The 115343-nt window shown below is 66.1% G+C and carries 96 protein-coding genes, 1 tRNA gene and 1 pseudogene (1 of these 98 running past the window's edge); 46 read left to right on the forward strand and 52 right to left on the reverse strand.

Going from position 1 to position 115343, the window contains the following annotated elements; translation table 11 throughout:
• Positions 1–56: 56 nt before the first annotated feature.
• Complete coding sequence (gene hrpB, locus ABR323_RS09975; protein WP_439449178.1) at positions 57–2561, reverse strand: ATP-dependent helicase HrpB; 2505 nt, start codon at positions 2559–2561, stop codon at positions 57–59.
• Positions 2562–2628: 67 nt separating this feature from the next.
• On the opposite strand from hrpB, the gene ABR323_RS09980 reads away from it, so the two are divergent.
• Positions 2629–3426 (forward strand): TatD family hydrolase, encoded by a 798-nt coding sequence (locus ABR323_RS09980; RefSeq protein WP_439449179.1) that lies wholly within the window; start codon positions 2629–2631, stop codon positions 3424–3426.
• Between the two features lie 57 nt (positions 3427–3483).
• Here ABR323_RS09980 and ABR323_RS09985 read toward each other — a convergent pair whose 3' ends face one another.
• From ABR323_RS09985 to ABR323_RS10005, 5 genes are all read right to left on the reverse strand, one after another.
• Complete coding sequence (locus tag ABR323_RS09985; protein ID WP_439449180.1) at positions 3484–4368, reverse strand: NAD-dependent epimerase/dehydratase family protein; 885 nt, start codon at positions 4366–4368, stop codon at positions 3484–3486.
• Positions 4365–5303 (reverse strand): 2-dehydropantoate 2-reductase, encoded by a 939-nt coding sequence (gene panE / locus ABR323_RS09990; RefSeq protein WP_439449181.1) that lies wholly within the window; start codon positions 5301–5303, stop codon positions 4365–4367. The genes ABR323_RS09985 and panE overlap by 4 nt, the downstream gene beginning before the upstream one ends.
• Positions 5304–5491: 188 nt before the next feature.
• Positions 5492–6259, reverse strand: a complete 768-nt coding sequence (locus ABR323_RS09995) for a hypothetical protein (RefSeq protein ID WP_439449182.1) — start codon at positions 6257–6259, stop codon at positions 5492–5494.
• Between the two features lie 220 nt (positions 6260–6479).
• Entirely contained in the window at positions 6480–7271 is a 792-nt protein-coding gene (locus ABR323_RS10000) for an ABC transporter permease (RefSeq protein ID WP_006401065.1), read from the reverse strand.
• Entirely contained in the window at positions 7268–8236 is a 969-nt protein-coding gene (locus ABR323_RS10005; protein WP_167796848.1) for an ABC transporter ATP-binding protein, read from the reverse strand. The genes ABR323_RS10000 and ABR323_RS10005 overlap by 4 nt, the downstream gene beginning before the upstream one ends.
• Before the next feature lie 94 nt (positions 8237–8330).
• Between ABR323_RS10005 and ABR323_RS10010 the strand changes: the two genes are divergently transcribed.
• Complete coding sequence (locus ABR323_RS10010; protein ID WP_439449183.1) at positions 8331–9080, forward strand: ferredoxin--NADP reductase; 750 nt, start codon at positions 8331–8333, stop codon at positions 9078–9080.
• 94 nt (positions 9081–9174) lie between these two features.
• On the opposite strand, the gene ABR323_RS10015 is transcribed toward ABR323_RS10010, so the two are convergent.
• The 3 genes from ABR323_RS10015 to ABR323_RS10025 form a co-directional block, all read right to left on the reverse strand.
• A complete protein-coding gene (locus tag ABR323_RS10015) occupies positions 9175–10341 on the reverse strand; it encodes a lytic polysaccharide monooxygenase (RefSeq protein WP_439449184.1) in 1167 nt (388 codons plus the stop codon).
• A gap of 172 nt (positions 10342–10513) precedes the next feature.
• The gene (locus ABR323_RS10020; RefSeq protein WP_439449185.1) at positions 10514–11683 is read right to left on the reverse strand and encodes a lytic polysaccharide monooxygenase; all 1170 of its coding nucleotides are present in this window, start codon (positions 11681–11683) and stop codon (positions 10514–10516) included.
• Between the two features lie 233 nt (positions 11684–11916).
• Positions 11917–12402 (reverse strand): DUF1203 domain-containing protein, encoded by a 486-nt coding sequence (locus ABR323_RS10025; RefSeq protein ID WP_439449186.1) that lies wholly within the window; start codon positions 12400–12402, stop codon positions 11917–11919.
• A gap of 154 nt (positions 12403–12556) precedes the next feature.
• On the opposite strand from ABR323_RS10025, the gene ABR323_RS10030 reads away from it, so the two are divergent.
• The 4 genes from ABR323_RS10030 (at position 12557) to ABR323_RS10045 (ending at position 17278) form a co-directional block, all read left to right on the forward strand.
• Positions 12557–13759, forward strand: coding sequence for a GGDEF domain-containing protein (locus ABR323_RS10030; RefSeq protein ID WP_439449187.1), 1203 nt, complete (start codon positions 12557–12559; stop codon positions 13757–13759).
• A gap of 68 nt (positions 13760–13827) precedes the next feature.
• A complete protein-coding gene (locus ABR323_RS10035; protein WP_439449188.1) occupies positions 13828–15354 on the forward strand; it encodes an alpha/beta hydrolase in 1527 nt (508 codons plus the stop codon).
• The gene (locus ABR323_RS10040) at positions 15351–16097 is read left to right on the forward strand and encodes an ABC transporter ATP-binding protein (protein ID WP_439449189.1); all 747 of its coding nucleotides are present in this window, start codon (positions 15351–15353) and stop codon (positions 16095–16097) included. The genes ABR323_RS10035 and ABR323_RS10040 overlap by 4 nt, the downstream gene beginning before the upstream one ends.
• Entirely contained in the window at positions 16094–17278 is a 1185-nt protein-coding gene (locus ABR323_RS10045) for an ABC transporter permease (protein ID WP_439449190.1), read from the forward strand. The genes ABR323_RS10040 and ABR323_RS10045 overlap by 4 nt, the downstream gene beginning before the upstream one ends.
• 23 nt (positions 17279–17301) lie before the next feature.
• On the opposite strand, the gene ABR323_RS10050 is transcribed toward ABR323_RS10045, so the two are convergent.
• Positions 17302–18012, reverse strand: coding sequence for a transposase (locus ABR323_RS10050; protein WP_439449191.1), 711 nt, complete (start codon positions 18010–18012; stop codon positions 17302–17304).
• A 100-nt stretch (positions 18013–18112) separates the two neighbouring features.
• On the reverse strand, positions 18113–18910 hold the full coding sequence (locus ABR323_RS10055) for an AraC family transcriptional regulator (protein WP_439449192.1): 798 nt from the start codon (positions 18908–18910) through the stop codon (positions 18113–18115).
• Between the two features lie 78 nt (positions 18911–18988).
• Here ABR323_RS10055 and ABR323_RS10060 point away from each other — a divergent pair, with 78 nt between their 5' ends.
• A complete protein-coding gene (locus ABR323_RS10060; protein WP_439449193.1) occupies positions 18989–19243 on the forward strand; it encodes a hypothetical protein in 255 nt (84 codons plus the stop codon).
• An 82-nt stretch (positions 19244–19325) separates the two neighbouring features.
• Here ABR323_RS10060 and ABR323_RS10065 read toward each other — a convergent pair whose 3' ends face one another.
• Positions 19326–20330 (reverse strand): energy transducer TonB, encoded by a 1005-nt coding sequence (locus ABR323_RS10065; protein ID WP_135275494.1) that lies wholly within the window; start codon positions 20328–20330, stop codon positions 19326–19328.
• Positions 20331–20532: 202 nt separating this feature from the next.
• Positions 20533–21153, reverse strand: coding sequence for a TIGR00645 family protein (locus ABR323_RS10070; RefSeq protein ID WP_439449194.1), 621 nt, complete (start codon positions 21151–21153; stop codon positions 20533–20535).
• 112 nt (positions 21154–21265) lie between these two features.
• Here ABR323_RS10070 and ABR323_RS10075 point away from each other — a divergent pair, with 112 nt between their 5' ends.
• The 4 genes from ABR323_RS10075 (at position 21266) to ABR323_RS10090 (ending at position 26859) form a co-directional block, all read left to right on the forward strand.
• Complete coding sequence (locus ABR323_RS10075; protein WP_439449195.1) at positions 21266–21955, forward strand: glutathione binding-like protein; 690 nt, start codon at positions 21266–21268, stop codon at positions 21953–21955.
• A 177-nt stretch (positions 21956–22132) separates the two neighbouring features.
• The gene (locus tag ABR323_RS10080) at positions 22133–24358 is read left to right on the forward strand and encodes a S9 family peptidase (protein WP_439449196.1); all 2226 of its coding nucleotides are present in this window, start codon (positions 22133–22135) and stop codon (positions 24356–24358) included.
• A gap of 25 nt (positions 24359–24383) precedes the next feature.
• The gene (locus ABR323_RS10085) at positions 24384–24899 is read left to right on the forward strand and encodes a cytochrome c oxidase assembly factor Coa1 family protein (protein ID WP_439449197.1); all 516 of its coding nucleotides are present in this window, start codon (positions 24384–24386) and stop codon (positions 24897–24899) included.
• A 160-nt stretch (positions 24900–25059) separates the two neighbouring features.
• Positions 25060–26859 carry a DUF885 domain-containing protein gene (locus ABR323_RS10090; protein ID WP_439449198.1) on the forward strand — a complete coding sequence of 600 codons (1800 nt, stop codon included), beginning with the start codon at positions 25060–25062 and terminating at the stop codon, positions 26857–26859.
• 105 nt (positions 26860–26964) lie between these two features.
• On the opposite strand, the gene ABR323_RS10095 is transcribed toward ABR323_RS10090, so the two are convergent.
• Positions 26965–27429, reverse strand: coding sequence for a hypothetical protein (locus tag ABR323_RS10095; RefSeq protein WP_439449199.1), 465 nt, complete (start codon positions 27427–27429; stop codon positions 26965–26967).
• A 185-nt stretch (positions 27430–27614) separates the two neighbouring features.
• On the opposite strand from ABR323_RS10095, the gene ABR323_RS10100 reads away from it, so the two are divergent.
• The 4 genes from ABR323_RS10100 to ABR323_RS10115 all read left to right on the forward strand — a co-directional run bounded on the left by ABR323_RS10100 (position 27615) and on the right by ABR323_RS10115 (position 30214).
• On the forward strand, positions 27615–27863 hold the full coding sequence (locus tag ABR323_RS10100; RefSeq protein ID WP_012512426.1) for a hypothetical protein: 249 nt from the start codon (positions 27615–27617) through the stop codon (positions 27861–27863).
• A gap of 122 nt (positions 27864–27985) precedes the next feature.
• Entirely contained in the window at positions 27986–28903 is a 918-nt protein-coding gene (locus tag ABR323_RS10105) for a bestrophin family protein (RefSeq protein ID WP_439449200.1), read from the forward strand.
• Positions 28904–28922: 19 nt separating this feature from the next.
• A complete protein-coding gene (hemB, locus tag ABR323_RS10110; RefSeq protein ID WP_032129123.1) occupies positions 28923–29912 on the forward strand; it encodes a porphobilinogen synthase in 990 nt (329 codons plus the stop codon).
• Between the two features lie 32 nt (positions 29913–29944).
• The gene (locus ABR323_RS10115; protein WP_032129122.1) at positions 29945–30214 is read left to right on the forward strand and encodes a hypothetical protein; all 270 of its coding nucleotides are present in this window, start codon (positions 29945–29947) and stop codon (positions 30212–30214) included.
• 96 nt (positions 30215–30310) lie between these two features.
• Here the strand turns inward: ABR323_RS10115 and ABR323_RS10120 are convergent, their stop codons facing one another.
• Positions 30311–31174, reverse strand: a complete 864-nt coding sequence (locus ABR323_RS10120) for a hypothetical protein (protein WP_439449201.1) — start codon at positions 31172–31174, stop codon at positions 30311–30313.
• Positions 31175–31222: 48 nt separating this feature from the next.
• Between ABR323_RS10120 and aroE the strand changes: the two genes are divergently transcribed.
• The 3 genes from aroE (at position 31223) to dinG (ending at position 34695) form a co-directional block, all read left to right on the forward strand.
• Entirely contained in the window at positions 31223–32068 is an 846-nt protein-coding gene (gene aroE, locus ABR323_RS10125) for a shikimate dehydrogenase (RefSeq protein ID WP_439449202.1), read from the forward strand.
• Positions 32069–32071: 3 nt separating this feature from the next.
• Positions 32072–32425 carry a hypothetical protein gene (locus ABR323_RS10130; RefSeq protein WP_135275482.1) on the forward strand — a complete coding sequence of 118 codons (354 nt, stop codon included), beginning with the start codon at positions 32072–32074 and terminating at the stop codon, positions 32423–32425.
• A gap of 167 nt (positions 32426–32592) precedes the next feature.
• Positions 32593–34695 carry an ATP-dependent DNA helicase DinG gene (gene dinG, locus ABR323_RS10135; RefSeq protein WP_135275481.1) on the forward strand — a complete coding sequence of 701 codons (2103 nt, stop codon included), beginning with the start codon at positions 32593–32595 and terminating at the stop codon, positions 34693–34695.
• Between the two features lie 57 nt (positions 34696–34752).
• Here the strand turns inward: dinG and ABR323_RS10140 are convergent, their stop codons facing one another.
• Entirely contained in the window at positions 34753–35364 is a 612-nt protein-coding gene (locus ABR323_RS10140) for a hypothetical protein (protein WP_439449422.1), read from the reverse strand.
• Between the two features lie 144 nt (positions 35365–35508).
• Complete coding sequence (gene ilvD / locus ABR323_RS10145; protein ID WP_439449203.1) at positions 35509–37347, reverse strand: dihydroxy-acid dehydratase; 1839 nt, start codon at positions 37345–37347, stop codon at positions 35509–35511.
• A 488-nt stretch (positions 37348–37835) separates the two neighbouring features.
• On the opposite strand from ilvD, the gene ABR323_RS10150 reads away from it, so the two are divergent.
• From ABR323_RS10150 to ABR323_RS10160, 3 genes are all read left to right on the forward strand, one after another.
• Entirely contained in the window at positions 37836–38408 is a 573-nt protein-coding gene (locus tag ABR323_RS10150) for a DUF1190 domain-containing protein (RefSeq protein ID WP_135275478.1), read from the forward strand.
• 7 nt (positions 38409–38415) lie between these two features.
• Positions 38416–39594, forward strand: coding sequence for a glutathionylspermidine synthase family protein (locus tag ABR323_RS10155; RefSeq protein WP_135275477.1), 1179 nt, complete (start codon positions 38416–38418; stop codon positions 39592–39594).
• Positions 39595–39929: 335 nt separating this feature from the next.
• Positions 39930–40253 carry a hypothetical protein gene (locus ABR323_RS10160; protein WP_439449204.1) on the forward strand — a complete coding sequence of 108 codons (324 nt, stop codon included), beginning with the start codon at positions 39930–39932 and terminating at the stop codon, positions 40251–40253.
• 59 nt (positions 40254–40312) lie between these two features.
• On the opposite strand, the gene ABR323_RS10165 is transcribed toward ABR323_RS10160, so the two are convergent.
• The 9 genes from ABR323_RS10165 to baeS form a co-directional block, all read right to left on the reverse strand.
• Positions 40313–41611, reverse strand: coding sequence for a DUF58 domain-containing protein (locus ABR323_RS10165; RefSeq protein WP_439449205.1), 1299 nt, complete (start codon positions 41609–41611; stop codon positions 40313–40315).
• Positions 41608–42594 (reverse strand): AAA family ATPase, encoded by a 987-nt coding sequence (locus tag ABR323_RS10170; RefSeq protein ID WP_135275469.1) that lies wholly within the window; start codon positions 42592–42594, stop codon positions 41608–41610. The genes ABR323_RS10165 and ABR323_RS10170 overlap by 4 nt, the downstream gene beginning before the upstream one ends.
• Entirely contained in the window at positions 42591–43775 is a 1185-nt protein-coding gene (locus ABR323_RS10175; protein WP_439449206.1) for a DUF4350 domain-containing protein, read from the reverse strand. Before ABR323_RS10175 ends, ABR323_RS10170 begins: the two co-directional genes overlap by 4 nt.
• The gene (locus tag ABR323_RS10180; RefSeq protein WP_439449207.1) at positions 43772–45388 is read right to left on the reverse strand and encodes a DUF4129 domain-containing protein; all 1617 of its coding nucleotides are present in this window, start codon (positions 45386–45388) and stop codon (positions 43772–43774) included. The genes ABR323_RS10175 and ABR323_RS10180 overlap by 4 nt, the downstream gene beginning before the upstream one ends.
• Positions 45378–46370 carry a stage II sporulation protein M gene (locus ABR323_RS10185; RefSeq protein WP_439449208.1) on the reverse strand — a complete coding sequence of 331 codons (993 nt, stop codon included), beginning with the start codon at positions 46368–46370 and terminating at the stop codon, positions 45378–45380. Before ABR323_RS10185 ends, ABR323_RS10180 begins: the two co-directional genes overlap by 11 nt.
• Positions 46367–47056 (reverse strand): RDD family protein, encoded by a 690-nt coding sequence (locus ABR323_RS10190; RefSeq protein WP_439449423.1) that lies wholly within the window; start codon positions 47054–47056, stop codon positions 46367–46369. The genes ABR323_RS10185 and ABR323_RS10190 overlap by 4 nt, the downstream gene beginning before the upstream one ends.
• Positions 47057–47179: 123 nt before the next feature.
• Positions 47180–47710: a gamma carbonic anhydrase family protein gene (locus tag ABR323_RS10195; protein WP_135275465.1), complete on the reverse strand. Its 531-nt coding sequence runs from the start codon at positions 47708–47710 to the stop codon at positions 47180–47182.
• A gap of 95 nt (positions 47711–47805) precedes the next feature.
• A complete protein-coding gene (locus ABR323_RS10200; protein WP_439449424.1) occupies positions 47806–48489 on the reverse strand; it encodes a response regulator in 684 nt (227 codons plus the stop codon).
• A 2-nt stretch (positions 48490–48491) separates the two neighbouring features.
• Positions 48492–49895, reverse strand: a complete 1404-nt coding sequence (gene baeS, locus ABR323_RS10205; RefSeq protein WP_439449209.1) for a sensor histidine kinase efflux regulator BaeS — start codon at positions 49893–49895, stop codon at positions 48492–48494.
• A 117-nt stretch (positions 49896–50012) separates the two neighbouring features.
• Here baeS and smeA point away from each other — a divergent pair, with 117 nt between their 5' ends.
• Genes smeA through smeC form a run of 3 tightly spaced genes read left to right on the forward strand, consistent with a single transcriptional unit; the run spans position 50013 to position 55783 of the window.
• Positions 50013–51209 (forward strand): multidrug efflux RND transporter periplasmic adaptor subunit SmeA, encoded by a 1197-nt coding sequence (smeA, locus tag ABR323_RS10210; protein ID WP_439449210.1) that lies wholly within the window; start codon positions 50013–50015, stop codon positions 51207–51209.
• A 12-nt stretch (positions 51210–51221) separates the two neighbouring features.
• Complete coding sequence (gene smeB, locus ABR323_RS10215) at positions 51222–54371, forward strand: multidrug efflux RND transporter permease subunit SmeB (RefSeq protein ID WP_439449211.1); 3150 nt, start codon at positions 51222–51224, stop codon at positions 54369–54371.
• On the forward strand, positions 54368–55783 hold the full coding sequence (smeC, locus tag ABR323_RS10220; protein WP_439449212.1) for a multidrug efflux transporter outer membrane subunit SmeC: 1416 nt from the start codon (positions 54368–54370) through the stop codon (positions 55781–55783). Before smeB ends, smeC begins: the two co-directional genes overlap by 4 nt.
• Before the next feature lie 385 nt (positions 55784–56168).
• Here smeC and mnmG read toward each other — a convergent pair whose 3' ends face one another.
• Positions 56169–58058 carry a tRNA uridine-5-carboxymethylaminomethyl(34) synthesis enzyme MnmG gene (gene mnmG / locus ABR323_RS10225; RefSeq protein WP_439449213.1) on the reverse strand — a complete coding sequence of 630 codons (1890 nt, stop codon included), beginning with the start codon at positions 58056–58058 and terminating at the stop codon, positions 56169–56171.
• 620 nt (positions 58059–58678) lie between these two features.
• Positions 58679–59161 (reverse strand): hypothetical protein, encoded by a 483-nt coding sequence (locus tag ABR323_RS10230; protein ID WP_439449214.1) that lies wholly within the window; start codon positions 59159–59161, stop codon positions 58679–58681.
• 159 nt (positions 59162–59320) lie between these two features.
• Here ABR323_RS10230 and ABR323_RS10235 point away from each other — a divergent pair, with 159 nt between their 5' ends.
• Complete coding sequence (locus ABR323_RS10235; RefSeq protein ID WP_439449215.1) at positions 59321–60283, forward strand: pyridoxal-phosphate dependent enzyme; 963 nt, start codon at positions 59321–59323, stop codon at positions 60281–60283.
• Positions 60268–60912 carry a YdcF family protein gene (locus tag ABR323_RS10240; protein WP_167796847.1) on the forward strand — a complete coding sequence of 215 codons (645 nt, stop codon included), beginning with the start codon at positions 60268–60270 and terminating at the stop codon, positions 60910–60912. The genes ABR323_RS10235 and ABR323_RS10240 overlap by 16 nt, the downstream gene beginning before the upstream one ends.
• 202 nt (positions 60913–61114) lie before the next feature.
• Here the strand turns inward: ABR323_RS10240 and bioC are convergent, their stop codons facing one another.
• The 6 genes from bioC to ABR323_RS10270 form a co-directional block, all read right to left on the reverse strand.
• Positions 61115–61999 carry a malonyl-ACP O-methyltransferase BioC gene (gene bioC / locus ABR323_RS10245; protein ID WP_439449216.1) on the reverse strand — a complete coding sequence of 295 codons (885 nt, stop codon included), beginning with the start codon at positions 61997–61999 and terminating at the stop codon, positions 61115–61117.
• A gap of 12 nt (positions 62000–62011) precedes the next feature.
• Positions 62012–62791 carry an SDR family oxidoreductase gene (locus ABR323_RS10250; RefSeq protein WP_439449217.1) on the reverse strand — a complete coding sequence of 260 codons (780 nt, stop codon included), beginning with the start codon at positions 62789–62791 and terminating at the stop codon, positions 62012–62014.
• Between the two features lie 29 nt (positions 62792–62820).
• On the reverse strand, positions 62821–63600 hold the full coding sequence (bioH, locus tag ABR323_RS10255) for a pimeloyl-ACP methyl ester esterase BioH (protein WP_439449218.1): 780 nt from the start codon (positions 63598–63600) through the stop codon (positions 62821–62823).
• A gap of 17 nt (positions 63601–63617) precedes the next feature.
• A complete protein-coding gene (gene bioF, locus ABR323_RS10260; protein WP_439449219.1) occupies positions 63618–64841 on the reverse strand; it encodes an 8-amino-7-oxononanoate synthase in 1224 nt (407 codons plus the stop codon).
• 67 nt (positions 64842–64908) lie between these two features.
• Entirely contained in the window at positions 64909–65952 is a 1044-nt protein-coding gene (bioB, locus tag ABR323_RS10265; RefSeq protein ID WP_439449220.1) for a biotin synthase BioB, read from the reverse strand.
• A gap of 158 nt (positions 65953–66110) precedes the next feature.
• Positions 66111–67517, reverse strand: coding sequence for a hypothetical protein (locus ABR323_RS10270; protein ID WP_439449221.1), 1407 nt, complete (start codon positions 67515–67517; stop codon positions 66111–66113).
• Between the two features lie 341 nt (positions 67518–67858).
• Between ABR323_RS10270 and ABR323_RS10275 the strand changes: the two genes are divergently transcribed.
• The 6 genes and pseudogenes from ABR323_RS10275 to ABR323_RS10300 all read left to right on the forward strand — a co-directional run bounded on the left by ABR323_RS10275 (position 67859) and on the right by ABR323_RS10300 (position 74328).
• A complete protein-coding gene (locus tag ABR323_RS10275) occupies positions 67859–69202 on the forward strand; it encodes a chloride channel protein (protein ID WP_439449222.1) in 1344 nt (447 codons plus the stop codon).
• A gap of 157 nt (positions 69203–69359) precedes the next feature.
• The gene (locus ABR323_RS10280) at positions 69360–71024 is read left to right on the forward strand and encodes a S41 family peptidase (protein ID WP_439449223.1); all 1665 of its coding nucleotides are present in this window, start codon (positions 69360–69362) and stop codon (positions 71022–71024) included.
• A gap of 415 nt (positions 71025–71439) precedes the next feature.
• A pseudogene (locus tag ABR323_RS10285) lies at positions 71440–72464 on the forward strand (L-dopachrome tautomerase-related protein).
• A 97-nt stretch (positions 72465–72561) separates the two neighbouring features.
• Positions 72562–73251 carry a ComF family protein gene (locus tag ABR323_RS10290; protein WP_439449224.1) on the forward strand — a complete coding sequence of 230 codons (690 nt, stop codon included), beginning with the start codon at positions 72562–72564 and terminating at the stop codon, positions 73249–73251.
• Positions 73252–73309: 58 nt separating this feature from the next.
• Positions 73310–73861 carry an HdeD family acid-resistance protein gene (locus tag ABR323_RS10295; protein ID WP_439449225.1) on the forward strand — a complete coding sequence of 184 codons (552 nt, stop codon included), beginning with the start codon at positions 73310–73312 and terminating at the stop codon, positions 73859–73861.
• A 50-nt stretch (positions 73862–73911) separates the two neighbouring features.
• Complete coding sequence (locus ABR323_RS10300; RefSeq protein ID WP_439449425.1) at positions 73912–74328, forward strand: SecDF P1 head subdomain-containing protein; 417 nt, start codon at positions 73912–73914, stop codon at positions 74326–74328.
• Positions 74329–74380: 52 nt separating this feature from the next.
• Here the strand turns inward: ABR323_RS10300 and ABR323_RS10305 are convergent, their stop codons facing one another.
• From ABR323_RS10305 to ABR323_RS10330, 6 genes are all read right to left on the reverse strand, one after another.
• Complete coding sequence (locus tag ABR323_RS10305; protein ID WP_439449226.1) at positions 74381–76156, reverse strand: MFS transporter; 1776 nt, start codon at positions 76154–76156, stop codon at positions 74381–74383.
• 151 nt (positions 76157–76307) lie between these two features.
• The gene (gene nagA, locus ABR323_RS10310) at positions 76308–77420 is read right to left on the reverse strand and encodes an N-acetylglucosamine-6-phosphate deacetylase (RefSeq protein ID WP_439449227.1); all 1113 of its coding nucleotides are present in this window, start codon (positions 77418–77420) and stop codon (positions 76308–76310) included.
• A complete protein-coding gene (locus ABR323_RS10315; protein WP_135275442.1) occupies positions 77417–78193 on the reverse strand; it encodes a DeoR family transcriptional regulator in 777 nt (258 codons plus the stop codon). Before ABR323_RS10315 ends, nagA begins: the two co-directional genes overlap by 4 nt.
• Before the next feature lie 33 nt (positions 78194–78226).
• Positions 78227–79561, reverse strand: a complete 1335-nt coding sequence (locus ABR323_RS10320) for a D-tagatose-bisphosphate aldolase, class II, non-catalytic subunit (RefSeq protein ID WP_439449228.1) — start codon at positions 79559–79561, stop codon at positions 78227–78229.
• Positions 79562–79578: 17 nt separating this feature from the next.
• A complete protein-coding gene (locus ABR323_RS10325) occupies positions 79579–80517 on the reverse strand; it encodes an ROK family protein (RefSeq protein WP_135275440.1) in 939 nt (312 codons plus the stop codon).
• Positions 80510–81664 carry an SIS domain-containing protein gene (locus tag ABR323_RS10330; protein ID WP_439449229.1) on the reverse strand — a complete coding sequence of 385 codons (1155 nt, stop codon included), beginning with the start codon at positions 81662–81664 and terminating at the stop codon, positions 80510–80512. Before ABR323_RS10330 ends, ABR323_RS10325 begins: the two co-directional genes overlap by 8 nt.
• Positions 81665–81986: 322 nt before the next feature.
• Here ABR323_RS10330 and ABR323_RS10335 point away from each other — a divergent pair, with 322 nt between their 5' ends.
• The 5 genes from ABR323_RS10335 (at position 81987) to ABR323_RS10355 (ending at position 90920) form a co-directional block, all read left to right on the forward strand.
• The gene (locus ABR323_RS10335) at positions 81987–85346 is read left to right on the forward strand and encodes a TIM-barrel domain-containing protein (RefSeq protein ID WP_439449426.1); all 3360 of its coding nucleotides are present in this window, start codon (positions 81987–81989) and stop codon (positions 85344–85346) included.
• Between the two features lie 144 nt (positions 85347–85490).
• A complete protein-coding gene (locus ABR323_RS10340; protein ID WP_439449230.1) occupies positions 85491–88466 on the forward strand; it encodes a TonB-dependent receptor domain-containing protein in 2976 nt (991 codons plus the stop codon).
• A 65-nt stretch (positions 88467–88531) separates the two neighbouring features.
• Positions 88532–89887, forward strand: a complete 1356-nt coding sequence (locus ABR323_RS10345; protein WP_439449231.1) for a Gfo/Idh/MocA family protein — start codon at positions 88532–88534, stop codon at positions 89885–89887.
• Between the two features lie 155 nt (positions 89888–90042).
• Positions 90043–90462 carry a hypothetical protein gene (locus ABR323_RS10350; protein ID WP_439449232.1) on the forward strand — a complete coding sequence of 140 codons (420 nt, stop codon included), beginning with the start codon at positions 90043–90045 and terminating at the stop codon, positions 90460–90462.
• Positions 90459–90920 carry an adhesin gene (locus ABR323_RS10355; RefSeq protein WP_439449233.1) on the forward strand — a complete coding sequence of 154 codons (462 nt, stop codon included), beginning with the start codon at positions 90459–90461 and terminating at the stop codon, positions 90918–90920. Before ABR323_RS10350 ends, ABR323_RS10355 begins: the two co-directional genes overlap by 4 nt.
• A 51-nt stretch (positions 90921–90971) precedes the next feature.
• Here the strand turns inward: ABR323_RS10355 and ABR323_RS10360 are convergent.
• Positions 90972–91048, reverse strand: a tRNA-Arg gene (locus ABR323_RS10360).
• A gap of 195 nt (positions 91049–91243) precedes the next feature.
• On the opposite strand from ABR323_RS10360, the gene fcl reads away from it, so the two are divergent.
• Positions 91244–92188 carry a GDP-L-fucose synthase gene (gene fcl / locus ABR323_RS10365; protein ID WP_439449234.1) on the forward strand — a complete coding sequence of 315 codons (945 nt, stop codon included), beginning with the start codon at positions 91244–91246 and terminating at the stop codon, positions 92186–92188.
• 37 nt (positions 92189–92225) lie between these two features.
• Here the strand turns inward: fcl and ABR323_RS10370 are convergent, their stop codons facing one another.
• From ABR323_RS10370 to ABR323_RS10405, 8 genes are all read right to left on the reverse strand, one after another.
• Complete coding sequence (locus ABR323_RS10370) at positions 92226–92708, reverse strand: GDP-mannose mannosyl hydrolase (RefSeq protein ID WP_439449235.1); 483 nt, start codon at positions 92706–92708, stop codon at positions 92226–92228.
• Complete coding sequence (locus ABR323_RS10375; protein WP_439449236.1) at positions 92705–93289, reverse strand: WecB/TagA/CpsF family glycosyltransferase; 585 nt, start codon at positions 93287–93289, stop codon at positions 92705–92707. The genes ABR323_RS10370 and ABR323_RS10375 overlap by 4 nt, the downstream gene beginning before the upstream one ends.
• A gap of 184 nt (positions 93290–93473) precedes the next feature.
• On the reverse strand, positions 93474–94646 hold the full coding sequence (locus ABR323_RS10380; protein WP_439449237.1) for a glycosyltransferase family 4 protein: 1173 nt from the start codon (positions 94644–94646) through the stop codon (positions 93474–93476).
• Entirely contained in the window at positions 94643–95731 is a 1089-nt protein-coding gene (locus ABR323_RS10385; protein ID WP_439449238.1) for a glycosyltransferase family 4 protein, read from the reverse strand. Before ABR323_RS10385 ends, ABR323_RS10380 begins: the two co-directional genes overlap by 4 nt.
• Positions 95732–95921: 190 nt before the next feature.
• Positions 95922–97211 (reverse strand): lipopolysaccharide biosynthesis protein, encoded by a 1290-nt coding sequence (locus ABR323_RS10390; protein WP_439449239.1) that lies wholly within the window; start codon positions 97209–97211, stop codon positions 95922–95924.
• Positions 97212–97301: 90 nt separating this feature from the next.
• Entirely contained in the window at positions 97302–98465 is a 1164-nt protein-coding gene (locus tag ABR323_RS10395; RefSeq protein WP_439449240.1) for an O-antigen ligase family protein, read from the reverse strand.
• Positions 98466–98606: 141 nt separating this feature from the next.
• Positions 98607–99725, reverse strand: coding sequence for a GDP-mannose 4,6-dehydratase (gmd, locus tag ABR323_RS10400; RefSeq protein WP_439449241.1), 1119 nt, complete (start codon positions 99723–99725; stop codon positions 98607–98609).
• Positions 99726–99758: 33 nt separating this feature from the next.
• Positions 99759–100925 carry a nucleotide sugar dehydrogenase gene (locus tag ABR323_RS10405; RefSeq protein ID WP_439449242.1) on the reverse strand — a complete coding sequence of 389 codons (1167 nt, stop codon included), beginning with the start codon at positions 100923–100925 and terminating at the stop codon, positions 99759–99761.
• 490 nt (positions 100926–101415) lie between these two features.
• Here ABR323_RS10405 and ABR323_RS10410 point away from each other — a divergent pair, with 490 nt between their 5' ends.
• From ABR323_RS10410 to ABR323_RS10425, 4 genes are all read left to right on the forward strand, one after another.
• Positions 101416–103641, forward strand: coding sequence for a polysaccharide biosynthesis tyrosine autokinase (locus ABR323_RS10410; RefSeq protein ID WP_439449243.1), 2226 nt, complete (start codon positions 101416–101418; stop codon positions 103639–103641).
• 98 nt (positions 103642–103739) lie between these two features.
• The gene (gene ubiA / locus ABR323_RS10415) at positions 103740–104633 is read left to right on the forward strand and encodes a 4-hydroxybenzoate octaprenyltransferase (RefSeq protein WP_439449244.1); all 894 of its coding nucleotides are present in this window, start codon (positions 103740–103742) and stop codon (positions 104631–104633) included.
• Positions 104634–104902: 269 nt separating this feature from the next.
• Positions 104903–106327 carry a short-chain fatty acid transporter gene (locus ABR323_RS10420; RefSeq protein ID WP_439449245.1) on the forward strand — a complete coding sequence of 475 codons (1425 nt, stop codon included), beginning with the start codon at positions 104903–104905 and terminating at the stop codon, positions 106325–106327.
• A gap of 273 nt (positions 106328–106600) precedes the next feature.
• Complete coding sequence (locus tag ABR323_RS10425; protein WP_439449246.1) at positions 106601–106774, forward strand: hypothetical protein; 174 nt, start codon at positions 106601–106603, stop codon at positions 106772–106774.
• Positions 106775–106828: 54 nt separating this feature from the next.
• On the opposite strand, the gene ABR323_RS10430 is transcribed toward ABR323_RS10425, so the two are convergent.
• Entirely contained in the window at positions 106829–107455 is a 627-nt protein-coding gene (locus ABR323_RS10430) for a YiiX/YebB-like N1pC/P60 family cysteine hydrolase (protein ID WP_439449247.1), read from the reverse strand.
• Between the two features lie 82 nt (positions 107456–107537).
• On the opposite strand from ABR323_RS10430, the gene ABR323_RS10435 reads away from it, so the two are divergent.
• Both ABR323_RS10435 and ABR323_RS10440 read left to right on the forward strand, forming a co-directional pair.
• Entirely contained in the window at positions 107538–108065 is a 528-nt protein-coding gene (locus ABR323_RS10435) for a hypothetical protein (RefSeq protein ID WP_439449248.1), read from the forward strand.
• A 73-nt stretch (positions 108066–108138) separates the two neighbouring features.
• Positions 108139–109986 (forward strand): M3 family metallopeptidase, encoded by a 1848-nt coding sequence (locus ABR323_RS10440; RefSeq protein ID WP_439449249.1) that lies wholly within the window; start codon positions 108139–108141, stop codon positions 109984–109986.
• 25 nt (positions 109987–110011) lie between these two features.
• Here the strand turns inward: ABR323_RS10440 and ABR323_RS10445 are convergent, their stop codons facing one another.
• Positions 110012–110683 (reverse strand): VOC family protein, encoded by a 672-nt coding sequence (locus ABR323_RS10445; RefSeq protein ID WP_439449250.1) that lies wholly within the window; start codon positions 110681–110683, stop codon positions 110012–110014.
• A gap of 239 nt (positions 110684–110922) precedes the next feature.
• Between ABR323_RS10445 and ABR323_RS10450 the strand changes: the two genes are divergently transcribed.
• Positions 110923–113325 (forward strand): TonB-dependent receptor plug domain-containing protein, encoded by a 2403-nt coding sequence (locus ABR323_RS10450; protein ID WP_439449251.1) that lies wholly within the window; start codon positions 110923–110925, stop codon positions 113323–113325.
• Complete coding sequence (locus ABR323_RS10455) at positions 113325–114626, forward strand: aminotransferase class V-fold PLP-dependent enzyme (RefSeq protein ID WP_439449252.1); 1302 nt, start codon at positions 113325–113327, stop codon at positions 114624–114626. Before ABR323_RS10450 ends, ABR323_RS10455 begins: the two co-directional genes overlap by 1 nt.
• A 194-nt stretch (positions 114627–114820) precedes the next feature.
• Here the strand turns inward: ABR323_RS10455 and ABR323_RS10460 are convergent, their stop codons facing one another.
• Positions 114821–115343, reverse strand: partial view of a PLP-dependent aminotransferase family protein gene (locus tag ABR323_RS10460; protein ID WP_439449253.1) — the final stretch only. The gene runs 992 nt beyond the window's last position; 523 of the gene's 1515 nt are visible here — the last part of the coding sequence; its start codon lies beyond the right edge, outside the window — the gene reads right to left on this strand; it ends in the stop codon at positions 114821–114823.

Raw genomic sequence — 115343 nt, forward strand, 5'->3', positions numbered from 1 at the left:
CCGGCCGCACCCGGGGTCAGAGCCCTTTGCGTTGCAAAGAGATCCGACCCCCGCCTTCAGGTCCCGCGCGGCTTGGCCCGATGCGTGGCCGTCGCTGTCCACGGATCATCCGGCCACGGGTGGCGTGGGTAGCGGCCCTTCATCTCCTTCTTCACCTCGGCGTAGGTGTTTTCCCAGAAATTGCGCAGATCCTGGGTGACCTGCAGCGGCCGCCCGCCGGGTGACAGCAGGTGCAGCGTCAGTGGCACGCGACCATCGGCGATACGCGGCGTGTCGGCCAGTCCGAACAGCTCCTGCAGCTTCACCGCCAGCACCGGCGGCAGCGGATCGCCGCTCTCACTGTCCAGCGCATAGCTGATCGGCCGCTCCAGTCCTGAGGGCACGGTGATGCGGGTCGGTGCATGGCGTTCGACCAGCTGCCGTTGTGACCACTCCAAGGGCGACTTCAGCGCCTCGCCGAAGCTGGCTTCGTCCAGCGCATCCAGACGGCTCTTGCCGGCGAACGCGGGCTGCAGCCACTGCGCGCGGTTGGCCAGCAGGGCCGCATCGCTGCAGTCGGGCAGATCCAGTTCCGGTATCCAGCGCCGCAGCGATTCCACCCGTGCCTGCCATTGGCGCAGGCCTTCGGTCCACGGCAGTGCCTGCAGGCCGAGTTCGGCCACCGCGTCGGTCAGTGCCTGCGCGGCGTGCTGCGGATCGACCCGCCCGGCCGAGCGGCTGTCCAGCACGATGCGGTCGAAACGGGTTTCGCGCAGTGCCACCAGGGCGCGGCGCTCGCTGTCCCAGCGCACCACATCTTCGGTGATGAAGCGCTCCGGCCAGCCCTTGCGCAACGCGCCTTCGTCCACCGGCGCGGCGCGCAGCAGCAGCGCATCACGTGCTTCATAGCGCAGCTCGCTGACCACCAGCCACGGCTCGCCGCGCAGGTCGCTCAGTTCGTGCAGGCGCGCGCTGCGGCCGTTGGCCAGCAGGTAGCGCAGCGGATCGCTGGGGTGCTGGAAACCGATGCGATCGGGGAAGGCATGGGCCAGCAGGTCGCCCAGCTCATGCGCTTCGATGCTGCTGGGCGGCGCGGCCTCGCAGCGCAGGCGGCGACGCCACTGCTTGGCAGCAGCATCAATGGTGGCCAGCCCGCTGCGGTTGGCATCGCCCGGCGCGCGGCCGTTGCGGAACGCGGCCAGTGCGCGCCAGCGGGCCGCCAGCGCGTCACCGCCCTGGCGCAGCGGGTCGCGTGCCTCGAGCAGCGCGGCCAGATCGGCGGCCAGTGCCTGTGCACGCGCATCGGGCGCGGCCAGCAGCATCGCCGCCATGCGCGGGTGCGTGCCCAGCGCCAGCACACGGCGGCCCAGTGCGGTGATCGCACCACTGCTGGACAGCGCGCCCAGCCGCTGCAGCAGTTCGCGCGCCGCACCCATCGGGCCCGCTGGCGGTGGATCGAGAAAGCGCAGGTCGCTGCTGCCCCAGGCGGCCAGTTCCAGCGCCAGTCCGGCCAGTTCCACCTGATCGATCTCGGCGCGGCGCTGTGGCTCCAGCCGCTGCGACTGTGGCCACAACCGCCAGGCCACGCCTTCGGCCACGCGACCTGCGCGACCTGCGCGCTGGTCGGCTGACGCCTGCGCGATGGCCACCACGTCCAGCCGGGTGAAGCCGCTGTTGGGGTCGTAGCGCGGCTCGCGCGCCTGACCGCTGTCGATCACCACGCGCACGCCGGGCAGGGTCACCGAAGACTCGGCGACGTTGGTGGCCAGCACCACGCGACGGCGGCCATCGCTGGCCGCCTGCAGCACGCGTGCCTGCTGTTCCACCGGCAGTTCGCCGTGCAGGGCCAGCACTTCGACGCCACCATCCAGTGTTTCCTGCAGGCCGGCCTGCACCCGCGCGATCTCGCGCTGACCGGGCAGGAACACCAGCAGGTCACCGGGGTGTTCGGCCAGGGCCTGCTGCACCGCGCGGCGCACCTGCAGCTCAAGCGCTTCGTCGCGGCGCGCCGGGAAGTGACTGACCGCCACCGGGTAGCTGCGGCCCTCGCTGCTCAGCCGCGGGGCATCGAGAAAGCGCGCCAGCCGTTCGCCGTCCAGCGTTGCCGACATCACCACCAGGCGCAGGTCATCGCGCAGCTGCGCCTGCACGTCCAGCGCCAGGGCCAGCCCGAGGTCACCACTGAGGTGGCGTTCGTGGAACTCATCGAACAGGATCGCGCCGACCGCCTCCAGCATCGGGTCGTCCTGCAGCATTCGGGTCAGAATGCCTTCGGTGACCACCTCGACCCGCGTGCGTGCCGAGACCTTGTTCTCGAAGCGGATACGGTAGCCGACGGTGCCGCCCACCTCTTCGCCCAGCTGACGCGCCATGAACAGCGCTGCGCTGCGTGCGGCCACGCGGCGCGGCTCCAGCAGGATGATCTTCCGCCCCTGCAGCCACGGCGCATCCAACAGGGCCAGCGGCACCTGGGTGGTCTTGCCGGCGCCGGGTGGCGCTTCCAGCACCAGCCGAGGGTGTACGGCCAGGTGCTGCTGGATCTGCGGCAGCAGCGGGGAGATCGGGAAGAGCGGGGCGTTCATGTGCAAAGGATAAGGGGCCACGGCGGCCACAGGTACAATGCGCGGGCACTTTTCCCCCGCGATGACCATGCACCTGATCGATATCGGCGCCAACCTGACTCACGACTCCTTCGACCGCGACCGCGACGCCGTACTGGACCGCGCGCGGCAGGCCGGCGTGGTGCAGATGGTCATTACCGGTGCCAGCCGCGAGCACTCGCCGCTGGCCCTGCAGCTGGCGCAGCAGCACCCCGGTTTCCTGTACGCCACCGCCGGCGTGCATCCGCACCACGCGGTGGAATACACCGAGGAATGCGACGCCGAGATGCGCGCGCTGCATGCCCATCCGGAAGTGGTGGCAGTAGGCGAGTGCGGACTGGACTACTTCCGTGACTTCTCGCCGCGCCCGGCGCAGCACCGGGCGTTCGAGCGCCAGCTGCAGCTGGCCGCAGACAATGGCAAGCCGCTGTTCCTGCACCAGCGCGATGCGCATGCCGATTTCATGGCGCAGATGAAGAACTTCGAGGGACGCATCGGCCCGGCGGTGGTGCATTGCTTCACCGGCGAACGCGACGAGCTGTTCGATTACCTGGACCAGGACTGGTACATCGGCATCACCGGTTGGCTGTGCGACGAGCGCCGCGGGGCGCACCTGCGCGAACTGGTGAAGAACATCCCGGCCAATCGCCTGATGATCGAGACCGACGCACCGTACCTGCTGCCGCGCACGCTGAAGCCACTGCCGAAGGACCGCCGCAACGAACCGATGTTCCTCTCGCACATCGTGGAAGAACTGGCGCGTGACCGTGGCGAGGACGTGGCAGTAACGGCGGCCAACGCGGCTGCCGCGACGCGTGCGTTCTTCCGCCTGCCTGACGCCGGTTGATCGGGTAGTGCCGGCCGCTGGCCGGCAACACGATTGATTGCCGGCCAGCGGCCGGCACTACCGGAGCAGGTCGCGCAGGCCCTCACGGTAGCTGGGGAAGCGCGGCTGCCACGCCAGCGCTTCACGCGTGCCACGACTGTCGATGCGCTTGTTGCTCTCGTAGAAGCGCCGCAGCGTCGGGCTCAGTGCCGGATCGTCCCAGGCCACGGCAGGCGGCATCGCAAACCCGCCCAGCTGCGCGGCGAAGGCCAGCACATCCTGCGGCGGTGCCGGCTCGTCGTCGCTGGGCAGGTACAGCGCGTGCGGGGCGGGTCGTTGCATCGCGGCGATGATCACTGCCGCCAGATCCTCTACATGCAGGCGATTGAACACCAGGCCCGGCCGAACCACATGGCGGGCTCGGCCCTTTGACAACTGCAGCAGCGCATTGCGTCCGGGGCCGTACAGGCCGGGCAGGCGGAACACCGCCGAGGCAATGCCGCGCTGCTCCGCCAGCGCACGCCACTGGGCCTCGGCCCTTCTGCGCTGCACGCCGGCGTCGTCGGTGGCATCGGCTTCACTGCTCTCGTCGATCCAGCCACCGGCACGGTCGGCATACACCGACGTGGACGACAGGTAGCCCATCCAACGCAGTGCCGGACTGTCCTGCAGTGCCGGCAGCAGCAGGCGCAGTGCCGGGTCACCCTCGGCATCGGGTGGCACGCTGCACAGTACGGCCTCGGTCTGCGCGATCTCATCAAGCCGGGTCCTGGATGGCGTGGCGCCGGTGCGTAGTGAATGCCGCAGCAGGCCGTCGTCTGGCGCCGATGCCGGATCGCGTACCGTGCCGACGACCCTCACACCCAGCGCCTGCAGATGCGCTGCCAGCACGCATCCGCTCCAGCCCATGCCGAGGATCAGGACCCGCGACGGCAGCGCACTGGCCTGCAACGGGAGGCTCACGCGCTGCGCAGTGCCTGATAGGCCTGCAGGCTGCTGTAGGCGACCTGCAGCAGCAGGCCTTCCTGGTCGGCCTTGCGTGCACGCACGAGCATGTCGCCGACAATCTGTTCGGCCTCCACCTGCTGGCCCGCTTCCAGATCGCGCAGCATCGACGCCTTCAACGCCGAGCCGGCCTGGGTGAGGGTGCCGCGTGCAGTGTCCTGCGCGGCATCGGGAATCGGCTCACCTGCAGCTTCGGCCACGGCCAGGCATTCGTCGTACAGGCCACGTACGATCGCCTCGCCATCATCGGTGGCGACGATGGTGCCGATGTCCGCACGCAGCAGGCAGGTAGCAGCGGCCAGCGCGGTGAGGAAGGTGTACTTGATCCACTGTTCCTGGCCGATCTGTTCGCTGGCCAGGTGATCAAGATTGGCCTGCGCGCAGGCGGTGGCGAAGGCACGTACGCGCGCGGAGACCGCACCGCCATCGCGCTCGCCGAAGGTGAGTTTGGCCGGCTTGCCCAGGTGCAGCACCGCGCCATCGGCCGCCTTGGTGGCGCTGATGAAGCACAGGCCACCGAGCACGGCGTCGTGACCGAAGCGCAGGTCCAGTGCGTTGTAGTGATGCAGGCCGTTGAGAATCGGCAGCACGGTGGTGTTCGCGCCCACAGCCGGTGCGATGGCGTCGATCGAGCTGTCGAGGTCGTAGGCCTTGCAGCTGAGGATGACCAGATCGAACGGCTTCTGCGCGGCCAATGCGGGTAGCGCATCGGCGGTGACGTGCTGCACCGGGAAGCTGGCATCGCCGAGCGGGCTGCGGATGACCAGGCCATCGCGATCCAGCTGTGCGGCGCGCGCGGGGCGGGCGAGGAAGGTCACGTCGACGCCGGCCTGGGCCAGGCGACCACCGAAGTAACCGCCGGTACCGCCGGCGCCGAGAATCAGGATGCGCATTGCACGTTCACCGTGTTCTGGGGGAATCAGAACTGCGATTGTGCCGGAGATTGCAGCCAACCGCTGAGCTCCTTGTGGTGGTTCGCGGAAAGCACTGTTCATTGGGGTTGGCCGGGCGCGGCAACTACGGGAAGCAGATCAAGAGCGGAAGCGGTTCGCTCGCTGTGCTCGCTCGTGCAGGGCGGTGCTCAGGGCAGCTGTTCACTGAAGTCTTCGGTGTAACCCAGCAACAACGTGGTGCGGGTGGCCAGCGTTGCGGCCAGTTGTGACCAGGTGACGTCTGTTCCGGCAGCGTAGACACGCTGCAGGTCAGCGACCAACGCGTTCGCCTGTACAGGCGACGGTGCGCTGTCGCGCTGGAAGCCGAGCCACGATGCGCCAAGCCCGAACAGGTGGTAGTCGTAGCGCTCCTGCAGATGCCGTATCAGGGCGTGGTTCTGGAAGAGGTCCCAGTCCGCGCTGAAGTAACCGTTGGGCAGGGCGGCGATCAGGAGGTCATCGCGGTCCACCGGCACCTGCTGCACGCAGACCACGGCATCGACGATCAGATCCGGCGCAGCATTGGCCGCGACCAGCGCCTCGATGTCTGCGTCATTGCATAGCAAGGTGCCCGCCAGCGCGGTCCATTCCAGCCGATGGGAGGAATTCTCCAGCTGCGCGATGACATGTGCCAGCGACCGCTCGCGTGCCGCCAACGCATCTTCGGGGGTTGCCGGCTCTTCGTCCTCGTACAGCGCGATGCGTGCGTCATCGGACGCATGCATGCTGGTGTAACGGCACTGGCCCGCATCATCGAGCGTGCATAGGTAGCGATACCGGGGATCGGCAGTGCGTAGTGATGCCAGGTATTCCAGCACCTCAGCCAGCGAGGGCGAATCGCCCAGCAACGCGCGGCTGAAGGCATCGATGGGGCCGTCCACAACGGCCTTGTCCAATGGAATGGAAGAGATCTTCATGACCACAGCCTAGCGGCAATCCCAAACGAAAAGAGCCGAGCATCGGCCTTACCGTGAACGCTCCATCCACGCATGGCGTGGATCTACCGTGTCGACCAAGGTAGACACCTACCAACAGCAGCGCAGAACGACTCCCCGCCATCCCCCGGATAGTCAGCTTTTGCCGTTGAAGTTGACGTTGATTCGGCGGGTGCAGGGCCGCAGGCCCTGCAGGCCACCCTCAGCTGCGCATGCCCACGCCACGGCGCAGCAGCCACAGTGCCAGCGCTGTCAGCACCACCACGAAGCCGATCATCAGCGCGTAGGCCACCACCACCGGCACATCGCTGCTGCCCAGCAGGCCATAGCGGAATGCATTGACCATGTAGAAGATCGGGTTCGCATGGGTGGCCGCTTCGGCCCAGCCCGGCAGCAGCTTCACCGAATAGAACACGCCACCCAGGTAGGTCAGCGGGGTCAGGATGAAGGTCGGCACGATCGCCACGTCATCGAACTTCTTTGCATACACCGCGTTGATGAAGCCCGCCAGCGAGAAGATCGTCGCGCCCAGGATCACCGTGGTCAGCGTCACCAGCGGGTGCGGAATGCGCACCGGAGTGAAGAACATGGCGATGATCAGCACGATCACGCCCACCATCAGGCCGCGCAGTACGGCACCTGCCACATAACCCCACAGGATCACCCAGTTCGGCATCGGGCTGACCAGCAGCTCCTCCACGTGGCGGCCGAACTTGGCGCCGAAGAACGAGGAGCTGATGTTGCCGTAGCTGTTCTGGATCACGCTCATCATCACCAGGCCCGGCACGATGAACTGCATGTAGCTGTAGCCGCCCATGTCCCCCACGCGAGAGCCGATCAGGCCGCCGAAGATCAGGAAGTACAGGGTCATGGTGATCGCAGGCGGCACCAGGGTCTGGCCCCAGATGCGCATGATGCGGGCGACTTCACGGCGCACGATGGTCATCAGCGCGACGCGGTTGCGCTGGCCGTCGGTCAGCTCGGTGGTGCTCATGCAGGCTTCTCCAGGTTGCCGGTGAGGCGCACGAACAGCTCCTCCAGGCGGTTGCTCTTGGTACGCATCGAACGCACGCGGATGCCGGCTTCGTTGAGCGTGGCGAACACGCGGTTGAGATCCATCGCGCGCGGCATGTCGATGTCCAGCGTGTGCGGGTCCGGCGCGGTCAGGGTCGCGCCTTCGATCACCGGCAGCTGTGCCGGCAGGTCACCGTCGATATCCAGCAGGAAGCCTTCCACGTCCAGTTTGGCCAGCAGGGTACGCATCGGCCCCTGCTCGACGATCTGGCCATGGTTGATGATCGCCAGGTGGCGGCACAGGTACTCTGCCTCTTCCAGGTAGTGGGTGGTGAGGATGATCGTGGTGCCGGCGGCATTGATCTCCTTCAGCACGCGCCACATGTCGCGGCGGATCTCGATGTCCACGCCGGCGGTCGGCTCGTCCAGGATCAGCAGGCGCGGGCGGGTCATCATCGCGCGGGCGATCATCAGCCGGCGCTTCATGCCGCCGGACAGGGTGCGGCTCATCACCTGCGCCTTTTCCCACAGGTGGGCGCGCTTGAGTTCTTCTTCGGCCATCTTCTCCGCTTCGGCACGCGGCACGCCGTAGAAGCCGGCGTAGTTCACCAGGATGTCGAAGGGTTTTTCGAACAGGTTGAAGTTGATTTCCTGCGGCACCAGGCCGATCAGGCGCATGGTGGCGCTGCGGCTGCGCACCAGGTCGCTGCCGAACACTTCCACCTGGCCCTCGCTGAGGTTGACCAGGGAGCTGATGATGCCGATCAGGGTCGACTTGCCGGCGCCATTGGGGCCGAGCAGGGCGAAGAAGTCGCCCGGGGCCACTTCCAGGGAAACGCCCTTCAGGGCCTGGGTGCCGTTGTCGTAGGTCTTGCGCAGGTCGCGCACGCGCAGGGCGGGCGCCGTATCGTTCAGGGAAGCCAAGCTCGAAGCCTTCGCGCCCATGGGCTGGCGCTGGAGAGGGGCGGGGAGGGGAGGGGAGGGGCTATTATAGAAGACCCCGAGGGCTTGCCCCGGCTACACACTGTCCCGAAAAGTCGTGCCTGTTCAATTCCCCCTCAAGCTGGTCGGCTGCCGCATGCTGGCCCCGACCGTCGGCCACTACCAGTTCGTGCGTGATGATGGGCAGCCGCTGGATTTCCAGCCCGGCCAGTTCATCCAGGTCCATTTCAGCTACGCCGACGGCACCGAGACCAAGCGCAGCTATTCGCTGGCGACCATCCATGACCATGCGCTGGGCCCGGGCGAGGCGGTGGATATCGCGGTCAGTTTCGTGCCCGGTGGCGCCGCCACGGCGTTGTTCGAAGCACTGCAGCACGGCAGCCAGATCAGTGCATCCGGCCCCTATGGCCGCTTCTGCCTGAATCCCGGCGACCACAATGCCCGTTACCTGCTGATTGCCACCGGCACCGGCGTCACCCCGTACCGCTCGATGCTGCCGCTGCTGGAGAAGGCCATGGCCGACCGCGGGGTGCAGATCGTGCTGCTGCAGGGCGCGCGCAGCCCGGGTGAGTTGCTGTACAGCGAAGATTTCTACAGCTTCGCCGAAAAGCACCCGAACTTCCGCTATGTGCCGTGCCTGTCGCGCGAATTGCCGGTTGATCCGCACCCGGACGTGCAGCACGGTTACGTGCAGCAGGCACTGGCCGGCTTCACGCCGGACCCGGCCACCGACATCGTCTACCTGTGCGGCAATCCGGACATGGTCGATGCCTGCGCCGATCTGCTCAAGGCCGCCGGCCTGGGCAACCCGCAGATCCGCCGCGAGAAGTACGTCAGCAGCAAATAGGCTGGCCGGCAGCCCCACAATCCCCGTAGTGCCGGCCGCTGGCCGGCAACCGCACGAACCGGAGGCGGCATCGCGCCGCCCCCGGTCCCCCGCCTCAGTACGCGATCCAGGCATCGCGCCAGGCGAAACCGGTGCCCGGGCGATAGGCATCGGCGTTGATGTTGCACCACGCACCTTCCGGGAACGGGCGGCAGGCGTAGAGCTTGCCGTCGGTGCCCTTGACCACGGTTTCGCCCGGCTTGTAGCTGCCGATACCGGCCGGATACACGAAGTCGTAGTCGCCCGGCGGCGGATCGACCGGATCGACCGGGCCCGGTAGGTGGGTATCGATCTGGAAGCGGTTGCCCGGCTTCAGATAGACGCGGTTCTCGGTGGCCGAGGCGACAGGCGTGATCACGCCATTCGTCATCACGCCCACGCGTGCTTGCTGGGCGCTGCCATTGACCTTGCGGGCCAGTGCCAGCGGCCACTGGTTCGCAGCGGTCTGACCCGCAGCCAGGGTGATCTCCGGGCGTTCCAGGTCGTTGCCCTGGGCGTTGAACACGCGCAGGGTCACGGTGGTGCCCACGTCCAGCGCACCGCGGGCGGTGACCGGGCCTGCATCCTGCCACTGCGGCGGTGGGGTCACGCCACCGCCCCCCTCGAAGCGCACGTCCGCGCAGGTATAGAACGCTTCACCGGAATCCGAGCGCTGCCAGGTGTTGTAGATGACGTGTTGGCCGCTGCGCTTGGGCAGCGGGCAATCCAGCTTGTAGACGTCGCCGGAGACCGGCACATTGCCCAGCGTGCAGAATTCCTGCAGGTCGGCCCAGCGCAACGGGCTGCCCGGCTGCCAACCGTCGCGGGTGACGTAGAACTTCCACTCGCGGGTGGCATGCGCGGCCGGCGCCTTGAACTCGAAGGTGTAACGCCCACGCGAATCGGCGCGGATCGGCGAGGTCGGCCAGTCACTGCGGTTCAGATCTAGGCCGCGGTACTTGCTGTTGCCGCCGCTGCACAACTCGCCATCTGGAACCACCGCTTGATGGTTGCCGTTGGCGTTGGCCTGGTTGACGCCGGCCCAGTCATAGAACGGCTGTGCGCCACCGATGGCCTTGGCGGCGGCACACGCCGGATTTGTCGGGTTTTCCGGATTGCCCTCATGGCACTGCTTCACTCGGCTGAGCGGCTTGGACAGGGTGCCGTGGGCGAAGGCGCTGCCGGACAGTGTCAGGCCGGCAACGACGGACAGTGCGAGGACGGCCCGATGGGACAGATGCATGCAGGAACTCCTTTGCGAAGTGTGGAAACCTCGCGGAGTCTTCCTGCGCGATCCGTTGATCACCATCGGATTTCTACGAAATGCATGGCCACGCGTGCGCTTCTGCGATCAAGCGCTCACTTTCTGACCGTGCGGAGAGGCGATGCGGTCGCATCGCCTCTCATCCATGCTGTCAGTACGGCACCCACGCATCGCGCCAGGCCGCACCCACACCGGGTCGGTACGCTTCGGCGTTGACGTTGCACCACGCACCTTCCGGGAACGGGCGGCAGGCATACAGCTTGCCGTCGCTGCTCTTCACCACGGTCTGGCCCGGCACATAACTGCCGATACCTGCCGGGTAGACGTGGTCGAAATCACCGCCCGGCGATGGCGTACCCGGGTCCGGCACCTTGGTGTCGAGCTGGAAGCGGTTGCCGTCCTTCAGGTATACGCGGTTCTCGGTGGCGGACGCCGACGGCGTGATCACGCCATTGGCAAGCACGCCCACGCGCGCATGCTGTGCACTGCCATTGACCTTGCGCGCCAGTACCAAGGGCCATTGCGCGGCCGCGGTCTGGCCGCTGGTCAGCGTCGCTTCCACACGTTCGACATCGTTGCCGTTGGCGTTGAACACGCGCAGTGCCAGCGTCGTGCCAACCGGCAATTCACCGCGTGCGGTGACCGGGCCGGCATCCTGCCATTGCGGTACCGGTGTCGTACCGCCGCCGCCTTCAAAGCGCACGTCCATGCAGGTATAGAACGCTTCGGTCGAATCCGAGCGCTGCCAGGTGTTGTAGATCACATGCTGGCCGGTGCGCTGCGGCAAGGTGCACTGCAGCTTGTACGTGCCATCGGCCGAGAGCGGTGTATTACCCAGTGTGCAGAACTCCTGCAGATCGGCCCAACCCAGCGGGCTGCCCGGCTGCCAGCCGTCGCGGGTGACGAAGAAGCGCCAGTCACGCGTGGCATGTGGCGCGGTCGCCTTGAACACGAAGGTGAACTTGCCATTGGCATCGGCGTGGATGGGCGTGGTCTGCCAGTCGCTGCGGTTCACGTCCAGGCCGCGGAAGGTCGGGTTGTTGCCGCTGCACAGCTTGCCGTCCGGCACCACGGCCTGGTGGTTGCCGTTGGCGTTGGCCTGGTTGATGCCGTTCCAGTCGTAGAACGCCTGTGATCCACCGACAGCCTTGGCGGCGGCACACGCCGGATTGGTCGGGTTCTCGGGATTGCCCTGGAAGCAGGCATAGACGCGGCTGATCGGCGTGGTCATGGTGCCGTGGGCAAATGCATCGCCGGCCAGCAACAGGCCAGCGGCGGCCAATGAAGTGGCCAGCAACAGCGGTGTGGATCGGAATGACATGGCGCTTCCTTGTGGTCGTCGAAAGAGAGCGGTGACCGCAGGAGCTGCGCTGCACGGCGGACTTTCGGCGGCACCACGGCGAGTATCGAGTCGCAGCGCAGGGTGCGGAACCATGGAAATGCCGATCCGTGACTGTGGGTGTGAAGCCCTTCCCGCAGGCTTCACGCGGGACTGAACGGATGCGCTGGCGATCACGTGTTGGGCGTGGCATCGATCACGTCGTGGAGATCCGGCTACGTCGGCGCAACACCCACGCGATCCGCCTGGCATGAGAAGCAGCCGTGGGCCGCGTTGTGCAGTTGCACGAAGGCCACGTCAGGGTCAGCAAACAGCGTGTCCAGCCGAGCGGAGACATCCGTGCCCGCGCTGATCTCTGCGGCCAGCATCAATGCAGCCTGGTCATAGGCGCGCAACGAGATCATCCGGCGCTGTACATACGGCGGTACTTCACCCGGCGGTAGCACGCAGCGGGTCACGCCACGCTGCACGAAGATCGGGCCCGAGGCGTGATAGGGCGAGTGCAGGGGCAGGTGCACGTGGGACAACAGCAGCAGCTCGCTGCCACCGGGCGGATCGCTCAGGCTGATCCGGCAGGGGTGTCCTCCTGTTTCGCTGGCCCAGCGACGCTGGATGCCCAGCGCAGCCAGCGCGGTGTCGCTCTTCTCGAACAGGTGCAGGAACGGGCGGTGGTCGATGCCACCGAGGTACCACGCATGCATGGGCGTCTCCTTGGTTTTCCGCGGATTCTGGGCATGCGCCGGCCGCCGTGCTCGCCGTTTTCAGACCCCGCATCTCCCTCGGGCCGGAGAGCGCCATGGGGATCGCCCGGCAAGGCGCTAAGATGCGCGCGCCGCCCCGGCCGACGAGTGCCGCATGTCCTTGGATTTCCCCACCATCACCGTGCTTGGCTTCCTGCTCTGCATCGGCATTGCCGTGGGGTTCTCATTGCTGCTGATGGTGCTGCGCGGGCAACCGGTGCTACGCCTGTGGACCGCGAGCCTGTGGCTGCTGACCCTGGGCGTGACCCTGCTGGCGCTGCGACCCTACCTGCCACTGGTGCCGGCCATACTGGCCGGAAATGCGGCGATGGCCGGCTGCGCGGTGCTGATGCTGCGCGGCGTGGCACTGCACCTTGAGCAGCCGCTGCCGCTGTGGCGGCCGTTGTTGATGGCGACCACGTTCATGGCCTGCATCTTCGCCTTCCTGGTGCTGTGGCCGAACCTGGGCGTGCGCCTGCAGGTGTTCAGTGTGTTCACGCTGCTGGTCGATGGCTGGATCGCGTGGCTGCTGCTGCGGCATGCCCCTGTGCAGCAGAGGACCAGCTGTCGCCTGGCCGCAGCGGTGTTCCTGGCCGAGGCGGCCCTGTACGCGGTGCGCCTGTTCCTGCCGGTGGCACCCGATGCCGGTGAGGACATCATGCGCACCGGCACGCCGATGTTCGTCACCTACCTTGCCGGCGTGATGCTGGAACTGGCGCGGTGCTTTGCGATGGTGCTGCTGCTGGTCGAGCGCATGCTGGTCGATCTGCGGCGTGCGGCGCGTACTGATGGCCTGACCGGCCTGCTCAACCGCAGCGCGGTGCTGGCCGATGGCCAGGCGCAGCTGCAGCGGCTGCGTCGGCAGGGCCGGCCACTGGCCCTGCTGCTGGTCGACGTCGATCACTTCAAGCAGATCAATGACCGCTGGGGCCACCTGGCCGGAGACCAGGTCCTGCGCCACTTTGCTGTGTTGCTTCAACGCTGCATACCGGGCGGCGATCCTCTGCTGGGCCGCTACGGTGGCGAGGAGTTCGTGCTGGTGCTGGCCGGCAGCACGCAGGATGAAGCGAGGGCGCGGGCAGCGGAGATCCGTATCGCTCTGCAGCAGCACCCTGCACGTCTGGCCACCGGGCCGGTGACGGTCACCGCCAGCATCGGCCTGGCCATGGACGACGGCCGCGGCGACCTGTCCACGCTGCTGGCAGCTGCAGACGCGGCGCTGTATCGGGCCAAGGCCGGGGGCCGCGATCGCCTGGCCTGCGCCACGCCGGCGGAGATTTCGCGTCTGCCCATCGCCGACAACGCCGTGCCCGTGTAAGTTGAGTCACATCTTCCGCGGCAGCCCGTCGTGGTCGGCAGGAACGTCCTCCAGGGGAAACGAGCACGATGCAAAGACACCACCTTGCGCTGGCCGGGATGCTGGCCAGCCTGATGCTTGCCGGTTGCAGCCAGCCGCCTTCGGCCGGCGCGGACGGCGCCACCGATGCGCCAAGCCGCCGTTTCGGCAGCATCGATTTCCAGCCCTGCACGCTGTCCACTGAAGGCGCCAGTGCGAATGTGGAAGCGCAGTGCGCCACCCTGCAGGTGCCGGAGGACCGGGCCCAGCCCGAGGGTCGCCGCATTGACCTGCGCATCGCCTGGCTGGAATCGGGTAGCAGTGGCTCCAGCCAGCCTGACCCGGTGTTCTTCCTGGCCGGCGGCCCGGGCCAGGCGGCCAGCGAAGTGGCGGTCATCGTCGACACCGCCTTGCGTCAGGTGCGCAAGCAGCGCGACATCTTCCTGGTCGACCAGCGGGGTACCGGCAGTTCCAATCCGCTCAACTGCCTGGGCGCCGATGGCAAGGAACTGGCCATGGACGAGGACGCCGCACCCACTGAAGCGTCGCTGCGCGACTACGCCGAGCGCTGCGCTGCCTCGCTGCAGGGGCGTGCCGATGCGCGCTTCTACACCACCACCGAGGCGATTGCTGATCTGGATGCGGTGCGTCAGGCGCTGGGTGTCGAGCGCATCAACCTGATCGGCGGCTCCTACGGTACCCGCGTGGCCCAACGCTATGCCGGTGCCTATCCACAGCACACGCGCAGCATCGTCATCGATGGCGTGGTGCCCAATGAGCTGGTGGTGGGCGGCGATTTCGCCACAACGTTCGAGGATGCGATCGCCCTGCAATCGGCGCAGTGCCGCAAGGATGCCGCCTGCAGCAAGCGCTTCCCGACCGACACCCGCGCGCAGCTGCGCAGTGTGGTCGAGACCCTGCGCCGTGCGCCGGTCTCGGTGGAGTATCGCGACCCCGGCACCAACCAGGCCCGGCAGGATGTGCTGAGTCCGGACAGTGTGATCGGCCTGGCGTTCGCCTTCTCCTACGTGCCGCAGTATTCCTCGCTGCTGCCGCTGGTTCTCGATGAAGCCGCGCACGGCCGCTATGCACCGCTGGCGTCGTTGGCACGCGGTGCGAACCGCAGCATGGATTTCCAGATCAATCGTGGCATGCAGTGGTCGGTGATCTGCAGCGAAGACGCGCCGCGCTACCGCGCACCGGCCGAGGATCCCGAGCGCCTGTTCGGCAACGACGTGGCCAGTGCCTTCTTCGCCGCCTGCCCGGTATGGCCGCACCGGCCGGCACCGGCAGCCAATGCCGTGCCGCTGCGCAGTGACGTACCGGCGCTGCTGCTGTCCGGTGAGCTGGACCCGGTGACGCCGCCGCGCTATGCCGAACAGGTGCTCACGGGCCTGCCCAATGGCCGCGCGCTGGTCGCCCGCGGCCAGGGCCACGGCACGCTGAGTGCCGGTTGCATGCCGCGCCTGCTCGGCCAGTTCATCGACAAGACCGATGCCAAGGCGCTGGATGCCGGCTGCCTGGACACGCTGAGCTACGTGCCGGCGTTCACCTCGTTCAACGGATGGGAACCATGATCGTCGCCGACAACCTGCACAAGGCTTTCGACACCCGCACGGGCCGCATCCAGGCGGTCGCCAACGTCGGCTTCCGTGCCGAGGATGGCCGCATCACCGGCCTGCTGGGGCCCAATGGTGCCGGCAAGACCACCACCATGCGCATGCTGTACACGTTGATGACCCCCGACCAGGGCAGCATCAGCGTCGATGGTGTCGACGCTGCGCGCAATCCGGTGGAGGTGCGTCGCCACCTGGGCGTGCTGCCGGATGCGCGTGGCGTCTACAAGCGCCTGACCGCGCGCGAGAACATCGCCTACTTCGGCGAACTGCATGGCCTGTCGGCCGAGCGTATCCGTGAGCGCATCGAGGTGCTGTCGCACGCGCTGGACATGGGTGACATCCTTGACCGCCAGACCGACGGCTTCTCGCAGGGCCAGCGCACCAAGACCGCCATCGCCCGCGCGCTGGTGCATGACCCGCGCAATGTCATCCTCGACGAACCCACCAACGGCCTGGACGTGATGACCACGCGCGCGCTGCGCCGCTTCCTGCTGGGCCTGCGCGAAGAAGGGCGCTGCGTGATCCTGTCCAGCCACATCATGCAGGAGGTGGCTGCGCTGTGCGATCACATCGTGATCATCGCCAAGGGCACGGTGATGGCCGCCGGCAGCGCCGATGAACTGCGTATGCAGGCCGGCGAATCCAACCTGGAAGATGCGTTCGTGAAACTGATCGGCAGCGAAGAGGGCCTGCACGCATGAGCATGATGTCGACCCTGATGACGGTGATGCGCAAGGAACTGCGCGACCTTTCCCGTGATCGCCGCACGCTGCTGCTGACCTTGCTGTTCGGGCCGCTGCTGTACCCGGTGCTGCTGTTGGGCATGGGCAAGCTGGCCGAGAGCCGGGTGCGCACCCAGATTGAACAACCGCTGCAGATTCCGACCATCGGTGCGGAGAACGCCCCCAACCTGGTGCGCTTCCTTGCCGCGCAGGGGCTCAATACTGCCCCTGCACCGAAGGATCTGGCCGAAGCCATCCGCAGCCAGGAGATCGACGTGGCGCTGCGCATCAGCGATGACTTCGGCAAGGACTGGGCCGACGGCAGGCCGGCGCTGGTGGAAGTGATCAAGGACAGCACCCGCCGCGCCGCAGAAGTGCCCAGTGCGCGACTGGAAGCGGCACTGGCGACCTACAACGGCCAGGTCGGCGCGCTGCGCCTGATGGCACGTGGCATCGACGCACAGGTGGCGCGGCCGCTGGACGTGGCACGCCAGGACCTGGCCAGTGCCGAGGCCAAGCGCGGCATGATCCTGTCGATGCTGCTGCCGGTGCTGCTGACGCTGACCTCGTTCATCGGCGGCGCCTACCTGGTGATGGACGCCACCGCCGGCGAGCGTGAGCGGCAGTCACTGGAACCATTGCTTGCCACGCCGGGCTCGCGCAGCGCCATTGTCAGCGGCAAGATCGCGGCCGCCTGCGTGGTCGGTTTCGTGTCGCTGCTGCTGACCCTGATGGCGTTCAAAGTGAGCGCACAGATCGCGCCCGGCAACATCGGCCGCCAGTTCAACATGAACGTCGGTTCGATGCTGCAGATGTTGCTGGTGATGTTGCCGATGCTGATGATCGGCACCTCGCTGCTGACCTTCCTGTCGGCCGCCGCCAAGAGCATGAAGGAGGCGCAGAGCCACATGACCTGGCTGATGCTGCTGCCGATGATGCCCGGCTACGCGCTGGTGGCCTATCCGCTGAAGAGCGAGATGTGGCAGTACGCCGTGCCGTTCCTGTCGCAGAACCAGATGCTGCTGAAGGTGATCCGCCACGAGACGATCACGCCGGCGGTCTGGGCCATCTACCTCGGCGCCAGCCTCGGCCTGGCCGCCGTGCTGTGGTTCGCCGCCGTGCGCCGCTACCACAACGAGCGCCTGGCCATCTCCGGCTGACCGCAAAAAGGGGACGGAGGGGATTAAGTCGTTTCTATCCCCTCCGCCCCCTTCTTCCGGGGACGCCCCCGCTTGCGCAACACCACGGGGCGCCCCAGCGTCTGTTCCACCATTCGTAGATACGCTGCATTTCCCAACGGATGCTGCCCGGCGCTGTGGGTGCGGATTGCTGGCAGGTCAGCGGATGCGTTCATGTCCAGCAGGAACTCCGCATAGAGCGTTGCGCGCTGTTGTCGGGTCGGGGCGAGCGCCTGAAATACGGGATGTTCTGTCAACAACGGATCGTGGCGTCGCCGCAGGTTTCCATGCACGCTCGACCATGGGTGATCTTCCGGAGCGGCTGTCATGCCTGCACGAACCGGGTTGAGTTCGATGTAGCGATAAACGCTGAGCAGATAGGCGTCGCTGTCCACCATCGAAGAATGGAAGCGGCCCTGCCACAGCGGTCCGCTTCGCTCATGCCGCTGATTGAACGCCTGGACATAGTTGTTGCCCTGCATCCGCATCGCATTGGCCAAACCCACACCCGTGGAGGGCGTGGCCAATAGATGAACGTGATTGCCCATTAATACGTACGCGTGCAGCGCGACCTGATGCTTGTGGAACGCGCCGTGCATCAGGTGCAGGAATAACTGGCGGTCGATATCGTCAACGAAGATAGCCCCCTTGTTCACACCGCGCTGGGTCACGTGGTACGGCTGTTCGGCCAACATCAGGCGTGCTTGTCGAGGCATGGGAGTTGAGGGATTCAAGGAATCACCAGCCTGCCGCCACCGTGGCCGCGAAGGGCATCAGGCGATGCCGCGAGATGGTGTGGGGGAGGGCAGAAGCGACTTAATCCCCTCCGTCCCCTTTTCCATACCGCGCGGGCGTCACCCCCATCTCGCGCTTGAACACGGCGATGAAGGCACTGGGCGTGTCGTAGCCCATCGACAGCGCGACGCTGATCACCGGCTCGCCTGACAGCAGGCGTGGCAGCGCAAGCAGCACGCGCAGGCGTTGCCGCCACTGGCTCATTGTCATTCCCGTTTCGGCCTGCCAACGGCGCGCGAGACTGCGGCTGGATAGGCCGCTGGCGGCCGCCCACGATTCGACGCTGCGAACGTCGTCCGGCGAACGTGCCAGCGCCGCTGCGATCTGCCGCAACCGGCGATCCTGCGGTTGTGGCAGGGCAAGCGGCAGGGGCGTGCTGGCGGCAATCTCATCGGCGATCACACCGGCCAGTCGTGTCTGCGCGGCGTCCAGTGGCTGATGCGGCCATCGCAGCGCACGTGTCGTCGCAGCCTGCAGCAGTGCATTGGGCTGGAAAATGCGCGGTGTGGCGGGCAGGCCCAGGCAGGCCTCGGCGCTGAAGTACAGGCTCCAGCCATCGAACCGCTCCGCCCCCACCAGTGCATGGGGCAGCGAAGGCGGTATCCAGGCAACGTGCCCTGCCGGCAGTAGCCAGTGCTGATCGCCGGCCTCGATCCGCAGCAGGCCCTGGTGGGCGCCCAGCAACTGGCCGCGCAGGTGCTGGTGGCGCGCGGTGCGGCGCCGTCCGGGTACACGCAGCTGGGACGCCATGACGATGGGGCCGCCTTCAGCGTTCGCCAAAGCGGGGTCAATCAATGCGGTTGATGTCTGATCTGCCATATCCAATGGCAGTTATACGGCAGAAGTGCCGGTGGCCGGGCGGGACACTGGGCACCCGATCCCACAGGAGCATCATCCATGCAGCCGCAGGACATCCTTCCCGACCATCAGAACGACGTACAGGTGAACGGCCTCACCGTGCGCAAGGGCAGCGTCGGTGCCTTCCTCGCCAGCGTTCGTGACTGGCAGGATCCGTCCAGCGATCCCGCCACACGCGCCACTGCCGAGGCCGATCTGCGTGCACTGCTGCCGGGCCTGCATGCGCTGGGCCTGTTCCAGGTGCTGGCGGCGCGTGATCCTGCGCTGCAAGCCCTGATCGACAGCCTCTCCTGAAACGAACAAGGCCCGGACATGCCGGGCCTTGTCGTCATTGCGGGACGGAAACGACTTAATCCCCTCCGTCCCCTTTTGGCGGTCAGCCGCCGCCGGGTGCGAACACCAGCGTGCGACGGGTGGTGACCGGTGCGCTGACGGGCTCGAAACGCCAGCGCTTCACCGCGTTCATCGCTTCCCGGTCGAACACGCGCGACGGCGTTGCGCGCAGTACGCGGGCATTGATCACCGATCCGTCGGTGCCGACAGTGATCTCCACCAGCACTTCACCGGAGGTGCCGGCGCGCAGCGCCTCGGCCGGATAGCGCGGTGCCGGTGTACTGACCGGGCGCAGGCTTGGTGCCGCCGCTGCCGTGGCCTGGCGTGCCGCACTGGCCTGCTGGGCGGCAGCCTGCTGCTGCTTCTGCTCGGCTTCGCGGCGGGCGGCGGCCTGACGCTCGGCATCCTGGCGCTCGTTGTCGCGGCGGGCGGCATCCTGCTGGGCGGCGATCTGCTTGGCCGCATCAGCCTCCTTGGCGCGCTGCTCGGTCAAACGCTGCTGTTCGGCCTGCTGCTTGGTCCGGTCTTCGGCGTCCTTCTTTGCCTTCTCGGCTTCGGTCTCGGTGCGCTTGGCCGCGTTCTCCACGCCCTTGGCCAGGCCTTCCTTCAGGCGCGGCAGGGCGGGGGCGGCGGCGTCCACCTTCTCGATCAGTGCCACCAGGCGCTGCGCCTCGGTGTAGTCCTCGCGGCCCAGGTGCTGTTCGGCCGCGATCAGGGTGTAAGGCAGCAGGTCAGTCAGCGCGCTCTTCACCGAGGCGTCGTCCGGCGTCTTGTCGCGCAGGGCGAGGTAGTACTCGATGGCGTTGTCGCCGGCCGGCGCATACATGCGGTTCTCACGCAGGGCCTGGCTGGCCGACTCACGCAGCTGTTCGGTGCCCATCGACTGCACCTTGGCCGCGACTACCGGTGCGGCCGGAGCAGCGGCCGTGGGTGCGGCGGCGGGAGCCGGTGCTGCGGATTCTTCCTTGCCCGAGCAGGCGGCCAGCGCCAGTGCCAATGCAACCGGCATCCACCGGCGCGCGGCGGTGATCGTTGAGACGTGCGACATCCTGCTCCCCTCTAGAAGACGACGTGACGTAAATCATTGATATGCATGGCCGGGACCTGCGGTCCGGGCGCGGCACGGTGACGTTTCCCGACGCCACCGCCGGCAACGGCGAGGGTGCAATCTAGCATCCCGGCCACCGCCTCGTACAAGGGGCGGTGGCCGGAATAGGGCAACGGCGGTCAGGCCACTGCCAGCGGCGACCTCAGTGGTCGTGCGCCTTGTCGTGCGACTTGCTGTGGCTGTTGGACATCAGCTTGTCGGTCCAGGCGATGCCGATCGCCGACAGGATGAACACGCAGTGGATGATGGTCTGCCAGAGCACGCCATCCGGGGTCAGCATCGAGCAGCGGGCGACACCGATGTTGGCGGCGGCCACAGTCATCTGCTCCGGCGTGCACAGCGGGATGCCGTTCAATGCGCCGCTGGCGATGAAGGTCTTCAACAGGTGGATCGAGGAGATGCCGATGATCGCCATCGCCAGCTTCACCTTCAGCACGCTGGCATTGACGTGGCTCAGCCACTCCGGCTGGTCCGGATGGCCTTCCAGGCGCAGGCGCGAGACGAAGGTTTCGTAGCCGCCGACGATCACCATCACCAGCAGATTGGAGATCATCACCACGTCGATCAGGCCCAGCACGATCAGCATGATCTGCTGCTCGCCCATCGAGGCCGAATGCGAGATGAGGTGCCACAGTTCCTTGCCGAACAGGAACACGTAGACGCACTGCGCCACGATCAGGCCCAGGTACAGCGGCAGCTGCAGCCAGCGCGAGGCGAAGATCAGCGTGGACAGCGGGGAGAGCGGCGGGCGGTTTGCACTCATGCGGAGGATGCTGCGTTGCGGGGGAGAGGCGAGGTTACCGGCCCGCCGTGACGGTGCCAACCCAACTCACGCACTAGACTTCAGGTTCCTTTCCGCACCCCGAGCCGCCGCCATGATCGACCTGTATTACTGGCCCACCCCGAACGGCCACAAAGTGACCCTGCTGCTGGAAGAAGCTGGCCTGGAGTACCGCATCCACCCGGTCAACATCGGCTCGGGCGACCAGTTCAAGCCGGAATTCCTCGCCATCTCCCCCAACAACAAGATGCCGGCCATCGTCGACCATGCCCCGGCCGATGGCGGCGCCCCGCAGAGCGTGTTCGAGTCCGGCGCGATCCTGCTGTACCTGGCCGAAAAGACCGGCCAGTTCCTGCCCAGCGACCCGCGCGGCCGTGTGACCACCCTGGAATGGTTGTTCTGGCAGATGGCCGGCCTGGGCCCGATGAGTGGCCAGATGGGGCATTTCAATGTGTATGCGCCGGAAAAGATCCCGTATGCCATCGAGCGCTACGACAATGAAGTGCGTCGGCTGCACGGGGTGATGGACAAGCGCCTGGCCCAGCACGCCTTCCTGGCCGGCGACGCGTACACCATCGCCGACATGGCCAGCTACCCGTGGATCGGCGCCTACGACAAGATCCCGGTCGACTTCGCCGCGTTCCCGAACCTCAAGCGCTGGCACGAGGCCATCGCCGCGCGCCCGGCCACCCAGCGCGCGTATGCCCTGCGCCAGCAGGTGAACCCGAATGCCGGCAAGCCGCTCAGCGACGAAGAGCGCAAGCACCTGTTCGGCCAGCGTTGACCCAAGACGGCGTCATCCACGCATGGCGTGGATCTACTGGTGGTGGGTGCCGACCGTTGGTCGGCACTCCATATGGGCAAAAGGTCATGCTGCCTTCCCGCACAGGCTTGGTTAGGATGGGGGCACGACCGCTGCGCGCTTGGCGCGTGACGGACCTGCCGTTTGCCAGGATCTTCCATGCGCCACCTGTTCGCTTCGCTCGCCCTCATGCTCGCCACCAGTACCGCCGCCCACGCTGAAAAGCTGACCCTGGAAGCCATCACTGGCCCGTTGCCGTTGTCCGGCCCGACCCTGATGAAGCCCAAGGTGGCCCCGGACGGATCGCAGGTCAGTTTCCTGCGCGGCAAGGACAGCGACCGCAACCAGCTGGACCTGTGGACCTACGACATCGGCAGCGGCCAGACCCGCCTGCTGGTCGACTCCAAGGTGGTGCTGCCCGGCACCGAGACCCTCAGCGATGAGGAAAAGGCCCGCCGCGAACGCCAGCGCATCGCGGCGATGACCGGCATCGTCGATTACCAGTGGTCGCCGGACGCGCAGCGCCTGCTGTTCCCGCTCGGCGGCGAGCTGTACCTGTATGACCTCAAGCAGCAGGGTGCGGCGGCCGTGCGCCAGCTGACCCACGGTGAAGGCTTCGCCACCGACGCCAAGCTGTCGCCCAAGGGCGGTTTCGTCAGCTTCATCCGCGGCCGCAACCTGTGGGTGATCGACCTGGCCAGTGGCAAGCAGCTGCAGCTGACCCGCGACGGCAGCATCACCATTGGCAACGGCGTGGCCGAGTTCGTCGCCGATGAAGAAATGGACCGCCACACGGGTTACTGGTGGGCACCGGACGATTCGGCCATCGCCTTCGCCCGCATCGATGAATCCCCGGTGCCAGTGCAGAAGCGCTATGAGGTCTACGCCGACCGCACCGATGTGATCGAACAGCGTTACCCGGCCGCCGGCGACGCCAATGTACGCGTGCAGCTGGGCGTGATCGCACCGGCTGCCGATGCGCAGCCGCGCTGGGTCGACCTGGGCAAGGAACAGGACATCTACCTGGCCCGCGTCGATTGGCGCGATGCACAGCACCTGAGCTTCCAGCGCCAGTCGCGTGACCAGAGGCAGCTGGACCTGGTGGAAGTGGCGCTCGATTCCAACCGCCAGCGCGTGCTTGCCCACGAAACCAGCCCGACCTGGGTGCCGCTGCACAACAGCCTGCGTTTCCTGGATGACGGCAGCGTGCTGTGGTCGTCCGAGCGCAGCGGCTTCCAGCACCTGTACCGCATCGACAGCAAGGGCAAGGCCACTGCACTGACCCACGGCAACTGGCCGGTGGACGAACTGCTGGCGGTCGATGAGAAGGCCGGCAAGGCCTACTTCCGCGCCGGCATCGAGACCTCGCGCGAAAGCCAGATCTACGCGGTGTCGCTGCAGGGCGGCGAGCCGCAGCGCCTGTCCAAGGCACCGGGCATGCACAGCGCCAGCTTCGCCCGCAACGCCAGCGTCTACGTCGACAGCTGGTCCAACAGCACCACGCCGCCGCAGATCGAACTGTTCCGCGCCAATGGCGAGAAGATCGCCACCCTGCTCGAGAACGACCTGGCCGATCCCAAGCATCCGTATGCGCGCTACCGCGATGCGCAGCGCCCGGTCGAGTTCGGCACCCTGATGGCTGCCGATGGCAAGACCCCGCTGAACTACAGCCTGATCAAGCCGGCCGGCTTCGATCCGGCCAAGCGCTACCCGGTGGCGGTGTACGTCTATGGCGGCCCGGCCAGCCAGACCGTCACCAACAGTTGGCCCGGCCGTGGCGACCACCTGTTCAACCAGTACCTGGCCCAGCAGGGCTACGTAGTGTTCTCGCTGGACAACCGCGGCACCCCGCGCCGTGGCCGTGACTTCGGTGGAGCGCTGTATGGCAAGCAGGGCACGGTGGAAGTGACCGACCAGCTGCGTGGCGTGACCTGGCTGAAGCAGCAGCCGTGGGTGGACCCGGCGCGCATTGGCGTGCAGGGCTGGTCCAACGGCGGCTACATGACCCTGATGCTGCTGGCCAAGGCCTCGAACCAGTACGCCTGCGGCGTGGCCGGCGCACCGGTGACCGACTGGGGCCTGTACGACAGCCATTACACCGAACGCTACATGGACCTGCCGGCGCGCAATGAAGCGGGTTACCGTGAAGCGCGCGTGCTGACCCACATCGAGGGCCTGCGTTCGCCGCTGCTGCTGATCCACGGCATGGCCGACGACAACGTGTTGTTCACCAATTCGACCAGCCTGATGAGCGCACTGCAGAAGCGAGCACAGCCGTTCGAACTGATGACCTATCCCGGCGCCAAGCATGGCCTGTCCGGCGCCGACGCCCTGCATCGCTACCGTGTGGCCGAAGCCTTCCTGGGACGTTGCCTGAAACCCTGATCCGCAACCGGGAAGGAGCCCGCCGATGACCCTGCCACCGCCGATTCCCGCCCATGACCCGACGTCCGCCGGTTGGTGGTGCCGTCACTGGCGCTGGGCAATGCCGTTGATGGTGGTGCTGGTGCTGGGCGGTGTAGGCGGGGTGGTGACCTGGAGCGTGCTGCGCTGGGGCGAGGCGGCACGCGAGAGTCCACCGATGCGTGAAGCGCTGCGTCGCGCGGGCTGCAGCATCGAACTGGTGGAAGCGTTTGGTGAGCCGCTGCAAATGGAATCGATGCCGCTGGGCAGCATGCAGACGGCGATCAACGGCCAGCGCGATGTCGGCCTGACCGTAGCGCTGGAAGGGCCGCATGCGCATGGGCGACTGTTCGTGAAGGGCACCCGCAGTGACGACGTGTGGGACTACCCGGTGATGTATGTGCTGGCCGAAGACAAGCAGACCTTCGATCTGACCGCGCTGGATGACGACGAGGCCGCGCAGGAGTGCGAGCTGCAGGCCTGCCGCGAGCGCGGTGACTGCCCGCTCACGCTGGCGTTGTGACCTCCGGTCGTGCGGCTGTGCAGCGTCGGCTGGCAGTCGACGCTACCCCGGCAGGTTTTCCCTGCGCCCGGCCGCCTATCCCAGCCGCCATGACTTCCCACAGATTGTCGCCATCGCCGTGAGCGCGTAAGTTGCGGGCAACCCTTTGCTGGAGTGTCCCATGAAGCCGATTGCGCTCGCCGTTGCCCTGGCCCTGACTGCCGCCCCGTTGCTGTCCGCACCGCCGGCCCTGGCCGCGCCGGCTGCCAAGGCCGCCACCCCGGCCAGCCCCGCCTGGGTCGCCCGCAGCAATGCACTGGCGCAGATCCTGCTGGACGCGCAGGGGCCGTTCCAACCGGAGGAGACCGGCTTCTTCGGCGTTCCCGGTTATGACGACAAGGTGGCCGACCTCGGCCCGGACAACGATGCGCGCTACCGCGCCGCGATGGCCAAGGCCCGTGACGAACTGAAGGCGAAGCTGGCTGCCGAAAAGGATCCCAATGTCCGCCAGGACCTGGAGATCATGATCCACGCCGCCAACCAGAACATCGAAGGCAGCGAGCTCAACGAGAAGTACCTGCTGCCGTGGAGCGATGCGCCGCAGACGGTGTTCAGCGGACTCAACCTGTTGCTGTCCGACCAGGTGCCGGCCGAACGCCGGGCCAAGGCGATCGATCGTCTCAAGGCCTACGCCGGCCTGCAGCCGGGTGGAACCGCCTTCACCACGCTGGCCCGCCAGCGCTACGAGGAACGGTTGAAGGACAGCAGCCTGCTGCAGCCGACGAAGATCGAAGTGCAGCAGTCGCTGGACAACGTCGAGACCTACATCACCGGCATCGAGTCGCTGCTGAAGAAGTATCAGATCGCCGGCGCCGATGAGGCGATGAAGACCCTGGCCGGGCAGATGAAGGACTACGCCACCTGGACGCGCACGACCGTGCTGCCGAAGGCACGCACCGATGCACGCCTGCCGGCACCGTTGTATGCGTACCAGCTCAAGCAGGTCGGCATCGACATCGACCCGAAGCTGCTGATGCAGCGTGCGCAGCTGGAATTCATGGAAACCCGCTCGGCGATGCAGCAGCTGGCGCCGCTGGTGGTGAAGGACAAGGGCCTGAAGGTGGCCGACCCGAGCGACCCAGTGGCGGTGATCCGCGCGCTGAAGGCCGACAAGATTGCCGACGACCATCTGGAAGGCCACTACCGCAAGGTGATCGACGCGATCGATCCGCTGATCCGTGAGCATGCCATCGTCGATGTGCCCAAGCGCGCGATGCAGATGCGCCTGGGTTCGGCCGCCGAGAGCGCTGCCAGCCCCGCACCGCATTTCCTGCCGGCACCGCTGGTCAACAACACCGGGCAGCAGGGCACCTTCGTGCTGCCGCTGGGTAACCCGGCCGCCGGCCCGGGCGCGCAGTACGACGATTTCAACTTCGGTGCGGCGGCATGGACGCTGAGCGCGCATGAAGGTCGCCCCGGCCACGAGCTGCAGTTCACCGCGATGGTCGAACGTGGCGTGTCGCTGGCACGCACGATGTTCGCGTTCAATTCGGTGAACGTGGAAGGCTGGGCGCTGTATGCCGAGGCCGAGATGGTGCCGTACGAGCCGCTGGACGGGCAGATGATCGCCCTGCAGTTCCGCCTGCTGCGTGCCGCGCGCGCGATGCTCGACCCGATGCTCAACCTCGGCCTGACCGACCGCGCCAACGGCGAGCGTGTGCTGATGGAGCAGGTCGGCCTGTCCAAGGCCATGGCCACCCAGGAACTGGACCGGTACATGGTGCGCATGCCGGGCCAGGCCGGCAGCTACTTCTACGGCTACACCCGCATCCTGGAACTGCGCATGCAGACCGAGCTGGCGCTGGGCGCGAAGTTCGACCGCCTGGCGTTCAACAACTTCCTGCTCGACCAGGGCCTGCTGCCGCCGGACCAGCTGGCCGACGCGGTGAACAAGGTGTTCGTGCCGAAGTACAAGCGCTGAATGCTATTCGGTAGTGCCGGCCGCTGGCCGGCATTCTCTGGGCGTTGGACAGGTTCATGAGGTTGCCGGCCAGCGGCCGGCACTACCTGCGGTGGCCCGTCCGGGTCACCGCTGCGGCTGCGGGGTAATCACCTGTGTCGGCAACCGCGCCGGCGGTGCCGGATTCGGCACCCAGATGGCGACGCCGGCGGCACGTTTCTGCGTGGTCGGAATGCCGATACCGACGCCACCGCCGACATGCGAGCCGAAGCTGCCGGCGCCGACTGACATGCCCACCGGCGAACCGCTGCTGCCCACGCCCACCAGCACCACGCCATTGGCGCCCAGTGCTGCGGCCTCACGCTTCAGGCGTGCCACGGCGGCATCGGTCTGGCCCTGGGTGCCGAAGCCCACGGCAGACGCTGATTCCAGCTGAGCGATTTCCTGCGAACCGGCGGGTGGCGTCGAATAGATCTGCACCAGCGCCGGGTCGATCGGTGCGCGGGCGCGGCCGAGCATCACCTTCGAGGTGCTGGCACAACCAGCGGCGACCAGCAGGATGGCCGTCAATGCGGCCCAACGGATGTTCATGGCACGACCCCTGTAGGACTGGTTGCGATCATCGGCGGGCCACTCTGAATCGGCGCCAACACCCGGGCCAGGGCACGCACGACAGCACGCTAGCACGGTGCGGGTGACAGCTCCGCCAATGGCAGTAGGCGGCGGCAGCGGGAACGTCTATGGTTGGGGCCAGGAACCAACTGCGGGAGAGCGGCATGGGTGTGATCAGTCTGTTGTGGGGCGTACTGGCGCTGTTGTGGATGATCCTGGCGCTGATTCCGCTGCTGGGCTGGGGCAACTGGTTCCTGATCCCGTTCGCCGCCGTCGGCGCGGTCATCGCTGCGCTGGGCATCCTGTTCACCCACCCGACCAAGCGGGGCCGGGCCTGGGCTGGTCTGGTGCTGAATGGCATCGTGGTGGTGGTCGGCATCCTCCGTCTCGGCCTGGGTGGCGGCGTGGTCTGATCCCGGGCCAGGGTGCGACAGGGCGTCGCAGGCGCTCGGCCCGTGGCCGGGCAGGGGCGTACAATGAACGGCTGCGCGAGCCCCCCGCGTGCCTGTGAATCCGCGCCCGGCGCGGCTGCCCCATGATCATTCGACCCCGTCCCCACGGCTGGCAACTGCTGTACATCCTGCGCGGCTCGATCGTCAAAGCGATCGCGCCGAAGGTGCTGGCCATCCTGATCCTGTCCATCGCGGTGGCCGCAGTGGTGGAACTGGCACCGCCGACCGGCATCGAGCGCGTGTCGGTCACGCCGTTCACCCTGCTTGGCCTGGTGCTGTCGATCTTCCTCAGCTTCCGCAACAGCGCCTGCTACGAGCGCTGGTGGGAAGGCAGAAAGCTGTGGGGCCAGCTGGTCTACGAATCGCGCTCGCTGGCCCGCCAGGTGAACCTGCTGCTGGCCGATGATGCCGGCCGACGCCGCCGCATCGCCTATCTCACCACTGCCTTCGCCCATGCCCTGGCCGGTCGCCTGCGTGGGCGCATCGTGGCGCTGATGGCCCTGCCGTGGCTGGACAAGCGCCAGCGCGAACAGTTGGGCCAGCGCGAGAACGTGCCCGACGCGCTGCTCTCGATGATCGCCGCCGAGCTGGCCCAGGCGCTGCGCGCCGGTGAGCTCGACCCGATCCTCTACACCCAGCTGGAAGAGCGCCTGCACGCGATGTCGTCGATCCAGGCCGGCTGCGAGCGCATCCTCACCACCCCGCTGCCGTTCGCCTACACCCTGCTGCTGCACCGCTGCGCGTGGATGTTCTGCGTGCTGCTGCCGTTCGGCCTGGCCAGTTCGCTGGGCTGGGGCACGCCGGTGCTGTCGGCGGTGCTGGCCTATGCCTTCTTCGGCCTGGACCAGCTGGGCGAAGAAATGGAAGACCCGTTCGGCCTGGAGCCGAACGACCTGCCGCTGGACGCGCTGGTGCGCACGATCGAGATCGACCAGCTCGACGCGCTCGGCGAACGCCCATTGCCCGAACCCCTGCTGCCGCAGGGCTACCTGTTGCAATAGCCACTCCTCGGAGCCTGCCATGTCTCACCCGCTTTACCGCCCGCGCCGCATGCGCCACGACGAGTTCTCACGCCGCCTGATGCGCGAGAACACGCTGACCACCGACGACCTGATCTACCCGGTGTTCGTGCACGAACTGGCCGGCCGCACCGCAGTACCGTCGATGCCGGGCGTGGAGCGGTTGTCGATCGAAGAGCTGCTGAAGGTGGCCGAAGAAGCGCTGGAGCTGGGCATTCCGGTGATCGACCTGTTCCCGGTGATCGACCCGTCGCTGAAGTCGCTGGATGCATCGGCGGCGTGGGCCGAGGACGGCCTGGCGCAGCGTGCGATCCGCGCACTGAAGTCGCGCTTCCCGGAACTGGGGGTGATGACCGACGTGGCACTGGACCCGTACACCACCCACGGCCAGGACGGCATCATCGACGACAAGGGCTATGTGCTGAACGACATCACCGTCGAGGCACTGGTCAAGCAGTCGGTGTCGCACGCCGAAGCCGGCGTCGACATCGTTTCGCCGTCGGACATGATGGACGGCCGCATCGGCGCGATCCGTCGTGCGCTGGATGCTGACAACCACATCAACGTGCGCATCATGGCGTACTCGGCCAAGTACGCCTCGGCGTTCTACGGTCCGTTCCGTGATGCGGTGGGCAGCGCGGCCAGCCTCGGCAAGGCCGACAAGAAGACCTACCAGATGGACCCGGCCAACGGCGACGAGGCCCTGCGCGAGATCGCGCTGGATCTGGAAGAAGGCGCCGACATGGTGATGGTCAAGCCGGGCATGCCGTACCTGGACCTGGTGCGCCGGGTGAAGGAGAAGTTCGGCGTGCCGACCTTCGCCTACCAGGTGAGTGGCGAGTACGCGATGATGAAGGCCGCCTTCGCCAACGGCTGGCTGGACGAGCGCGCCTGCGTGCTGGAGTCGCTGCTGGGCTTCAAGCGGGCCGGTGCCGATGGCGTGCTGACCTATTTCGCGCCGCAGGTGGCGCGATGGCTGCGCGAGCGCTGACAATAGCGCCACGATAGACAGAGGACTACGCGATGGGACCCGAACTGGGATGGATGCAATGGCTGATCTGGGGCATCGGTACGCTGGTGTTCGGCGCCATCATCGTCGGTGTCTTCATCGCCGCTTGGCGGGCCGGCAAGCGCCCGCCGGAGCAGCTCTCCGCCGCCCGCCACGTGGCCCGTGAGCAGGCCCTGCCGGACAGCGTGCAGGCCGAGCTGGCCGCATTGAACCAGCGCAAGGACAACGGCCAGCTGAGCGAGATGGAGTACGAACAGCAGCGCGCCAAGGTATTGTCGCGCTGACTCTGCCGCCTCCACGCATGGCGTGGATCTACTACAACGCGGGTTCCAGTAGATCCACGCCATGCGTGGATGAACGCCCGCGCGATCCATTGCCCATTACCCGCTGCACCCGGCCACCGCCGCCACCTTCGGTACCGCCAACCGGTACACATCCACGCCACCGGCACGCGGCGCCTTCGCCGCACTGCTGGCAACCATCATCTCGCCCGGCTTGGCGTTGTCGATCACCGGCGCGCCGGTCCAGCCGCCGGCCTGGTTGAACGATAACCCCAGCGGCTGCAGCGCTGCGCCGCTCCATGCACAGCCGCTGCTCCACACCTGCGCGGTCGTGCCGCTGCCGCGGCTGAACACCACGGCACCGTCATTGCCCAGCCAGTCGCCGTCGGTTTCGTCGTCGGCGCTGTTCAATGCGGTCAGTGCGGTGGCTGGTCCGCGCTGGCCCTGAGCATCCAGCGTCGCCACGAACAGGTCCCAGCCGGCGCCACGGCCCTGCTGGCGGGCAAACAACAGTCGTCGCCCATCCGCGCTCAGGGACGGTCCGCGCTCTTCCCGGCCGCCACTGTCGCCCGCCAGCGGCTGCGCGCTGCCCAGCTGGCCGTCGGCGGCCAGCGCGGCGCGGTACAGCGCCAGCGCGCTCTCGCGGCCGGCCGCGAACAGCAGCCAGCGACCGTCGCGGCTGAAGTAGGGGTCACGGGCCTCACCGGCCACGCCTACTGGCAGGGCCTGCGCCTGCTGCCAGCGGCCGTCGACCACGCGTGCCTCCCACAGGCCCCAGCCGGCCTCGCCGCGGCGGGCGAAAACGATGCGCTGGCCATCGGCGCTGATCGTGGCGCGGCCCTCGTCGGCACGGGTCGAGACCACGCCCATGCCTTCGATGCCGTACTCGTTCAACGCCATCGCCACGGGGGCAGAGAGTAGACTGGCGGCAAGCACCAGCAGGGGCGGGGTGATGCGCATCATCCGGGTCCGTGCACGAAAGAGCATCAGTCTAGCCAGCTTGAGGATTCCATGACCGACCGTTACGCCGTCTTCGGACACCCCGTTGCCCACTCGAAGTCGCCGCAGATCCATGCGACGTTCGGTCGCCAGGAAGGCATCAGCATCGACTACCGTGCGATCGACCTGGCCCCGGATGCCTTCCTGACCGGCCTGGAAGCCTTCGCCGCCGAAGGCGGTGTCGGCGCCAACATCACCTCGCCGCACAAGGAAGCCGCGTTCTCGGTGTGCACCACCTTGACTGCACGGGCGCGCCGCGCGGGCTCGGTCAACACGCTGCTGCGCAAGGGCGACCGCTGGCATGGCGACACCACCGATGGCATCGGCCTGGTACGTGACCTGACCGACCGTCATGGCCTGGACCTGCGTGGCCGCCGCATGCTGCTGATCGGTGCAGGTGGTTCGGCGCGCAGCGTCGCCCCAGCGTTCCTGGATGCCGGCATCACCGAGCTGGTGGTGGTCAACCGAACGCCGGAACGCGCCGATGAACTGATCGACGCGATGGGCGAGCCGGGCCGCGCCATCAGCCGTTACTGGGAAGACCTGCGCGACCTGGGCGACTTCGAGCTGATCGTCAACGCCACCTCGGCCGGCCGCGACCGTGATGTCGAGTTCAAGCTGCCGCTGTCGCTGGTCAATTCGATGACCACCGCCGTCGACCTGAACTACGGCGAGGCGGCCATCGCCTTCCTGGCCTGGGCGCGCGCGGCGAACTGCCGCAATACCGTGGATGGCCTGGGCATGCTGGTCGAACAGGCGGCCGAGAGCTTCCTGCAGTGGCATGGCGTGCGCCCGCAGACCGATGAGGTCTACCAGACCCTGCGGCAAGGCGCCGCCGTGCTGGCCGGCGAGGACTGATCGATGGACAACACGACCCTGATGGTGTCGGTGCTGAGCATGATCGGCGTGCGCCTGCCGGTGCTGATCGCGCTGTGCGTGGGCCTGGTCTGGGTGGTCGGCGCGCCGCGTGATGCGACGCGCACCGGCGCCCTGGTTGGCCTGGTGCTGCTGCTGCTGTCCAGCCTGGGCGGCATGGCCGCCGGCATCCTGCCGATGTGGTTGATCAGCAGCGGCAACTTCAACGCCATCTCGGGCATGAGCGCCATCCTCGGCGTGCTGCATTTCGCGCTGGCGATGGTCGAGGCCATCGGTGTGGTGCTGCTGGTGTGGGCACTGGTGCGCCTGCTGCGTAGCCGTACGATTCCGGCCGCCTGAGCGGTAGCGCCGGGCCATGCCCGGCGTATCTGCCCCTTGGAGACTCCGGCTATCGGACCGCGACCGCCAGCGGGCGTCGTCGCTGGCCCATTCAGGGTGCCAGCGGCGGTGAACGTGGCCGGCCATGCGACAATGACCGGCCTGATCCAGCCACGGTAATCCCCGGCGTGACCGAAACCGTCGCCGCTCCGCGCACGCTCGATGACCCCTTGAAGGACGCGATCCGCAAGGCGTACACGACGCTGCAGGCCAATACTCCCGGCTTCTCCACCCGCCGCTCGCAGAGCCAGATGATCGGCGTGGTGTCGCGTGCGTTGTCGAAAAGTGGCGGCGTCGGCGTGGTCGAGGCGCCTACCGGCGTCGGCAAGAGCCTGGGCTACCTCACCGCGGGTGTACCGATCGCGCTGGCTAGCAAGAAGAAGCTGGTGATCAGTACCGGCACCGTGGCCCTGCAGTCGCAGCTGGTCGAGCGCGACATTCCGAATTTCCTGAAAGCCACCGGCCTGGAAGCGACCGTGGCCCTTGCCAAGGGCCGCACCCGCTACCTGTGCACACGCAACGCCGCCGAGGCGCAGGGCGAGGGCTCACAGGGCGGCATGTTCGAGGACGACGCGCCCTTGTTCGACCGGCCGCTGGCACCGATCGAGATGGACATCGCCAAGCGCCTGACCGATGCCTTCACTGGCGGCAGTTGGGATGGCGACATCGACAACGCACCGGAGACCATCAGCCCTGGCCTGCGCAGCCGCATCACCACGCCGGCTTCAGGCTGCGCCGGGCGCCGCTGTGCCTATTCGGCACAGTGCGCGGTGCTGCGTTCGCGCACCACGGTGCGCGATGCGCAGATCGTGGTCACCAACCATGCGCTGCTGTTGTCAGCGCTGTCGATTGGCGACAGCGACAACGGCCAGCCGCTGATCGCAGCACCGTCGGACATGCTGCTGGTGCTGGATGAAGGCCATCACATCGGCAACGTGGCAATCGATCAGGGCGCGGCCAGCCTGGCGCTGGATGAAATGGCCAAGCGCACCGGCCGCCTGCAGATCCTGATTGCCGGCGCCTACCGCGCAGTCGACAAGGACCGCCTCGGCAACCTGCTGCCGAACGAAGCGATCGACATCGCCAGCAACGTGGCCAAGCAGCTGCGTGCGTTCCGCGACCATGTCGAACGGGTGTGGATGCCGGCGCCGGCCGACGAAGAGCCGATGTGGCGCGCCGCCAACGGCCGCCTGCCGGAGGCCTGGCGCGAGCCGATCGAAGCACTGGCCGACGACACCCGCAGCCTCTACAACTGGGCGCATGCCGCCACCGCGCAGGTGGCCAAGGGCAAGCCGGACGATGCCGCGCGCGAGCGCCTGCAGCGCAACCTGGGCATGGCGCTGGAGATGATCGAACAGCAGTACAACCTGTGGCAGGCCTGGCGCCGCGAGGACAAGGACGGCGCGCCGCCGATGGCACGCTGGGTCACTGCTACCCGCGATGGCGATCTTGTGCTGCACGGTTCGCCGGTATCGGCCGCGCATGTGCTGCGCAAGCTGCTGTGGGACGAAGTGGATTCGGTGGTGATGACCTCGGCGACGCTGACCGGCGGCGGTGACTTCCAGTCACTGGCGATCGACAACGGCATTCCCGAAGAGGCCGAGATGGTCTCGCTGTCCTCGCCGTTCGACCTGCCCAACCAGGCCGAGCTGATCGTGCCGAAATTCCCGGTCACGCCTGATGACCGCGAAGGCCATCCGCGCGAAGTGGCGCGCTATCTCGACACCGAACTGGACTGGGCCAAGGGCTCGATGGTGCTGTTCACCTCGCGCTGGAAGATGGAGAAGGTGGCCGGGCTGATGTCGGCCGCGCGCCGCAAGCAGGTGCTGGTGCAGGGCGAGATGTCCAAGACCCGCCTGATCGACGAGCATCTGCGCCGCGTGGCCGCGGGTGAAGGCTCGGTGCTGTTCGGCCTGAACTCGTTCGGCGAGGGCCTCGACCTGCCCGGCGAAGCCTGCACCACCGTGGTCATCACCCAGGTACCGTTTGCGGTGCCGACCGACCCGCAGACCGCCACCCTCAGTGAGTGGTTCGAAGGGCGCGGGCTCAATGCCTTCAACCTGATCGCCATTCCGCATGCGCTGCGTACGCTCACCCAGTTCGCCGGCCGCCTGATCCGCACCTCCACCGACACCGGCCGCGTGGTCATCCTTGATTCGCGGCTGCTGACCCGCCGCTACGGCAAGCGCATCATCGACGCGCTGCCACCGTTCAAGCGCGTGATCGGCTGACCCGGGGTCGGATCCCTTCCGCAGGAAGGGCTCTGACCCCACCACGTACTCTGTCGCTCAACCGCCCTGCGGATTCCGGCAGGCCTGGTTGCCCATCGCATTGTGGTAATCGCGATCAAAGCAGCGCAGGAAGCCATCGAGCACGTCCAGATTGGGCGGCCACGGCACATCCACCTTCTGCCCGCCGGCAGTCGTGAAGTGATAACGCCCATCCTTCAGCGCCCTGGCAATCTGCTCCGGCGCAGGAATCGCAATCAACCTTGCACGCGCTTTCTCCAGCGCCGCACGATCGCGCTGCAGGAAGGCGATCGTGCCGTCCACGTAGGCGTTCCAGTAACCGGGGTCGGTGTCGGTGGGCTTGTAGGTGCGCTGCATCAGCGTCACCGCCTGCGGGTACTGGCCCGCCTCCGCACGCATCTGGCCTTCATGCCACAGAATCAGGGTGTTGCCTGCAGCCTTGGGCAACGCAGCATAGGCGGCGAGCAGATCAGCGGCTTCGCGGTGGCAGCCGCGGTCGGCCAGCGTGCGCCAGCCGCCTTCCAGGTCCTGATCGAACGCATCCGGTTCCATCGCCAGCATCGCTGCACGGTCGTAGCTGCAGCCGGGGGCTTTGGGCGGTTCGGCTGACGTGCCCATGGCAGCGGCCAGGGCAAGCGAAAGCGAAAGCAACATCATCGCAACCTCCGTGTTGGTGACCTCCTGGACCACCATAACGGATCAGGATGGGTAGTGCCGGCCGCTGGCCGGCAACCTCATCGATGTGGGCCGTCGCGGTACAGATGCCGGCCAGCGGCCGGCACTACCGTATGGCGGTCAATCGCCCAGCAGCGCGGTGTTGCGGACGGCGCCCTTGTCGGCGCTGGTGGCCAGCAGGGCGTAGGCCTTCAGTGCGCTGGTGACCTTGCGCGGGCGCGGTGCGTGCGGTTTCCAGCCGCGTGCATCGGCGTCGGCGCGGCGCTGGGCCAGGGTGGCCTCGTCCAGCAGCAGGTCGAGGCGGCGGGCCGGAATGTCGATGCGGATGCGGTCGCCATCTTCCACCAGACCGATCGTGCCGCCGCTGGCGGCTTCCGGCGAGACGTGGCCGATCGACAGGCCCGAGGTGCCGCCGGAGAAGCGGCCGTCGGTCAGCAGCGCGCACTGCTTGCCCAATCCCTTCGACTTCAGATAGCTGGTCGGGTAGAGCATTTCCTGCATGCCCGGACCGCCCTTCGGGCCTTCGTAGCGGATGACCACCACGTCGCCGGCTTTCACTTCGTCGGCGAGAATGCCGGCGACGGCCGCGTCCTGGCTCTCGAACACGCGCGCGCTGCCTTCGAACACGTGGATGGATTCGTCCACGCCGGCGGTCTTCACCACGCAGCCGTCCACCGCCAGGTTGCCGCGCAGCACGGCCAGGCCGCCTTCGGCCGAGTAGGCGTGCTGCACGCTGCGGATGCAGCCTTCGGCGCGGTCCACGTCCAGGGTCGGCCAGCGCGTGGCCTGGCTGAAGGCCACCTGGGTAGGGATGCCGGCCGGACCGGCACGGAAGAAGTCCTGCACGCTCGATTCGCTGCTGACCGCCACATCCCAGCGCTCGATGGCATCGGCCAGGGTGCGGCTGTGCACGGTCGGCACGCTGGTATCCAGCAGGCCGCCACGCGCCAGTTCGCCGAGGATGCCGTACACGCCGCCCGCGCGGTGCACGTCTTCCATGTGGTACTTGGGCGTGTTCGGTGCCACCTTGCACAGTTGCGGCACGCGCCGCGACAGCGCATCGATGTGGGTCAGGTCGAAGTCCACTTCGGCTTCCTGCGCGGCGGCCAGCAGGTGCAGGATGGTATTGGTCGAGCCGCCCATGGCGATGTCCAGGGTCATCGCGTTGGCGAACGCGGCCTGGGTGGCGATGCCACGCGGCAGCGCAGCCGGGTCTTCGCCGCCGTACCAGCGGTGGCAGAGTTCGACGATCAGGCGGCCGGCGCGCAGGAACAGCTGCTCGCGGTCGGCGTGGGTGGCCAGGGTCGAGCCGTTGCCGGGCAGCGACAGGCCCAGCGCTTCGGTCAGGCAGTTCATCGAGTTGGCGGTGAACATGCCCGAGCAGGACCCGCAGGTCGGGCAGGCGCTGCGCTCGAACTCGGCGACCTTTTCGTCGCTGGCGCTTTCATCGGCGGCGATGACCATCGCATCGACCAGGTCCAGCTTGTGCTCGGACAGCCTCGTCTTGCCGGCTTCCATCGGGCCGCCGGAGACGAATACCACCGGAATGTTGAGGCGCAGCGCGGCCATCAGCATGCCGGGGGTGATCTTGTCGCAGTTGCTGATGCAGACCATCGCATCGGCGCAGTGCGCGTTGGCCATGTATTCGACCGAGTCGGCGATGATCTCGCGGCTGGGCAGCGAATACAGCATGCCGTCGTGGCCCATGGCGATGCCGTCGTCCACGGCGATGGTGTTGAATTCCTTGGCGACGCCGCCGACCTTTTCGATCTCGCGCGCGACCAGCTGCCCAAGGTCCTTCAGGTGCACGTGGCCGGGCACGAACTGGGTGAAGGAGTTGGCGATGGCGATGATCGGCTTGTGGAAGTCGCCGTCCTTCATGCCGGTGGCACGCCACAGGGCGCGGGCGCCAGCCATGTTGCGGCCGGCGGTGGAGGTGCGGGAGCGGTATTCAGGCATGGCTGGCGGAACGGGCGGGCCGTACAACGTGGGGGTCCGCCGATCATGGACAATTTTTTCGGTTGCTGCTGCAACCACCGGAGGTGGCCCGGCCGGGCTTGCAGCCCTGCACCCGCGGTAGTGCCGGCCGCTGGCCGGCAACCTCAACAACAACAGCTGGGCTATCCGTGGGATGGCGGGGGGGGGGGCCGGCTGCGGGGGACGGCGCAAGTACGTCCATGTAGCCTCGGTCGCGCCATTCATGGCTCTCACGCCCCCGCAACCGGACCCACCCCGCCTTCGACAGTGTCCTGCGATCTGTCGGGGCCGGCGCTCTGCGTTGCTCTTGGTAGGTGTCGACCTTGGTCGACACGGTAATCCACGCCATGCGTGGATGATGGGGAACGACGAAAATGAAAGTCCGTTCATCTTTCGGACTTTGCCGATTCCGGTTGCTGGTCAGGATTTGGCATCATTGGGGCATTGATCCGTCGACAGGGCATGAGGCCATGAAACGTTCCCGCACCACCGCGCTGCTGCTGATGAGCGCTGCACCGCTGCTGTTCACCGCCTGCCAGAAGGAGCCGGAGGTGAAGGTGCAGGAAGGCCTGTACACCTCGGTGGAGTCGTGCACCGAGGCCACCGGCGATCCGTCGTCGTGCCGCAATGCCTTCGCCGAAGCGCAGAAGCAGGCCGCCGATGCGGCGCCGAAGTACGCCAGCAAGGAAGCCTGCGAGAAGGACTACAAGCCCGAACAGTGCGTGCAGCAGCACACCTCGGCCGGTACCTCGTTCATCGGGCCGATGATGATGGGCTTCTTCATGTCGCAGATGCTGAGCAACCGCGGCGGCCTGGCCCCGCAGGCGCCGGCGGCGTCGCCGGCCTACCAGGACAAGAGCGCCGGCTGGGCGCGCCCGGCACCGGGAGGCAGCGGCGGCCTCAACACCGCCAGCGGCATCGGCGCCGGCAAGGCTGGTCTGGCCCCGGTCACCAGTGAACCGAACCGTGCGGTCACTGCCAGCCGTGGTGGCTTCGGCAACACCAGCGCACGCCGCAGCACCAGCGGCAGCTACGGCGGCTGATCGACCCATGCAACGTATCCGTATTGCCGAGCGTGCCCAGTGGCGGGCACGCGCGGAGGAGGCCGGTTTCCGCTTCCACACCATCGACGGCCAGCCGTACTGGGATGAAAGCGCGTACTACGCGTTCACCCTGCGCCAGATCGAACAGGACATTGAAGACCCCAGCGCCGAGCTGCACCAGATGGCGCTGGACCTGGTCGGCGATGTCATCGCCAGTGAGCGGCTGATGGACCAGCTGGCGATTCCGTCGCATTACCGCGACTGGATCGCCGACAGCTGGCGCCAACGCCAGCCACATCTGTACGGACGCCTGGACCTGGCCTATGACGGCACCGGTCCGGCCAAGCTGTACGAACTGAACTACGACACGCCGACCTCACTGTTTGAAGCCAGCTTCTTCCAGTGGCAGTGGCTGGAAGACCAGCGCAACGCCGGTCGCCTGCCGCAGCACGCCGACCAGTTCAACGCCATCCACGAAGCGCTGGTTGAACGCTTCGGCGAACTGGCCACGCAGTTGCCGCCGCCGCTGTATTTCAGTGCCGTGGGCAGCTCCGAAGAAGACCGCGGCACTGTCGATTACCTTCGCGACTGCGCCTCGCAGGCCGGCCTGCATGGGCAGGCTATCGCCGTCGAGGACATCGGTCTGTCTGCGGATGGCCGTTTCACCGCGCTGGACGATTCGGTGATCGGCACGCTGTTCAAGCTGTACCCGCTGGAAGACCTGATGGCCGAAGAGTTCGGCCGCGCGCTGCCCGGTTCGGGCGTACAGCTGCTGGAACCGGCCTGGAAGGCGGTACTCAGCAACAAGGGCATCCTGCCGCTGCTGTGGCAGCGCAACGTGGGCCATCCGAACCTGCTGGAAGCGCACTTCGACGACGGCAGCGCGCTGGCCTCGGGCTGGGTGCGCAAGCCGCTGTTCTCGCGCGAAGGTGCCAACATCGAGATGCACCTGGCCGATGGCAGCACCCAGCGCAGCGACGGTCCCTACGACGGCCCGGCGATCATCCAGCGCGCCCATCCGCTCACCCGCTTCGAAGGCGGCTATCCGCTGATCGGCAGCTGGGTGGTGGGTGACCACGCCTGCGGCATCGGCATCCGCGAGGACGACAGCGCAATCACCCGCGACAGCGCGCGCTTCGTGCCGCACGCGATCGTCGATGAGGCGCCGACGCGGATCTACGTCTGATGGCGGTGCGGCGCAATCGCGATCTGCGGCCTGCGCCACTGCCGGGTCGGCATCTGGATGACGGCCACGCTCTGTGGCGCTATTCGGATCGGATCGCGGTGCGCTGCCATCGCTGCGATACGCCCGGCTGGGTGGCGGGGACGTCGGAATCGCGACGTTTCCGCTGCCTGGGCTGTAGCGCATCCCTCGACAGTGGATGCGGCTGTGGTTGCTGTGTTGCGGGCGACTGGGTCGGACCGGTGCGTTACAGGGGCTATCGTCCCTGCGGATACTGCGGGCACAAATGGGTAAGCGCTGAACTGCACCGCGCACGTGCAACGTCTCCATTGCGCACCTTGGCTGCAGACTGCAGTGAATGTGGACGCAGCAGCGAGGTGGAGGTCACGCTGTCGCGGTGGCGTGGCAATGAGGCGATCGACCCGCACTTCGGGCTGCCGCTGCGGTTGGTCGAAAAGACCGCGGCCGGCGTGCTGTGGGCCTACAACGAGGCCCATCTGCAGGCACTGCACGATTACGCTGCCGCGCCTCTGCGCGAGCGCGCGGGCGTCACCCATGGCTCGATGTTCTCGCGCCTGCCGCAGTGGATGAAGCTGGCCCGCAACCGGGTGTTGCTGCAGCGTGCGGTAGAGCGGTTGCAGCGTCGATTGTTGCAGGGGTAGTGCCGGCCGCTGGCCGGCAACCGCCGTTGGTAGAGGCCGACCTTGGTCGGCGCTACCGATCAGAGCAGCCCTTCGCGCTTCACTGCCAGGTAGCGCTCCACCAGCGCGCCGGGCAGGGCATCGGCGGTCACGTCCAGCACCATCACCTTCTCGCTGCGCAGCGCGTCGTGCGCCTTCGCACGCTGCTGCAGGTACAGCGCCGCGGCACCGGCCTGGGTGGCGTCTTCCAGTGTCTGCACTTCGCCCTCAAGTGCGCCGTCCAGCTCACGCTCGCGCAGGCTGGCCACGCATACCAGATGGCGTCGCTGCAGCAGGCGTACCGCTGCCAGCAGATCTTCGATGTCTTCATCGCGCACGTTGCTGACCAGCATCACCAGCGCGCGCCGGCGCTGGCGCAGAGACACTTCGGTGGCGGCGGCCAGATAGTCGGTGGCCACCGCGCGCGGCTGCAGGTCGTAGCTGGCCCGCAGCAGGTGCTCGACCGTGCCCATGCCGCGTTGCGGCGCCACCCAGCGGCGTTCACCACCAGCAGCGAACAGGCCGGCGGCGTCGCCCTGGCGCAGCGCCAGGTAAGCCACCACCAGCGAGGCGTTCAATGCGTGGTCGAAGTGCGAGAGTCCGCCTTCGCTGGCCAGCATGCGCCGGCCACTGTCGAGCATCAGCAGCAACTGCTGGTTCTTCTCGTCCTGGTACTCGCGCGAGATCAGCTTGCGCGCACGCGCGGTGGCCTTCCAGTCGAGCTGGCGCAGGCTGTCGCCGATGCGGTACTCGCGCATCTGGTGGAAGTCGGTGCCTTCACCACGGCGGCGCTTCACGTGCGCACCGACCAGCCGCGAAGCCTGGTCGGCACTGAACAATGCGAAGCGGGTGAGCGGCACGAAGTTCGGATAGACCCGCACGTCCAGCGCGGGGGGCAGGGTGCGTTGCTGCCACCACAGGCGCCACGGCGAGCGCATGCGCAGGTGCACGCCCTCGAAGCGGAAATGCCCGCGCTGCAGCGGCTGCAGATGGTAGTGCAGGGTGGCAGCGGTGCCCGCCTGCAGGCGCACGCGCTGCGGCAGCGATTCCAGCGGCCAGCCGCCGGGTACCAGATCGAACACCTGCACCGTCATCGATGCGTCCGCCTGCAGGCGCAGTGCGGCCTCGCGGCGCACGCCCAATGCCAGCGCTTCGGGCAGTTCGCGTTGCACCTGCGGCGACGGACGTCGCGACTGCCGCCAGAGATCCATCAGCGCCGCCACGGCGATCGCCAGCGCCGCCAGCGCCCAGCTCCCGCGCGGCAGCAACCCGCCCAGCACCAGGCCGCCCAGGGCAGTCCAGGCCAGCAGCAGCACCAGCAGCAGCGGGGCCGGCCTCATCGGCGCGGCGCTTCCACCTTGGCCAGCAGCGCGCCCAGCACGTCATCGGCGTCCTGGCCTTCGATCTGCAGTTCCGGAGCCAGCGCGATGCGGTGGCGCAGCGCCGGGCGTGCGATGTCGCGCACATCATCCGGAGTGACGAAATCACGACCGGCCAGCACCGCCTGTGCACGCGAGGCACGCACCAGCGCGATGCTGCCACGCGGGCCGGCACCGACCGCGATGCCCGGCCACTGGCGGGTCGCCGCGACGATGCGTACCGCGTAGTCGATCACTTCGTCATCGACGGTGATCGCCGCGGTGGCGCGCTGCAGTTCCAGCAGCTCACCGGCGCCGAGCACGCGCGGCACCTGGCTCAGGTCGAAATCGCTGGCAGCGCGACCGCTGGTGATCGCGGTCACCATGCGCTTCTCGTCCTCCAGCTGCGGGTAGTCGATCAGCACCTTCAGCAGGAAGCGGTCCAGCTGTGCTTCCGGCAGCGGATAGGTACCTTCCTGCTCCAGCGGATTCTGCGTGGCCAACGCCATGAACGGCGGCGCCAGCGTGAAGGCCTTGCCTTCGATGGTCACCTGGCCTTCCTGCATCACTTCCAGCAGCGCCGACTGGGTCTTGGCCGGGGCGCGGTTGATCTCGTCGGCCAGCAGCAGGTTGGTGAACACCGGGCCACGGCGGATCTTGAAGCTCTCGCTCTTCGGGTCGTACACCGCATGGCCACTGACGTCGCTGGGCATCAGGTCGGGGGTGAACTGCACGCGGCCGTAGTCCAGTTCCAGGGCCTGTGCGAGTGCGCGCACCAGCAGGGTCTTGCCCAGCCCGGGCACGCCTTCGATCAGCACGTGGCCACCAGCCAGCAGGGCCACCAGGATCTGGTCAAGCACATCGGCCTGGCCGATGAAGGCGTGGCCGATGGCATCGCGGATGGCGTCGACGCGTTCGATCAGGCGGGCGTTGGTGGCCGCCGGCAGCTCGGGGACTTCGGTCATAGCAGGGATCTCATCTGGAGCAGCAAGCGGATGCGCTCGCGCAGGGCGGAGGAATCATGCGGCGGAGGTGGCGTGAGCGCGCTGGCGACGCGGCCTTGCGGCCACTTCAGCAGCTCGGCGATGGCCTGATCGCGTGGCGCGCCATCAAGTGCGGCGGCGACCGGCGCACGCAGCCGCAGGCGATGCAGGAACAGGGCGAGTACGGCCTCGTACAGGCGCGCACCGTGGCCGAAGCGCAGCAGCAGCTCACCGCTGGCGCGCACGTGTTCCAGCAGCGAGCGGCGTTCCAGCACCGGCGACGGCAAGCGGCTGCCGAAGCGCTGCGAGCGCCCCCACAACCAGCCCAGCAGGGCCAGCAGCAGCGGTGCCCACAACGGCCAGCCCTGATAGAACATGCGCGACCACAGCGACGGCGGGCGGCTGGCGTAGACCAGCCAGATCGCACCCTTGCCGTAGTTCGGATCGAGCAGGTAGCGGGTCAGATCGCGGTGGGCAGGATCGTGCAGGCCATCGCTGGCCTTGCCGACGGCGGCAGCGAGTTGTGCTGCTGGCGAGTCGACTTCACTGCGCATGAATTCCATGTCGGCCAGCACGCTCACCTTGCCCTGGCCATGGCGCAGGCGCGCAAACACCAGGTCGCGATCACTGCCCCAGCGGCGTTCAACCCGCGTACGGGCGGTGAAACCAAGCGTGAAGCGGCGGCCACCGCAGAATTCGCTGTGACGGGTGTCGTCGTCGATATGAAGCGGCTGGCAGTCGCTGCGCTGGAACAGGCTGTCCACGCCCAGCTGGTCCAGCAGCGGCCCCTGCGTGCTGCTGGCATCGTCCTCGGCCGGCGGCGGGGTGCGCACCAGCAGGTGGCCGCCCTGGTCGACCCAGTCCAGCAGCCGCTTCACAGCGGGTGCCGGCAGTTCGCTGCTGTCCTGCAGCAGCACCACCGTGTCATGGCGCCCCAGCATCATCTGCTGCAGTTCCAGACGCGGCCGTGAGTGCACCTCGATGCCATCGGCGCGCAGCGCCTGCCCGAGCACGTACAGCGGGTTGTAGGCGGCCTCGCCCTGCGGCGGCAGGCGCACGGTTTCGGTCACCCGTTCATGTGTACGCAGGTAGAGGATGGTCAGCGGCACGCCGAACAGCACCAATGCGCCGAGCAGCAGCGACCAGAACAGGCGCGGACTCATGCCTGCCATCCATACTGCTGGCGCAGGGTACCGGCCAATGCATCGAAATCGGCACGGCTGGGCAGGCGGCCACCGTAGGCGGCGTACTGCCACATGCGCACGATGCGCGCGAACAGGTCACGGTCGCTGGCCTCGGGCATGCGCCGCGAGGCGCGCAGGCATTGCGCTTCGGTAGCGCCGGGTGGCAGTGCGATGCCACTGCGCTCGCCGACGGTACGCACGCTGGCACGGTACAGCAGCGCCAGCGCCTGGCGCGGCCGGCCCTGGTCCCACAACAGGCCGGCCTGGGTGGCCACGTCCGGCGGCAGCACCGCCGGCAGTTCCACCTGTTCCTCCAGCACCTGTGGTGCGGCCTCGGCCTTGCGCCGGCCACTGCCACGCAGCCACGGCAGCCACAGTCGTGCGGTCAGCAGCAGCACCAGCAGCAGGATGCCGAGCAGGCCCCACAGGCCCCATTCGGCCAACCGGGCCAGCCAGGCGATGCCGTCCTTGCGCGGCTTGCGCTCGCCCTTGTTGTTGCTGTCGCTCTGCAGCGCCTTGTTTTCCTTCTTCTTTTCCTCGGCCTGTTCGATCGGCTTCCAGCGGGTGACCTGGCGGGTCGGGCGCTGCAGCGGATCCTCATAGGCACGGTTCACCGCCTGGCGGAAGCCGTCGGTGTCCACCGGCGAGGTGCCGAAAATCATTGCCGGCGTGTTGGCGGGGTCGTTTACCGCAGTGGCCGTTTCCCCCGCGCTGTCCTCATCCTCGTCGGCATCGTGGGCTTCGTCGGTGATCGTCTGCGGGTCCTGCGCATGCACCTGGGGCGAAACCAGTGGCAGTGCCAGGCACAGCAGCAGCGCCAGCGTCGATGCCGCTGGCAGCAGGCGATCGCGCAGGCGGCGCAGGGCGATTTCCACGTCCCATGCTTCCATCTGCGTACGCCGGTTCAGGTACAGGCCGAAGCCGGCACCGACGAAGAACGGGCCGATCAGCACCGACGCCAGCCAGCACGCCAGGTTGAAGCCCAGGCGTGCCCATGCCGGGGTGTCCTGGCCGATCATGTCCCACGCTGCGCGCCACGATTCGGACATCAGCTCCAGCGGCATGAACATGAACACCGCGCCGATCGCACCCGATACCAGCGCCGCTTCGAATGCCATGCAGGCCAGGGTCAACACCATTGCCGCGCCTGCGGCACCGGCCGCCACCGCGCGGCGGCGTGGACCGCGCTGGTCAGGCGAATTGCCTTCCAGCAGGTTCACCGGCAGGCACAGGCTGCGCAGCACGCTGAAGCGGCGCCAGCCGAGGTAACCCCAGAAACCGGTGTTGCCCCAGTGACGTTGCGCGCGCAGCGCCGCCAGCGTGCCGACCGGTTCGCCGAAGATGCCGCGCGACAGCACATACAGCGGCGCACGTTCGAACAGCGGTTTGCACCACCACATCGCCAGCCAGGCCCAGCCGAAGGCATCGAGCCACCAGCCCAGTGCGTTGAAGATCACGAACAGCGGCGCGCTGGCCAGCAGCCAGCTGCCCCACGCCGCACGTGCGTGGCGGCGGGCGAGGGCGTTGCCCAGCTCCATGGCTTCCCAGCCGCTGCGCGCGCGCAGCACCACGTCCAGGTGGTCAATGCGCATCGCCGCCTCCGCGTCCGCCGCGCCACAGCCATAGCAGCACGCCGGCCCACAGCACGCCGGCCACGCTGAACTTGCCCCACGCGGGTATTTCGGCGATCGACGACCAGAAGGCTTCGATGAAAGCGGCCACCAGCAGCATGAACGCTGCACCCAGGCACAGCCGGGCACCGATGCGGCCGCCCTCGACCAGCGCATCCAGGCGGCTGCGCCGGCCCGGTGCCAGCAGCTTCATGCCCAGCTGCAGGCCGGCACCACCGGCGATCACGATTGCGGTCAGCTCGAACGCACCGTGGCCGGCCACGAAGCGCCAGAACGGTCCGCCGTGGCCGATGTGCTGCAGGTGCCCTGCCACCGAACCGATGGTCACACCGTTGAACAGCAGCACCAGCAGCGTGCCCAGCCCGGCCAGCAGGCCGCTGGCGAAGGTGCGCAGGGCGATGCTGATGTTGTTCATGATGTAGTGGCCGAACATCATCCAGTCGGTGCCGCTGTCACGGCCCAGGCGTTCTGCGGCCGGGTCGTACATGCGTTCCATTGCGGCGATCTGGCGGTTGTCCATCAGCATGTGGATCAGGTCCGGGTAGACCTGCGCCAGCACGAAGCAGGCCACCGCCGGCAGCGCGAACATCGCCAGCGCCGCCCACATGCTGCGTGCCTGGCTGCGCACCAGCAGCGGGAAGTCGGCCACCAGGAACTCCAGGGCCCCGCGCCAGCGCGTCGGCGGCGTGCGGTACAGCACGCTGTGGCCCCGCTGCATCAACTGCTGCAGGCGCTGCACCAGCTGTGGGCTGTAGCCGCGCTCACGGGCCAGCGCCAGCTGCTGGCACAGGCGTCGGTAGCGCTGCGGAAAGGCGGTGTCGTCCAGCGGGAGGCCGCTGGCCTTCCGGCGCGTACGGCGCGACACGCCAGCGCGCAGCAGCAACCACTGTTCCAGGTCCTGCCATTCCTGCTGGTAGCGGGCGACGAACTGTTCCTGCTTCATCGCCGCCCCAGCAGCCAGTTGGCCATCGCGTACAGGCGCAGCACACCGATCTGCCCGTGGGTACCGGTCAGCGGTTCGACGATGCCGGCCAGCTCCTGCTGGCGCGCCGGCGACAGCCGCGGTGCGCGCTCGGCGAAAGCCATCAGCGCAGCCTGCTCTTCCGGCCGCAACGGTTGCGGCGGGGCCAGCACGCTGTCGATGGTGGGTGGAGGCGGCAGGTACAGCGCGGGCGCATGCACCACTACGGTGCCGGCCACCAGGTCGCCCAGGCGGCGGCCATGCGGATCGAACAGGCTGCTGACCAGGCCCAGCGCATAGCCGAACGGCAGCATGTCCACGGTGCGCAGCAGGTTGCGGGTGATCGCCGCCATCCAGCCCACCGGTGCACCATCACGCGACAGCACGCGCAGCCCCAGTGCACGCTTGCCCAAGGTGCGACCCCACAGCGCTTCGCAGATGATCGGGTAGAGCCAGTAGACCAGGAACATCAGGACCAGATAGAGACCGGAACCGAATTTGTCCAGCAGCGCCAGCGGAATCGACATCAGCACCAGCACCGCAATGCGCACGCCGAGATCAACCAGCCAGGCCATCGCCCGCGGCAGCGGGCCGGCCGCCGGCAACTGCAGCAGCACACCTTCCGGCGTCACCACCTCGCGGTAGGTATCGAGCATCGGTGCGGCCATCAGCGCGATGGCCTTCGTTGTGGGCACCGGAGTCCTCTCCGGCAGGCAGCCACAGGCATGGGGGTCTCGACAGGTCCTGGTCGGGCCCAGACTTTAGCAGAGCCGCGGGGCGGCGTTGGCTGCTCAGCCGCGGTATTCGTCCTTCAGCCGCACGTAGTGGTCGGCCGAGTAGTGCAGCGACTCGATTTCCTTGTCGCTCAGTGTCCGCGCCGGCCGCGCCGGGTTGCCCACCCACAGCTCGCCTTCGCCGACCACCTTGCCCGGGCCGATCACTGCACCGGCACCGACAAAGCCGTGGCGCTCCACGCGGGCACCGTCGAGGATGCAGGCGCCCATGCCGATCAGGCTGTAATCGCCGATCGTGCAGGCATGGATGATGCAGCCATGGCCGACCGTCACGCCCTCGCCGATCAGGGTCGGGTAGCCGGCCTTGTTGTACGGGCTGTGGTGGCTGACGTGGATGATGGTGCCGTCCTGCACGTTGGTGCGCGCGCCGATGCGCACATGATTGACATCACCACGGATGACCGTGCCCGGCCACACCGACACGTCGTCCCCCAGTTCCACGTCACCGATGAGGGTACAGGCCGGATCGATGTACACGCGCTCGCCGAGGACGGGCATCTTGTCGCGGAAGGGGCGCAGCGGGTTCATGGGTGTCTCCGGAAATCAGGGCGTTCGCGACGATGATACCTGCGTGGCGAGTGGCCATCGCGACGGTAGCGCCGGGCCATGCCCGGCGAACGCGATCACGGCTCGTAGCTGTAACCCATGCCGTACACCGAACGGATCGGCTCGCCTTCCATGCCGGCGTCGGCCAGCTTGCGGCGCAGGTTGCGCACGTGGCTGTCGACGGTGCGGTCGACCACCACGCGATGATCCAGATAGAGGCGGTCGAGCAGCTCATCGCGCGCCCAGATCCGTCCCGGCGTGGCCAGCAGGGTGCGCAGCAAGCGGTACTCCACCGGCGTCAGGTCCAGGCCCTTGCCGTTCCAGGTAGCGCGTGCTGCCGGTTCGTCGATGTGCAGCCCGCTATTGGCGCGTGCAGCGGGGTCCGGGCGGTAGCGGCGCAGCACCGCCACCACCCGCGCGACCACCTCGCGCGGACTGAACGGCTTGCAGATGTAGTCGTCGGCACCGATCTCCAGCCCCAGCAGGCGGTCGATCTCTTCCACCCGCGCGGTGACCATGATCACCGGCACGTCGCTGCTGGCGCGCAGTTCGCGGCACAGGTCCACGCCGTCGCGCTGCGGCAGCATCAGGTCCAGCAGCACCAGGTCGGGTTGATAGCGCGCGAACGCGTCGATCACCTGGCCGCCATCGTCCACCCATTCACTGACCATGCCGGCGGCCGCCAGGTAGTCACGCAGGACCGAGGCCAGGCGTGGTTCATCCTCGACGATCAGGATTTTCGCGGGCGTGGCGGGCGACATGCTCATGCAGGCTCCGGCAGGATGATGACCACGCGCAGGCCGCCCAGTGATGAGGGCTCGGCCTGGATGTGGCCGTGGTGGGCGAGGATGATGTTGTGGCTGATGGCCAGGCCCAGGCCGCTGCCGCCGCTGGCCCGGTTGCGCGAGCTTTCCACGCGGTAGAAGCGCTCGAACAGCAGCGCGCACTTGTCGGCCGGCACGCCGGGTGCGGTGTCTTCCACGATCAGCTGTACGCCTGCAGGTAGGCGTGAGGCCTGCACGTGCACGCGGCCGCCGGTACGGGTGTAGCGCAGCGCATTTTCCAGCAGGTTGGCCAGGACCTGCTGCAGGCGTCGTTCGTCACCGGACACCTGCAGCGGTGTGGCGGGCAGGTCTTCTTCCAATGCCAGCCCCGCCGTGGTGAAGCGCCCGCGCATGCCATTGAGCTCGCTGCGCAGCAGCGCCACCAGGTCCAGCGGCGCGAAGCGGTACGCCAGGCCGCCGGACTGGGTCATCGACAGGTCGTGCAGGTCGTCGACCAGCTTGCCCAACTGGCGGATCTCGCTCTGCAGGCCACCGAGGTTGGCGCGGTCCAACGGACGGATGCCGTCCTCGATCGCCTCCAGCTCGGCGCGCACCACCGCCAGCGGCGTACGTAGTTCGTGCGAGATGTCGGCGATGAAGGCGCGGCGGTTGCGCTCGGTGTCGTCCAGCGCCTGCGCCATCCGGTTGAAGTCATTGACCAGTGCGTCCAGCTCATCGTCGCTGGTGCGTTCGATGCGGGTGGCATAGTCACCGGCGGCCAGCCGGTGCGTGGCTGCGGCCAGCTTGGCCAGGCGCTGGCGCAGCGCGCGCGACACCAGCCACGCCAGCAGCACCGTCACCAGCAGCAGCGCGATGCCGATCACCCACCAGGCGCGCACCTGGGTGTTGTAGAAGTTCAGATCGTTGGTGGCGATGACGGTCTGGAACGGCACCATGCCCAGCCAGCCGACGGTGTTGCCGTCCACCTGCACCGCATGTGGCTCATCGTCGCTGGTGGCATCGGGGTTGCCGGCCACGAACCGGTGCTGCGCATCGAACAGGCCCAGCCGCGAGGGCACGCCGGTCTGGTCGGACAGCGGCGGCACCGGTCCTTCGTGCCCATGGGCCAGATCCGGGCGCAGCAGCCGTGCCCAGCGGTCACCGTCACCGCGCAGATGCTCCCAGCCACCATGCGCGCTGTACTCGCGCTTCAGGTGCGGCATCAGGCGCTGCATGCGCAGGTCGCCCTGGTCGTTGAGGTAGTCCAGGAAGCCGGTCTGGAACGCCACGCGGCTGGCAATGCCGTTCACTGCCAGCACCAGCAGGCAGGCGGTGAAGATCGCGAGGAAGGTCTTCGCGGTCAGGCCGAATTTGAGTCGAATCTTCGCCATCGCGGGGGCCATTAGCGGCGCATGTGGCGCTGAAAGCAAGCGCCAGCTGAGCCAGTCGCACATTCTCCATATTCTCTGCACAGTTCCACGGCAGCGTGCAGGGGTCAACGCAAGGCCCCCACGCCCCCCATGTCACTCCCGCGCCTGCTGTCCCACTCCCCCCGTCCGCTGTTGTTGCCCTTGCTGCTGGCCTTGTCTGCCTGTTCGGCGGGCAGGACCGAAATGCCGGCCACCCCCGAAGTGGGCGTCATCACTGCCAGCGCGCAGCCGCTGGCGCTGCAGCAGACCCTGCCGGGTCGAGCGGTGGCGTTCGAGGTGTCCGAGGTGAGGCCGCAGATCGGTGGCCTGATCCGCCAGCGGTTGTTCACCGAAGGCCAGCAGGTCAAGGCCGGCCAGTTGCTGTACCAGGTCGATCCGGCGCCGTACCAGGCCGCCTTCGATACCGCTCGAGGCCAGCTGGCGCAGGCCGAGGCCACCGTGCTGTCGGCGCAGCCGAAGGCCGAGCGCACCCGCACGCTGCTGGGCATGGATGCGGCCAGCAAGCAGGACGCCGACGATGCCACTTCGGCACTGAAGCAGGCGCAGGCCAATGTCATCGCCGCGCGCGCTGCGCTGCAGTCCGCCCGCATCAACCTCGACTACACCCGGGTGGCCGCACCGATCGACGGCCGCATTGGCACCTCCAGCGTTACTGCCGGCGCGCTGGTCGCTGCCGGCCAGGATGCGGCACTGGCGACCATCCAGCGGCTGGACCCGGTCTATCTGGACGTGACCCAGTCCAGTACGCAGATGCTGGCGCTGCGCAAGCAGCTCGATGCCGGCCTGGTGAAGGCCATCGACGGCAAGGCACAGGTGAAGGTGCTGCTGGAGGACGGCAGCACCTATGCCCATGAAGGCACGCTGGAGTTCGTCGGCAGCGCGGTCGATCCGGGCACCGGCAACGTGGTGCTGCGCGCGGTCATTCCGAATCCGGACGGTCTGCTGCTACCGGGCATGTACCTGAAGGCTGTGCTGCCGATGGCCACCGACGCGCGTGCCCTGCTGGTGCCGCAGAAGGCGGTGCTGCGCAATGAACGCGGCGAGTCGCTGCTGCGCCTGCTCGATGCAAAGGACCACGTGGTCGAACGCCGGGTCAGCACCGGGCAGGTGGTGGGCAACCAGTGGCAGATCACGCAGGGCCTGAAGGCCGGCGAGCGGGTGATCGTCAGCAACGGCAGTGCGGTAGCGCTTGGCCAGCAGGTGAAGGCGGTCGCGGCCACCACCGCGCAGCTGGCCGCCATGCCGGCGATCGACCCGAACGGCAACACCGACGAAACGTCGCACTGAGGCCCGCCGCGCATGGTTCGTTTCTTCATCGACCGGCCGATCTTCGCCTGGGTGATCGCCATCGCGGTCAGCCTGCTCGGCCTGCTCGCGATCCTGATCCTGCCGGTGGACCGCTACCCGCAGATCGCCCCGCCCACCATCACCATCCGCGCCACTTACACCGGTGCCTCGTCGCAGACCGTGGAAAACGCGGTCACCCAGGTCATCGAGCAGTCCCAGCAGAGCCTGGACCACCTGATGTACATGACCTCCACCAGCGCTTCCGATGGCTCGGCGCAGGTCAACCTGGTGTTCGCCACCGGCACCAACCCGGATACCGCACAGGTACAGGTGCAGAACCAGCTGCAGGCCGCCATGGCCACGCTGCCGCAGGCGGTGCAGCAGAACGGCCTGACCATCACCAAGTCCAGTGGTTCGATCTTCGAAGTGCTGTCGTTCACCAGCGAAGACGGCAGCATGGACAACTTCGATGTCGCCAACTTCATGGAAGCGCGCATCGACGACCAGATCAGCCGTGTCAGCGGCGTCGGCAACATCCAACCGATCGGCCAGGAATACGCCATGCGTATCTGGCTGGACCCGGAAAAGATGCGCCAGTACGCACTGATGCCGTCGGACATCGAGACCGCACTGCAGGCGCAGAACACCGATGTGTCGGCCGGTGAGCTGGGGGGCCAGCCGGCGCTGAAGGGCCAGCAGCTGGACGCGACGGTGACCGCGCGCAGCCGCCTGCACACGCCCGAGCAGTTCGCGCAGGTGGTGCTCAAGGCCGATGCCAACGGCAGCGTGGTGCACCTGGGTGATGTGGCGACGATCGGCCTGGGGCCGGAGAGCTACGACAGCATCAGCACCTTCAACGGCAAGCCGTCGGCCTCGCTGGGCATTGAGCTTAATGCCGGTGCGAACGCGATCGCCGTCTCCAAGGCCATCGATGCACGGCTGCAGCAGCTGCAGAAGTACTGGCCGCATGGCTACAGCGCCCACGTGGCCTTCACCACCACGCCATTCGTGACCATCTCGCTGAAGGAAGTGGTGATCACCCTGATCGAGGCGATCGCGCTGGTCGTGCTGGTGATGTACCTGTTCCTGCAGAACTGGCGCGCCACGCTGATCCCGACCATCGCGGTGCCGGTGGTGCTGCTGGGCACGTTCGGCGTGCTGGCCGCGTTCGGGTATTCGATCAACACCCTGACCATGTTCGCGCTGGTGCTGGCCATCGGCCTGCTGGTGGACGATGCCATCGTGGTGGTGGAGAACGTGGAGCGGGTGATGACCTTCGAAGGGCTGGCACCGAAGCCGGCCACGCTGAAGGCGATGGGCCAGATCACCGGCGCGCTGGTCGGCATCGTGCTGGTGCTGACCGCGGTGTTCCTGCCGATGGCGTTCTTCAGCGGTGTCACCGGCGTGATCTATCGCCAGTTCTCGGTGACGATTGCCGCGGCGATGATCCTGTCGGTGCTGGTGGCGATGACCATTACTCCGGCGCTGTGCGGCAGCATCCTGCATCAGATTCCCAAGGGCGGCCATCCGCATGGCGACCACGGTGGCGAGCCGAGCCTGCTGGGCAAGTTCTTCATCTGGTTCAACCACCGTTTCGAGCGCATCTCCAACGGCCTGCGTCACCGCGTGGATGGCTTCCTCGGCCAGCGCACGCTGGGGGTGCTGTTCTACCTGGTGCTGAGCGTGGCCACCGGGCTGCTGCTGTGGCACCTGCCGGGTGCATTCCTGCCCGATGAGGACCAGGGCATGCTCAACGCGCTGGTGAAGCTGCCAGCCGGCTCCACCCTGGAGCAGACCCGTGCAGTGATGGATCGCCTCAGTGCCGCCGCAGTGAAGGACGACAGCGTGCTGTCGATCCAAGCCACGGCCGGTTTCAGTGTCACCGGCAGCGGCCAGAACGTCGGCCAGGCCTTCATCCGGCTCAAGGACTGGGATGACCGCAAGGACGATGCCGATACCATCGCCGCGCGGCTGACCGCGGCCATGGCCCGCGTGCCCGATGCGCAGGTCTTCATCACCTCGCCGCCGGCCATCCTCGGCCTGGGTGATGCGGGGGGTTTCACCCTGGAACTGCAGGACGAAGGCGGTGCCGGCCATGCCGCCGCCGTGGCCGCGCGCAATACCCTGCTGAGGGAGGCCGCCAAGGATCCGAAGCTGGTCAACGTGCGTTACGCCAGCCTGGAAGACGCGCCGGTGTACGCAGTGAAGGTGGACGACGCCAAGGCACAGGCCATGGGCGTGAATCCGCAGGACATCAATGACACCTTGAATGCCGCACTGGGCGGCGACTTCGTCAACAACTTCATCTACAAGGGCCGCATCAAGAAGGTGTTCATCCAGGGCACGGCCGAAGCACGCATGCAGCCGCAGGACATCGAGCGCTGGAGCGTGCGCAACCAGGCTGGGCAGATGGTGCCGCTGTCGTCGTTGGTCAGCACGCACTGGACCAGCGCGCCGGCCGCATTGCAGCGCTACAACGGCGTATCGGCGATGGAGATCACCGGCCAGCCTGCGCCGGGGGTCAGCTCCGGTGAAGCGATGGCCGAGATCGCACGCCTGGCCGACACGCTGCCGGAAGGCTTCAGCCATGCCTGGTCGGACATGGCCTACCAGGAACAGCTGTCGGGCAACCAGGCACCGATGCTGTATGCCATCTCGTTGCTGTTCGTGTTCCTGTGCCTGGCCGCGCTGTACGAAAGCTGGGCGGTGCCGTTCGCGGTGATGCTGGCGGTGCCGGTGGGCGTGTTCGGTGCCGTGCTGATGATGAACCTGCGTGGCCTCAACAACGACGTGTACTTCCAGGTCGGCCTGCTGACCACGATTGGTCTGGCGGCGAAGAATGGCATCCTGATCGTCGAGTTCGCGCGCATCCTCGAACAGCAGGGCAAGAGCACCCGCGAAGCGATCCTGCAGGCGGTCTATCTGCGGCTGCGGCCGATCGTGATGACTTCGCTGGCGTTCCTGATGGGCGTGTTGCCGCTGGTGTTCGCCACCGGCGCCGGTTCGGCCGCGCGCCGTTCGCTGGGTACCGGCGTGGCCGGCGGTACGGTCGCCTCGATGGTGCTGGGCATGTTCTTCGTGCCGTTGTTCTACCTGCTGGTGCGCCGCATGTTCCCGGGCCGCGCGCCGGTCGAAGCCACTGCCCCGGAGGCAAGCCCATGAAGCCGATGCTGCTGCGCGCCCTGGCGGCCGCCACGATGACCGCCGCGCTGGGCGGCTGCGTGAGCATGGCGCCGCACTACCAGCGCCCCGAGGCGCCGGTGCCGGCACAGTTCAGCAATGCCGCCACCGGCGAGGCCGAGCCGGCATTGGCGATGCCGGCCTGGCGCGAAGTGTTCCTGGAGCCGCGCCTGCAGCAGGTCATCGCGCTGGCACTGCAGAACAACCGCGACCTGCGCGTGGCGGTGCTGCAGGTGGAGAAGGAACGCGCGCAGTACCGTATCCAGCGCGCCGCGCTGCTGCCGTCGGTGGATGCCAGCGGCAGCGTGAACCGCTCGCGCTCCAGTGATGCCACCAGCGAGACCGGCGTATCGCAGGTGACAGAGTCCGATAGCGTGCAGGTCGGCATCAGCAGCTGGGAACTGGACCTGTTCGGGCGCATCCGCAGCCTGAAGAACGAGGCCCTGCAGAACTGGCTGGCCAGCGCCGAGAACCAGCGTGCGGCACGCACCAGCCTGGTCGCCGAAGTGGCCACGGCCTGGCTGGCGCTGGCGGCCGACGAGCAGTCGCTGGCGTTCACCCGGCAGACCCTGGACAGCCAGCAGCAGACCCTGCAGCGTACCGAGGCCCGCCATGCACAGGGCCTGGCCTCGGGCCTGGACCTGTCGCAGGTGCAGACCAGCGTGGAGGCTGCGCGCGCTGCGCTGGCCAAGCTGCAGACCCAGCAGGCGCAGGATCGCGATGCGCTGCAGTTGCTGGTGGGCGCGCCGCTGGAGGCGGCACTGTTGCCCAGCGCGCAGGCACTGGATGGCACCGTGGCCCTGGCGCCGCTGCCTTCGAACCTGCCCTCGAGCGTGCTGCTGCAGCGCCCGGACGTGCTGTCCGCCGAACACGCGCTGCAGGCGGCCAACGCCGATATCGGCGCCGCGCGCGCCGCGTTCTTCCCGACGCTGACGCTGACCGCAAACTACGGCCACAGCTCCACGGCGTTGTCGACGCTGTTCTCGGCCGGCACCCGCGGCTGGTCGTTCGCACCCAGCATCACCGCACCGATCTTCCACGCCGGTGCGTTGAAGGCCTCGCTGGACGCCTCGAAGATCGGCAAGGACATCGGCATCGCGCAGTACGAAAAGGCGATCCAGCAGGCCTTCAGCGAAGTGGCCGATGCGCTGGCCGCACGCGATCACCTGGCCGCGCAGATGGACGCGCAGCGTGCGCTGGTCGCTGCCAGCCAGCGCAGCTACACGCTGGCCGATGCGCGTTACCGCACCGGGCTGGACGGCTATCTGCAGGCGCTGGATGCGCAGCGCAGCCTGTACGCCGCGCAGCAGGACCTGATTGCCCTGCAGCAGCAGGAGGCGGGCAACCGGGTGACGTTGTTCAAGGTGCTGGGCGGTGGCGCCGACGCACGGTAACGCGCTCGCTCCGGTAGCTGCCGACCTTGGTCGGCGCTGGGTTGTTCATCCACGCATGGCGTGGATCTACTGCAATGCTGCACGCGATCCGCGCTGGCAGGTGCCGACCGAATGCATGCCGTACGACCAGTAGATCCACGCCATGCGTGGATGAATGCCCCCGTCGATGCACGGTAGCGCCGGGCCATGCCCGGCGAGCGTCGCGTTACGCCACACAAATGCATGCCGTACGACCAGTAGATCCACGCCATGCGCGGATGAATGCCCCCGTCGATGCACGGTGTCGCCGGGCCATGCCCGGCGAGCATCGCGTTACGCCACACGAATGCATGCCGTACGACCAGTAGATCCACGCCATGCGTGGATGGCATTTGCCGATCCCGCGTTACGCCACGCGGCCGCGGCGTGCACGCTCCAGATGCACCAGCAGCAGCGAGATCGCGGCCGGGGTCATGCCGGGAATGCGCTGCGCCTGGCCGATGGTCTGCGGACGCACGCGTTCCAGCTTCTGCAGTACCTCGGCCGACAAGCCGCGCACGATCGCATAATCGAAGTCGCCGGCAATCGGCGTGGCTTCATGCCGCTGCTGGCGCTCGATCTCCTCGCGCTGGCGGTCCAGGTAGCCGGCGTACTTCACGCCGATCTCCACCTGCTCGGCCACCTTGGCGTCGGCCACGGCCGGGCCCAGCGACGGCACCTGCATCAACGTGGCGTAGTCCAGTTCCGGTCGCTTGATCAGGTCCAATACGTTGGTTTCGCGGCTGACGGCCACGCCCAGCGTTTCCTGCACTTCGCGGCCCAGCGCATTGCCGGGCGTCGCCCACAACGCACCCAGCCGCGCACGCTCGGCATCCACTGCTGCCTGCTTGGTTTCGAACGCACGCCAGCGACGGTCATCAACCAGACCCATGTCGCGGCCGGCCGGGGTCAGGCGCTGGTCGGCATTGTCCTCGCGCAGCTGCAGGCGGTACTCGGCGCGGCTGGTGAACATGCGGTACGGCTCGTTGGTGCCGTGGGTGATCAGGTCATCCACCAGCACGCCCAGGTACGCCTCGTCGCGGCGCGGGCACCAGCCGTCCAGCCCGCGCACCTGGCGCGCGGCGTTGAGGCCGGCCAGCAGGCCCTGCGCGGCGGCTTCTTCATAGCCGGTGGTGCCGTTGATCTGGCCGGCGAAGAACAGGCCGTTGACCAGCTTGGTTTCCAGCGAGGCCTTCAACCCGCGCGGGTCGAAGAAGTCGTATTCGATGGCGTAGCCGGGGCGGGTGATGTGCGCGTTTTCGAAGCCGCGGATGCTGCGCACCATCTCCAGCTGCACGTCGAATGGCAGCGAGGTGGAGATGCCGTTGGGGTAGATCTCGACGATGCCCAGGCCTTCGGGTTCGACGAAGATCTGGTGGCTGGCCTTCTCGGCGAAACGCACCACCTTGTCCTCGATGGACGGGCAGTAGCGCGGGCCGATGCCTTCGATCTGGCCGCTGTACAGCGGTGAGCGGTGCAGCGCGTCGCGGATGATCTGGTGGGTCTGTTCGGTGGTGTGGGTGATCCAGCAGCTGACCTGCTGCGGATGCTCGTCCACCGAGCCGAGGAAGGACATCACCGGGCGTGGGGTGTCGCCGGGCTGCTCATCCATCACGCTGTAGTCCAGCGAGCGGCCGTCGATGCGCGGCGGCGTGCCGGTCTTCAGGCGATCCACCTGGAACGGGCGTTCGCGCAGGCGCGCAGCCAGTGTGGTGGCCGGCGGGTCGCCCATGCGGCCGGCGGCGTACTGGGTCGGGCCGACATGGATCTTGCCAGCCAGGAAGGTGCCGGCGGTCAGCACCACCGCCTCCGCATCGAAGCGCAGACCGGTCTGGGTGATGACGCCGCGTACGGCGTCGCCTTCGATGACCAGATCGTCCACTGCCGCCTGGAACACGGTCAGGTTGGCCTGGCCTTCGACGATGGCGCGGATCGCCATGCGGTACAGGTTGCGGTCGGCCTGGCAGCGGGTGGCGCGCACGGCCGGGCCCTTGGAGGCGTTGAGCGTGCGCCACTGGATGCCGGCGCGGTCGGCGGCATGCGCCATCGCACCGCCCAGGGCGTCGATTTCCTTGACCAGATGGCCCTTGCCGATGCCGCCGATGGCCGGGTTGCAGCTCATCGCGCCCACCGTTTCGATGTTGTGGGTCAGCAGCAGGGTGCGCACGCCGGTGCGGGCCGCGGCCAGCGCGGCTTCGGTGCCAGCGTGGCCACCGCCGATGACGATGACGTCGTAACGATGGAAGGAATGGGTCATGGGGGCAGGTCAACAAGGGACGGGCGCGGCCGGGGGCGGCGCCGGGGTGGCGATTTTAGCGCCATTCGGAGGGGGGCGACGGGCCCGGATCGGGTGCGGGATGAAATCCGCCCTAAAGTTGGCAGGATTTTTGCAGATAACCCAATAGCACCCACCGTGGCTGGCGCCGCAGGCGCCCGTGACCGGAATTGGAACAGGGGCCGGTACAGGCGCACGGTGGGGGAGCAGAGGGCCGGCAGTCGGGGGACTGTCCGGCCCTGTTTTTTCTGGGGGCTATCGGGAGAGCTCCATCCACGCATGGCGTGGATCTACTGATGACGGGCCCTGGGTAGATCCACGCCATGCGTGGATGCCCACCATCCGCAATGCCGGGTGGATCCACGCCATGCGTGGATGCTGTTGCGGTGTGCCCCAAAAAACAAACGGCCCCGCATTGCGGGGCCGTCTGCCTTCAGAGGTGCCGACATCCGACAGGGCCGGAACAGGGGGGATCCAGATGTTCCTGTCGGATATCGACGTAGAGCTTTTTGCGGCGGCCCGTGTCGTTTTTGTCACTTTGTGACGCGGGCCGTCACTGTCCGCGTAGATTGCGGCTTAGACCGTGTGAAATGCAAGACGGTTCAACGCTCAACTGTGCGCTGCGTCCCACGATCCATGTTGCGCCAAGGGGAACCGTTCATCCTCGGCGCACTTGGCGCCGGCGCCGGACGGGCCTGCGGCGGGGGCGCTGATGGCTGCACGTTGGACTGCGGCGGGCGCCGCATCGAATCCATGTTCCGCCACGGCGAACCACCGTTGTAGGACGGGCGCGAGGGCGGCGGCGGACGGTTCTCGCCACCATTGCCCGGACGCGGCGGCGGGCGGTGGTTGTGCGGCGGGCGGTAGACCGGACGCCCGTAGTATGGGTTGCCGTAGCCGCCGTAGTAGCCGCCATAGCCGCCGTAATAGCCGGAGTTGTAGGGATAACCGGCCGGATAGCGGTATTCCACCGACGGCGCACCGTGGTAGTAGCCGCCACCGCGGCCACCCCCGACGTAGTCGTAGGTGGTGCAGCCGGTCAGGGCCAGCATCAGGCCACCGGCAAGCATCAAGCGCATTTTCATGGTGGGTCCCCCCAGAGGACGGGTGTGCAGTCAGCTTCGTGCGCGGGCATTGAATCGGCCCTTAATTCCGCTGCCCAGGATGAATGGAGGCGAAGGGCTGCATGCTGGCATGACCTGTGTCCCGGTCGCCAGCGCGGGGCCATACGTTAATCTTGCGTCATGAGCGATTCACTGTTGCCCCGCGCCGACGACGTCCTGCTTGCTGCCGCGAGGATCGCCCCGCACGCCAGCGTGACCCCGGTGCTGCACTCGCGCACGCTCGATGCGCTGGCCGGGGCGCGGCTGGCCTTCAAGGCCGAGCACCTGCAGCGCGGTGGCGCGTTCAAGTTCCGCGGTGCCTGCAACGCGGTGTGGTCGCTGGATGCCGACCGCGCCAGTGCCGGCGTGGTGACGCATTCCTCCGGCAACCATGGCGCCGCGCTGGCGCTGGCCGCGCGCACCCGTGGCATCCCCTGCCATGTGGTGGTGCCGGAAGGGGCGGTGGCAGCCAAGCTGGCCAACATCGCCCGGCATGGCGCCACGCTCTGGCACTGCCCGCCGACCATCGCCGACCGTGAGGCCACCTGCGGCAAGGTGCAGGCTGATACCGGCGCGACGCTGATTCATCCCTATGCCGATCCGGCAGTGATGGCCGGGCAGGGCACCGCCGCCCTGGAACTGCTGCACAGCGACGGCCCGTTCGACGTGCTGGTGGTGCCGGTGGGCGGCGGCGGCCTGGCCAGCGGTACCGCGCTGGCCCTGCAGCACGCCAGCCCGCAGACCCGGCTGGTGCTGGCCGAACCGGCCGGTGCCGATGACACCGCGCGTTCGCTGGCCGCAGGCGAGCGCCTGGGCGCGTTCACCCCGGACACGATCTGCGACGGCCTGCGTACCCTGATCGGCGCCCCCAATTTCGAACTGCTGCGCGCGGCCGGTGCCGAGGTGATCGTGGTCGATGACACCGCCACGATGTCCGCGATGCGTCTGCTGTGGGAGGTGCTCAAGCAGGTGGTCGAGCCATCCTCGGCCACCGTACTGGCCGCGGTGCTGGCACAGCCGCAGCGTTTCGCCGGCCTGCGCGTGGGCCTGGTGCTGTCCGGCGGCAATGTCGACCTGCCAGCGCTGCGCTGGGGGGCACCGTGAGCCGCGACCGGCATCGGCCTCGCACCGGTCTGCTGGGCTGGCTGTGGCGGTTGTTTGTCCTGCTGGTGATCTGGCTGCTGGGCGTGACTGCCTGGATCGTCTGGGTAGGCGAGCGTGACCAGGCGGCCAAGGCCGACGCCATCATCGTGCTCGGTGCAGCAGCCTATGACGCCAAGCCGTCGCCGGTGTTCGAAGAGCGCATCCGCCATGGACTGGATCTGTACGAAGCCCGCTACGCGCCGCTGCTGATCTTCACCGGCGGCTATGGCGGCACCGGCGCGCGCTTCTCTGAATCGCAGGTGGCGCGGCGTTACGCGCTCAAGCACGGCGTACCGGACGACGCGATCCTGATCGAGACCGCTTCGCGCAATACGGTGCAGAACCTGGTCGAAGCCAAGCGGCTGATGGAGCAGCGTGACCTGCACCGGGTGATCATCGTCAGCGACCCGCTGCACATGGCGCGCGCGTTGCGGCTGAGCAAGGCACTGGGGATCGACGCACTGGCCTCGTCCACGCCCAGCACGCGTTTTCGCAGCTTCCATACCAGCTGGCGTTTCCTGGTGCAGGAAATCTACTTCTTCCACCGCGATCTGGTGCGCCCGCCGCTGAGTTCGCCGGCCAACACCTGAGCGGCGGCCTGCATTTGGTGGGTGCCAACCTTGGTTGGCACAACCTGTCAGATTGCGATGCCGCCGGCACCGTGCCGACCAAGGTCGGCACCTACCAGAGCGATTCGAGTACGGCGTGGCATCCGGTAGTGCCGGCCGCTGGCCGGCAAATTTTCCCATGGATTCATGAAGTTGCCGGCCAGCGGCCGGCACTACCGGACGATCAGGTCTGCTTGCGGCGGATCGGAATCGCCGACACCGGCACCGATGCCACGTCATGCCCGCCTTCGCGGATCGGCGCACCCGGATCCGGTGCCCAGGCGTGGGCATAAATCACTTCCCAGCTGCTGGGCAGCTTGCCGTCGGCACGGCGCATTGGTTCGTATGCCGCTGCCGCTGCCGTGAACCGACCGCGCCCGGTCAGCGTATGGCGGCGGTCCACCCGCGCATTGGTCGCGCCCATCGCGCGCAGTTCGCGCATCAATGACGGCAGGTCATCATAGGTCAGGGTAAACAGGTCGCGGTCCAGCACCGGGTCGCGGAAGCCGGCCATCATCAGCGCGTCGCCGAACTGCGCGATCTGCGCGAAGCGGCTCACGTGCGGGCGGTCATCGGCGGCAGCGAAGGCCTCGTTGAGTTCGATCAGGGTTTCCGGGCCAAAGGTAGAACACACCAGCAGGCCACCGGGCTTGAGCACGCGACGGAAGCCTGCGAACACCGCCGGCAGGTCGTCCACCCACTGCAGGCACAGGTTGCTGAAGATCACATCGACGCTGTTGTCGGCCAACGGCAATGCGGCGGCGTCGCCGCACAGGCGCTGGAACGGCTTCCACCAGCCCGCCTGGCGCTTGGCCTGGTCCAGCATCGGCAGCGCCACGTCCAGCGCGATCACCTGTGCCTTCGGCCAGCGCTTTTTCATCAACGCGCTGGCATGGCCGGTACCCGCGCCGATGTCCAGCACCACTTCGGGCTTGCGCGCCTCCAGGTAGTCCAGCGATTCGATCAGCCGCGACTGCACTTCGCGCTGCAGGGCGGCGGCGGCGTCGTAGCTGTTGGCGGCGCGGGCAAACGCGCGGCGGACGTGGCGGGCATCGAAGTGGGACGGCATTGCAGAAGTCTCTTAGAACGTACCGGGGTAGGCGCCGCCGTCGATCAGCAGGTTCTGCCCGGTGAGGTAACCGGCCTGTGCACTGCACAGGAAGGCGCAGGCGGCGCCGAATTCGTCCGGCGTGCCGAAGCGGCCGGCGGGAATCTGCTGGCGGCGGCGCTCAGCCACTTCGCCGGCGTCGCCGTCCTTGCCCGCACTGTGGGCGAAGTTGGCGCGCAGGCGGTCGGTGTCGAACTGGCCGGGCAGCAGGTTGTTGATCGTGACGTTGTGGGCCACGGTGCGGCGCGACAGGCCGGCAACGAAACCGGTCAGGCCGCTGCGCGCGCCATTGGACAGCGCCAGGATGTCGATCGGGGCTTTCACCGCCGACGAGGTGATGTTGACGATGCGGCCGAAGCCGCGTTCGATCATCGCGTCGACGGTGGCGCGGATCAGCGCGATCGGCGCCAGCATGTTGGCATCCAGCGCGGCGATCCAGTCGTCGCGCTCGAAATTGCGGAAATCACCGGGCGGCGGACCACCAGCGTTGTTGACCAGGATGTCCACCTGCGGGCACGCGGCCAGCGCCGCGGTACGGCCGGCCTCGGTGGTGACGTCGGCGACGACCGCGCGCACCTCAGTAGCGCCGGACAGGGCGCGCAGTTCTTCAACGGCGGCCTGCAGAGCGGTTTCGCCACGGGCCACGATCACCACGTTGACGCCCTCGCGCACCAGCGCACGCGCGCAGCCCAGGCCCAGCCCCTTGCTTGCGCCGCAGACCAGTGCCCAGCGGCCATTGATACCCAGATCCATGTGTCAGTCCTGCGGAGATCGGAAGGCGATCATTGTCCGCCATCGGCCGGTAACAGGCCGGCAACGAAGTGTTGCAGGGCGGCAGCCACCTCGTCGGCATGGCCGAGGAAGGGCGCATGGCCGCCGTGGGCGATGGTCAGCGATTGTCCGCCCGGGGCCAGTGCGGCGGCGGCCTGCATCGCCGCTGGCGAAACCAGCCGATCGCGCTGGCCGGCGATCCACAGGCTGGGCTTGCCCAGGGTCGGCAGTGCACCGCGCAGGTCGGTGCTTTCCAGCAGGCGCAATCCTTCCAGAAGGGCACGTTCGGTGGGCGCACCGCGCTCGACCAGGCGCTGGCGCAGCGTGCGCAGTTCCTCGCGGGCGTGCGCCGAGCCCATCACGTCCAGCGCAAGGAAGCGCTCCAGGGTGCCGGCGAAGTCGGTGGCCAGCTCACGACCGAACTGCTCGAACACGGCCGGCTCTACCGCGTGCGGCCAGTCCTCGCCACGTACGAAGCGCGGCGTAGCGGCGATCATCGCCAGCCCGCGCACCTTCGGCAGCGTCGCCGCCGCGTGCAGCGCGAACAGGCCACCCAGCGACCAGCCACACCACACCGCCGGCGGCGTGGCCGCGGCGATGGCGTTGACCACGAACGGCAGGCGCAGCGGCGTGGTGTCCTCGCGGCTGTGACCATGGCCGGGGAGGTCGACCAGATGCAGGGTGAACTGGTCGGCCAAGCGCTGCACCAGTGGTGCGAACACACCGCCCTGCAGGGCCCAGCCGTGGATCAGAACCAGGTCCGGCCCGCGGCCGGCGACTTCAATATGCATGGGCGACTACACGGAACTCAGGCAAAGGCGGGCAGCGGCGGTGGCGCGGCTTCGCGCACGGCCAGGGTGACGCGGTCGCGCGCGCTGGCGATGGCTTCCACCAGGCCCCGCACCTGTTCCGGCGCATGCAGCGCGGACAGTGTCACGCGCAGGCGTGCCTTGCCTTCCGGCACCGTCGGCGGACGGATCGCACCGACCAGCCAGCCGGCCTGCTCCAGCGCCGTGGACATCGCCACGGCGGTGTGATCATCGCCGCACAGCAGCGGCTGGATCGGTGTGTCGGAGGCCATCAGGTCCAGGCCATGGCGACGCGCTTCACTGCGGAACAGCGCGATCAGGTCGGTCAGCTTGGTGCGGCGCCAGTGGTCGCGGCGCGCCAGGCGCACCGCTTCAAGCGCAGCAGCGGCCATCGCCGGTGGCACGGCGGTGGTGTAGATGTACGGGCGCGCGGTTTCGGCCAGATGCTCGATCAGGTCGTCGCGGCCCAGCACCAGTGCACCGGAACCGCCCAGTGCCTTGCCCAGCGTGACCAGCTGCAGCGGCACGTCGTCCACGCCCAGCCCGGCGGCAGCCACCGCGCCACGACCGTCGCCGACCACGCCAACGCCGTGCGCATCGTCCACATAGAACAGCGCTTGCTGCAGGCGTGCCACAAGCGACAACGCGCGCAACGGGGCGATGTCGCCATCCATGCTGAAGACCCCGTCGGTGGCCAGCATCGCCGCGCCATCAGGCGCGTGCTTGAGCTGACGCATTGCACCTTCGGTGTCCAGGTGCGGGTAGCGGCGCAGACGCGCACCAGCCAACCGGGTCGCATCGAGCAGGCTGGCATGGTTGAGTTTGTCCTGCACGCAGACATCGTTCTCTTCGCTCAGCAGTGCTTGCTGTACCGCCAGATTGGCGGCGAAGCCACTGCCGAACAGCAGCGCACGCGGGTAGCCCAGCCACTCGGCTACCTCGCGTTCCAGCGTCTCATGCAAGGCGTGGTGGCCGCAGACCAGGTGCGAGGCACCGGCGCCAGCGCCTTCGCGCGCGGCGGCGTCCTGCAGTGCGTTGACCACGCTGAACTGCTGGGCCAGGCCCAGGTAGTCGTTGCTGCAGAAGCCGGTCAGCCACTGGCCGTCCACTTCCAGGCGCACGCCATCACGACGGGTGACCGTGCGTCGCGGGCGGCGACGGCCTTGGGCATCGCGCAGAGCGCGCTGGGCGTGGAGGCGGGCGGTCAGGTCGGGGCGGGCCATGGTGGCTGAATGCGACGACGGGGCGGCTAGGGTAGCGCGTTGCCGCGATGCCTGCTTGCACCCCGTCTCAGGCGGCGTGAGCGCAGCCACAGCCGCGCGTATCGGCACTGATATCGGCGTGCACGGTGCCGCCGTGGTCGTGGCCTTCGGCATCCACCTGCACCGCCATCGGCTGCAGGCCCAGGCGTGCGAACAGGGCCAGGTCGCGTTCGCTTTCCGGGTTGCCGGTGGTCAGCAGCTTGTCGCCATAGAAGATTGAATTGGCACCGGCCAGGAAACACAGCGCCTGCAGCTCGTCGCTCATCGCCTCGCGCCCGGCTGACAACCGCACCATCGAGCGCGGCATGGCGATGCGCGCCACCGCGATCATGCGCACGAACTCGAACGGGTCCAACTCGGCACTGCCATGCAGCGGCGTGCCCGCCACCTGCACCAGTTTGTTGATCGGCACCGAATCGGGATGCGCCGGCAGCGTGGCCAGTGCCAGCAGCAGGCCGACGCGCTGCGCGCGCGTCTCGCCCATGCCGACGATGCCACCGCAGCAGGTCTTCAGACCGGCATCGCGCACGTGCTCCAACGTGTCCAGGCGGTCCTGGTACTGGCGTGTGTGGATGATCGAATCGTAGTAGTCCGGCGCGGTGTCGAGGTTGTGGTTGTAGTAGTCCAGGCCGGCGTCCTTCAGCGCACGCGCCTGCTCACCACTGAGCATGCCCAGCGTGGCGCAGGTCTCCAGGCCCAGAGCCTTCACCCCGGCGATCATCGCCGCCACCTTCGGGATGTCGCGGTCCTTCGGTGAACGCCATGCCGCACCCATGCAGAAGCGCGACGCACCGGCGGCCTTGGCCTGGCGGGCCTTGGCCAGCACCGCGTCGGTCTCCATCAGCTTCTGCGCGTCCACCCCGGTGTTGTAGCGCTGCGCCTGCGGGCAGTACGCGCAGTCTTCCGGACAGCCGCCGGTCTTCACCGACAGCAGCGTTGAGACCTGCACCTGCGACGGGTCGAAGTGCTCGCGGTGGGCCGCTGCGGCGCGGAACAGCAGCTCGGGGAACGGCAGATCGAACAGCGCCTGCAGTTCGTCGTGTTGCCAGTCGTGGCGGATGGCAGCAGCCATGGCGGGACCTTGGGTACGAATGGAGCGAGGGCGGCAGTGTGGGTGGGCGCGCGCAGGCTGTCAACAATATTAATGTTCGTATGGTTTACAGTGTTTGCGCTCCGGGCGATCCCGCCCGGAGCGTTGCTTCTGTCGTCGAGCGCGAAAAGCGATCGGCATCAAGGCGTGTGCGGTGTTTCGCTGATCAGCGCGGTCACCTTGCCGAGGATGAAGGGACCGTCATCGAAGTAGCCGTGGCCCCAACCTTCGCGCTGGTCGGCATTGAGGTCATCAAGGGTCCACCAGCTCACCGCGCTTTCTCCCTTCCGGGCGAAGAACGCCTGGCAGGCCGAGATGTCTGCCCACGCCGCAGAGTTGCGATAGACGTTCTCCCGGGTGAAGAAGCGTTCCATGCCGAGCAGAGGTTCATCGGCAGCATCTTCGAAGATGTTGGACACGATGTAGAGCAGCGAACCGGGAAAGAACAGTGAGCGCTCGTTGGCTTCGTCGGCATCCCTCATCGCCAACTGCCGGAACCTCCCGATTCGGTCCTCGTGCTTCGAGATGGCACGCGCGAACCGACGGCACGTCACCGCAGGCGCTTCGAGAATAAGGTCGAACTTCAGATCCGGAAGGATCTGCGCCGCCTGGTCCAACAGCTCGCACAGGAAGATGCTGCCGGCGCTGTGGCCGACGAGCGTGATGCGGGGAACAGAGGCTTCGGACTGCAACTGACTGTGCAACTCGCGCAGGAATCTGACGCCACCCGATGCGGGGCCGTCGAATGAATCCTGTGCGTCCTTCTTCATGGGATTCCACCAGCCGATGCGCCCCACGTCATCGAGATAGAACTCACGCAGCACTTCTTCCACGATCACGGCAGAGACGGCGCCTGGGCGCCCTCGACCACTCTGCTGGCGCTGCCATACGCGTATCACCAGTCTGGCCACCTTGATGGCCAGCGCGATCCAATTCAATGCCATGGCCTTGTTGGGTGACGGAGTGCCAAACAGTTCCCTGGCCGTGCGCTCGTTGACGATGGCCGCGCGTTCGGCTGGCGGTTCGTGTGCCAGCATCTTGTTGGCGGGCGCCAGCGTCGCCTCCCTGTAATCCTCACGGGCCTCGGCAATGGCCTGGTTCACCTCGGGATCATCAGCGAATTCCTGCGCGAGATCTGCCGAAAGGCTCTCCTCTTCGGGTGGCGCGGCGTTGAGGATCTTCATACCGGGCGTGAGAACCTGCCCGCTGCCTAGCTTTTCCAGGATCTTGTCGTGGACTTTCCTGAAGAGAAATTTGGCGAGTACTGCACCCAGGATCTCGCCCAGGTTGTTCAACGGAGCTTCGATGTCACCCGTTTCCCAGACGAAGAACAAGGGGTAGGCCTGTGCCCGCACATAGGGGTCATGCAGGGCTTCTGCGATGCGCCGTCCACGCTTCTGCGAAACGCGGCCGCCATGTACATGGATGACGATTCCGGAAGGTGACCTGGCCTGCAGCGCGCGACCGACAATCCGGCGAAGGTCTGATTCCTGCAGCGTGCCATCACGAAGATGGATGATGTGATCTAGCGGGTCGTAGGCATTCATCTCACACTCCATTGTCATTGAGGATGTCGAGAACGAAGCAATTCACGCAGATGTCGGCACGCAGGTGCTGGCAAGCGCTACCGCGATGACGAGCGGTGGCGGCCTGTCGTTGCCGGCGGAGCTGCACCCCTCCCCAGAGGGCAGCGGCTGCAATGCTACCTCCACGAGGCGCGGTGGACGAACCCGGCAGGAGTCGGCCGGCCTTCACGCATGTGGGACGGCGTGCCATCGCTGCCAAAGCATGCGGTTCCCGGCGCGTGGGCGCATTCACCACATCCTGCAAGGCCTTCGGCCACAGTGGCCGCTGCCCAACCAAAGCGCTGGCGCGCAGACTCTGCCCCATGACCGATCTCCATCGCCTCCGCGGCCGTATCAGCGCGCTGGTCCTCAGTGAGGCCTGGCGCCGCCGTGCCGCGCTCTGGGGTGGTGCCGTGGCCGTGGCGCTGGTGGCCATCCTGTTTGCCAAGGCCAGTGACGCCGCCTTTCATGTATTCCAGCGGATCACATCGCACTCGCCGTGGTGGGCCCTGCTGCTCACGCCCGGCATCTTCGCGCTGCTGGCCTGGTTGACCGCCGGTGTGCTGAAACCCACGCGGGGCAGCGGTATTCCGCAGGTCATCGCCGCGTTGGACAAGGCCGATGAGCCGTTCCGGAAGACCAATCTTTCACCTGCGGTCTCGGCCGGCAAGCTGCTGCTGACCTCGTTGTCGCTGCTCGGCGGCGCATCGGTGGGGCGCGAGGGTCCCACGGTGCATGTAGGCGCCAGCCTGATGTACCTGTTCGGCCGCTGGTTCGGTTTCAAGGATCCCCGCGAGCTCTCGCACTTCCTGCTGGCCGGTGGTGCGGCGGGTATCGCGGCGGCGTTCAACACGCCGCTGGCCGGCATCGTCTTTGCCATCGAAGAGCTCAGTGGCCGCTTCGAGCATCGCTTTTCCGGCACCCTGCTGACCGCGGTGATCGTCGGTGGCGTGGTGTCGCTGGGCCTGCTGGGCAACTACACCTACTTCGGTCATGTCAGCGCGCGCCTGCCACTGGGCCAGGGCTGGCTGGCGATCCTGCTGTGTGGCGTGGTGGCGGGGCTGTTGGGCGGATTGTTCGCACGTGCGGTGCTGGCGAGTGCGGCAGGCCGCCCACGTTGGCTCGGGCAACTGCGGCAGCGGCATCCGGTTCTATTGGCTGCAGGCTGCGGTCTGGTGGTGGTACTGCTCGCCCTGGTCTTCGGTAACGGCGCGTTCGGCACCGGCTACGAGCAGGCGCGCAGCCTGGTGCAGGGGCAGGCGGTCGTTGGCCACGAATTCGGACTGATGAAGCTGCTGGCCAACCTCGCATCGTACGTGGCCGGTATTCCCGGCGGTCTGTTCTCGCCGGCGCTGGCGGTCGGCGCGGGACTGGGCCACAACCTGGCGGTGCTGATGCCGGGCGTGGACCCGCGCGCGTTCGTGCTGCTGGGCATGTGCGCCTACCTGACCGGTGTGACCCAGGCGCCACTGACCTCGGCGGTGATCTCGCTGGAGCTGACCGACAGCGGCGATCTGCTGCTGCCGATCCTGGCCACGGTGTTGATTGCTCGTGGCGTGTCCGGGCTGGTGTGCAGGGTGCCGATCTATCGTGGGTTGGCGGAGTTGTTGATGGTGCCGAAGGTCGTCGACGATGCCGCTGGCTCGGAGCCTGCTGCCCGACAGTGATGCGGGCGGTGCTCACTCGGCTTTCGCTACCCGGTTCTGCAATTGAAAGGAAGTGTCTGAAGCTCATCAGCTCAGGTGCCATTTCAAACCAGGGTGATGGCGGTGAACATCACGGTGACGGTGTTCGTCCACGCTTCCACTACCTGGAAACCTGCAGATGAGAAAGATGCTGCTGTTGTCCCTCTTTGTGTTTGCAGCCACAGGCCAGGCAGTGGCCGGCGAGTCTGCAAAGGAACAGGTTGCACGCGCACAGCTTGCCCATCAGGCAGGCGATTATCGTGCAAGCGCGGACCTCTATCACCGGGTTGCAGGTGCTCTGGACGACAACGCCGGCATCTTTGAACAAGAAGTGCTCTACGGTGGTGCCAGCGCTGCGGCGATGGCGGGAGACCGGGAGCAGGCCCTGGATTTCCTGGGGCGCGCGGTCAAGGCGGGTGTCATGCAGGCCGATCGCATCCGCCACGATCCCAGCCTGGCGTCGCTGCAGGGTGACCCGCGTCTGGACGCACTGCTGGCCGACATCGCCGCACAGCAGAAGCGCAGCGACAGGATCTGGAACAGTCCGGGCTTCGCCGTAGCCTACAGCGATTCCCTCAGTGAAGACCAACGCGTTGCCGGACTGTCGCGGCTGTGGTCCGAAGCAAAGTTCAGCTTCGCCAGTTTCGATCGGGTGCCAGACCTGGATTGGGATGCGTTGTATCTGGAGACGTTGCCGCGGGTACGCGCTGCACCGGACACCTATGCCTACTATCGGGAACTGCAGGCATTCCTCGCGCGGCTGCAGGACGGGCACAGCACGCTGGTGCTCAGGTCGGCCTCCATCCGGGATCGTTTCCAGGCACGTCCCGGGCTGAGCACCGCCTCTGTGGAAGGGCGGGTGTTCGTCCGCGATGTCTTCGATCCGGCGCTGCGTGCCGCAGGTATCAGCCGCGGATGGGAGCTGCTGACGATCGATGGCGAACCCGTGTCCGTCTACGCGGAGCGTGAACTCCGGCCGTACACGTCTGCATCCACCCCGCAGGATCTGCATTCCCAGATGTATGAGCGCTCCCTGTTGCAGGGACCTCTCGACCGGCCCTTGAGCATTGGCTTCAGTGACCCCCGTGGGAAAGAGCATGTCGTGAAGGTCGGGCGCATGCCGTCCAAGGAGTACAAAGCGGCCAGGCAGGAACCGCCGGCCTTCGAGTGGAAGCTGTTGCCCGGCAACGTGGCCCTGGTGACGTTGCGCTCGTTCTCCGACAACACCGCCGCCGACCAGTTCGAAGCGGCCTTCGCCCAGATTTCGCGCGCGGACGCGATTGTCTTCGACCTGCGCGACAACGGCGGCGGCAACAGCAACGTAGGCTATCGCATCCTGTCGCTGCTTACCGATCGACCGTTCCAGACGTCCGCGTGGCGAACGCCTGACTACCGGCCGGCGCTGCGTGCCTGGAGCATCAGCAATCCTGATTTCAACGCCGGTGCGGGCGAATGGCCACACGATGGCAAGCGTCATTACGCCAAGCCTGTGCTGGTACTGACAAGCGCACGCACCTATTCGGCTGCAGAAGACTTTGTCGTCGCCTTCGATGCGATGCGTAGGGGACGTATCGTAGGAGAGCTGACGGGCGGCAGCACGGGGTCCCCGATGATGTTCGATCTGCCGGGCGGCATGGTTGCTCTCATCTGCACCAAGCGCGACACCTATCCTGATGGAAAGGAGTTCGTCGGGGTGGGAATCGCGCCGCAGGCGGAGGTGCACCCGACCGTCGCTGACTATCGCAATGGCCGCGATACCGTGCTCGATGCCGCGGTGCGCCTGGCCAGAGCGGGCGCGCAATGACCGTTCTGCGCCGGCAGGCGCTGGCCTGACCACACTCTGCCCCTCCGATCCGGGGCAGGGCAATGCGCGGACGCCGACCTGCCTGACAACCACGCGTGCTGGAGACGTCGATAGACGGCAAGCATTACCGCGATCAATGAGATCAATCCGCGCTCCATCTTCACTCTCAAAGTGAAGCTGATTTCCGCCTGCGCCGTCTACCCGACGCTGGGCGCGCCGCTGAAGATGCGTCGACGCCGGGACTGCACCCGGACCCGCATCGAGAGCAACAATGATCAACCGCCGTATCCGCAGCCTGGCGGCTGCCGTCCTGGCCCTGGCCAGTTCCCCCGCGCTGGCGCTGGCAGGCACGCCTGTGCTGCCCAGCGAACGCAGCATCGGCATCATCGAGCCGGTGGCGCGTTTCGAGGGCGCCATGCCCACCAGTGTGGCGGTCTCCGAAACCGGTCGAATTTTCGTCAACTTCCCGCGTTGGGGCGATGAAGTGGCCTACAGCGTGGCCGAATGGCGCGATGGCCATGCCGTGCCCTATCCGGATGCGCGCATCAACCGCAAGGACGATCCCGACCCGGCAGCACATTTCATCAGCGTGCAGAGCGTGGTGGCTGATGGCCAGGACCGGTTGTGGGTGCTGGATACCGCCGCACCCGGGTTCTCTGCGCCACAGGCCGGTGGCGCCAAGTTGGTGGCGATCGATCTGGCCACCAATACTGTGGCCAGAACGCTGGTGCTCCCGGCCAACGTCATCGATGCGCGCACCTACGTCAACGATGTGCGCTTCGATTTTCGTGTCGGCCGCGAGGGCGTGGCCTACGTGACCGACTCGTCGCTGAGCGGTACTGGCGGCATCATCGTGATCGATCTTGCTACCGGTACCGCGTCCAAGCGCCTGATCGGCCACGTGTCGACGTCGGCCGATCCCGCGTTCGTGCCGATCGTGGAAGGACAGCAGATGCGGCTGCGCAACGCCGATGGAACGTCGCAGCCGTTTACCGTGGCTGCCGATGGCATTGCGTTGTCGCCCGATGGCAGCACGCTGTTCTATACTCGTTGTCCAGCCGCCATCTGTACAGCGTGCCGACCGCCTTGCTGCGCGATCCCAAAGTAAGTGAAGCGGCGCTGGCTGCGGCCGTGGTCGACCTGGGCGACAAGGGGGCATCCGATGGCATGGAAATGGACGCCAACGGCCGGCTGTATGCGAGCGACTACGAACACAACGCCATCCATGCCCGTGATGCGCAGGGGCGCTGGACGACCGTGGTGCACGACCCACGGATCCTGTGGCCCGATACCTTGTCGATGGGGCCCGATGGCTACCTGTACTTCATCGCCAACCAGCTGCATCGGCAGGCTGGATTCAATGGTGGCGTGGATCGCCGGCAGAAGCCGTACATGGTGTATCGCACCCGGGTGGATGCGGCACCGGCGCCAACGCGGTGAGGTGATCGGGGGGCGGTGGGTGGGCGACAAAACCCCTACGGCTGGTTGAGGACACCCCCGATGGTAATGCGCTGACGGCTGCGTCACGCTGAAGCGCATGTCTGCCTTCTTCGACGCGGGCCGCCACATGCAGGCAGCACTTCGCGTGCTGCTACCGCTTCGTTGCCTGGTCTGTGGTGATCCTGGCCACGATGAACTCGACCTCTGCGACGCCTGCCTTGCCGGATTGCCCTGGGCGGCCCGTTCCTGCCTGCGCTGCGCGTTGCCGTTGCCCGACACCGCACTGATTGTCTGCGGTACCTGCCGCGATGAATCGCCGCCACAGACGGCTACCCACGCCAGCCTGCTGTACCTGCCGCCGGTCGACCAGCTGCTGGTGCGCTACAAGTTCCACCAGGATCTCGCAGCCGGACGCCTGCTCGCGCAGCTGATGCAACGCGCACCGCCGCCCTGGTGGTCTCCACCGCTGGTGCCGGTGCCGCTGCACAATCGCAGGTTGCGCCAGCGCGGCTACAACCAGGCCGCAGAGCTGTGCCGCCTGCTGCCGATGCCGGTCTGGCAAGGGCTGTACCGGCGCCGCCACACCGCACCGCAGTCCGAACGCACGGCCGAACAACGCAGGGAAAACCTGTTCGATGCGTTTGACGTGCGTGGTTCCGTGCCAAGGCGACTGACTGTGGTCGATGATGTGATGACCACCGGCAGTACGGTGATGGAGGTCGCCGAGACGCTGCGTCTGGCGGGCGCTGCAGAGGTGCGTGTGTGGGTCTGCGCGCGGGCGCCGTGATCGCCCTCTTCATCCACAGGGGCTAGGATGAGGCCGGTTCCGGATCGAAGGAGTGGCCATGAATTCCCCCCTGTCTCCCTTGTTGTCGGCAGTTGGGCGCAGCTGGTGGATCCTGCTGCTGTACGGGCTCGTCGCACTGGGTTTCGGCATCGTTGCCATCGGCTGGCCGCTGTCCGCAGCGATGGCACTGGCGTGGACACTGGGCGTGATGGCCATCGTTGAAGGCGTCATCAGCCTGTTCGCACTGATCAGGGGCGGCAGTGGTGCCTCGCGCGGATGGCTGGCGCTGTATGCCATTGCCTCATTGGGATTCGGCATCCTCGCGGTGATCAATCCGCTGGCCACCGCCAGCGTGCTGGTGCTGTTCCTGGCGGCGTGGCTGCTGGTGGCCGGCATCTATCGCATCGTGTTCGCGATCCGCGTGCGCAAGCAGATCCAGGGCGAGTGGCTGCTGATCCTCAGTGGCGTGCTGGCGGTAGTGCTGGGCCTGCTGTTCGCGGCCAACCCGTATGCGGGCGTGGCGGTAACCACGCTGTGGATCGGCATCGGCAGCCTGCTGTACGGGTTGCTGCAGGTGGTGGTGGCATTCAAGCTGCGGAAGCTGAAGTGAGAGTTGCGCTTCCGCTGGTGATGGCGGCGGCATGGGGCCTGAGCGGTTGCATGCCAGGTGCCACACCCGGTGCGCTGGCCGGCAAGGAGCATGCGCCACGCCCGGGCGTGGATGTGCGACTGAGCGCGGTCGATGCAGCCGGCAAGGGCACACCGGTGCAGTGGCAGGGCGAAACCCTGGCCCTGCGCGAGCCGCCGATTGCCGGCAGTGCCGACATTGCCGATGTGCGCTACGTGCTGGACGCGGGCCAGCAGCCCGGCCTGCAGATCCGCTATCGGCCTGAAGCGCACCAGCGCATCCACGAGGGCACAGCAGCGCTGGTCGGCCAGCGTGCGGCGATCAGCGTGGATGGCCGCGTGCTGATGGTGGCGACGGTGCAGGGGCCGTTCGGCGAATCGATGATGCTGAGCGGGTTGCCCAGCGTTGCCGAGGCGCAGGAGCTGGCCAGGCACATCACGGGCCAATGACGGGCGCGCCAACAACTCCGCGCTGCGCGCGGAGGTTGACGAAGACCGACCGTTACCGGGCGAACCGCGCTTCGATCTCTTCCAGCGACTTGCCCTTGGTTTCCGGCAGCCAGAACGCGGCCACCAGGAAGAACAGGAAGGTGCAGCCGGCCCAGAACAGGAACATGCTGGCGTAGCCGTAGTGCCCCACCGTGGGCAGGAAGATCGCGGCGATGGTGGTCGATACGAACTGGTTGATCAACAGCGCGATGCTCATGCCATTGGAGCGGATGCGGTTGGGCATCAGCTCGGACAGCGCCAACCACACGCACACACCCGGGCCCACGGCGAAGAAGGCCACGAACACCAGAATGCAGGTGGCTACGGCCCAGCCATGCGCGGGCGGCGGGATCGGTCCGATGTGGGCCTGTTCGATGCGCAGCGGTGCGTGCGCGGCGCTGGCCGGGTCGGCGAACGGGTTCAGGTGCAGGGTGCGGAAGAACGCGCCGATGACGCTGTCCGGCTGCACGGTACCCGCGCGTTCCACGCGCAGCTCGCGGTCGGTCAGGTTGTCGCTGCGCAGGGCGCGCACGTTGGTGAAGTCGCCGTAGGCGTACGATACCGTCAGCTGCATCGGTCGGCCTTCGCTGTCGATGCCACCGCCCAGGCGCTGCCACTGCGCGTCGTCCAGCACCAGCCGCAGGCCGTCGCCGCTGACCGCCGCCTGCAGTTGCGGCTGCACATCGGCGCGGCCGCGCTCGGCCTGGAAGAACAGCGTGGCCGCCGCCAGCAGGGCCACGCAGATGCCGCCACTGCCGAGCATCAGCAGGAACTTGCGGCCCTTGCGATCGACCAGCAGCAGCGCAACCACGGTCATCACCGCGTTGAGCAGCTTGATCGCCACGTCGGCGCCGTTGGCCACCGAGCCGGACAGACCGGCCTGGTTGAGGATGTTCACCGCGTAGGCCAGCACCGAGTTGATGCCGGTGGCCTGGGTGCAGGCCAGCACCACGCAGGCCAGCACGAACGGCACCACGTAGCGGCGGCTGAGCAGGGGGTCACGCTTGCCGCTGCTGCTCGATTCCGGCGCCTGGATCTGCGCCAGCGTAGGCTCCACGTCGGCAGCGGGGAGGACGCGCTGCAGGCTGCGACGGGCATCCTCGATGCGGCCACGGCGCACCAGCCAGCGCGGTGATTCGGACAGCCAGAAGATACCGGCGCAGAACAGCAGGCCCGGCGCCAGGCAGGTCCAGAAGATGGTGCGCCAGGCGTGGTCCTTCACCGTGAACAGTTCCTGCGCCTGCTGTGCCACCGGCAGCGAACGCACGGCTTCGGTGGCGGCATCCACTGCGTGGGCGTGGTACAGGCCGATCAGGGCCGCCAGCACCAGGCCAACGGTCAGCAGCAACTGGAACATGGCCGCACCGCGCCCGCGTCGTTCGGGACTGAGCACTTCGGCCAGGTACAGCGGAATGACCACACCGATCAGGCCGCCACTGATGCCCTGCAGCAGGCGCCCCAGCAGCAGCGGGGTGTAGCCGGAGGCCAGCGCCATGATCGGGATCGATGCGGTGAACAGCAGGCCGGCCAGCAGCATCGCGCCGCGACGGCCGATCAGATCGGCGACCATGCCGGCGAACAGCGAGGACAACACGCTGCCCAGCAGTACCGCCGCCACCACGAAGCCGAGTTGCTGGCTGCTGAGCTGCCAGGCGTGGCTGGCGGTGGCCTCAAGGTAGGGCAGGGCACCGGCGATGATGCCGATATCGATGCCGTACAACAGGCCGCCGAGGCCGCCGATGAAGAGCAGGTAGCGTACGGGCCAGCGCGGAGCGGTGCTTGCGGTCATCGGCAGTTCCTGTGGTAGCGCCGGGCCATGCCCGGCGACGGTTCGTCGCAGATTGCTTTCTGTAGAGCCGAGCCATGCTCGACTGCTCTTCGTTCCGATATCGAGGTTCCCCGCACCGCGCGCTGCGCGGTGAGTCGAGCATGGCTCGACTCTACAAATCGACTACGCGCCCGCCCACCACCACCTGCTGCAAGCGCAGTTCCGCATCCAGCACTACCAGGTCGGCACGGGCGTCGGGCGCAATGCGGCCGCGATCATCCAGGCCCAGGTAATCGGCGGGGAAGGTGGACACGCGCTGCGAGGCATCGGCCAGCTCCAGGCCCACACGCACCAGATTGCGCAGCGCCTGGTCCATGGTCAGCGCGCTGCCGGCCAGCGAACCGGTCGCCAGGCGCACGCAGCCGCCGCACTTGTGCACGCGCTGTTCGCCCAGGGCGTACTCGCCATCGGGCATGCCGGTGGCGGCGGTGGCGTCGGTCACCGCGTAGAGGCGTGGAATCGCGCGCGCGGCCAAGCGGATCACGCCGGGATGGATGTGCTGCAGGTCAGGAATGATCTCGGCGTACTGCGCATGCGCCAGTGCCGCCGCCGCAATGCCCGGGCGATAGTGATCGACGCCGGTCATGCCATTGAACAGATGGGTGAAGCCGGACGCACCCGCCTGCAGCGCAGCAACACCCTCTTCGTAGGTACCGGCGCTGTGGCCCAGCTGCACGCGGATGCCCATTGCCGAAAGCGCGGGAATCAGCGCGGTGTGTTCGCCGATTTCCGGCGCCAGCGTCATCACCCGGATCGGTGCCAGCGCGTGCAGCCGCTGCACCAGCGCCAGCGTCGCCTCGATCGTGCGGTTGGGTTGTGCGCCCAGCCGCTGCGGGCTGATGAACGGCCCTTCCAGATGCACGCCGGCGATGCAGGCGGCCTCGGCATCGGGCGCAGCCATGGTGGCGGCCACACCCTGCAGCGCGTGCTCGATCTCGTCCAGCCCGGCGGTCATGGTGGTGGCCAGCAGCGTGGTGGTACCGAAGCGAAGATGGGTCCGGGCGATGGTGCGTGCCACCTCGCCGCCCTGCATCAGATCCACGCCGGCCGCACCGTGCACGTGCAGGTCGATGAAGCCGGGCAGGATCACCGGCAGCTGTAGATCATCAGCGCCGCTGTGGTCGTCAACCTGCAGCTGGCGCACGTGCGAATCGAAGTGGACAGTGCCACGCCGCCAACCCAGTGGAGTGAGGATGCGGCCCTGCAGGGAACGGGTGTCGGTCATGCGGCGGGCTCGGCGATGATCACTTCAATGCCCAACCGCTGCAGCCCTTCACGGGTTGCGTCGTCGATGCCGGCGTCGGTGATGATGGCGTGGATCTGATCGAGGAGTGCGATGCGGTGCAGGCTGACGCGGCCGAACTTGGAGGCGTCGGTCAGCACTACGATGCGGCGCGCGCGTTCGACCATGCGATGATTGAGGCGGGCTTCGGCCTCGTCATGGGTGGTCAGCCCGAACTGCAGGTCCAGACCATCCACGCCCAGGAACAGGGTGTCGAAGCTGTACGAGTTGAGGCTGGCTTCGGCCTGGCTGCCCTGCAGCGACAGCGACTGCTGGCGCAGCAGGCCGCCGGTCAGCAGCACGGTGATGCCCCCTGCATTGGCCAGTTCCCAGGCAATGTTCAGGCCGTTGGTCATCACCGTCACGTCGCGATGCGCGCGCAGATGGCGTGCAAGCGTCATCGTGGTCGAGCCGGAGTCGATGATGATGTTGTCGCCGGGCTGCACCAGGCGCGCGGCGCGCGCGCCGATCGATTCTTTCAGCGGAAGGTTCAGCGCATCCTTTTCATGGATGTCCTGTTCCTGCGGCGGCGTACGTACCAGCGTGGCGCCGCCATGGGTTCGGTTGGCCAGGCCCTGCGACTCGAAGTGGGTCAGGTCGGCACGGATGGTCACCGCCGACACGCCGAAGCGCTCGACCAGATCGGCCACCTGCACCGAGCCGTGCTCGATCAGCAGCTGCAGGATCTGTTGCCGACGGGAGCGGGTGTTGCGCATGGCCATTCTCGGTTTCGCGGGAAAAGGTAGAGATTAGCCGTTCGCAGGAACGCCGGCAGCCGAGCCTGCGTTCTGCGTGCGGGTTCCGGCCTGGTTGGCGCTGCAGGCGCGGGCGTACTCGCCCAGGCACAGGCCGATACGGTGCTGCACCAGTGCGGTGGGGGTGTTGGCCAGGCTGCCTTCGCGCACGGCGCGGTACTGCTCGGGCAGGTACTGGCTGAGCAGCACCAGCGGCGGCGCATGCTGTTCCAGATTGGCGAACAGGGTCTGCACCGCCTGCAGCAGCGCCGGCTCGCCCCAGTAGTAGCGGCAACGGTCGCTGAAGGAGTAGCTGCGCAGCAGGCGCAGCGCGGCATCATCGCCCTGGTAGTAGGACTGCCAGTACTTCGGCTGCGCCACCATCACCTCGTCCAGCACCTGCGGCAGGCGCGAGCACTGCGCGGCCGGCAGCAGCTCGGCCTCGATCGCGGCCAGCGCGAACAGCGCTTCGCGGTAGGCGAAGGTGGCCGCCGGGCCGACCTTGAGGATGGCGAAGTGGTCGCGCACCAGCGCATGCAGGCCGCTTTCGCGCTGGTAGTCGGTGGAGTGCGCTTCGAACACGATGCGCGGCTGCTGTTCGAGGAAGCCGGCCAGCGTGCTGGCAGCGGCCGCGTCGTATTCGTGCACGCTGCTGTGATCGAAGTCCACGCCCGGCTGCACCACCATCGCGATCACGCGCTGCCACGCATCGCGCAGCTGCGGCGTGTCGAACGCCTGCTGGTGGATGGCCAGGGTCTGCGCGGCGGCGGCCGGCGTGGTCACCTGCAGGCCCTCTGCAAGCGAGGCTTCGCCGCCGGGAATCGGTACTTCGGTACCGATCACGTAGACCGGCGGCGGCAAGCCATGTTCGCCGGCGGTGCGCTCGGCGATTTCAGCCAGCTCGGCCGAACGCGCGGCGACGATGGCATCGGGCAGCGGCACCGGGTCATCCGCGCAGGACATGCTGCAGTCCAGATGGATCTTGTGGAAACCGGCCGCGACGTAGGCTTCGATCAGCACGCGGGCGTGGGTCATCGCTTCGGCGGCCGGGCGCTTCTGCCAGGCATTCGGGCCGAGGTGGTCGCCACCCAGGATCAGCCGCTCGCGCGGGAAGCCTTCTTCGTCGGCCAGGGTACCGACGTAATCGCGGTACTGCGGCGGGGTCATGCCGGTGTAGCCGCCGAACTGGTCGACCTGGTTGGAGGTCGCCTCGATCAGCAGCACGGTGCCATGTGCCAGCGCCACGTGCATGGCCGCGCGCAGCACCTGCTCGTTGCTGCAGCAGACGCTGTACAGGCCGACGTTGGCACCGGCGCGGTGGGAGGCAAGCAGGGTCTGCAACGGGGACATGGTCAGGCTCCGGTCAATCAGGAAAACGAGGGTTGGCAGGCGAGCAGGGCGGCACCACGTGCGCCACCGGCATCGCCGAAGCGCGGCGGCACGATGGGCGGTACCTGCACACCGTTGAACAGATGCGCGGCAATGGCTGCCGGCAGCTGCTGGTACAGCGGCGCATACTGGGAAAGGCCGCCGCCGAGCACGATCACGTGCGGGTCCAGCGCCAGCACCAGCGCGGCCAGACTGTGGCCAAGCAGATCGCGATGGATGTCCAGCGCCTTGCGCGCACGCGCATCGCCGGCTTCGGCCAGTGCGATCACTGCGCTGGCGTCGGTGGCGCTGCCACCGAGATGGCGTTCGATCATCGCTACACCGCTGCCGGACACATAGCGCTCCACGCAGCCCTGCAGGCCGCAGCCGCAGTCCAGCAGCGGCAGGCCGTGCCGCTGCAGCAGATGGCCGGGCACGCTCCAGTGGCCCCATTCGCCGGCCAGGCCGTTGAAGCCGGACAGCAGCCGGCCCTGCAGGCAGAAACCACCGCCGGCACCGGTGCCGAGGATGGCGCCGAACATGCTGGGGTAGCCGTCGGCGGCACCGCCGTGTGCTTCAGACAAAGCAAAACACTGCAGATCGTTGCCGAAGTGCAACGGACGCTGCAGGCGGGCCTGCAGATCCTGCGCCACGCATTGGCCGGTCAGTGCAGGCACGTTTGCGCTGAGCTGGCGGCCGCTGCGGCGGTCACGCACGCCGGGCAGGGCGATGCCGATGGCCGCATCGCTGCGTCCGAGCGTGGCGTCCGCCTCGGCCACCAGCGCGACCACCGCCTGCAGGAAGCCGTCGTAGTCCCCCTGCGGGGTGCCCACGCGGCGGCGCCAGGTGACCTGCATCGCCGCATCGCACGCCACCAGCTCTATCTTGGTGCCGCCGATGTCGATGCCGTAGCAGGCGTGGGCGATCAGCTCAGCCATGGTGGATGGTGACGCCCTTGACGACGCGGTTGACGGTGCCGTCCGGGAACGGGTTGTCCGGGGTCAGGCCAAGCGCGGCCGAGCGCTGCAGCGCGAACAGCTGCGCGAAGCCCAGCCACACCGGCGCCAGCCACGGATCGTCCAGTGCCGGCACGATGAGGGTGTATTCGTCATCGGCGCCAATGTCCGAATGCGGGCCGATCGCCAGTACCTGGCCGGCCACGCCGTCGCGGCGCAGTTCTTCCAGCAGGTCCTGTTCGTAGCGGCGCGCCAGCGGCTGCACGCTGCGCAGCACCACCACCAGGGTGTTGCCATCCAGCGTCGACTTCGGGCCATGACGGAAGCCCAGCGGGGTGTTGGCCAGCGCCAGCACGCGGCCGGCGGTCAGTTCCAGCACCTTCAGCGCGCACTCGCGTGCCAGCGCTTCCAGCGGGCCGCTGCCGAGGTAGATGATGCGGTTGAACGGGCGCTGCGCCAGCGCCGCCACCGGTGCATCCCACTGCGCCTGGCCTTCGCGGGCCAGCGCGGCGATCTGTTTCAGGCGCGCCACGCGCGCATCCCATGGCGAACGATCGAACACGGTCAGTGCGGCCAGCAGCATGCAGGTCAGGCTGCTGGTCATGGCGAAGGCGCGATCACAGCTGGCCGACGGCATCAGCAGGGTGCAGGTATCGGCACGGCCGGCGCCACGACGGGCCAGTTCGCCATCGGCGTTGCAGGTGATGTCGAGGAAGCGCGCGTCATCCACGTCGCTGCGCACGCGGTCCACTGCCGCCACGCTTTCCGGGCTGGAACCGCTGCGGCCGAACGAGACCAGCAGGGTCGGGCGGTCGCGCTGCAGGTACAGCGCCGGGTGGGTCAGCAGGCTGGTGGTGTGCACAACGCGCACATCGGCCGGCCACTGCGCGTTGATCGCGTCGGCCACCATTTCGGCGATGAAGCCGGAGCTGCCGGCGCCGGTGAACAGCACCCGCTGGTTGGGATCGTTGAGGCTGTCGCCGAGGAAGGCCTGCAGGCGGTCGCGGGCACGCGACAGGTCCTGTGCGAGGGCGTCCCACAGCGCAGGCTGCTGGGCGATTTCGGTAGCGGTATCGGCTCCGCCAAGGCGCTGCCAGGCGGACACATCGGAAAGCAGGGTGACGTCCATTCAGAGGTTCCAGTTGGGCCAGCGCACCATCTGCGTTTTCTTTCGAAATGTCAAACATCGAAAGTAAAAAGAAAGAAAATGGCGGGGCGGGTTTTCCCGCTGCGAGGTGCCCAGGAAAACGAAAGGAAGGGCTAAATGCCGTATCGCACAATGCTTAACAGGCGGCTGCAAGCGTTTACACAAAGTATTGCAACGCAACAACTTTCGTTTCAATGGAATATATCTTCCTTTTTTCTTTCAATTTGTTGACATCTTTCGAATCGCTGCCCTAGAGTCGGCCCAACCGCTTTCGAAACGCCCGGTGAACGGGTTGGGAGTCCGTGTGGAAATCTGCGTTCGTCGCTCGCCGCTGATGCTGGCCCTGTTGCCGGCATTGATGCTGGCGTCCATGCCGGCCCGGGCCGAGCCGGTCGGCAACCTGCGTTCGGTTACCGCCAGCGCCAGCCGCGACGGCGTGCAGGGCTGGGACCTGCAGACCGACGAGGGCGCGCGCATCCGCATCGAACTGCCGGCCACCGACATCATCCGCGTGCAGGCCGGCCGCAACGGCACGCTGACCGGTGCCGGCGACAAGGCTGCACCGATCGTGCTGCCGCAGCCCAAGGCGAACGTGCAGGCGCAGCTGGAAGAAGATGCACAGGAAATCCGCGTACGCACCGAGGCACTGGTGCTGCATGTACAGCGGCAGCCGCTGCGCATGCGCCTGGAACGCCTGGACAACGGCCAGCCCACTGCGCTGTGGCAGGAACTGCAGCCGCTGGACCTGGATGCCGCGCAGAGCGTGCAGGTACTGTCCTCGCAGGCCGATGAAGGCTACTTCGGTGGCGGCCAGCAGAACGGCCGTTACCAGTTCAAGGGCCGCGAGCTGGAAGTGTCCTATTCCGGCGGCTGGGAAGAAGGCGACCGCCCCAGCCCGGCGCCGATGCTGCTGAGCAGCCGTGGCTGGGGCATGCTGCGCAACACGTGGAGCGATGGCAGCTACGATCTGCGCGAGGCCGACCAGGCCACGCTGCTGCACCGCGAAGACCGCTTCGATGCGTACTACTTCGTGGGCGCCGACCTGCCGAAGCTGATCGAGCGCTACACCCAGCTGACCGGCCGCCCCAACATGGTCGCGCGCTGGGCGCTGTCCTACGGCGATGCTGATTGCTACAACGATGGCGACAACAGCAAGAAGCCCGGCACCGTGCCCGAAGGCTGGAGCGATGGCCCGACCGGCACCACGCCCGATGTGATCGACAGCGTGGCCAAGCAGTACCGCGCCCACGACATGCCCGGTGGCTGGATCCTGCCCAACGATGGCTACGGCTGTGGCTACAAGAAACTGCCGGAAACCGTGCAGGGCCTGGCCAAGTACGGTTTCCGCACCGGTCTGTGGACCGAGAACGGCGTTGACAAGATCGCCTGGGAAGTGGGCAAGGCCGGCAGTCGCGTGCAGAAGCTGGACGTGGCCTGGACCGGCAAGGGCTACCAGTTCGCGATGGATGCCAACCGCCAGGCATTCAACGGCATCCTCGACAATTCCGATTCGCGCCCGTTCCTGTGGACGGTGATGGGCTGGGCCGGCATCCAGCGCTATGCGGTGGCCTGGACCGGCGACCAGAGCAGCAGCTGGGATTACATCCGCTGGCACGTGCCGACCCTGGTCGGTTCGGGCCTGTCCGGCATGGCCTACGCCAGCGGCGATGTCGATGCGATCTTCGGCGGCAGCGCCGAAACCTTCACCCGCGACCTGCAGTGGAAGGCGTTCACCCCGGTGCTGATGGGCATGAGCGGCTGGTCGTCGAACGCACGCAAGCACCCGTGGTGGTACGACGAGCCCTACCGCAGCATCAACCGCGATTACCTGAAGTTGAAGATGCGCCTGACCCCGTACATGTACGGCCTGGTGCACGAGGCTGCACAGACCGGCGCGCCGCCGGTGCGTGGCCTGATGTGGGACAACCCGCGCGATCCGCATGCGCAGGATGAAACCTACAAGTACCAGTTCCTGCTCGGCCGCGATCTGCTGGTGGCGCCGGTATACCGCAGCCAGGCGGCCAGCCGTGGCTGGCGTCGCGACATCCACCTGCCGGCCGGCGGCTGGATCGACTACTGGGATGGCCGCTGCGTGCAGGCCGCTGCCGATGGCCGCCAGCTCGACCGCCAGGTGGACCTGGCCACGCTGCCGGTGTTCGTGCGCGCCGGTGCCATCCTGCCGATGTACCCGTCGATGCTGTTTGACGGCGAGAAACCCCTCGATGAGGTGACCTTCGACCTGTACCCGCAGGGCGAGTCGCAGTACACGCTGTACGAAGACGATGGCAACACGCGCCGCTACCAGCAGGGCGAGTCGAGCACGCAGAAGATCACCGTGCAGGCGCCGGTGCAGGGTAGTGGCCCGGTGCAGGTGCAGATCGATGCGGTGCAGGGCCAGTACAACGGCCAGCTGGCGCAGCGTCGCTATGGCCTGCGCGTGCTCAGCCGGCAGGCGCCGCGTGTGGTGCAGGCCGGTGGCCGCGCGCTGCCCGCGTTGGCCGATGCCGCCGCCTTCAACGGCGCCAGCGAAGGCTGGTACTTCGATGCCAAGGAACGCCGTGGCACGCTGCACGTGCGCACCGCCACCCAGGACATCCGCCAGCCGCTGCAGCTGCAGCTGGACTTCGCGGTGGCTGCGGCGGTCGCCGACGATGCCTATCCGGCCGCGCCGGTGCTGGGCCGCGAACTGCCGGCCGACAGCCTGCTGGTGGTCAACCGCCCGGCCGAAGAACCCGGCCATGCACTGGAAAATGCCTTCGACGATGATCCGGCCACCTGGTTCCGCAGCGTGCGCAACCAGGCCGTGCGCACCGGAGCGCACGAGTGGGTGATCGGCTTCGGCGAGCGGAAGATGATCGACGGCATCGACATTGCACCGCGCAACGACAAGAACTGGAAGCACGGCCAGGTACGCGACTACGAGGTCTACCTGGGCGACAGCAACGGCGAGTGGGGTGAGCCGATCGCGCGTGGCCGCCTGCAGCTGAAGGAAGGCGTGCAGCGCATCGACTTCCCGGCCCACGCCGGCCGCCTGCTGCGCTTCCGCGTGCTGAGCGTGCAGAACCCCGAAGGCGACGGCGCCAGCAGCACCGACCCGATGGTCACGGCCGCACAGGGCAGCGCCCGCGCCTTCGATGCGCTGCAGCCGCGCGACGTCGGCCCGATCGCGCTGTCCACCTTCCACATTCTTGAACACCAGGAACCGGAGCGACCGGCCCGGCAGCGCTATCTCTCCGAGCTGCCGGTGCCGGCCGCGCTGGCCAGCCAGGTGCGAGCCGACAAGGCCTTCAGCGGCGACGCCGGCATGCGCATGAACGGACTGCAGTTCCGCCGTGGCCTGGGCGTCGGTGCCAACAGCCGCATCGACCTGCGCCTGCAGGGCGGCTGGCACCTGCTGCGCGCCGACCTCGGCATCGACGACGCCTGCCGCACCGCCGGTGGCCTGCAGTTCCAGGTCTGGGGTGACAACCGCCTGCTGTACGACAGCGGCCTGGTGAAGGCGCCCGGCGTGGTCAAGCCGGAGCTGGACATCCGTGGCCTTTCCGCCCTGAGCCTGCGCACGCTGGGTGCGCAGGGCAGCCAACCCGCCCAGGTCTGTGCCAACTGGGCCAATGCCGTGCTGATCGGCCAGGAGGGCGACTCCGCCAGCATCGTCGCCCCATGACCCCCTCGTAACACCGCTCCTCCCCCCGCCCATTCCGACTACGGCTTCACCACGACTGTGGGGGCCGTGGCCCGGGAGCGTTTTGCCCGCCGAACGCCCACGCGCTCACTTTTTGCGCCGCACCCCTGCCAGGAGAGAACCCCGATGTTGCCCGCACGCCACCACCGCCCCCCCTGTCGTACGATCGCTCCGCTGACGCTGGCCATTGCCGGCGCGCTGCTGTCGGTCGCCGTTCCTGCCTTCGCCCAGGAGAGCAAGGACAAGGCCACCGACCTGGCCCGCATCGAGGTCACCGGCTCCAACATCCGCCGCACCGACGTTGAAACCGCATCGCCGGTGCAGGTGATCAGCAAGCAGGACATCCAGAACATGGGTGCGCGCACGCTGCTGCAGGTGCTCGACAACCTGCCGGCCGCCCGCCCGGCGCAGCAGGATGCACGTTCGCTGTTCACCGGTTCCGACGGTGCTTCGCAGGCCAACCTGCGCGGTCTGGGCGCGCAGGGCACGCTGGTGCTGCTGAACGGTCGCCGCCTGTCGTACTACGGTGCACCGGCCGGCTTCCAGACCCAGTTCGTCAACATCGACGCGATCCCAGCTGCAGCCATCGAGCGCATGGAAGTGCTGACCGACGGCGCCTCGGCGGTGTACGGCACCGACGCGGTGGCCGGCGTGATCAACGTGATCACCAAGCGCAACTTCCAGGGTGCCGAAGTCAGCTTCACCAACGACACCTCCTCGCGCATCGACTCCTACGGCGAGCGCCAGGCCAGCATCACCGCCGGCTTCGGTGACCTGACCGAGAACCGCTTCAACATCTACGGCGCGGTGAACATGTACCGCCGCGACGCGATTCCACTGGCCGATTTCTATGACAAGCGACCCGACCAGTACTACGTCAACAACCCGAACTACCTTAACAACCTGCGCCTGGGCGTAGGCAGCAAGCCGGGCGAGTTCAACCCGGGCAGCTACTTCGCCTTCGATCCGGTCACCGGCCGCCGCGTGCAGGAAGCTGCACCGGGCTGCAAGAACGTGCTGACCAGCGAAGCGGCCGGCCCGCGTTGCGTCTGGGAAACCTGGATGAACAACGAGGTTGACGCCGGCGCCAAGTCCGAACGCAACACCGCCTACCTCAACGGCACCTTCCTGGTCGGTGACAGCACCGAGATCTTCGCCGAGGCGACCTACACCGACATCGACCTGCGCGCCAACGGCGGTACGCCGCGCACCTACGGCACCACCACTGGCAACCCGACCAGCTGGTTCTCGCGCAACACCGGCAACAACGTCAACCAGTTCCTGTACCCGTTCCTTGGCCCGAACAACGAGTACAACCACGCCAGCCCGGAAATGAAGGCGATGATGGGCGGTGTGGTGGGCCTGAACTACCTGCTGCAGGATGCGGGCCAGAACTACTTCGGCCAGCGCAACACCGACAAGAGCTACCGCGTGCTGGCCGGTGCGCGTGGCAACCGGGGTGACTGGAACTGGGAGACTGCCTTCGCCAGTGCCGGCACCCACTCCACCACGTACCAGACGATCAACGTCAACATCAAGGGCTTCGAGAAGGCGTTCGGCCCGTACTCGGTCGATCCGACCACCGGCCGCGTGATCATCTCCGACCACCCGGCGTACAAGTTCGGCGAAATCAGCGACGCCAACGCCGCATTGATCCGTGAAGCGTTCCCGACCTTCGACATCCAGTCGTGGACCCGCCTGCACACCCTGGACGGCAAGATCGAAGGCCCGCTGTTCCAGCTGCCGGCCGGTGAAATGCGCGCCGCGTTCGGCTTCAATGCCAGCCGCGAAACCTTCTACACCCCGGGCAACGCCGATGCGGCCAACGGCCTGATCTCCCAGCAGGGCGGCTCCTGGTTCGACGGCAAGCGCAACACCTACGCGCTGTTCGCCGAGACCGTGGCACCGATCACCGACAAGCTGGAACTGGATGCGGCGGTGCGCGTGGACAAGTACCCGAACTTCAGTGCCAACGTCGCCCCGAAGATCGGCTTCAAGTACCAGGCGTTCGACCAGCTGATGCTGCGCGGAACCTACTCGACCGGTTTCCGTGCACCGAGCCTGGCCGAATCTGGCAACGGTGGCGTGTTCGCCCAGCTGGGTGGCTTCCGCGACGAGCTGCGCTGCAACGAGACCAACGCCATTGCCAACCTGCTGCTGAAGTCGCAGCGGCCGGGGGATGTCGATCTGGGCAAGAACATGCTGAACGTCGATTGCAGTCGCACCGTGGCGCGCATGACCCAGCCGAATAAGGATCTGAAGCCGGAGAAGGCGAAGATCGCCACCCTCGGCTTCGTCTACGAGCCGGCGACCTGGCTGTCGGTGTCGGCCGACTACTGGTTCATCTACCGCGACAATGAAATCGTCGCGCCGGACTACCGCCGCATGGAAGACATCATCTCGATGTCGCGCTCGCCGATCACCGACAGCGATCGCGCCAACCTGGCGCAGCTGGCGGCGATGTGCACCGATGCGGCCAGCGGCGTGAACTGCCCGTCGACGCTGCCGGGCTACTCCGCCGGCAACGTGGCCAGCGTGGTAGGCCAGTACAAGAACCGCGGCAAGACCCTGATCGACGGCTTCGACATCGATGCGCGCAGCCGCTTCTCGCTGGGTGACTGGGGCAACCTGAACATCGGCCTGGCCGCCACCATCGCCAACCGCAACCGCTTCTACATGGATGAAGCCAACGGCTGGTTCTACGGCGACGTGGTGGGCTACTACAACAACCCGCGCCTGCGTGCCACGCTCAATGCCGACTGGACCTACAAGCAGGTCACCACCAGCATGTTCGTCAACTACGTGGGTGGCACCAAGTGGGCCACCGATCAGGTTGATGAGGTGAGCAACAACAAGGAAACCTGCACCGGCGGCTACCTGGCCCTGCAGAAGAGCAAGTGCGATGGTGCACCGTCGTGGTGGACCGCCAACATGAGCGTCACCTGGCGTCCGGATGATGCGTGGAACCTGAGCTTCACCGTCAAGAACCTGTTCGATCGCCTGCCGTTCTACGATCCGAACAGCTTCCTGGGTGACTCCAGTGACTACGCGACCATCTTCGGTCGTGGTTACAGTGTGACTGTCGGTTACCGGTTCAAGTAATTCCGTTTGCGTGACCTGGCGTGCCGGCTGCGGCCGGCACGCTGCCAAGAGGAGAGATGTTTGCCATGAAGCGTAGGGAATTCATCGCGGCCAGTGCCGCTGTCGCCGCCAGCAGTCTGCTGCCGCAGACCCCAGCATGGGCACGCGGGCGCAAGGTGCGCCTGGCCATGATCGGTACCGGCATGCGTGGCCTGGTGCTGCTGAAGGAACTGGTGCGCCGCGACGACGTCGAGGTGGTTGCTGTCTGCGATATCGAGCCGATCATGCTCGGCCGCGCCGTGGAGATGGTGACCAAGGCCGGCAAGCCGGCCCCGAAGACCTATGGCCAGGATCGCGACACCAACGCCTGGAAGCGATTGCTGGAACAGAAGGGCATCGATGGCGTGATCATCGCCACGCCGTGGGAATACCACGCGCCGATGGCGATTGCCGCGATGCAGGCCGGTGTGGCGGTGGGCTGCGAAGTAGTGGCCGGCATCACCCTGCAGGACCACTGGGACGTGCTGAAGACCCAGCTGAGCACCGGCACCCCGTACATGCTGCTGGAGAACGTCTGTTATCGCCGCGACGTGATGGCCGCGCTGCAGATGGTGCGCCAGGGCCTGTTCGGCGAGCTGGTGCACCTGCAGGCCGGTTACCAGCACGACCTGCGTGGCGTGAAGTTCAATTCCGGCGACCCGAACCAGCCCTACGACAGCGGCGTGGAGTTCGGTCCCAAGGGCTGGAGCGAAGCACGCTGGCGCACCGAGCATTCGGTGGAGCGCAACGGCGAGCTGTACCCCAGCCATGGCATCGGCCCGTGCGCGATGTACACCGGCATCAACCGCGGCAACCGCTTCACCCATATCAACGCCTTCGCGACCAAGGCGCGTGGCCTGCACGACTACACCGTGGCCAAGAGTGGTGGCACCACGCATCCCAGCACCAAGGTGAAGTTCAAGCTCGGCGACATCGTGACCACCACGCTGGCCTGCGAGAATGGCGAGACCATCCTGCTGCAGCACGACACCTCGCTGCCGCGTCCGTACTCGATGGGCTTCCGCGTGCAGGGCACCAAGGGCCTGTGGATGGACGTGAACCACTCGATCCACATCGAAGGCCGCAGCCCGCCGCACCAGTGGGAAGAGTTCAAGAAGTACCAGGATGAGTACGAACACCCGCTGTGGAAGCAGAATGCCGACACCGCCGCCAGCGCCGGCCACGGCGGCATGGACTGGTTCGTCATCCATGCCTTCGTGGAAGCGCTGAAGGCCAAGGCACCGATGCCGATCGACATCTACGATGCGGTGACCTGGAGCGCGATCACGCCGCTGAGCGAGCAGTCCATCGCCAACAGCTTCCAGACGCTGGAATTCCCGGACTTCACTGCTGGCGCGTGGAAGCAGCGCAAGCCGATCTTCGCGTTTGATGGGAAGTACTGATCTGCTTTGTGTAGAGTCGAGCCATGCTCGACTGGTATGAAGGCAACGCCGGGCACTGCCCGGCGTTGCTGTTTGCGGCGCCCCCTAACAGGCCCATGCTAGGCTCGGCTTCGTGCCCGACAGTTGATGTCAATCGACAGAGAGGAGCTTGCCTGATGCGCCTGCTGACCTTCACCTGTCCATTCTGTGGCGCAGCAGGGCAGCGGTTTCCGCTGCGCTCCGCATCGACACGGCAGGCGAAGACGCCATGCAGGGGATGTGGCGTGGTGCTGCGCTCGGATCCCCGCTTGGGTCTGCACACGCTCTACCTGCTGTATACGCAGATCATCGTGCTGCTGGCTGCATTGCCCATGATCTGGGCCTATGCCTTGGGCCGATGGTTCTGGTTGGCCGTGATATGGGCCGTGGTGCTGGCGTTGTGCTGGTTCCCCGGCGTAATCAGGCACGCACGAAGTCCGATCATGCGCGACTGCCGCGATCCGGATTACAGCTACGCGCGCAGGCCGGGTGCTTCCACTACGCGCGCTGCTGCAAACGCTGGGCAGGGTAGCGACGTGCCAGGTGCCAACCCATGATCCGGCCGATCATTGCCCTCCTGGCCGCAAGCCTGGCCGCGTGTGCATCGCACCTCGCCGATGCCGTGCAGTGCCCCGAGGCCACGATCACCTACATCGGCAGTGAAACCGTGGATACCGTGGTCCTTGGCAGGTTCCAGATCAGTACGGAGGGATCGCAGGCACTACGAGTGCCACTGGCCAGCGTGGATCAGCAGGCACATGCACACGCGGTATCGACCGATATCCGCGACGAACACGGTCTGGCCTGGCGTCCCTTCAGTGTTGTTCTGGAAGAGCTCAAGCCGCCGGCTGCGGACTTGGTGGTTGCACGTGGTGAGATTGAAACCTTCCTGTACGACGGCAAGGGCGCCTTCCTGCCCGGGGCGGTGCAGAAAGGGCAGGCGCTTTCCATCGTCGTGCGCGATCTTCAAGGTTGCGCACATCGCTCGATGCCGTTCGCTCCTGAGCCGCGTTGACGTGGAAGCGCAAGCGAGAGGCCCGGAGTGACGGTTACGAGCAGGGAAAGATGGCGCGCCCGGAGGGATTCGAACCCCCGACCAATGGCTTCGGAAGCCACTACTCTATCCGGCTGAGCTACGGGCGCGTTGTATACCGCCTCGCCCTCGGAACCTGCCGGGACGGGCATCAAGACACCCGGAAGGGGCCGTGAGGAGGGCATTCTATCTGGTTTCCCCGGATAAATCTCAACCCACCCGTCGTCAAGGCCGGGCTGGCCCGAATGGGGCTGAGGTCGTCTGCTAAAATTTCACCCCTGACTCAGCAGTTGAACGGAAAGAGCATGGACAAGCACGATAAGATTTTTGTCGCAGGACACCGGGGACTGGTGGGTGGAGCCGTGGTGCGCCGTTTGCAGGCGTTGGGTTACGACAACCTCTTGCTGGCTGGGCGCGAGCGCGTCGATCTCAGGGATCGCGCGTCGGTCGAAGCACTCTTCGAGGCCGAGAAGCCGGCTATCGTCATCCTGGCTGCGGCCAAGGTCGGTGGCATCCATGCCAATGATGCGTACCCTGCCGAATTCCTGTTTGAGAACCTGCAGATCCAGAACAACGTGATCGACGCGGCATACCGCCATGGCGCCAAGAAGCTGACTTTCCTCGGCTCATCGTGCATCTACCCCAAGTTCGCCGAGCAGCCGATCCGTGAGGACTCGTTGCTGACGGGGGGGCTGGAGCCTACGAACGAATGGTATGCGATTGCAAAGATTGCGGGCATCAAGATGTGCCAAGCGTACCGCAAGCAGTATGGATTCAATGCAATCAGTCTGATGCCGACCAATCTTTATGGGCCGGGCGACAACTTTGATCTGCAGAACTCGCATGTGCTTCCGGCGCTGCTGCGAAAGTTCCACGAAGCCGCCGAACGCAATGACAGCGAGGTTGCCATGTGGGGTACGGGAACCCCCCGTCGGGAATTCCTCCATGTCGACGACATGGCAGCTGCAACGGTCTATCTGACTGAGACCTACGAAGGCTCGGACATCGTCAATGTTGGCGTCGGTGATGACATCAGCATTCGCGAGCTTGCGGAGCTGGTGAAGGACATCACGGGTTTCAAGGGCGAGATCCGCAATGACACCAGCAAGCCGGATGGCACACCGCGCAAACTGCTGGACGTCTCACGTTTGAATGGGTTGGGCTGGAAGGCTTCGATCCCGCTTCGGGAAGGCGTCGAGCATACGTATCGCTGGTTCCTCGACAATCAAGGCCGCCTGCGCGCCGCTTGAGATCGTAGCTGAAAGGGCCAGCGATCGCTGGCCCTTCTCATTTGCGAGCGTATGCTTGGGTACTGGGATGAATCGACGCATCGGAAAGGGCGTCTTCTGCCGTTACCCAGCGGTACTCAGCATGCTGTTCCTCCGGCAGAGCCATTCTCGTCGGATCCACATTGATGGAGTACGCCAGCACCACGTAGTGCGTGCCCGCATCCGATGCGCCGGTAAAGTCCTCGGCGTAGAAGTGCTCATACGCTCCAACGAAGGTGGCTTCGCTGATATCCAGCGATTGTCCGAGCTCAGCCTGAGTAAGCCTGTGGAAGGCCTGGTTGAAGTTCTCGCCCTTGCGGATGCGACCACCCGGAGCAAACCAGAATCCGCGTGCAGGGTCATTGGTACGCAACCCGACAAGCATGCGTTGCCGTTGATCCATGACCAGAAGATCGATCGACACGAGAGGTGTGTCCCGAACCACGGCCTTGAAGTCAGCTGCATTCAAGTGCCGCGGTGGAAGCTCGGTCAAAGCGGTCATTTTGACTGCGCCGTCATCAACTGGCGCGCAGCGTGCCAGATGAACAGGGTGTTGGTGACGAAGTAGCGCTTCCAGAGCCGACGAGGCTCACTCGCAAGCCTGTGCAACCATTCGAGGCCATTGTTCTGCATCCAGAGCGGTGCCCGGGAGATCACGCCTGCATGGTAGTCGAACGCTGCGCCAACGCCGATCATCACGCCATTGATGCGGCCACGGTGGGCCGCCATCCACTTCTCCTGCTTCGGACAGCCGAGGCTGACCCAGATCGTGCCGGCGCCAGAGTCATTGATGTCGCGCACGATAGCGGCATCCTCTTCCTCGCTGAGGACGCGGAAGGGAGGTGAGTGGGAGCCGGCAATGACCAAGCCAGGGAACCGCTTGGGCAGTTGGTCGCGAAGAATGCCCAAGGTAGTCTCAGCGCCACCATAGAGGTAGATGGACTCGCCACGCTTGGCGGCTTCCTCGCAGTACTTGAGCATCAGGTCGGGGCCATTGATGCGTTCCTGGCCGGAGGCCCCCAGACGTCTCATAAGCCAGGCCACGGGCGCACCATCGGGCGTCGCCATGTCGGCAGAGTTCACGGCTGCTGCGAACTCCTTGTCCTGACGGGCGGTTACGACGGAGTGGGCGTTGCAGATGCAGACCACGCGGCTACTTCTAGCGGCTGACCAAATGTGAATCCTGTCAATCGCGTCTGTCCATTCGACAACATCAATCCGGGCGCCGATGACTTGCTTGAGGGAGCGTCTATCAATACTCATATTCCTAGGTCCGGTACTCTTCCGCAGCTTCTCTGTAGATGGAAACAAGCAAATTGATGTTACGTTCAGCGGTATATCGATCGACGTATCGAGATCGCGCCTGCGATCCCATGCGCATCATTTCAAGCGGATGTTCCGCAGCCCACCTGATCTTCTCGGCGAGATCTTCCGCGTTGCCAGTCTCGAATGTCAGTCCGGTCTGACCCTCCAAGACCAATTCCTCGAATGCGCCAATACGACTGGCAATGACGGGTAGACCGCAAGCGTAAGCCTCGATGATCACCAAGCCGAACGTTTCCTGGCAGACGCTGGGAACGATAAGGGCTGTCGCTGAACGCATCATCTCCTGCACGCCAGACGCCTGCATCACCCCCAACGAATGAATTCCCGCATCCAGGCAGTGCTGTTCCATGGGGCCACCACCAACAATACAAAAGGCATCCTTCCCTATCGAAGGACTGGAATGGGCGAGTGCATGAATCGCACGGATAAGGACCGAAACGCCCTTCTCTGCGGAGAGTCGGCCCACATACAGGAAGCCAGATCTGGGTTGGGGGGCATCCTCATCTATCTCAACGAAGTGCGGCTTGACTACGAGACGATGAGAGGGCAGCCCGCCCTCTAGAAAGTTGCGCCGACTGGTCTCGCTGGGCGTGATGAATCGATCCACCATCCTGTTCCATGTGCCCATCTTGGCGTGGATGTAGATCATGGAACACAAAACGAATGTCCCAACGAGTGATCCTTGGAACACGCGCTGGCGAAGTGCCCACCAGGGCCCATCTTTAAGGCTTTTTAGAACGACCTCGCCGTCATATTCCAACGTCGCAGTTGGACACAGGATCCGATAATTGTGGAGTGTGAAAACTACTGGAACCCTCTCCCGTTTGCATGCGTAGAAGACAGACGGCGATATCAGAGGGAAGAAATTATGAACGTGTACTACCTCAGGCTGAAACTCACGGATAGCTCTTGTCACCGCGAAGTAAGATCCCACGGAGAAAACAGTCCCAAGCGCCGCCCGAACGCGTCCCCACAGTCCCGAGATCGAGTTGTTCGAGACTTCGTAAGTGGCCACTGTGTGTCCAGAGCGGGTCAGGAGTGACCTCTCCCGGGACACTACGGAGTCCTCGCCTCCAAATACTTGGTATGCGTTATGGACCAGAAGGACTTTCATCGCGAGCCCCTACGAATGTTCGCATCGAGACATGCTTTTATTCCATTTGAGAATCGCTCCGCCATGTTCTGAATGGTGTATCGGCTTGAACTCTCTATACATCCGTCTACCAAACGACTGTGGTGCTCCTGGTCTGAGATCAACCGAACAACCTCGTCGGCGAAGCCGTCAAGATTGTCAGCGGTCATCACCCCGTTGTGCCCGTTCCGAAGGTAGGAAATCTCAGGGCTGTGCAAGCCACAATCAGTGGTTACCAGAGGCGTTCGGCATACGAACGAGTCAAGGATTCCCAGCCCCACCAAACCGGGATTCAGCAGGACACGGCTACGCGCTAGAAGTGTGGCCTTCTCTTTGGTGTCGATAGTGCCAACATAGCTGAGCCAGGGATTTGCAGACGAGAATTGCTCCACTTTCTGCTGCTCTGGACCAGCGCCGGCGATGACCATGCAAAAGTCAGGAACCCTTGCCTTCACCCGCTCGGCAGCTTGAAGCAAGAAATCAATTCTTTTTTCCTGGTAAAGCGAACCGATGTAGGCGCCTAAAGGCAATTTACGAGCGGGCCGGGTAGACGTCTTGTCGGTAGCTTCGGCAAACTCTCTGGCAAGGGCGAGTGTGTCGATGGAGTTCTCCACGATGGTTACCCGGTCCGCCGGAAATCCGCTGGCAAGAATAAGTGGCAGACTCATCTCTGTGTAACCAAACCACCAGTCGGCCCGATCTGCGGTCCGACGCTTGAAGGCTTCGCGGATTGTGCCAGAGCTACCCTGCAAATTAGCGCCATGACCCCAAAGTGCGACCCGCTTGTCAGGCAGTCCGTACTGAGCAAGAAGATTCAACAGCATCTTGTTTTCATGAGTAACGATAACAAGATCGGATTTTCTCGCCTGACTCAAAAACGGTTGCCAGCAGAGCCTGTCTCCGAAAAAGTAACTGCACTTCGAATGCTGAGCCCAGGGCAATCTTCCGCTGTCATTCTTCCGCTTCTCTGCCGTGGTGGGATCTCCGAAAACCACGTTGAGAGAAATTCCGGAGGACGACAGATGATCGCGAAGAGCGTTGAAGAAGGGCACGCGATAGTGTGTCATCCTACGCTGCACTATGAGTACACAACGCGGCCTTCCGGCTGTATGAATCATGCTTCCATGTCCTTTACCTGCTTCATCGTTCTTTGCCTGCGTCTTCTCTGGTAATCGCCGGTCTTGCCAGTACGCCGGCGCGGAGATTTTTGCCACGAATTGGCGCGATTCCCGGGCGCGGTAGCGCCCTGCATCGCAATCATGGCTTGCTTGGACCTTGAAGGAGAAATCTTGACTTGATCAGGGATATCTTGCGCATATAGATAAGCATCACGCACGCCTCTGAGCCGGCCATCGCATATAGAATTGCAGGTGCGCCAGTTGTATTCTTGAGAAGTACCCATACCCCAAAAAGCGCAAAGAGGGATGCGATGTTTCCCGACGCAACCGATTTGAACTGTTGCAGAGCCTGCAGAGTAGTGGAATATGCAATTCTCCCTGCCATCGCGCTCGTTACCAAGCACCAGCCGAGTAAATAATTGATTGAATTCCAGTATTCTGCTGGAATCAATGCGGTCTTCATCACCACTGCGCAGATGGATACGAGAATTCCGTAGGTCAGGATGGGGGTGACCGAGTACTTGGCGAGCCTCTCGCTGTATCTGACCGCCTGCAGTTCGTCCGTGGACCTCAGCTTTGCGATCGCACCCAGCCCAATCTGCGAGATAACCGGTGCGATCTGGTACATCGGCATGAAGACAAGCCGGGCAGCGTTGACGTCAGCAACAACGGATGGCCCAAGCGGGGCCAGAAGGAGCGTATGTGCCTGATTTCTGATCGAAAAGAAGGCGTTGCTAACAATACCCCAGCGACCACCGTGCCAAGACTCGGCGACTGCCCCCCGCACGCTGGCCAGAGATACCTGCGCTATGCCTTTTTTGTTCCTGAGGAAGCAGGGGAACAAGCTAAGCAGAATTCCCGCAGCGTAGGCAAATGCCGCCCACTCCAAGGGTGACGAAAAAGACTGCGGGATCAGGAGGAGACAAGTAGTACTAGCGAGAAGTATCAAGCTCGATACCCTGATGTCACGATGGTCCTCTCGATGCATCATATACCTTAGAACCAACTCCCTCGAGCTGATTGCCCAGGTCATTGCACCGCAAATCAGCGTTTGCTTGAACAGCGAGGAAGAGAAAAGCGGTGATAGATCGGCAGCAACGCCTAGCAAAGTTCCTGCAGCGCAAAGCGCTGTAATCATGGCTAGATAGGTGTTAAGGGCCGCCGGGTGATCCTCGTTGCGTTTGGTGGGCAGGTATACGGCGAATTGAATGACCAGGCCGGAGGAAATCATTCCGGCACAGACTATCGATATCGAGAAGCAGAGGCTGTACACCCCAAACTGCTCCTTGGGTGCCAGGAGTATGAGCCATGCTGAAACAAGCACGCTCGATATGCTGGAGCTCGCCTGCCCCAAGAGCGCCGAAATCAGACTTTCTCCCCGGGAGATGATTCGAACTAGAAGCTCTCTTGTTTTCAGGAGGGTTTTCATCAGAGGTCAATGGCGCGAAAGGAAAGCGGGATTCTTATCCTGAACTGGTTGGCCTTCGCCTCCAGAATGCTAGTTTGGCAGAGTTTCTGTTCAGCTTCCCGCTGGCGCTGGCTTTCTGAACAAGGGGTTTGCGCAAAATCCTGCAAACAGGAACAGCGGGAATGTAATCTGAGGCTTCACTACGGCTTCTGTGGAGATCGAAAACACCAGAAAAACTACAAACAGGCCTGCAAAAAGGAAGAGTAGTTTTGATTTTGGGTTTTCAAGCGCCATAGTATGCGCTTGGCGGACAAATCCGGCGAGCATGCTCAGATAAAGTGCGCCGCCGAGCCATCCAAAACAAACAAGGAGCCAAAGGAACGAATTGTGTGCTCTTGACTCAGTAAATCCGTCGTTCTGGTAGAAGTTTGACGCGGCAACAATGTCTGCAGCAAGGCCGGCGCCGGTCAGCTTGTGGTAAATGTCCAGTGTGTTGTAATAATTAATCAGTGCGGCCCAGATGTGGGTCCGCCCTTGAGTGTTCTTGTCGGAGAAGGGGTCGGAAAGGTCAAGTCCCAGTAGATTCAAAGAGCCCAGGTCAATGAACGAGAAAAGACCGATTGCCAGGACGGTCAATGCGGATGTAAATGCAAGCGCCTTGGTGCTTTTACTGAACAGTCCCCGTTGGCTCAAGTAGAGGAGCCCGGGTAGTACGAGAACCAGCGGAATTGCGATGCGTGCGTTTGTGGCGAACACCACGGAGCTGCCGATCAGCACAAGAGCGGCAATGACAAGGGTGTTGCGTGACCAAAGTAAGGCAAATGCAGTCAGTACAACCACGCCAAGTGCGGCATCGGTTTTGAAGAAGTAGCCGGCAGTGAAGGTCTTGATGCCGCCCCAGTCTATGTAGCCAACACCTAACATGGCGGCAAGGAAAAGCCCGGCGATGGTCGCCGCTGCCGCTCCGGGGAGTATCGACATGGTAGGCGACCGATTGTAGAAGCGTCCGATGGCGTAGTAAGCGGCGCAAGGCATCAGCTTTACGAAATCGTATAGGCCGCGGTCTGTTCTGGTGGTGATGAATGAATAAACAACATAGATTGCGAAGAGCAGAACCAGAATGTCGGTTTTCCTGAGCTTGGCGTCAGTTCGCAGCTTTCTCGAAATGTAGAAAGCTGCGGCAACCAATACGAACCCCGTGTGGATGACGTTGAGTGACTTGTACTCCCAAGCATAGTCCACAAGAATTCTTGTAAGCAGCAGAATTTCAATCATTTCTTCGTTGGTTCCAGGGGGGGCAGCCCCTCACGTTCCCATTCGTCCCCGGTTTGTCCGGGCGAACGGTTGCGCCGAGGGGCGGGTATCTACGTAGACCCAGCGCACAATCACCGGCAGGTATTGCGGTGGATGCGCTTGCTACTCTCTTGTGATGGTTGGTTGATGCCCTGCCTCGCGCAGCAATGCAATCTGACGAGCGATGCTCAGGTCGGACGCCACCATTTCCTTCACCATCTCCTGAAGAGTGATCTGGGGCGTCCAGCCCAGCTCGGACTTCGCCAGAGATGGGTCGCCGAGCAGGGTTTCCACCTCGGCTGGACGATAGTAGCGCGGGTCAATGGAAACAATAATATCCCCTGCCTTCACCGCCGGCGCCGCATCGCCAGAAACTCGCTGGACAATCGCTCTCTCATTGACTCCGCTGCCCTGGAACTCCAGCTCGATTCCCAGTTCAGCTGCAGACAGGCTGATAAACTCGCGAACACTGTATTGCACACCGGTGGCAATGACAAAGTCACGGGGAGTTTCCTGCTGCAGCATCATCCACTGCATGCGCACGTAGTCCTTGGCATGTCCCCAGTCGCGAAGGGCGTCCAGATTGCCCATGTAGAGGCAGCTCTCAAGTCCTTGGGCGATGTTCGCCAGGCCTCTGGTGATCTTTCGAGTCACGAATGTCTCGCCGCGGCGCGGACTTTCATGGTTGAAGAGCACGCCGTTGCAGGCATACATGCCATAACTTTCGCGATAATTCACCGTTATCCAGTAGGCGTACAGCTTTGCGACACCATATGGACTTCTCGGATAGAACGGCGTGGTTTCCTTCTGCGGAACTTCCTGGACAAGGCCGTACAATTCCGAGGTGGATGCTTGATAGAAACGCGTCTTGTCCACCAGCTTGAGGAATCGGATCGCTTCCAGAAGGCGAAGCGTTCCAATAGCGTCGACATCCGCCGTGTATTCGGGCGCCTCGAAGCTCACAGCGACGTGGCTTTGCGCGCCCAGATTGTAGACTTCATCGGGCTGAACTTCCGACAAGATGCGAGTGAGATTGCTGGTGTCGGTCAGGTCGCCATAGTGCAGGTGGAAGCGTGGGTCCGGCTTATGCGGATCTTCATAAATGTGATCAACACGCTGGGTGTTGAACAGGGAGGCTCGGCGCTTGATGCCGTGCACTTCATAGCCTTTGTCGAGAAGCAATTCCGCCAGATAGGAGCCGTCCTGGCCGGTGATGCCTGTAATCAATGCGCGCTTTGTCATTTATTCCATTCCTTTCGTATATATTCTGGCAGTTCAGTCGGCACCGAAGAGATCGCGGGTGTATACCTTGTGAGCAACATCCTGAAGTGAAGAGGCGAATCGATTCGCTACGATGACATCGGCCCGGCTCTTGAATTTCCGCAGGTCACTTATCACTTCAGAGTTGTAGAATTCTTTGTCGGAAAGCACCGGCTCGTAGACGATCACTTCAATTCCCTTGGCTTTTATTCTATTCATCACGCCCTGTATCGCGGAAGCGCGGAAATTGTCAGACCCCGATTTCATTACCAGCCGGTACACGCCGACTACGCGAGGATTCCTTGCGATAATCTCATCTGCAATGAAATCCTTGCGGGTACGGTTGGCTTCGACGATGGCATGAATCAGGTTCTGGGGAACATCACTGTAATTGGCAAGAAGCTGCTTGGTGTCCTTGGGCAGACAGTAGCCACCATAGCCAAAGGAAGGGTTGTTGTAGTGGCCACCGATCCTCGCATCAAGGCTGACCCCCTCGATGATCTGGCGGGTGTCCAGTCCGTGGCTTGCGGCGTACGTGTCAAGCTCATTGAAGTATGCAACGCGCATCGCCAAGTATGTGTTGGCGAACAGCTTGATGGCTTCAGCTTCGGTCGAGTCTGTAAGGAGGACCGGTACATCTGTGCTGAGAGCACCGTCCTTCATAAGCTCGGCAAAGGCGCTCGCCCTGTCAGAGCGCTCGCCTACGATGATGCGGCTTGGATGAAGATTGTCATAAAGTGCTCTTCCCTCGCGCAAGAATTCCGGCGAGAAAATGATATTGTCGCTACCGAAGCGCGTACGCAGGGCATTGGTGCAGCCGACTGGCAGGGTTGACTTGATCACCATCAACGCCGATACATTTACCGACAGCACATTCTGAATGACCGATTCAATCGAGCTGATATCGAAGAAGTTAGTGCTGGGGTCATAGTCAGTCGGCGTTGCAATAATTACGAGGTCGGCATCTCTATATGCTTCCTTCCAATCATGGGTGGCCGTGATTTTCAGATCCTTCGTGGCCAGATACTCGCAGATTTCGGCGTCCTCCACCGGAGACAGCCGGGAATTGAGCTGAGCCACGCGATCCTTGTTGATATCCGTCGCAACGACTTCGTGCTTCTGCGCCAGGAGCACCGCATTCGAAAGGCCGACATACCCAGTTCCCACGACAGCGATCTTCATTCAATTCCTTTTGTAGCGGCCTTGCGTTTGGGCTTAGCGGGTTGAAGGCGTTCCGGTCCGCACGCCTCCCGGCAGATGCCAGGTAGCGCGGGGGACGGATGCTACTACAGAGATCGGCAGGTCAGTCGATCCCCTCCCCGTGCCGGTCCAGTTCATGGCGGATTCAAAGCCCATTGAGACGGGCGCGCGTCGGAGGTGTTGATGGCCTCCTGTGAGTGGTCCGAATCATAACAACCTAGGACCTCAGCTGCCCGGCGACCTATCCTCTTCAAGCTCACGGCGCATTTGTGAGCGTCGTTCATACTTCGTTGGGCCTTGACATCGGGTACACTGTCAGGCTCGGCTGGCGGTGAGACGGCTGAAGAAGAAGTGGTGTGCGCATTCATGTATTACTCGGCCGCTTGATCGGCCTTGCTCACGCCACGTGGCACCCCTCTATGCGAACGAGCGATTGGACTTGTTCGATCGTTCCTGACTTGAAGTGAAATCGATGACGAAGCAGACGGAAGCCCGTGCAATCAAGGATGACGAGATCGACCTTCGAGAGCTGCTGGGTGTTTTGATTGACCGCAAGTGGCTTGTGGTCGGTGTGACGGCCCTGTTTTGTGTACTCGGTGCGGTTTATGCCGTGCTGGCTCCCCCCATCTATCGAGCTCAGTCGATGGTGCAGGTTGAGTCCAAAGTGCCCAGCATCCCTGGCTTGGCAGATCTCGCCTCCTTGGGCGGAGGTGGCAGTACAGCGGCAACGACTGAAGTTGCGTTGCTGACATCCCGCACTGTCATTGGCAGCGCCGTAGACAAGCTAAATCTTGAAGTGCAGATCGAGCCCAAGCGTCTTCCAATCTTTGGCAATTTCTTCGTTCGCCATTTCAAGCCCGAGACAGAGAACCAGGTGGCGCCGCCAAAACTGGGTCTGTCCCGGTATGGCTGGGGCGGAGAGCTTCTGGGCATCCATCGCCTTGAAGTTCCTCTGGCGTTTGTGGGCAGCGCCATGATCTTGGAGGTTGGTGATAGCGGGAAGGATTACTCTCTATTTGACGAAGACGGCGACCTTGTACTGAAGGGGCAAGTTGGCGTACCTGCGAAGGGCCATGGGGTAGCCTTGGAGGTTGATACGCTGCGGGCTAACCCCGGGACGCAGTTCGAAGTGACGCGTCTTCGTCGGCTGGACGTGGTCGCCGAGCTGCAGGACGATATCAAGGCGACGGAGCAGGGGAAGGAGTCCGGTATCCTGCTCCTCTCGTATGAGAGCGCCGACCCTTTTATGGCCGAAGCTCTGGTCCAGCATGTTGCCGATGCATATGTCCGTCAAAACGTAGATCGCAGCTCTGCTGAAGCTGCCTCGCAGCTGCAGTTTGTTAAGGATCAGTTGCCTACGATCCGCCGCCAGGTGGAGCAGGCGCAGGCTGCAATGAGCGCCTACCAGTCGCAGTCCCGGTCGGTGGACATCACCATGCAGACCAAGGGTCTGCTGGAACAGGAAGTAGCCGTCGAAGCCAGCATCCAGCAGCTGCGCCTGAAGCAGGCCGAAATGGATCGGAGCTTCACGCGCGAGCACCCGGCTTATCGGGCGCTTATGCGTCAGATCGGCGATCTGGAAAGCCGCAAGGGCGGCTTCCAGAAGCAGGTGGGGGATCTACCTGAGACCCAGCAGGAGCTGCTGCGCCTGACCCGTGACCTGCAGGTCAGCAATGAGCTCTATACGGCGCTTTTGAACCAGGCGCAGCAGCTTGACGTGGCCCGTGCAGGCGCGGTCGGCAATGTGCGTATCGTCGATCCGGCCATCGTTGACATCGCCAACCCGGTTGCACCCCGCAAGGCCTTGATCGTCGCCATCGCCACACTCCTTGGTGCCTTCCTTTCGATTGCCTTCGTTTTCCTCCAGCGCATGCTCAACCCGGGCATCGAAGACCCGGCGGATATCGAAGCCCTGGGCCTGCCGGTCTATGCCGCCATCCCGCTCAGCGTGTCCAACACTCTGCCTAAGCTGCGCAAGGGCAAGCACGGTACGCGCGTGGTGGCCGACGGTCGCCAGCACCTGCTGGCGGTGACCGCTCCGGCCGATCCGACCGTGGAAGCGCTGCGCAGCCTGCGTACCAGCCTGCACTTCGCCATGCTGGAAGCGAAGAACAACATCCTGACCATCTCGGGCCCGCGCCCGGGCGTGGGTAAGACCTTCGTGTCCACCAACCTAGCCGCAGTCATCGCGCAGGCAGGCCAGCGCGTGCTGGTCATCGACGCCGACATGCGCAAGGGCACGCTGCACAAGATCCTGGGTGTGTCGCACCAGAAGGGCCTGTCGGACATGCTGGGCGGCAAGCTCAGCGTCGATGACGTGATCCATCCGGTGTCCGGCTTGGACAACATGCACTACATGGTGCGTGGTGACATTCCGCCGAACCCGGCCGAGCTGCTGATGCACCCGCGTTTTGCGCAGATGCTGCAGGAGATGTCCGGCAAGTACGACCTGGTGATCGTCGATACGCCGCCGATCCTGGCTGTGACCGATCCGGCGCTGGTCGCCACCCACGCTGGTTCGAGCCTGCTGGTCACCCGTTTCGGCGTGAACCAGGCCAAGGAAATCGAGCTGACCCTGCAGCGCTTCGAGCAGAACGGCGTGCAGATCAAGGGCGCGATCTTCAACGCGGTCGAGAAACGTGCCACCGGCTATTACAGCTACGGCTATTACGAGTACAAGTCTGACGAGAAGGCCTGACCACTTCGCAGGGCAGGATATCGGGGCCCGGTGCGCGCAGACGCATCGGGCCCTGTCGTTTCTGAGCCTCACCCCCGGCGCAGGAGTATCCTATCGCCATGGCTGATACCCCCCTTACTTCGCCGCAGTCGCCGGCGACGCCGCGTTGGCGGCACTACTGGAGTCTGATGCGCGCCGATCGCCCGATCGGCACGCTGCTGCTGCTGTGGCCCACCTGGTGGGCGTTGTGGCTGGCCGCGGGCGGTCTGCCTCCGCTGTGGACCCTGTTCGTGTTCACTGCCGGTGTGTGGCTGACCCGCTCGGCCGGTTGCGTCATCAACGACTACGCCGACCGCTGGCTGGACCCGCACGTGGAGCGCACCAAGGCGCGTCCGCTGGCCACCGGTGCGATCAGCGGCCGCGCCGCGCTGGCGCTGTTCGCCGTGCTGATGCTGGTGGCGTTCGGCCTGGTGCTGACCCTGAACGGACTGACCATCGGCCTGAGCTTCATCGGCGTGTTCCTGGCCGCCAGCTACCCGTACCTGAAGCGCTACACCCACCTGCCGCAGGTGTATCTGGGCATGTCGTTCGGCTGGGGCATTCCGATGGCGTTCGCCGCCGTGCAGGGCGAGGTGCCGATGCTCGGCTGGCTGCTGTATGCCGGCAACATCCTGTGGTCCACCGCGTACGACACCTGGTACGCGATGGTCGACCGCGAGGACGACCTGAAGATAGGCTCGCACTCCACCGCGATCCTGTTCGGCGACCTGGACCTGGTCATCCAGGGCGTGCTGTACGCACTGTTCCTGGCCACGATGGCGCTGGTGGGCGTGCGCGGCGGACTGGGCGGGTACTACCTCGCCGGTGTGGCCGTGGCCACGGTGCTGGTGGTGTACGAGTTCTGGATCTGCCGCAACCGCGAACGCGGCCCGTGCTTCAAGGCGTTCCTGCACAACAACTGGGTGGGTGCCGCGCTGTTTGCCGGTATCGCCGTGGACCTCGCGCTGCGCTGAGCCCAGGGTGAGGTAGAGCCGGCCGCTGGCCGGCTGCACACGTGTGCGCTCCCGAGATTGCCGGCCAGCGGCCGGCACTACCGCCCTCCACCACCTACGACCATCCATGGGCTTGGTAGAGCCGGCCGCTGGCCGGCTGCACCCGTGCGCGATCCCGAAGTTGCCGGCCAGCGGCCGGCACTACCATCCCGCCACCTACGACCAATAGGTGGCTGACAGGCCACACCCCACCGCCCAGAATCGGGCCATCGAACCTGGGAGGGTGGATGATGGCCTCGACGGCAGCAGTACAGGACGGCTGGATGGCGCGCGCAGCATTGCGCTCGGCCGCATGGGCGGAAAAGTGGTTCCCCGACGCGTACGTGTTCGCGGTGCTGGGCGTGGTCATCGTCGCGTTGGCCGCGATGGGCTTCGGCTCGACCCCGCAGGCCACCGCCAGCGCCTTCGGTGACGGCTTCTGGAGCCTGATCCCCTTCACCATGCAGATGGCCTTCGTGGTCATCGGTGGCTACGCCGTGGCGACGGCGCCGGTGGTCGCACGCTTCATCGACTTCCTCGCCCGTGTGCCGCGCACCGGCCGTGGTGCGGTGGTGTACGTGGGCCTGGTCAGCATGCTCGCCTCGCTGCTGAGCTGGGGGTTCTCGCTGGTGTTCGGCGGCCTGCTGGTACGCGCGCTAGCGCGCCGCACCGAACTGCGCATGGACTACCGCGCTGCCGGTGCCTCGGCCTATCTGGGCCTTGGCGCGGTGTGGGCGATGGGATTGAGCTCGTCGGCCGCGCAGCTGCAGGCCAACCCGGCCAGCATGCCGCCCGGTCTGGTGGAAATCACCGGCGTGTTGCCGTTCACCGAAACCATCTTCCTGTGGCAGTCGATCGCGCTGACCTCGGTGCTGATCCTGGTTTCGCTGCTGATCGCCTGGCTTACCGCACCGGCGGCCGGCAGTGCGCGCACCGCCGAGGAGTTCCCCGGCGCCGCGCAGGCCGAACCGGAGCCGCTGCAGCAGCGCACGCGCCCGGGCGAATGGCTGGAATACAGCCCGCTGCTGACCGTGCTGCTGTCGCTGCTGGCGTTCGGCTGGCTGTTCAACGAGTTCGCCAACAAGCCGGTGATCACCGCCATCGCCAACCTCAACACCTACAACTTCCTGTTCATTTCGCTGGGCCTGCTGCTGCACTGGCGTCCGCGCAGTTTCCTCAACGCGGTAGCCAAGGCGGTGCCGAGCACTACCGGCGTGCTGATCCAGTTCCCGCTGTACGGCGGCATCGCGATGATCCTCACCCACGCTGCCGGCGGCGATGGGCAGACCCTGGCGCACCGGCTGTCGAGCCTGTTCGTGCACGTAGCCAGCACCGATTCGTTCGCGCTGGTGATGGGCGTCTATTCGGCGGTGCTGGGCTTCTTCGTGCCGTCCGGTGGCGGCAAGTGGATCATCGAGGCACCGTACGTGATGCAGGCTGCCAACGAACTGAAGGCGCACCTGGGCTGGGCGGTGCAGGTCTACAACGCGGCCGAAGCGCTGCCGAACCTGATCAATCCGTTCTGGATGCTGCCGCTGCTGGGCGTGCTGGGCCTGAAGGCACGCGACATCGTGGGCTTCACCTTCATCCAGCTGCTGGTGCACATCCCGCTGGTGCTGGGCTTGCTGTGGCTGCTGGGGATGACCTTGGCGTATGTGCCGCCGGTGATGCCCTGAATGCAGCATTGGCTTCCCTGCGTGAGCCGGGAAGCCAACCTTGTTCAGCGCGTGTTTCCGGCAGCGAATGCCATGAATGCGCGAAACGCTGAAGACTTCATGAGCACATGCCGAACCCGCATGAATTCTTCAGCCGCTTGTGCCACAAGGGCTTCCGCGCGTTCATTCACGGGCGTACACACAGATGTAGCCGCCCCCCCACGCGTGATTAACCATTCGCTGCAGACGATGGCCACGTCCACCGCATTCCGCGAGTGGCTTTGGAGATCGGACATGGCACAGCAGAACCAGAACCCGAACCAGAAACAACAGGGCCAGCAGAACCAGCAGGATCAGCAGCAGGGTCGCGGCCGTGACCAGCAGCAGCAACAGCAGCAGGAACAGCAGCAGGAACAGCAGAAGCGCAACCAGAACCAGCAGCAGGGCGGCAACGACGAAGAAGAATGACCGCGCCGTGCATGCGGAGTGACCGGTGAAGCCCCGCCACGTGCGGGGCTTCGCTTATTCCAGCACGCCGATACGCTGCAGCACCGGCGCCGCCGACATGTCGTTCGGGTTGGTGCCGGGCTGGTCCTGCGGCACGTCCATGCCCATGCCGCGGTACAGATCCACCCAGTGCTGGGCGATCTCCCCGGTCTGCGGGTTGCGGAAATTCATCGGCTGCAATGCGAACACGTGGTGCGCACGGAAGGCGCGTTCGATGAAGTCCGAGCAGTAATAGCTGTCTTCGTTCAACACATACGACGTGTTGTACGGCTTGCCCAGCATCGTGCGCGCGGTGGCGACCGCATCCTTGATGGCCGCCTGTTGCGGCGCGCGCAGGCGATAGACCACGATCTGCCGCTGCTTGGCGCGCGCGTCCTGGCGGAACTCGGCCAGCGATTGCCGGCGCGATCCTTTCTCATCGGCGTGCAGCACATCCCAGCCCTTCGGCGCCGAGGCGACCAGGGCGACGTGATCGAAGCTGGGTGCGCCCTGCTTGCCGGTGGCATCGTCGATGGCCGCACTGAGGCCGCTGCGGCCGGCGGTGACGAACAGCAGGTCGCCTTCGTGGACATCGATGGCCATCGCCACGGCCGGCCATAGGACGGGCAGCAGCAGGCCGATCAGGAGCAGGAGGCGATGCATGAGGACTCTCGGACAGGCGGAATGCCGGAATTGTAGGGTGCGCGGTAGCATGGAGCGACCGGACCGGATTCAGGATGAGCCCATGCGTCGATACCCTTCTGCTGCACTGCTGATGCTCGTGTGTGGCATCGGGTTGGTGGGGTGCACGCCTGCGCCGCAGGCAATGCCCGCCAACGCCGCACCTGCCACGCCGCCGCCTCCCACCGCGGCGCCAGCAACCATCGCCGCAAGGGTCGAGCCCGCGCCGGTCCCTGCCCGCAGTGAATGCCCTTACCCGGAATTCGACGCGTTCCTGAAGCACTTCGGCAACGAGATCGCGCTGCAGGAAAAGACCACTGCCGATCCTTTGCTGGACAGCTACATCGATGCCGAGGCCGAGCCGGAACCGCGCAAGGTGGAAAGCCGGTTGGCGCTGGCCGATGTCGAGTGGCCGGTGATGCCCGATCCAGCCGCGTTGGCCGGGCAGGGCCGCGAAATGCAGGTCAGCAGGTTGGCCGATGGGCAGCGGCAAGTGCAGATCCGCACACCGGACAGCAGCGACCAGCAGACCTATACCTTTGCGCAGGCGCCTTGCTGGACACTGGTCAAGCGTGAGGACGAGTCGATCTGAAGCCTGTTCCGGCACAGGCGCGGCGGGCCAGTGGCTGCTAGGCTCGAGGCCTGGTCCAGGCAGGGAGACGCCGATGCAGGCTTTCAGGAAGCGCACCACCACCGCCGCCGTTGCCGCCGTATTGGCGATAGCCCCCTTCAGCGGCGCCCAGGCACAGTCGGTGCATGCCGATGACCGCGCCTACTTCGCCACCGCCACCGCCGAACAGGCCGCGCGTGACGTGCTGGGCAAGCGCGTCGAGGCCCTGCAGCAGGCGTCCACCCTTGCACCGGCGGAACGCTTCCGGCAGGCCGAGGCCCTGGAAGCGCAGTGCCTGCGTCATCTCGCCTACCTGCATCTGCAGTCCGCCCGCAACGCCCGCGATCATCGCCCGGCACAGGCGCTGGACCAGGCAATGGGGCTGTGCAGCCGCATTGCCCGCACCGGTCGCGCTGCATTGCGTGAGGCGCCTGTGGACGCAGCGTGGGCCGCGCCCTACGGCTTCCTGCGTACGCGTGCGCTCAAGGAGGCTGCCGCTCCGGCCAATGCCGCGCTGGACGAGGCCGTGGAGGCGCTGGCCGATCCGGCGCTGGACAGCTTCGCGCGCCTGCGTGGGCAGATACTGCGCAGTGCCGAGTATCCGCAGATCGCACGCGATGGACGGCATTGGGATACGGGACGCGACAAGCAGACGCTGGCCCAGCAGCCCGACCGCAGCCTGCGCGAGGCCGGCTGGAAGGGCTACTGGCAGGGGCTGCACTCGCGCCGTGAGCCGATGGCTTCGGTGCTGCTGGGGCTGGTACAGGTGAATGACGCCGCCGCACGCCTGCAGGGTGATGGCTCCGCACCGGCGCGTGGCTACCAGCGCATGGGTCTGGATACAGCGGCGGTGGATGCGACGCTGGTAGCCATCGAACATCACGCCGGAGACCGCCGCGCCTACCAGGAGATGCTGCTGCGTCACGCCGCACGTTCCGGCATCGATGCGCCGCAGATCTGGGATACCACGGTGCCCGATGCCGGCTACACGCCACCGGTGCTGACGCTGACGCAGCTGCGCGACAACGCCGCCGATGCCATGCAGCACCTGGGGCCGGAGTACGTCGCCGAACTGCGCGCGCTGCTCGATCCAGCCAACCAGCGCATGGACCTGGCCACCGAGCGCGGCAATCGCAGCCAGGATGCGTTCGCGGTGAACGCTCCTGGCGCGCCGGCGATGTTGTACGTCGGTGTGCGCAGCGGGGATCTGGAGAGCGACGTCGAGATCGCCCATGAAGCCGGTCACGCGTTGCACGGTGAGTGGATGCAGCGTGGCCACGCATCGCCGCTGCACCGCAACGGCAGCCAGTGGCTGACCGAAGCCTTCGCCATCTACAACGAGCTGCGCTTCCGCGACCAGCTGTATCAGCAGGCACAGGACCCGCGCGCCAAGGCCTACTACCTGAAATCGTTGCTGGACGACATGGTGCTGCAGCTGTTCACCTCCTCCGAGGAAGCACAGCTGGAGCAGTCGATCTACCGGGGTGTAGCCGACAGCACGCTGGGCACCGCCGATGACCTGGACGCGCTGACCGGGCAGGTGCTCGCGCGCTTCGGCCAGCAACCGGAGCGCTACCCGCAGCTGCGCAACACCTGGATCGGCAAGCGCCTGATGTATGAAGACCCGAACTATCTGGTGAACTACCTGTATGCGGGGTTGCTGGCCGTGCAGCTGTATGTGCAGGACCAGCGTGACCCGGAAGGGTTCCGTGAGCGTTATCTGGCCGTGCTTGGCGAGGGCTTCGATCGCGCGCCGAACGAGCAGGTGGCGCAACTGCTGGGGTACGCGCCTGACTGGGCGGCCCTGGTCGATGCCGATCTGCAGGTGTTCAACCAGACGGCGGCACAGCTGCAGGCGCTGCATGCGCAGATTGAAGCAGGGCGGGGTGTACGCACGCAGTAGCGCGTGCCGTGTCTGCAACGGCGGGTCAGGTCGAGACGACCCGCCAGCCCAAGGCATCGTCGACGAGCTCGCCGCTGCCGGCGACCTCGCCCACACGCAGCAACAGGCCCTGTGCATTGGGCAGGTCCTTCTGCTCGGGGAACCAGCGACGATCGGCGGCGACCACGATCAGCAGGCCCTCGTCGTCGCCCATCGGCGCGAACTGCGGTGAGGCCGGGCTGATCGGTTGCAGGCCGAAGCGTTGATTGGAGTGTTCGCGCACAGCATCGACATCGTGGCTGGGCAGGCCGACCTCGCTCAGGCAGGTCAGTTCGCTGCCATGGAAGGCGCCTTCGCGCGCACTGGCCGGCAAGCGGCGGCGGCCGATCAGTTCCAGGATCAGGCCGTCCGGGCCGGTGAAGTACACCGACTGCGACTGCCAACTGCTTTCCAGTGCGAAGTAGTCCAACCCTGCAGGGTTACGCTGCAGCGGCGTACGTTCGCGCAACCACGCCATCGCCTCGCTGAAGCGGTTGTCCGGCACGTTGAACGCCAGATGCACGCCGCCGACCGGACGTCCTTGCGCAGGCTGCAGTTCGATCGTGCTCCAGCCGACGTGCACATGGTTTCCGACCACACGCTGCTGCAGCACATCGTGGAAGTACGCGGCCACGGTGGCGACATCGGACACCGGCAGAGTGAGGTGCAACAGGCGCATGATCAATCCTCTTTGACGCACCCACTGTAGCGCCGGGCCATGCCCGGCGGCCACTAGCGCAGTGAATGGTCGAAGAACCGTATCGCGGCATCCACTGCCTGCGCGTGCGCCCGTGCGGCATCAAGCTGTCGTACTGACGTCATGCCTCCTTCACAGATCGCGCCGAGACTGCGCGCCTTGTCCAGGCCTGTAGTGTCCGCACCGGTGCTGGCCCTGTCGCGTCCTCCCGGAGCCCTGCCGTGCATCGTTCGAAGCTTTCGCGTTCCATCCTCCTTGCCCTTTCCATGGCCAGCGCAGGAGGCGCGATCGCAGCGGAGGCCGATGCGGTCGATGCGGCCGGTGGCAGCCGTGCCGCACCTACGCAGCTAGACGCGATGCTGGTCACCGGTACCCGCGCCTCCAACCGCACCCAGTTCGAAACGCTGGCGCCGGTGGACGTGTTCACCAAGGAAGACATCGCGTCCGTTCAAACCACCGATCTGAAGGACGTACTGGCCCAGCTGGTGCCGTCGTTCGTGGTGCAGCGCCTGCCGATGGCGGACGGCCAGGTGTTCGTGCGCCCGGCCACCCTGCGTGGCTTGTCACCGGACCAGACGCTGGTACTGGTCAACGGCCGACGCTTCCATCGCAGCGCGCTGCTCGGCAACCGTGGCGCGCAGGCGGCCGACCTGGCGCAGATCCCAACCAGTGCGATCAAGCGCATCGAAGTGCTGCGCGATGGTGCATCGGCACAGTACGGTTCGGACGCCATCGCCGGTGTCATCAACATCATTCTCGAGGATGGCCCTGGCACTGAGATCACCGCCGGCTACTCGCAGTACGCGCAGGGTGATGGCGCGTCGCGTGACTTCAGCGCGCGCACCGGGTGGTCGCTGGGCGACTACGGCAGCCTGGTGCTGTTCGCTGAATCGTCCAACTCCGACGCCACCTCGCGCACCCGCCAGCGCCCGGATGCCATCGCCTTCCAGGCTGCGCATCCGGAGTTGGACGTGCCCAACCCGGTGCAGCGCTGGGGCCAGCCGGAACTGGAAAGTCGCCGCGTCGGCTTCAACGTGAAAGCCAACGCCAGCGATACGCTGGAGCTCTACGCGTTCGGCCTGTACAGCCACAGCGAAGGCGTCAGCGATTTCAACTGGCGCAACCCGGACACCACCACCGGCGCGTATCGCACCACCGCCATCTTCCCGGGTTGGAACCTGCGCTCGCTGTACCCGGTGGGCTTCAGCCCGCAGTACGGCAATACGCAGAACGACTTGCAGCTGGTCGGTGGCCTGCGCGGCGAGATCACGCCCAAGCTGCGCTGGGATGTCAGCGCCTCGTACGGCCGCAACGCGATCGACTACAGCCTGAAGAACTCGATCAATGCCTCGCTCGGTCCTGCCAGCCCCACCGCGTTCGATCTGGGCCGCCTGACCCAGACCGAGAAGAACGCCAACGCCGACTTCAACTACGAGTGGGACGTGGGCGCGCTGTCCAAGCCGATCAACGTCGCCTTCGGTGGCGAGTTCCGCCAGGAGACCTACCAGGTGCGCGCCGGTGACCCGGCCTCGTACGCGGTGGGTCCGGGCGCGGCCGCGGGTCTGGAAGCCAACTCCAACGGCGCGCCGGGTTTTTCGGCCAGCCAGGCCGGGCAATGGAGCCAGCGCAGCAAGGCCGCCTACGTGGATATGGAAGTGCCGCTGGGTGAGCGCTGGAGCATCGGTGCGGCCAGCCGCTACGAGGATTTCTCCAGCTTCGGCAGCACGCTGGACGGCAAGCTCTCGGCGCGCTTCGCGATCACCCCGGACGTGGCCCTGCGCGGCACCGTGTCCACTGGCTTCCGTGCTCCGACACCCGCGCAGCTCAACACCACCAGCACCACCCAGGGCCTGGATACGCGCACGCTGCAGATCTTCACCAGTGGCCGCCTGTCGCCGAACGATCCGCTGGCGCAGCTTCTCGGTGCCCGGCCGCTGAAGCCGGAGGAATCGCGTACGGCGTCGCTGGGCCTGACCTGGCGCACCGACCTGGGGCTGTCCGGTTCGGTGGACGTCTACCAGATCAAGCTGACCGACCGCTTCAGCCAGTCGGCCAGCTTCGCCATTCCGGCCGGTACTCCCAATCCGCTGGGCTATACCTCGGTGAACTACTTCACCAACGACTTCGATACCACTACCACCGGCGTGGACGTGGTCGGCAACTACCTGCGTGACCTCGGCGCGGGCCGGATGACGCTGACCCTGGCCTACAACTACAACCGCACCCGCGTGGACAACGGCAACACCTCGGTGGCCACCAACGAGACCCAGCGCGTGCTGTTTGAAGACCGCCTGCCCGAGCACAAGGGCAGCCTGACCGGCAGCTGGGACATCGGCGCCTGGTCGTTGATGGCGCGCATGCGCTACTACGGTGCCTGGACCGACTCCAGCGGCAATGCGGTGGGCGATATCTACCAGCGCTTCGGCGCGATGAGTTTCCTCGACCTGGCGGTGGGCTATCGCATCAACGAACACCACAGCCTGCGCGTCGGCGCCGACAACGTGCTGGACCGCTACCCGGACGAAGCGGTCTTCCAGGCCAGTCGCGGCCTGGTCTACTCGCGCAACGCGCCGTACGACACCGACGGCGCCAACCTGTACGCGCAGTACCGGCTGAGCTTCTGATGGACCGCACGCGCCGTTCCCTGCTGCGTGCCGGCACGCTGCTACCAGCCGCAGCCGCACTGTCTTCACTGCCTGCCATGGCCGCCGCGCGTTACGCTGCGCCCATGCAGATACCCGCAACGACCGTGGCGCCGGACGTGCTGGCCCGCGATGAAGGCTACTGGGCCGCCGTGGCCAGCCACTTCGACATCACCGACGAAGTGAACCACCTGGAAAACGGCTACTGGGGTGCGATGGGCCGCGAGACGCTGGCCAGCTACCAGCGCCACACGGCCGAGGTGAACCGTGGCAACGCCTGGTACGGTCGCCGTGAATTCCCGGCGCAGTACATGGCGGTGCAGCGGCAGGTGGCAGAGCTACTGGGTGTGGGCGCCGATGAGATCGCACTGACCCGTGGCGCCACCGAGGCGATGCTGGCGCTGATCGGCGGCTACAACCGCCTGCAGCCCGGTGACCAGGTGCTGTATGCCGACATCGACTACGACAGCATGATTGGCGCGATGCGCTGGTTGCAGCAGCGTCGCGGCGTGCAGGTCGAGCGTATCGCGCTGCCGCCGGTGCCGGACCACGCACAGATCCTGCAGGCGTACGAGGACGCATTCGCGCGGTTGCCGCGCCTGAAGCTGGTGCTGTTGACCCAAGTCAGCCACCGCCATGGACTGGTGGTGCCGGTGGCTGAGATCGCCGAGCGAGCGCGTGCACGCGGCATCGATGTGGTCGTCGATGCGGCCCATGGTTTCGGCCAGCTCGACTATGCGGTGCCGCAGTTGAAGGCCGATTTCGTCGGCATCAACCTGCACAAGTGGATCGGTGCGCCGGTGGGCGTCGGCGCGATGTACGTGCGCAAGGGGCGTGTGGCCGACCTGGATCCCTACATGGGCGAGACCGACGACGGCCGCGTGGGCAGCCGCGTGCACACCGGCACGGTCAACTTCGCCGCCTACCTTGCACTGCCGGAAGCGATCGCCCTGCACCAGCGCATCGGCGTAGCCAACAAGCAGGCGCGCCTGCGCTACCTGCGTGAGCGCTGGACGCTGCCGGCACGGCAGATGGCGCACATTGAAGTGCTGTCTTCGCCGGACCCGGGGTTGGCCAGTGCATTGGCCAGCTTCCGCCTGCGCGGGCGCACCAGCGTGGCTGATAACATCGCGCTGCAGAAGCGCCTGCTGGACGAGCATCGCGTGTTCACCACCCATCGCGACGGGTTGGACTCCGGTGCCTGCGTGCGGGTGACGCCGTCGGTGTTCACCCGGCCGGAGCAGATGGACGCGTTGGTGAAGGCGTTGGCGGCGTTGGCCTGACAATAAACGGTGGTGCCGGCCGCTGGCCGGCAACCTCATGACCGTCGCCCATGTGCAGCTGCCGGCCAGCGGCCGGCATATCCCATCCACGCATGGCGTGGATCTACTGGGATCGGGTGGCAACGATTGGAAATTCACCCATGGACGGCGTGAACGGGTCCAGTAGATCCACGCCATGCGTGGATGCTTTCCGCCTACCGATCAATCGCCGGCAACGCATCCGACAACAACAACCGGTCAATCCGCCGCAGCGCGCTTTCCAGCTGCCGACGGTCCGCCGCCAGCCCCAGCGACAACCGCACACCGCTCTGGTGCAATACGCCCGGCGGGCAGAACGCCGATGACGGCGCGATCGCCAGCCCCTGCAGCTGTGCGGTCCGCACCAGCGTGGCGTCGGTCCACGGCGCCGGTATCCGGCACCACGCATGCAGCCCTTCCGCGCGCTGCAGCAGCGACGGTGCCAGCAGGTAGCGCGCCATGCGCATGCGTTCGCGTGCCTCGGTGCGTACCTGGGCCAGCAGTGACTGCGCTGAACCATCCAGCAGCAGTTGGCTGGCCAGTGCCGAGACCAGCGGATGGCCCATCAGCCGCGTCGCCCGCAACGCGGCCGTCATCGCCTCGGCGTGCGCAGCGCTCGGGCACTGCACGAACGCGGTACGCAGGCCGGGGCTGATCACCTTCGACAGCGTCGCTACATAGAACACATGACGCGGTGCC

The sequence above is a fragment of the Stenotrophomonas sp. ATs4 genome, from assembly GCF_051861585.1.
Classification (GTDB): domain Bacteria; phylum Pseudomonadota; class Gammaproteobacteria; order Xanthomonadales; family Xanthomonadaceae; genus Stenotrophomonas; species Stenotrophomonas maltophilia_AS.

What these genes read in the sequence shown, in the direction of transcription:
- ABR323_RS10080 (WP_439449196.1), top strand. Translation starts at nt 22,133, where the DNA reads ATGCGCCACCTGTTCGCTTCGCTCGCCCTCATGCTCGCCACCAGTACC.
- ABR323_RS10175 (WP_439449206.1), bottom strand. Translation starts at nt 43,775, where the DNA reads ATGAGTCCGCGCCTGTTCTGGTCGCTGCTGCTCGGCGCATTGGTGCTG.
- ABR323_RS10385 (WP_439449238.1), bottom strand. Translation starts at nt 95,731, where the DNA reads ATGACACACTATCGCGTGCCCTTCTTCAACGCTCTTCGCGATCATCTG.
- ABR323_RS10290 (WP_439449224.1), top strand. Translation starts at nt 72,562, where the DNA reads ATGTCTGCCTTCTTCGACGCGGGCCGCCACATGCAGGCAGCACTTCGC.
- nagA (WP_439449227.1), bottom strand. Translation starts at nt 77,420, where the DNA reads ATGACCGACACCCGTTCCCTGCAGGGCCGCATCCTCACTCCACTGGGT.
- ABR323_RS10150 (WP_135275478.1), top strand. Translation starts at nt 37,836, where the DNA reads ATGAAACGTTCCCGCACCACCGCGCTGCTGCTGATGAGCGCTGCACCG.
- ABR323_RS10115 (WP_032129122.1), top strand. Translation starts at nt 29,945, where the DNA reads ATGGGACCCGAACTGGGATGGATGCAATGGCTGATCTGGGGCATCGGT.
- ABR323_RS10275 (WP_439449222.1), top strand. Translation starts at nt 67,859, where the DNA reads ATGACCGATCTCCATCGCCTCCGCGGCCGTATCAGCGCGCTGGTCCTC.
- ABR323_RS10105 (WP_439449200.1), top strand. Translation starts at nt 27,986, where the DNA reads ATGATCATTCGACCCCGTCCCCACGGCTGGCAACTGCTGTACATCCTG.
- ABR323_RS10170 (WP_135275469.1), bottom strand. Translation starts at nt 42,594, where the DNA reads ATGACCGAAGTCCCCGAGCTGCCGGCGGCCACCAACGCCCGCCTGATC.
- ABR323_RS10395 (WP_439449240.1), bottom strand. Translation starts at nt 98,465, where the DNA reads ATGATTGAAATTCTGCTGCTTACAAGAATTCTTGTGGACTATGCTTGG.
- ABR323_RS10435 (WP_439449248.1), top strand. Translation starts at nt 107,538, where the DNA reads ATGCGTCGATACCCTTCTGCTGCACTGCTGATGCTCGTGTGTGGCATC.
- smeC (WP_439449212.1), top strand. Translation starts at nt 54,368, where the DNA reads ATGAAGCCGATGCTGCTGCGCGCCCTGGCGGCCGCCACGATGACCGCC.
- panE (WP_439449181.1), bottom strand. Translation starts at nt 5,303, where the DNA reads ATGCGCATCCTGATTCTCGGCGCCGGCGGTACCGGCGGTTACTTCGGT.
- ABR323_RS10070 (WP_439449194.1), bottom strand. Translation starts at nt 21,153, where the DNA reads ATGAGTGCAAACCGCCCGCCGCTCTCCCCGCTGTCCACGCTGATCTTC.
- ubiA (WP_439449244.1), top strand. Translation starts at nt 103,740, where the DNA reads ATGGCTGATACCCCCCTTACTTCGCCGCAGTCGCCGGCGACGCCGCGT.
- bioH (WP_439449218.1), bottom strand. Translation starts at nt 63,600, where the DNA reads ATGCATATTGAAGTCGCCGGCCGCGGGCCGGACCTGGTTCTGATCCAC.
- ABR323_RS10355 (WP_439449233.1), top strand. Translation starts at nt 90,459, where the DNA reads ATGATCCGGCCGATCATTGCCCTCCTGGCCGCAAGCCTGGCCGCGTGT.
- smeA (WP_439449210.1), top strand. Translation starts at nt 50,013, where the DNA reads ATGTCACTCCCGCGCCTGCTGTCCCACTCCCCCCGTCCGCTGTTGTTG.
- ABR323_RS10330 (WP_439449229.1), bottom strand. Translation starts at nt 81,664, where the DNA reads ATGGACGTCACCCTGCTTTCCGATGTGTCCGCCTGGCAGCGCCTTGGC.
- ABR323_RS10230 (WP_439449214.1), bottom strand. Translation starts at nt 59,161, where the DNA reads ATGAAAATGCGCTTGATGCTTGCCGGTGGCCTGATGCTGGCCCTGACC.
- ABR323_RS10155 (WP_135275477.1), top strand. Translation starts at nt 38,416, where the DNA reads ATGCAACGTATCCGTATTGCCGAGCGTGCCCAGTGGCGGGCACGCGCG.
- gmd (WP_439449241.1), bottom strand. Translation starts at nt 99,725, where the DNA reads ATGACAAAGCGCGCATTGATTACAGGCATCACCGGCCAGGACGGCTCC.
- ABR323_RS10270 (WP_439449221.1), bottom strand. Translation starts at nt 67,517, where the DNA reads ATGAATGCCTACGACCCGCTAGATCACATCATCCATCTTCGTGATGGC.
- ABR323_RS10325 (WP_135275440.1), bottom strand. Translation starts at nt 80,517, where the DNA reads ATGGCTGAGCTGATCGCCCACGCCTGCTACGGCATCGACATCGGCGGC.
- ABR323_RS10060 (WP_439449193.1), top strand. Translation starts at nt 18,989, where the DNA reads ATGCAGCCGCAGGACATCCTTCCCGACCATCAGAACGACGTACAGGTG.
- ABR323_RS10300 (WP_439449425.1), top strand. Translation starts at nt 73,912, where the DNA reads ATGCCAGGTGCCACACCCGGTGCGCTGGCCGGCAAGGAGCATGCGCCA.
- ABR323_RS10235 (WP_439449215.1), top strand. Translation starts at nt 59,321, where the DNA reads ATGAGCGATTCACTGTTGCCCCGCGCCGACGACGTCCTGCTTGCTGCC.
- ABR323_RS10050 (WP_439449191.1), bottom strand. Translation starts at nt 18,012, where the DNA reads ATGCCTCGACAAGCACGCCTGATGTTGGCCGAACAGCCGTACCACGTG.
- ABR323_RS10405 (WP_439449242.1), bottom strand. Translation starts at nt 100,925, where the DNA reads ATGAAGATCGCTGTCGTGGGAACTGGGTATGTCGGCCTTTCGAATGCG.
- ABR323_RS10200 (WP_439449424.1), bottom strand. Translation starts at nt 48,489, where the DNA reads ATGTCGCCCGCCACGCCCGCGAAAATCCTGATCGTCGAGGATGAACCA.
- ABR323_RS10320 (WP_439449228.1), bottom strand. Translation starts at nt 79,561, where the DNA reads ATGTCCCCGTTGCAGACCCTGCTTGCCTCCCACCGCGCCGGTGCCAAC.
- ABR323_RS10305 (WP_439449226.1), bottom strand. Translation starts at nt 76,156, where the DNA reads ATGACCGCAAGCACCGCTCCGCGCTGGCCCGTACGCTACCTGCTCTTC.
- ABR323_RS10000 (WP_006401065.1), bottom strand. Translation starts at nt 7,271, where the DNA reads ATGAGCACCACCGAGCTGACCGACGGCCAGCGCAACCGCGTCGCGCTG.
- hemB (WP_032129123.1), top strand. Translation starts at nt 28,923, where the DNA reads ATGTCTCACCCGCTTTACCGCCCGCGCCGCATGCGCCACGACGAGTTC.
- ABR323_RS10020 (WP_439449185.1), bottom strand. Translation starts at nt 11,683, where the DNA reads ATGTCATTCCGATCCACACCGCTGTTGCTGGCCACTTCATTGGCCGCC.
- ilvD (WP_439449203.1), bottom strand. Translation starts at nt 37,347, where the DNA reads ATGCCTGAATACCGCTCCCGCACCTCCACCGCCGGCCGCAACATGGCT.
- ABR323_RS10315 (WP_135275442.1), bottom strand. Translation starts at nt 78,193, where the DNA reads ATGCGCAACACCCGCTCCCGTCGGCAACAGATCCTGCAGCTGCTGATC.
- ABR323_RS10075 (WP_439449195.1), top strand. Translation starts at nt 21,266, where the DNA reads ATGATCGACCTGTATTACTGGCCCACCCCGAACGGCCACAAAGTGACC.
- ABR323_RS10100 (WP_012512426.1), top strand. Translation starts at nt 27,615, where the DNA reads ATGGGTGTGATCAGTCTGTTGTGGGGCGTACTGGCGCTGTTGTGGATG.
- ABR323_RS10190 (WP_439449423.1), bottom strand. Translation starts at nt 47,056, where the DNA reads ATGGCCGCACCGATGCTCGATACCTACCGCGAGGTGGTGACGCCGGAA.
- ABR323_RS10025 (WP_439449186.1), bottom strand. Translation starts at nt 12,402, where the DNA reads ATGCATGCGTGGTACCTCGGTGGCATCGACCACCGCCCGTTCCTGCAC.
- ABR323_RS10345 (WP_439449231.1), top strand. Translation starts at nt 88,532, where the DNA reads ATGAAGCGTAGGGAATTCATCGCGGCCAGTGCCGCTGTCGCCGCCAGC.
- ABR323_RS10380 (WP_439449237.1), bottom strand. Translation starts at nt 94,646, where the DNA reads ATGAAAGTCCTTCTGGTCCATAACGCATACCAAGTATTTGGAGGCGAG.
- ABR323_RS10095 (WP_439449199.1), bottom strand. Translation starts at nt 27,429, where the DNA reads ATGAACATCCGTTGGGCCGCATTGACGGCCATCCTGCTGGTCGCCGCT.
- ABR323_RS10455 (WP_439449252.1), top strand. Translation starts at nt 113,325, where the DNA reads ATGGACCGCACGCGCCGTTCCCTGCTGCGTGCCGGCACGCTGCTACCA.
- ABR323_RS10030 (WP_439449187.1), top strand. Translation starts at nt 12,557, where the DNA reads ATGTCCTTGGATTTCCCCACCATCACCGTGCTTGGCTTCCTGCTCTGC.
- ABR323_RS10440 (WP_439449249.1), top strand. Translation starts at nt 108,139, where the DNA reads ATGCAGGCTTTCAGGAAGCGCACCACCACCGCCGCCGTTGCCGCCGTA.
- ABR323_RS10280 (WP_439449223.1), top strand. Translation starts at nt 69,360, where the DNA reads ATGAGAAAGATGCTGCTGTTGTCCCTCTTTGTGTTTGCAGCCACAGGC.
- baeS (WP_439449209.1), bottom strand. Translation starts at nt 49,895, where the DNA reads ATGGCCCCCGCGATGGCGAAGATTCGACTCAAATTCGGCCTGACCGCG.
- bioC (WP_439449216.1), bottom strand. Translation starts at nt 61,999, where the DNA reads ATGCCGTCCCACTTCGATGCCCGCCACGTCCGCCGCGCGTTTGCCCGC.
- mnmG (WP_439449213.1), bottom strand. Translation starts at nt 58,058, where the DNA reads ATGACCCATTCCTTCCATCGTTACGACGTCATCGTCATCGGCGGTGGC.
- ABR323_RS10390 (WP_439449239.1), bottom strand. Translation starts at nt 97,211, where the DNA reads ATGAAAACCCTCCTGAAAACAAGAGAGCTTCTAGTTCGAATCATCTCC.
- ABR323_RS10065 (WP_135275494.1), bottom strand. Translation starts at nt 20,330, where the DNA reads ATGTCGCACGTCTCAACGATCACCGCCGCGCGCCGGTGGATGCCGGTT.
- ABR323_RS10180 (WP_439449207.1), bottom strand. Translation starts at nt 45,388, where the DNA reads ATGCGCATTGACCACCTGGACGTGGTGCTGCGCGCGCGCAGCGGCTGG.
- ABR323_RS10425 (WP_439449246.1), top strand. Translation starts at nt 106,601, where the DNA reads ATGGCACAGCAGAACCAGAACCCGAACCAGAAACAACAGGGCCAGCAG.
- bioF (WP_439449219.1), bottom strand. Translation starts at nt 64,841, where the DNA reads ATGGCCCGCCCCGACCTGACCGCCCGCCTCCACGCCCAGCGCGCTCTG.
- ABR323_RS10195 (WP_135275465.1), bottom strand. Translation starts at nt 47,710, where the DNA reads ATGAACCCGCTGCGCCCCTTCCGCGACAAGATGCCCGTCCTCGGCGAG.
- ABR323_RS10295 (WP_439449225.1), top strand. Translation starts at nt 73,310, where the DNA reads ATGAATTCCCCCCTGTCTCCCTTGTTGTCGGCAGTTGGGCGCAGCTGG.
- ABR323_RS10120 (WP_439449201.1), bottom strand. Translation starts at nt 31,174, where the DNA reads ATGATGCGCATCACCCCGCCCCTGCTGGTGCTTGCCGCCAGTCTACTC.
- ABR323_RS10340 (WP_439449230.1), top strand. Translation starts at nt 85,491, where the DNA reads ATGTTGCCCGCACGCCACCACCGCCCCCCCTGTCGTACGATCGCTCCG.
- smeB (WP_439449211.1), top strand. Translation starts at nt 51,222, where the DNA reads ATGGTTCGTTTCTTCATCGACCGGCCGATCTTCGCCTGGGTGATCGCC.
- bioB (WP_439449220.1), bottom strand. Translation starts at nt 65,952, where the DNA reads ATGGCTGCTGCCATCCGCCACGACTGGCAACACGACGAACTGCAGGCG.
- ABR323_RS10370 (WP_439449235.1), bottom strand. Translation starts at nt 92,708, where the DNA reads ATGACCGCTTTGACCGAGCTTCCACCGCGGCACTTGAATGCAGCTGAC.
- ABR323_RS10430 (WP_439449247.1), bottom strand. Translation starts at nt 107,455, where the DNA reads ATGCATCGCCTCCTGCTCCTGATCGGCCTGCTGCTGCCCGTCCTATGG.
- ABR323_RS10185 (WP_439449208.1), bottom strand. Translation starts at nt 46,370, where the DNA reads ATGAAGCAGGAACAGTTCGTCGCCCGCTACCAGCAGGAATGGCAGGAC.
- ABR323_RS10035 (WP_439449188.1), top strand. Translation starts at nt 13,828, where the DNA reads ATGCAAAGACACCACCTTGCGCTGGCCGGGATGCTGGCCAGCCTGATG.
- ABR323_RS10350 (WP_439449232.1), top strand. Translation starts at nt 90,043, where the DNA reads ATGCGCCTGCTGACCTTCACCTGTCCATTCTGTGGCGCAGCAGGGCAG.
- ABR323_RS10250 (WP_439449217.1), bottom strand. Translation starts at nt 62,791, where the DNA reads ATGGATCTGGGTATCAATGGCCGCTGGGCACTGGTCTGCGGCGCAAGC.
- ABR323_RS10445 (WP_439449250.1), bottom strand. Translation starts at nt 110,683, where the DNA reads ATGCGCCTGTTGCACCTCACTCTGCCGGTGTCCGATGTCGCCACCGTG.
- fcl (WP_439449234.1), top strand. Translation starts at nt 91,244, where the DNA reads ATGGACAAGCACGATAAGATTTTTGTCGCAGGACACCGGGGACTGGTG.
- ABR323_RS10045 (WP_439449190.1), top strand. Translation starts at nt 16,094, where the DNA reads ATGAGCATGATGTCGACCCTGATGACGGTGATGCGCAAGGAACTGCGC.
- ABR323_RS10410 (WP_439449243.1), top strand. Translation starts at nt 101,416, where the DNA reads ATGACGAAGCAGACGGAAGCCCGTGCAATCAAGGATGACGAGATCGAC.
- ABR323_RS09980 (WP_439449179.1), top strand. Translation starts at nt 2,629, where the DNA reads ATGCACCTGATCGATATCGGCGCCAACCTGACTCACGACTCCTTCGAC.
- ABR323_RS10005 (WP_167796848.1), bottom strand. Translation starts at nt 8,236, where the DNA reads ATGGGCGCGAAGGCTTCGAGCTTGGCTTCCCTGAACGATACGGCGCCC.
- ABR323_RS09995 (WP_439449182.1), bottom strand. Translation starts at nt 6,259, where the DNA reads ATGAAGATCTCTTCCATTCCATTGGACAAGGCCGTTGTGGACGGCCCC.
- ABR323_RS10165 (WP_439449205.1), bottom strand. Translation starts at nt 41,611, where the DNA reads ATGAGGCCGGCCCCGCTGCTGCTGGTGCTGCTGCTGGCCTGGACTGCC.
- hrpB (WP_439449178.1), bottom strand. Translation starts at nt 2,561, where the DNA reads ATGAACGCCCCGCTCTTCCCGATCTCCCCGCTGCTGCCGCAGATCCAG.
- ABR323_RS10130 (WP_135275482.1), top strand. Translation starts at nt 32,072, where the DNA reads ATGGACAACACGACCCTGATGGTGTCGGTGCTGAGCATGATCGGCGTG.
- ABR323_RS10085 (WP_439449197.1), top strand. Translation starts at nt 24,384, where the DNA reads ATGACCCTGCCACCGCCGATTCCCGCCCATGACCCGACGTCCGCCGGT.
- ABR323_RS10420 (WP_439449245.1), top strand. Translation starts at nt 104,903, where the DNA reads ATGGCCTCGACGGCAGCAGTACAGGACGGCTGGATGGCGCGCGCAGCA.
- ABR323_RS10055 (WP_439449192.1), bottom strand. Translation starts at nt 18,910, where the DNA reads ATGGCAGATCAGACATCAACCGCATTGATTGACCCCGCTTTGGCGAAC.
- ABR323_RS10040 (WP_439449189.1), top strand. Translation starts at nt 15,351, where the DNA reads ATGATCGTCGCCGACAACCTGCACAAGGCTTTCGACACCCGCACGGGC.
- ABR323_RS10015 (WP_439449184.1), bottom strand. Translation starts at nt 10,341, where the DNA reads ATGCATCTGTCCCATCGGGCCGTCCTCGCACTGTCCGTCGTTGCCGGC.
- ABR323_RS10090 (WP_439449198.1), top strand. Translation starts at nt 25,060, where the DNA reads ATGAAGCCGATTGCGCTCGCCGTTGCCCTGGCCCTGACTGCCGCCCCG.
- aroE (WP_439449202.1), top strand. Translation starts at nt 31,223, where the DNA reads ATGACCGACCGTTACGCCGTCTTCGGACACCCCGTTGCCCACTCGAAG.